This is a genomic window from Saprospira grandis str. Lewin, from assembly GCF_000250635.1.
Lineage (GTDB): Bacteria > Bacteroidota > Bacteroidia > Chitinophagales > Saprospiraceae > Saprospira > Saprospira grandis.
The window spans coordinates 1,970,001-2,085,343 of sequence record NC_016940.1; the positions used below are offsets into that span (position 1 = coordinate 1,970,001).

At 46.9% G+C, this 115,343-nt stretch carries 92 protein-coding genes and 2 tRNA genes (2 of these 94 cut by a window edge); 46 read left to right on the forward strand and 48 right to left on the reverse strand.

Features of this window, described 5'->3' with window-relative positions:
- The 4 genes from SGRA_RS08850 to feoB form a co-directional block, all read left to right on the forward strand.
- On the forward strand, positions 1-779 hold the 3' portion of the coding sequence (locus tag SGRA_RS08850) for a hypothetical protein (protein WP_245538666.1). The gene continues 121 nt to the left of window position 1, outside the view; only the last 779 of its 900 coding nucleotides appear in the window; its start codon lies off the left edge, out of view; its stop codon occupies positions 777-779.
- Between the two features lie 81 nt (positions 780-860).
- Entirely contained in the window at positions 861-2,243 is a 1,383-nt protein-coding gene (locus SGRA_RS08855) for a peptidylprolyl isomerase (protein WP_015692310.1), read from the forward strand.
- 187 nt (positions 2,244-2,430) lie between these two features.
- Positions 2,431-2,673 (forward strand): FeoA family protein, encoded by a 243-nt coding sequence (locus SGRA_RS08860; RefSeq protein WP_041329585.1) that lies wholly within the window; start codon positions 2,431-2,433, stop codon positions 2,671-2,673.
- Entirely contained in the window at positions 2,661-4,607 is a 1,947-nt protein-coding gene (feoB, locus tag SGRA_RS08865) for a ferrous iron transport protein B (protein WP_015692312.1), read from the forward strand. Before SGRA_RS08860 ends, feoB begins: the two co-directional genes overlap by 13 nt.
- A 396-nt stretch (positions 4,608-5,003) precedes the next feature.
- Here feoB and SGRA_RS08875 read toward each other — a convergent pair whose 3' ends face one another.
- The 5 genes from SGRA_RS08875 to SGRA_RS08895 all read right to left on the reverse strand — a co-directional run bounded on the left by SGRA_RS08875 (position 5,004) and on the right by SGRA_RS08895 (position 9,477).
- Complete coding sequence (locus tag SGRA_RS08875) at positions 5,004-6,530, reverse strand: asparagine--tRNA ligase (protein WP_015692314.1); 1,527 nt, start codon at positions 6,528-6,530, stop codon at positions 5,004-5,006.
- A 284-nt stretch (positions 6,531-6,814) separates the two neighbouring features.
- Positions 6,815-7,738, reverse strand: coding sequence for a hypothetical protein (locus SGRA_RS08880; RefSeq protein WP_015692315.1), 924 nt, complete (start codon positions 7,736-7,738; stop codon positions 6,815-6,817).
- Between the two features lie 27 nt (positions 7,739-7,765).
- Entirely contained in the window at positions 7,766-8,197 is a 432-nt protein-coding gene (locus tag SGRA_RS08885) for a nuclear transport factor 2 family protein (protein ID WP_015692316.1), read from the reverse strand.
- A gap of 87 nt (positions 8,198-8,284) precedes the next feature.
- Entirely contained in the window at positions 8,285-8,881 is a 597-nt protein-coding gene (locus SGRA_RS08890) for a C40 family peptidase (RefSeq protein ID WP_015692317.1), read from the reverse strand.
- A gap of 53 nt (positions 8,882-8,934) precedes the next feature.
- Complete coding sequence (locus SGRA_RS08895; RefSeq protein WP_015692318.1) at positions 8,935-9,477, reverse strand: NADPH-dependent FMN reductase; 543 nt, start codon at positions 9,475-9,477, stop codon at positions 8,935-8,937.
- A 192-nt stretch (positions 9,478-9,669) separates the two neighbouring features.
- Here SGRA_RS08895 and SGRA_RS08900 point away from each other — a divergent pair, with 192 nt between their 5' ends.
- Both SGRA_RS08900 and SGRA_RS23800 read left to right on the forward strand, forming a co-directional pair.
- Positions 9,670-10,368, forward strand: a complete 699-nt coding sequence (locus tag SGRA_RS08900) for a metal-dependent hydrolase (RefSeq protein WP_015692319.1) — start codon at positions 9,670-9,672, stop codon at positions 10,366-10,368.
- Between the two features lie 629 nt (positions 10,369-10,997).
- On the forward strand, positions 10,998-11,327 hold the full coding sequence (locus SGRA_RS23800) for a hypothetical protein (protein ID WP_015692321.1): 330 nt from the start codon (positions 10,998-11,000) through the stop codon (positions 11,325-11,327).
- A gap of 446 nt (positions 11,328-11,773) precedes the next feature.
- On the opposite strand, the gene SGRA_RS08915 is transcribed toward SGRA_RS23800, so the two are convergent.
- From SGRA_RS08915 to pfkA, 7 genes are all read right to left on the reverse strand, one after another.
- Positions 11,774-14,686, reverse strand: a complete 2,913-nt coding sequence (locus SGRA_RS08915; protein WP_015692322.1) for a TonB-dependent receptor — start codon at positions 14,684-14,686, stop codon at positions 11,774-11,776.
- Positions 14,687-15,035: 349 nt separating this feature from the next.
- Positions 15,036-16,613, reverse strand: coding sequence for a carboxypeptidase-like regulatory domain-containing protein (locus tag SGRA_RS08920; protein ID WP_015692323.1), 1,578 nt, complete (start codon positions 16,611-16,613; stop codon positions 15,036-15,038).
- A gap of 447 nt (positions 16,614-17,060) precedes the next feature.
- Positions 17,061-20,477 carry a DUF4175 family protein gene (locus SGRA_RS08925; RefSeq protein WP_245538667.1) on the reverse strand — a complete coding sequence of 1,139 codons (3,417 nt, stop codon included), beginning with the start codon at positions 20,475-20,477 and terminating at the stop codon, positions 17,061-17,063.
- Positions 20,478-20,726: 249 nt separating this feature from the next.
- Positions 20,727-21,704 (reverse strand): lysylphosphatidylglycerol synthase domain-containing protein, encoded by a 978-nt coding sequence (locus SGRA_RS08930; RefSeq protein WP_015692327.1) that lies wholly within the window; start codon positions 21,702-21,704, stop codon positions 20,727-20,729.
- Positions 21,704-22,261, reverse strand: coding sequence for a crossover junction endodeoxyribonuclease RuvC (gene ruvC / locus SGRA_RS08935; RefSeq protein WP_050981196.1), 558 nt, complete (start codon positions 22,259-22,261; stop codon positions 21,704-21,706). The genes SGRA_RS08930 and ruvC overlap by 1 nt, the downstream gene beginning before the upstream one ends.
- 62 nt (positions 22,262-22,323) lie before the next feature.
- Positions 22,324-23,625, reverse strand: a complete 1,302-nt coding sequence (gene der / locus SGRA_RS08940; RefSeq protein ID WP_015692329.1) for a ribosome biogenesis GTPase Der — start codon at positions 23,623-23,625, stop codon at positions 22,324-22,326.
- A gap of 328 nt (positions 23,626-23,953) precedes the next feature.
- Complete coding sequence (gene pfkA / locus SGRA_RS08945) at positions 23,954-24,931, reverse strand: 6-phosphofructokinase (protein WP_015692330.1); 978 nt, start codon at positions 24,929-24,931, stop codon at positions 23,954-23,956.
- A 201-nt stretch (positions 24,932-25,132) separates the two neighbouring features.
- Here pfkA and SGRA_RS08950 point away from each other — a divergent pair, with 201 nt between their 5' ends.
- Complete coding sequence (locus SGRA_RS08950; protein ID WP_015692332.1) at positions 25,133-25,846, forward strand: LOG family protein; 714 nt, start codon at positions 25,133-25,135, stop codon at positions 25,844-25,846.
- Positions 25,847-26,243: 397 nt separating this feature from the next.
- Here the strand turns inward: SGRA_RS08950 and SGRA_RS08955 are convergent, their stop codons facing one another.
- Positions 26,244-27,005, reverse strand: a complete 762-nt coding sequence (locus tag SGRA_RS08955) for a hypothetical protein (protein ID WP_015692333.1) — start codon at positions 27,003-27,005, stop codon at positions 26,244-26,246.
- Between the two features lie 95 nt (positions 27,006-27,100).
- On the opposite strand from SGRA_RS08955, the gene SGRA_RS08960 reads away from it, so the two are divergent.
- Together SGRA_RS08960 and SGRA_RS08965 are read left to right on the forward strand one after the other, a co-directional pair.
- On the forward strand, positions 27,101-30,130 hold the full coding sequence (locus SGRA_RS08960) for a M1 family metallopeptidase (RefSeq protein ID WP_015692334.1): 3,030 nt from the start codon (positions 27,101-27,103) through the stop codon (positions 30,128-30,130).
- Positions 30,131-31,130: 1,000 nt separating this feature from the next.
- Positions 31,131-31,472 (forward strand): hypothetical protein, encoded by a 342-nt coding sequence (locus tag SGRA_RS08965; protein ID WP_015692336.1) that lies wholly within the window; start codon positions 31,131-31,133, stop codon positions 31,470-31,472.
- Between the two features lie 415 nt (positions 31,473-31,887).
- Here SGRA_RS08965 and SGRA_RS08975 read toward each other — a convergent pair whose 3' ends face one another.
- On the reverse strand, positions 31,888-35,349 hold the full coding sequence (locus tag SGRA_RS08975) for a CHAT domain-containing protein (protein ID WP_015692338.1): 3,462 nt from the start codon (positions 35,347-35,349) through the stop codon (positions 31,888-31,890).
- Between the two features lie 706 nt (positions 35,350-36,055).
- Between SGRA_RS08975 and SGRA_RS23805 the strand changes: the two genes are divergently transcribed.
- Entirely contained in the window at positions 36,056-36,211 is a 156-nt protein-coding gene (locus tag SGRA_RS23805) for a hypothetical protein (protein ID WP_187288188.1), read from the forward strand.
- A 244-nt stretch (positions 36,212-36,455) separates the two neighbouring features.
- Here SGRA_RS23805 and atpC read toward each other — a convergent pair whose 3' ends face one another.
- Together atpC and atpD are read right to left on the reverse strand one after the other, a co-directional pair.
- On the reverse strand, positions 36,456-36,695 hold the full coding sequence (atpC, locus tag SGRA_RS08990; RefSeq protein WP_002658810.1) for an ATP synthase F1 subunit epsilon: 240 nt from the start codon (positions 36,693-36,695) through the stop codon (positions 36,456-36,458).
- Positions 36,696-36,773: 78 nt separating this feature from the next.
- Positions 36,774-38,282 carry a F0F1 ATP synthase subunit beta gene (atpD, locus tag SGRA_RS08995; RefSeq protein ID WP_015692342.1) on the reverse strand — a complete coding sequence of 503 codons (1,509 nt, stop codon included), beginning with the start codon at positions 38,280-38,282 and terminating at the stop codon, positions 36,774-36,776.
- A gap of 426 nt (positions 38,283-38,708) precedes the next feature.
- Here atpD and SGRA_RS09000 point away from each other — a divergent pair, with 426 nt between their 5' ends.
- The 3 genes from SGRA_RS09000 (at position 38,709) to SGRA_RS09010 (ending at position 42,388) form a co-directional block, all read left to right on the forward strand.
- Entirely contained in the window at positions 38,709-40,088 is a 1,380-nt protein-coding gene (locus SGRA_RS09000) for a cytochrome ubiquinol oxidase subunit I (RefSeq protein WP_015692343.1), read from the forward strand.
- 22 nt (positions 40,089-40,110) lie between these two features.
- Positions 40,111-41,127 carry a cytochrome d ubiquinol oxidase subunit II gene (locus SGRA_RS09005; protein ID WP_015692344.1) on the forward strand — a complete coding sequence of 339 codons (1,017 nt, stop codon included), beginning with the start codon at positions 40,111-40,113 and terminating at the stop codon, positions 41,125-41,127.
- Between the two features lie 289 nt (positions 41,128-41,416).
- The gene (locus tag SGRA_RS09010; RefSeq protein ID WP_015692346.1) at positions 41,417-42,388 is read left to right on the forward strand and encodes a hypothetical protein; all 972 of its coding nucleotides are present in this window, start codon (positions 41,417-41,419) and stop codon (positions 42,386-42,388) included.
- 310 nt (positions 42,389-42,698) lie between these two features.
- On the opposite strand, the gene SGRA_RS09015 is transcribed toward SGRA_RS09010, so the two are convergent.
- Positions 42,699-45,908 (reverse strand): ATP-dependent helicase, encoded by a 3,210-nt coding sequence (locus SGRA_RS09015; protein WP_015692347.1) that lies wholly within the window; start codon positions 45,906-45,908, stop codon positions 42,699-42,701.
- 1,116 nt (positions 45,909-47,024) lie between these two features.
- Complete coding sequence (locus SGRA_RS09025; RefSeq protein ID WP_015692350.1) at positions 47,025-48,935, reverse strand: sodium:solute symporter family protein; 1,911 nt, start codon at positions 48,933-48,935, stop codon at positions 47,025-47,027.
- Between the two features lie 62 nt (positions 48,936-48,997).
- Here SGRA_RS09025 and SGRA_RS09030 point away from each other — a divergent pair, with 62 nt between their 5' ends.
- Positions 48,998-49,879 carry a tetratricopeptide repeat protein gene (locus tag SGRA_RS09030; RefSeq protein WP_015692351.1) on the forward strand — a complete coding sequence of 294 codons (882 nt, stop codon included), beginning with the start codon at positions 48,998-49,000 and terminating at the stop codon, positions 49,877-49,879.
- A 221-nt stretch (positions 49,880-50,100) separates the two neighbouring features.
- On the opposite strand, the gene SGRA_RS09035 is transcribed toward SGRA_RS09030, so the two are convergent.
- Positions 50,101-51,171 carry a nucleoid-associated protein gene (locus tag SGRA_RS09035; protein ID WP_015692353.1) on the reverse strand — a complete coding sequence of 357 codons (1,071 nt, stop codon included), beginning with the start codon at positions 51,169-51,171 and terminating at the stop codon, positions 50,101-50,103.
- Between the two features lie 503 nt (positions 51,172-51,674).
- Positions 51,675-53,717, reverse strand: a complete 2,043-nt coding sequence (locus tag SGRA_RS19550; protein WP_015692354.1) for a peptidylprolyl isomerase — start codon at positions 53,715-53,717, stop codon at positions 51,675-51,677.
- On the opposite strand from SGRA_RS19550, the gene SGRA_RS23810 reads away from it, so the two are divergent.
- Positions 53,716-53,958 (forward strand): hypothetical protein, encoded by a 243-nt coding sequence (locus SGRA_RS23810; protein ID WP_015692355.1) that lies wholly within the window; start codon positions 53,716-53,718, stop codon positions 53,956-53,958. The genes SGRA_RS19550 and SGRA_RS23810 overlap by 2 nt on opposite strands.
- A 15-nt stretch (positions 53,959-53,973) precedes the next feature.
- On the opposite strand, the gene SGRA_RS09050 is transcribed toward SGRA_RS23810, so the two are convergent.
- From SGRA_RS09050 to SGRA_RS09085, 8 genes are all read right to left on the reverse strand, one after another.
- Positions 53,974-54,498: a gamma carbonic anhydrase family protein gene (locus SGRA_RS09050; RefSeq protein WP_015692356.1), complete on the reverse strand. Its 525-nt coding sequence runs from the start codon at positions 54,496-54,498 to the stop codon at positions 53,974-53,976.
- A gap of 15 nt (positions 54,499-54,513) precedes the next feature.
- Positions 54,514-55,521: a lectin-like domain-containing protein gene (locus SGRA_RS09055; protein ID WP_015692357.1), complete on the reverse strand. Its 1,008-nt coding sequence runs from the start codon at positions 55,519-55,521 to the stop codon at positions 54,514-54,516.
- Between the two features lie 201 nt (positions 55,522-55,722).
- Positions 55,723-56,139, reverse strand: coding sequence for a 6-pyruvoyl trahydropterin synthase family protein (locus SGRA_RS09060; RefSeq protein ID WP_002658780.1), 417 nt, complete (start codon positions 56,137-56,139; stop codon positions 55,723-55,725).
- 40 nt (positions 56,140-56,179) lie between these two features.
- Complete coding sequence (locus SGRA_RS09065; protein ID WP_071823148.1) at positions 56,180-56,959, reverse strand: hypothetical protein; 780 nt, start codon at positions 56,957-56,959, stop codon at positions 56,180-56,182.
- Positions 56,960-57,215: 256 nt separating this feature from the next.
- Positions 57,216-58,097 (reverse strand): succinate--CoA ligase subunit alpha, encoded by an 882-nt coding sequence (gene sucD / locus SGRA_RS09070; protein WP_015692359.1) that lies wholly within the window; start codon positions 58,095-58,097, stop codon positions 57,216-57,218.
- Positions 58,098-58,196: 99 nt separating this feature from the next.
- Positions 58,197-58,526, reverse strand: coding sequence for an FtsB family cell division protein (locus SGRA_RS09075; RefSeq protein WP_015692360.1), 330 nt, complete (start codon positions 58,524-58,526; stop codon positions 58,197-58,199).
- 187 nt (positions 58,527-58,713) lie between these two features.
- A complete protein-coding gene (locus SGRA_RS09080) occupies positions 58,714-59,328 on the reverse strand; it encodes a fumarylacetoacetate hydrolase family protein (protein ID WP_015692362.1) in 615 nt (204 codons plus the stop codon).
- 329 nt (positions 59,329-59,657) lie between these two features.
- Positions 59,658-59,731: transfer RNA gene (locus SGRA_RS09085), tRNA-Ile, on the reverse strand.
- A gap of 79 nt (positions 59,732-59,810) precedes the next feature.
- On the opposite strand from SGRA_RS09085, the gene SGRA_RS09090 reads away from it, so the two are divergent.
- Positions 59,811-60,458, forward strand: a complete 648-nt coding sequence (locus SGRA_RS09090; RefSeq protein WP_015692363.1) for an HAD family hydrolase — start codon at positions 59,811-59,813, stop codon at positions 60,456-60,458.
- 165 nt (positions 60,459-60,623) lie between these two features.
- On the opposite strand, the gene SGRA_RS09095 is transcribed toward SGRA_RS09090, so the two are convergent.
- Together SGRA_RS09095 and coaE are read right to left on the reverse strand one after the other, a co-directional pair.
- The gene (locus SGRA_RS09095) at positions 60,624-61,442 is read right to left on the reverse strand and encodes a prohibitin family protein (RefSeq protein ID WP_015692364.1); all 819 of its coding nucleotides are present in this window, start codon (positions 61,440-61,442) and stop codon (positions 60,624-60,626) included.
- 64 nt (positions 61,443-61,506) lie between these two features.
- Positions 61,507-62,118: a dephospho-CoA kinase gene (gene coaE / locus SGRA_RS09100; RefSeq protein ID WP_015692365.1), complete on the reverse strand. Its 612-nt coding sequence runs from the start codon at positions 62,116-62,118 to the stop codon at positions 61,507-61,509.
- A gap of 250 nt (positions 62,119-62,368) precedes the next feature.
- Here coaE and SGRA_RS09110 point away from each other — a divergent pair, with 250 nt between their 5' ends.
- From SGRA_RS09110 to SGRA_RS09125, 4 genes are all read left to right on the forward strand, one after another.
- Positions 62,369-63,034 (forward strand): uroporphyrinogen-III synthase, encoded by a 666-nt coding sequence (locus SGRA_RS09110; RefSeq protein ID WP_015692367.1) that lies wholly within the window; start codon positions 62,369-62,371, stop codon positions 63,032-63,034.
- Between the two features lie 226 nt (positions 63,035-63,260).
- Positions 63,261-64,379, forward strand: coding sequence for a recombinase RecA (gene recA / locus SGRA_RS09115; RefSeq protein ID WP_015692369.1), 1,119 nt, complete (start codon positions 63,261-63,263; stop codon positions 64,377-64,379).
- A 177-nt stretch (positions 64,380-64,556) separates the two neighbouring features.
- A complete protein-coding gene (locus tag SGRA_RS09120; RefSeq protein ID WP_015692370.1) occupies positions 64,557-65,711 on the forward strand; it encodes an ArsA family ATPase in 1,155 nt (384 codons plus the stop codon).
- A 52-nt stretch (positions 65,712-65,763) separates the two neighbouring features.
- Positions 65,764-65,836, forward strand: a tRNA-Arg gene (locus tag SGRA_RS09125).
- A gap of 100 nt (positions 65,837-65,936) precedes the next feature.
- Here the strand turns inward: SGRA_RS09125 and moeB are convergent.
- The 8 genes from moeB to SGRA_RS09165 all read right to left on the reverse strand — a co-directional run bounded on the left by moeB (position 65,937) and on the right by SGRA_RS09165 (position 73,593).
- Complete coding sequence (moeB, locus tag SGRA_RS09130; RefSeq protein ID WP_015692371.1) at positions 65,937-67,088, reverse strand: molybdopterin-synthase adenylyltransferase MoeB; 1,152 nt, start codon at positions 67,086-67,088, stop codon at positions 65,937-65,939.
- A 9-nt stretch (positions 67,089-67,097) separates the two neighbouring features.
- The gene (locus SGRA_RS23945; RefSeq protein ID WP_002658761.1) at positions 67,098-67,379 is read right to left on the reverse strand and encodes a MoaD/ThiS family protein; all 282 of its coding nucleotides are present in this window, start codon (positions 67,377-67,379) and stop codon (positions 67,098-67,100) included.
- A 25-nt stretch (positions 67,380-67,404) separates the two neighbouring features.
- Positions 67,405-67,872 carry a M67 family metallopeptidase gene (locus tag SGRA_RS09140; RefSeq protein WP_015692372.1) on the reverse strand — a complete coding sequence of 156 codons (468 nt, stop codon included), beginning with the start codon at positions 67,870-67,872 and terminating at the stop codon, positions 67,405-67,407.
- A gap of 11 nt (positions 67,873-67,883) precedes the next feature.
- Entirely contained in the window at positions 67,884-68,825 is a 942-nt protein-coding gene (locus SGRA_RS09145) for a PLP-dependent cysteine synthase family protein (RefSeq protein ID WP_015692373.1), read from the reverse strand.
- An 870-nt stretch (positions 68,826-69,695) separates the two neighbouring features.
- Positions 69,696-70,325: a methylthioribulose 1-phosphate dehydratase gene (gene mtnB, locus SGRA_RS09150; RefSeq protein ID WP_041329888.1), complete on the reverse strand. Its 630-nt coding sequence runs from the start codon at positions 70,323-70,325 to the stop codon at positions 69,696-69,698.
- A 293-nt stretch (positions 70,326-70,618) separates the two neighbouring features.
- A complete protein-coding gene (locus SGRA_RS09155) occupies positions 70,619-71,479 on the reverse strand; it encodes a phosphatidate cytidylyltransferase (RefSeq protein WP_015692376.1) in 861 nt (286 codons plus the stop codon).
- A gap of 10 nt (positions 71,480-71,489) precedes the next feature.
- A complete protein-coding gene (locus SGRA_RS09160; RefSeq protein ID WP_015692377.1) occupies positions 71,490-72,392 on the reverse strand; it encodes a CPBP family intramembrane glutamic endopeptidase in 903 nt (300 codons plus the stop codon).
- Positions 72,376-73,593, reverse strand: a complete 1,218-nt coding sequence (locus SGRA_RS09165) for an aspartate aminotransferase family protein (RefSeq protein ID WP_015692378.1) — start codon at positions 73,591-73,593, stop codon at positions 72,376-72,378. Before SGRA_RS09165 ends, SGRA_RS09160 begins: the two co-directional genes overlap by 17 nt.
- A gap of 112 nt (positions 73,594-73,705) precedes the next feature.
- On the opposite strand from SGRA_RS09165, the gene SGRA_RS09170 reads away from it, so the two are divergent.
- Entirely contained in the window at positions 73,706-74,617 is a 912-nt protein-coding gene (locus SGRA_RS09170; protein WP_015692379.1) for a GHMP family kinase ATP-binding protein, read from the forward strand.
- 787 nt (positions 74,618-75,404) lie between these two features.
- Here SGRA_RS09170 and SGRA_RS09175 read toward each other — a convergent pair.
- Entirely contained in the window at positions 75,405-75,947 is a 543-nt protein-coding gene (locus tag SGRA_RS09175; RefSeq protein WP_015692381.1) for a DUF6702 family protein, read from the reverse strand.
- 91 nt (positions 75,948-76,038) lie between these two features.
- Between SGRA_RS09175 and SGRA_RS09180 the strand changes: the two genes are divergently transcribed.
- From SGRA_RS09180 to SGRA_RS09190, 3 genes are all read left to right on the forward strand, one after another.
- On the forward strand, positions 76,039-76,635 hold the full coding sequence (locus SGRA_RS09180) for a HupE/UreJ family protein (RefSeq protein WP_015692382.1): 597 nt from the start codon (positions 76,039-76,041) through the stop codon (positions 76,633-76,635).
- 175 nt (positions 76,636-76,810) lie between these two features.
- Positions 76,811-79,072: a M1 family metallopeptidase gene (locus SGRA_RS09185; protein WP_015692384.1), complete on the forward strand. Its 2,262-nt coding sequence runs from the start codon at positions 76,811-76,813 to the stop codon at positions 79,070-79,072.
- Between the two features lie 216 nt (positions 79,073-79,288).
- On the forward strand, positions 79,289-79,906 hold the full coding sequence (locus SGRA_RS09190) for an FMN-binding negative transcriptional regulator (protein ID WP_148268314.1): 618 nt from the start codon (positions 79,289-79,291) through the stop codon (positions 79,904-79,906).
- Here the strand turns inward: SGRA_RS09190 and SGRA_RS09195 are convergent.
- Positions 79,903-80,583, reverse strand: coding sequence for a ComF family protein (locus SGRA_RS09195; protein ID WP_015692386.1), 681 nt, complete (start codon positions 80,581-80,583; stop codon positions 79,903-79,905). The genes SGRA_RS09190 and SGRA_RS09195 overlap by 4 nt on opposite strands.
- Positions 80,584-80,675: 92 nt before the next feature.
- Entirely contained in the window at positions 80,676-81,827 is a 1,152-nt protein-coding gene (locus tag SGRA_RS09200; RefSeq protein WP_015692387.1) for a COX15/CtaA family protein, read from the reverse strand.
- Positions 81,828-83,236: 1,409 nt separating this feature from the next.
- On the opposite strand from SGRA_RS09200, the gene SGRA_RS09205 reads away from it, so the two are divergent.
- The 4 genes from SGRA_RS09205 to SGRA_RS09220 all read left to right on the forward strand — a co-directional run bounded on the left by SGRA_RS09205 (position 83,237) and on the right by SGRA_RS09220 (position 86,682).
- Entirely contained in the window at positions 83,237-83,887 is a 651-nt protein-coding gene (locus SGRA_RS09205) for an SOS response-associated peptidase (RefSeq protein WP_015692390.1), read from the forward strand.
- A 58-nt stretch (positions 83,888-83,945) separates the two neighbouring features.
- Complete coding sequence (locus SGRA_RS09210) at positions 83,946-84,791, forward strand: transketolase (RefSeq protein ID WP_015692391.1); 846 nt, start codon at positions 83,946-83,948, stop codon at positions 84,789-84,791.
- A gap of 37 nt (positions 84,792-84,828) precedes the next feature.
- Positions 84,829-85,782, forward strand: a complete 954-nt coding sequence (locus tag SGRA_RS09215) for a transketolase family protein (protein WP_015692392.1) — start codon at positions 84,829-84,831, stop codon at positions 85,780-85,782.
- 102 nt (positions 85,783-85,884) lie between these two features.
- Complete coding sequence (locus SGRA_RS09220; RefSeq protein WP_015692393.1) at positions 85,885-86,682, forward strand: M48 family metalloprotease; 798 nt, start codon at positions 85,885-85,887, stop codon at positions 86,680-86,682.
- A gap of 253 nt (positions 86,683-86,935) precedes the next feature.
- On the opposite strand, the gene SGRA_RS09230 is transcribed toward SGRA_RS09220, so the two are convergent.
- Complete coding sequence (locus tag SGRA_RS09230; protein WP_015692395.1) at positions 86,936-87,985, reverse strand: arginase family protein; 1,050 nt, start codon at positions 87,983-87,985, stop codon at positions 86,936-86,938.
- A gap of 277 nt (positions 87,986-88,262) precedes the next feature.
- On the opposite strand from SGRA_RS09230, the gene SGRA_RS09235 reads away from it, so the two are divergent.
- The 7 genes from SGRA_RS09235 (at position 88,263) to SGRA_RS09265 (ending at position 95,107) form a co-directional block, all read left to right on the forward strand.
- Positions 88,263-89,492, forward strand: a complete 1,230-nt coding sequence (locus tag SGRA_RS09235) for a Glu/Leu/Phe/Val dehydrogenase dimerization domain-containing protein (RefSeq protein WP_015692396.1) — start codon at positions 88,263-88,265, stop codon at positions 89,490-89,492.
- 183 nt (positions 89,493-89,675) lie between these two features.
- Positions 89,676-91,448, forward strand: coding sequence for an OmpA family protein (locus SGRA_RS09240; protein ID WP_015692397.1), 1,773 nt, complete (start codon positions 89,676-89,678; stop codon positions 91,446-91,448).
- Positions 91,449-91,742: 294 nt separating this feature from the next.
- A complete protein-coding gene (locus SGRA_RS09245) occupies positions 91,743-92,840 on the forward strand; it encodes a Nif3-like dinuclear metal center hexameric protein (RefSeq protein ID WP_015692398.1) in 1,098 nt (365 codons plus the stop codon).
- A 2-nt stretch (positions 92,841-92,842) separates the two neighbouring features.
- Entirely contained in the window at positions 92,843-93,613 is a 771-nt protein-coding gene (locus SGRA_RS09250) for a zinc ribbon domain-containing protein (RefSeq protein ID WP_015692399.1), read from the forward strand.
- Positions 93,614-93,909: 296 nt separating this feature from the next.
- Complete coding sequence (locus SGRA_RS09255; RefSeq protein ID WP_015692400.1) at positions 93,910-94,362, forward strand: YbjN domain-containing protein; 453 nt, start codon at positions 93,910-93,912, stop codon at positions 94,360-94,362.
- On the forward strand, positions 94,355-94,582 hold the full coding sequence (locus tag SGRA_RS09260; RefSeq protein ID WP_015692401.1) for a hypothetical protein: 228 nt from the start codon (positions 94,355-94,357) through the stop codon (positions 94,580-94,582). The genes SGRA_RS09255 and SGRA_RS09260 overlap by 8 nt, the downstream gene beginning before the upstream one ends.
- 69 nt (positions 94,583-94,651) lie before the next feature.
- Entirely contained in the window at positions 94,652-95,107 is a 456-nt protein-coding gene (locus tag SGRA_RS09265; protein WP_015692402.1) for a DUF1622 domain-containing protein, read from the forward strand.
- A 54-nt stretch (positions 95,108-95,161) separates the two neighbouring features.
- Here the strand turns inward: SGRA_RS09265 and SGRA_RS09270 are convergent, their stop codons facing one another.
- The 3 genes from SGRA_RS09270 to SGRA_RS09280 are packed head-to-tail and all read right to left on the reverse strand — an operon-like array spanning position 95,162 to position 96,458.
- Positions 95,162-95,539: a protein-export chaperone SecB gene (locus SGRA_RS09270; RefSeq protein WP_015692403.1), complete on the reverse strand. Its 378-nt coding sequence runs from the start codon at positions 95,537-95,539 to the stop codon at positions 95,162-95,164.
- Positions 95,536-95,868, reverse strand: a complete 333-nt coding sequence (locus tag SGRA_RS09275) for a hypothetical protein (RefSeq protein ID WP_015692404.1) — start codon at positions 95,866-95,868, stop codon at positions 95,536-95,538. The genes SGRA_RS09270 and SGRA_RS09275 overlap by 4 nt, the downstream gene beginning before the upstream one ends.
- Positions 95,865-96,458 carry a poly(ADP-ribose) polymerase family protein gene (locus SGRA_RS09280; RefSeq protein WP_245538668.1) on the reverse strand — a complete coding sequence of 198 codons (594 nt, stop codon included), beginning with the start codon at positions 96,456-96,458 and terminating at the stop codon, positions 95,865-95,867. Before SGRA_RS09280 ends, SGRA_RS09275 begins: the two co-directional genes overlap by 4 nt.
- Before the next feature lie 88 nt (positions 96,459-96,546).
- Here SGRA_RS09280 and SGRA_RS09285 point away from each other — a divergent pair, with 88 nt between their 5' ends.
- From SGRA_RS09285 to SGRA_RS09330, 9 genes are all read left to right on the forward strand, one after another.
- The gene (locus tag SGRA_RS09285; RefSeq protein WP_015692406.1) at positions 96,547-97,650 is read left to right on the forward strand and encodes an N-acetylmuramoyl-L-alanine amidase family protein; all 1,104 of its coding nucleotides are present in this window, start codon (positions 96,547-96,549) and stop codon (positions 97,648-97,650) included.
- Between the two features lie 384 nt (positions 97,651-98,034).
- Positions 98,035-99,003, forward strand: a complete 969-nt coding sequence (locus SGRA_RS09290) for an MlaD family protein (protein WP_015692407.1) — start codon at positions 98,035-98,037, stop codon at positions 99,001-99,003.
- A gap of 4 nt (positions 99,004-99,007) precedes the next feature.
- On the forward strand, positions 99,008-100,075 hold the full coding sequence (locus tag SGRA_RS09295) for an MlaD family protein (RefSeq protein ID WP_015692408.1): 1,068 nt from the start codon (positions 99,008-99,010) through the stop codon (positions 100,073-100,075).
- A 272-nt stretch (positions 100,076-100,347) separates the two neighbouring features.
- Entirely contained in the window at positions 100,348-102,288 is a 1,941-nt protein-coding gene (locus SGRA_RS09305) for an OstA-like protein (protein WP_015692409.1), read from the forward strand.
- A 413-nt stretch (positions 102,289-102,701) separates the two neighbouring features.
- A complete protein-coding gene (secDF, locus tag SGRA_RS09310) occupies positions 102,702-105,896 on the forward strand; it encodes a protein translocase subunit SecDF (RefSeq protein WP_245538669.1) in 3,195 nt (1,064 codons plus the stop codon).
- Between the two features lie 504 nt (positions 105,897-106,400).
- A complete protein-coding gene (gene greA, locus SGRA_RS09320) occupies positions 106,401-106,883 on the forward strand; it encodes a transcription elongation factor GreA (RefSeq protein WP_015692412.1) in 483 nt (160 codons plus the stop codon).
- A gap of 271 nt (positions 106,884-107,154) precedes the next feature.
- A complete protein-coding gene (locus SGRA_RS20165; RefSeq protein WP_015692413.1) occupies positions 107,155-107,262 on the forward strand; it encodes a 30S ribosomal protein THX in 108 nt (35 codons plus the stop codon).
- A 74-nt stretch (positions 107,263-107,336) separates the two neighbouring features.
- A complete protein-coding gene (locus SGRA_RS09325) occupies positions 107,337-108,203 on the forward strand; it encodes an outer membrane beta-barrel protein (protein ID WP_148268316.1) in 867 nt (288 codons plus the stop codon).
- A 109-nt stretch (positions 108,204-108,312) separates the two neighbouring features.
- The gene (locus SGRA_RS09330) at positions 108,313-109,128 is read left to right on the forward strand and encodes a 2,3,4,5-tetrahydropyridine-2,6-dicarboxylate N-succinyltransferase (RefSeq protein ID WP_015692415.1); all 816 of its coding nucleotides are present in this window, start codon (positions 108,313-108,315) and stop codon (positions 109,126-109,128) included.
- Positions 109,129-109,634: 506 nt separating this feature from the next.
- Here the strand turns inward: SGRA_RS09330 and SGRA_RS09335 are convergent.
- From SGRA_RS09335 to SGRA_RS09345, 3 genes are all read right to left on the reverse strand, one after another.
- Complete coding sequence (locus SGRA_RS09335) at positions 109,635-111,437, reverse strand: lytic transglycosylase domain-containing protein (protein ID WP_015692416.1); 1,803 nt, start codon at positions 111,435-111,437, stop codon at positions 109,635-109,637.
- A 269-nt stretch (positions 111,438-111,706) separates the two neighbouring features.
- Positions 111,707-111,928, reverse strand: a complete 222-nt coding sequence (locus tag SGRA_RS09340; protein WP_002658690.1) for a Sec-independent protein translocase subunit TatA/TatB — start codon at positions 111,926-111,928, stop codon at positions 111,707-111,709.
- A gap of 169 nt (positions 111,929-112,097) precedes the next feature.
- Positions 112,098-113,336, reverse strand: coding sequence for a M16 family metallopeptidase (locus tag SGRA_RS09345; protein WP_015692417.1), 1,239 nt, complete (start codon positions 113,334-113,336; stop codon positions 112,098-112,100).
- A 354-nt stretch (positions 113,337-113,690) separates the two neighbouring features.
- On the opposite strand from SGRA_RS09345, the gene SGRA_RS09350 reads away from it, so the two are divergent.
- Both SGRA_RS09350 and SGRA_RS09360 read left to right on the forward strand, forming a co-directional pair.
- The gene (locus tag SGRA_RS09350) at positions 113,691-114,911 is read left to right on the forward strand and encodes an HD domain-containing protein (protein WP_015692418.1); all 1,221 of its coding nucleotides are present in this window, start codon (positions 113,691-113,693) and stop codon (positions 114,909-114,911) included.
- A 345-nt stretch (positions 114,912-115,256) separates the two neighbouring features.
- Positions 115,257-115,343, forward strand: the beginning of a protein-coding gene (locus SGRA_RS09360) for a peptidoglycan-binding domain-containing protein (protein ID WP_015692420.1). 993 nt of this gene lie beyond the right edge of the window; the window shows 87 of its 1,080 coding nt (coding positions 1-87); it begins with the start codon at positions 115,257-115,259; its stop codon lies beyond the right edge, outside the window.

Sequence of the window (115,343 nt, forward strand, 5' to 3'; positions counted from 1 at the left end):
CTGAAGAAAACCCTTTGGCCAGAGTGTACGACAACTATCTCTACGCCTCTGCACTAGATGGTATTGGCAAGGGGCTTTCGCCAAAAGATAGCGCCCAACAAGCCGAACTCTACATTGATAAATGGATTATGGACCAAATGCTACTTGGCGTGGCCCAAAAACAACTACCCAACAAAGAAGCCCAACGCATCAACCGATTAGCAGAAAGCTACAAAGCCTCTCTAACCATTGCCTACTTTGAACAAGAACTGATCAATAGAGAACTAGATACCCTGGTCACGCCCGTTCAATTGGCCCAATACTATAATGCCAACAAAGAACAATACATTGCCGGAGAAAGCTGGCTACGCTGCCACTTTATTCGTGTCCCCAGAAAACTAGAAGGCGTAGATAAGCTCCGCAACTGGTTCAAATCAGATAAAAAAAGTGATGAGGAAAAAGTAAAACAGTTCTGCCTCTCCAATGAAAGCCAAATGGTCTTTGCCCTAGAAAAAGACCGCTGGGTAAAATATAAAAGAGTCGCCGACCGACTACCCGATAACCGACTGCCCTCTAGCTACCTTGAAAAAGGCCGGGTATTTGACCGCAGCGATAGCAAATATGTCTACCTCTGTAAGGTCTTTGAATATAAAGACAAAAATGAACCCGCCCCTCTCGCTGAAGTACAAGACGAAATTTCTAGAATTATTCTTCACCAAAGACGTCAACTCATCCTGGACCAAGTCCGAAAAGAAGCCAGAGCCAAAGCCAAAGAAGGCAATGTCTTTGAACGCTTCTAAACCCATCCTTCTTTTCAATTCTTGCGTTGCAAGGCAATGAACAATCTGTTTACCCCTAAATGCTAATGATTACTAATTATTATGATGTATAGACTCCTTTTCGCTTGCCTGCTACTAAGTAGTGGCCTATTTGCCCAACAGCAAATTGACCGAGTAGTCGCCCTCGTAGGCAATGAACCCATTCTCGTTTCCGATATAGAAGCACAATATCGCCTGCTCCTATCTAGAACCAAAGAAGCACCACCAGAAAATGCCCGAGCCGTTATTCTAGACCAACTGCTTACCAATGCCGTGGTCCTCGCTGAAGCCGAACGCGATAGCTTTACCGTCTCTGCCGTCGAAATTGAAGGCCAACTAGATTCCCGAATCTCCGAAATCCTTCGATATATGAATAATGACCCCGAACAGTTTAAAGCTTATTACGGCAAAACTCCAGAAGAGGTCAAAAATGATATGCGCGAAAGTATGCGCAAACAAATGGTCGTCCAACGTATGTCGGCCAATATTATGCAATCCGTTACCGTTACCCCCAAAGAAGTGCAAACCTTCTTCAGTAAAATCCCAGAAGATAGCCTGCCCTACTTTAACTCAACTGTCGAACTCGCCCAAATCGTTATCAAACCCAAAGTGAACGATAAGGAAGATGAACGCGCCCGCCAAGAAGCAGAACGCATCCGCCAAGAAATTCTTAATGGTGCAGACTTTGCCGAATTGGCCAAGCAATACTCTCAAGACCCCGGATCCGGCGCCCGCGGCGGAGACCTCGGCATCACCAACCGAGGTAGCTTTGTCCCCGAATTTGAAGCCGCTGCCTACCAACTCGACGAAAACGAAGTCTCCGAACTCGTCAAATCTCAATATGGCTACCATATTATCCAATTACTCGAACGCCTCGGTAATAATATCCATACCCGCCATATTCTCATTAAAGCCGAACTAACCCCAGCCGATGAAGAACGTGCAAAAAATGAAGCCGATAGTATCCGCTCTCTGATCTTACTCGATTCCTTTACCTTCGATCAGGCCGTCCAACGCTTCTCAGAAGATGAGTTTAGCAAAACCAGAAATGGCGCCATGATGAACCCCCAAACAGGCGAACCCTACTGGGAACTTGGCGACCTTAGCCCCGAAGTCTATTTCGCTATCGAAAAACTCAAAAAAGGCGAAATCTCTGAAGCGATCGAGTATAGTACCCCCTTCGGAGAAAAAGAATATACCCTCATCAAAATTAGAAACCGAACGATCCCCCATGTCGCTAATCTCCAAGATGATTATAGCCGCATCCAAATGGCCGCTAAGGAGGAAAAAAAATCTCGCTATATCCAAGAATGGGTCGCCAAAAAAATTGATGACCACTATGTCGAGTTTAAGTTCCAATCTCTAGGTAGCTATGCCGACTTCTTTATCAAAAAAAATGGACAAGCCAAAAATCCACAACTACAACGCTGGATGATGGAACCCTAATCCAAAAGTAAACCCAACCCCCCAATATCCGTCTACAGATGCTGTAGACGGATATTTTTTTAGCCCTTTGCCTATTCCCCCTTTTTCACTAATTTGGCCAGTGCCCAAAAAAGAGCAATCTATCTTTTTTGGGCACTTTTATAGATTTAGTCTAAATTTGCAAGACTACACACACAATACTATATATATGTCTGAAAATTCTTCCATCCGCCGACTCTGGGAAGCCAAAAAAGGAGAACAACTTACCTTCCTCCATACAGACTCCCCTTTGCTCAGCCTAAAACTTATGGAGATGGGCCTCTTTCCCGCCGCTAAGTTCCGCCTGCTCAAAAGAGCCCCCTTAGCCGGTCCCCTCCTCCTCGAACTTGCCGATAATTTGCAACAATTGGCCATCGGGCCAGCAGAAGCCAAAGAAATATGGATACAGTAGCCAATAAACATCTTAATATCGCCCTGCTTGGGCCCCCTAATGTGGGCAAAACCTCTCTCTTTAACCAACTCACTGGCCTCCAACAAAAGGTCGGTAACTTTCCTGGCGTTACCGTAGAGAAAAAAGTAGGCAAAATTCAATTGCAGGAGCTCAACGGCCAACTGACCGACCTGCCCGGACTTTATAGCCTATTCGCTAAATCTCCAGATGAAGAAGTGGTGATCAAAGCACTAGAAGAGGAAAGCTTTGACGCTTTGTTGCTTGTCCTCGATGCTAGCCATCTCGAAAGAAGCTTACTCCTGGCCCAACAAGCCCTAGCTATGGGCATCCCCGTTTTGCCCCTACTCAATATGCTCGACCAAGCAGAGGGCCAAGGGTTCCAGTTTGATACTCAAGAACTCCTCCCCCTCCTCGGCCAAGAACCTCTCCGTATCAATGCCCGCCAAGGACTTGGCCTCGACCAAATCCCCAAGGCCATTGATCAACTCCTCTCTCAAGAGGCCCCTTCCGCTAATGCAGAATTTTTAGCCCTGATGAAGTCAAATGATGCTGCCGCTCAGCTGAAGGATAGCCAAAAACGACTCGAGCAAATCCGCCCGCAACTCGAAAAGGCCCGAAAAAAAACCAGCACGAAACGCAGTTGGTCCCATTTCTTAGACCAATGGACCAGCCACCCTATCGCTGGCTATCTCATTTATCTTACAGTCCTCTTCTGCATTTTTCAACTGATTTTTAGCCTGGCCGATTGGCCTATGGGCCTGATCGATGAAGGTACAGGCGCCCTAGCGAGCTTTATCGCAGAACTCCTTCCCCCTGGCCCAATCAATGAATTGATTACAGAGGGGATTATCCCCGGCATCGGCGGGGTCGTGATTTTTGTCCCCCAAATTGCTATCCTCTTTTTTGCCCTCTCCATCCTCGAGGAAAGCGGCTATATCTCTAGGGTGCTTTTCCTCATGGATAACCCCATGCGCTTTTTTGGCCTGAGCGGACAAAGTGTGCTCCCCCTGCTTTCTGGAGCCGCCTGCGCTATTCCCGCCGTGATGGCCGCCCGAAATATTAGCAGCTGGAGAGAACGCATGGCCACCATTTTTGTCAGTCCCATGATTAGCTGCGCCGCCCGCCTGCCCGTTTATGTCATCCTGATCGCTCTGGTGATTCCCGATGGCAGTAGCTGGGGCTTTGGCTGGAAAGGTCTCGCTATGCTGGGCCTTTATCTCCTTGGCGTGCTTGGCGCCCTGCTCACGGGCCTCGCCCTCCGCTTTATCCTCCCCAAAAAGGACCAAAACCCTTTTGTGATTGATCTTCCTAGCTATAAATGGCCCCGCTGGCAAAATGTCTTTCTCACGGCCTACCAAAAATCAAAGTCTTTTGTCCTAGAAGCCGGTAAAGTCATTCTGGCCCTCTCCATTTTGCTCTGGATCTTGGGCAGCTATGGCCCTACCGAAGCCATGCAGACCGCCGAGGAACGCGCCCAGCAAATGAGCCAAAATGATAGCGAATTGGCCCAAAATATGGCCGCCGAAAAATTATCCGCTAGCTATCTCGGTCATCTCGGCCACGCCATTGAGCCCGCCATTCGCCCGCTCGGCTACGACTGGAAAATTGGCATCGGTTTGCTGGCCTCTTTTGCCGCCCGCGAGGTTTTTGTCGGCACAATGGGTACTATATATAGTATGGGCAGCGAAGCTGAAGAAAATACCCTGATCGAAAGGATGCGTGCCGAACGATTTGAAGATAGCCAAAAAGCAGTTTATAGCTTGCCCACAGGCATTTCTCTGCTGGTCTTCTACGTTTTTGCTATGCAATGTATGAGCACCCTAGCCGTGGTCTACAAAGAAACTCGCTCCTGGAAATGGCCGCTGCTGCAATTAGTTTATATGACGGGCCTCGCCTATTTGCTGGCCTTTTTGAGCTATCAATTACTCAGTTAATTTGTTTTTGGGGCTGCCCACTCGCTTCGCTCGGGTCGGGCTGTTTCGCAGCTCGCAGGTCTGCTCGGCCCTGCGCCGCCTGCGGCGGCTGGGTCTGGCGCTTCGCGCCACTGCTGTCCATCCCTCAGCCAGATTTAATCGCGCTGCTTTGACCATCTTTGCTATGAATTTTTGGCTAGGCCAGCTATTTTTTAAGGGCATAGCCTTCGCTATGGCCGAGAAAAATAGGGCCGACTAGTGGGAAATTGCTGCAAACTATAAAAGTGAGTGCGTTTAAATTTGGCTATAGCCGAGGCGCTGCGCGCCTTTGCGGCGGCTTCGCCGCCTGCTAAAGGCATAAAAAAGCGCCTAGTCTCTACACAGAAACTAGGCGCTCTTTTTATTATGTTATTAGCCTTAGGGCTTGATTTGTCCATAACGACGCTGGAAAGGCAAGGTCTCTCTAACGTGGTTGAGACCACAAACCCAACGAACCAAACGCTCTAGGCCCAAACCAAAACCTGCATGAGGCACCGAACCAAAACGACGGAGGTCCAAATACCACTCAAAGTCGTCTTGATCCAAGTTGTGCTCGGCAATTTTGCGGACCAATACCTCTAGGCTGGTTTCCCGCTCAGAACCTCCCACAATCTCGCCATAACCATCAGGAGCCAAAAGGTCTACCCCCTTCACCAAAGAAGGATCGCCATCTACTTCTTTCATATAGAAAGATTTGATTTTGGCAGGCCAGTTATAGACCATCACAGGGGTAGAGAATACTCTGGTCAATACCGTTTCATCCGAGTTACCAAAGTCTTCGCCATCTTCAAAGTTTTTGGCCGACTCGATCCAGTCTGGAATATGACGCTGCTTCTCTTCCAATTCTTTGGCCTCTCCTCTGAGGGCCAAAATTTTTCCTTCATTAAATCTACGCGCGCCTTTTTTCATACCTGCAGCAATGGCTTTCTCTCTTTCTGCAATCTCCGCCTGGATTTCGGCCAAGCGGGCCGTAGCTTGGGCCAAATCTTCTTCCTGCAATTTGATGGCATTCTTACCATTGATCTCTAGCTCTCCACGCAAAATTTTCACGGCATCGCTATAGGCTACTCTAGGGAAGGTTTCGGCTACTACTTTTTCGAGGCTGCTGGTATCTCGGCCCAAGACCTCTAGTTCATCTTTACAACGATAAAGAACCTCGCCAATGACCGACTTAATAAAGCGCTCGATCAAGTTCATATTATCCTCATTGGTATAAAAGGCCATTTCAGGCTCAATCATCCAAAACTCAGATAAGTGGCGGGGGGTATTTGATTTCTCTGCACGGAAGGTGGGACCAAAGGTGTAAATCTTGCCCATGGCCATGGCCATGGCCTCTCCATAAAGCTGGCCCGATTGAGACAAATAGGCGGGTTGGCCAAAAAAGTCGGTCTCAAAAAGGTCGGTAGTGCCTTCACAGGCGCTGCCCGTGAGCAAAGGCGCATCCATTTGCACAAAATCCTCTGATTGGAAGAAATTGTGAATGCTCATAATCAGCTGGTTGCGCAAACGCATAATGGCCCATTGGCGGCGGCTGCGGAGCCAAAGGTGGCGTTTATCGCTCAAAAACTTTACGCCCATTTCCTCATCAGACTTGGTGATGGGATAGCCTTCTGCATTATGGTAAATCTCGAAGCTGTTCACTTGAAGCTCATAGCCGCCCAAGCTCTTTTCATTGCGGATGAGCTGGCCAGTAATGGCCAATGAACTTTCTAGGGTTAGCGTTTTGGCCAACTCAAATTGTTCGTCGCCTAGGCTTTCTAGGGCAAAAACGGCTTGGGTAAAGCCAGAACCATCTCTAAAGTCGGCAAAACAAGCCGTTTTACTTTTGCGGATTTTGGTCACCCAACCTTTAATGCTGACCTCATGGCCAACTAGCTGTGCAAAATCCTTGATATATTGTTGCATAAAGTAGATGAATTATCTTAGGAAAGAAAGGCCATTCCGAGCAAGGGAATAGCGCTCACAAAAATATAATTTTTAGGGCCATAGCAAAAAGAATGCAGGAAGAACTTTGGCCCATGGCGTCCTACAGGCGGCGAAGCCGCCGCAAAGGAGCGAAGCGACTGGCCTAGCGATGTGAAAGGGTGGCCGTCAGGCCAGACCCAGCGGGCGCAGCCCGCGCAGGGCCGAGCAGACCTGCGAGCCCTGAAACGTAGCGCCGCAGCTTTGCTGCGGAGGCCCCAAAACCTCTAGCCCTTCCAGCGGATCCACCAAGGGAGGCGGTTTTCGGTCCATTGATAGAAGGGCATATTTTCGGCCCCAAAGCCCTCATAAAAGCGGGCGATTCCGGGGATGCTAGAGCCCTCAAAGTCAATGAACATGGGCTTATTGGCCTGGCCCTGAATAAAGAGGTCCATCAGGTAAGGCATAGCGCCCACCTCCTTGCCTGCGGGAGTCGTATAATTGAGCAAATTGATATATCTGGCGCCATTGAGCAGCCAAAAAACGGCTGCGCAGACCTCCTTTTGTTCATTGAGGCAGAGCATAAAGAAGCCTTGGCCACGGTGCAGGGCATTGTAGATGATGCGGAGCGCAGCATGATAGGTAGCCTGTGGAAACTGCTCCCCTTTTCGGAGCATCTCCTGTTCTAATTGGGCCACAAAGTCCTCGGGTTTGATGGAGCTAGTGGCAAAAAGATTGGCTTTTTCGCCCTTTTTGATATTTCGCTTATGGTTGCTGCTATAATTCTCATAGAGTTTCTCATAAGGTTGATTGAGGGGCAGCAAATAATTGGGTCGTTCTTGGACCTTATAATCGGGCAGGCGTTGGATCGCGCTCATGCTATCATTAAAGGCCAGTTGGCTATGCTTAAACTCTTTGGGAATCGCCTGAAGGAAGGCCTGGATTCGGGCCTCCGAGAACCCATTTACGGTAAATAGGCCCAGCTGTTGGCAGAGCGGCGGTTGATAAAGGCGTTTAATGCCAAAGAGTTTATCGTTCCAAGGCAGCGGAAAGACCGATTGGTAATCATCCTCTACCAGTCCCCACCAATTATCGGCTACATTATCGAGATACCAGGCATAGCCATAAATGAGGCTATTGGGGGCATAGTGGACGCAGCCATTCCAGCGAGGCAGGTCAATTTCGTCGCGATGAAGCAGTCTAATATTCATAATTATAATCGAGAGCGGGAAAGAGATTTAGAAATCGGGGGCTTGGGGCAGTTCGAGGACCACCTTCCAGCTATTATCTTCTTGGCGGAGCAATTGCATTTTGCTGCCTGATAGGGGTTTTCCGTCTTGGTCGCAACAAAAAGAGCAGAGCGCTTCTTGGCTAGAAAGCAATTCGCATTCGGCGGTTTTGATTCGTTTTTTATTGGCGGCGGCCTCGGCCTTCATGGCCTTGCGTTCGCTTTCGGTCACGGCATTGAGGGTTTGCTCAAAAAAGACCAAGATTTCTTTAGATTCTGGAGTAGACAGCTGCTCGGCCTTCTCAAAATCGCCATCTAAAAAGGCGTGCATAAAATGCAGGGCCACCGATTCGGGTCGTTCTTTTTTGAGTTTTCCCGGCGGGCGATGGCAGGCCGTATTGAGCAGAAAAAGGCCCATAAAAAAGAGGAGATATAAACGCATAGGATAAAAATTAAACAAGCAAGCTCTGAGCCCAGAGCTTGCTTGCAGGAGAACAGATTCGAAAATCGTTTTGCTGATTTCGCTTGCTTATAGTACTCTGCGCAGGCCCATATAGACTTTCCGCCAGTAATTATTATTCATAGAAGCCTCCATCACGCCGCGGCTAGAAGAGGCGTGAATAAACTTCACTTCTCCATTGACATTAGAAGAAACCACCCCCACATGATTGATGCGGTTGGGCGTACCGGTAGCAAAAAAGATGAGGTCGCCAGCCTGAGCTTGGTCAAACTTAACGGCCTGTCCTGTACGGGCTTGATCTCTAGACACCCTAGGGATTTGGACCCCAATGCTCTTAAAAACCGTCTGCGTCAGGCCCGAGCAATCCATACCACTAGCGGTAGTGCCGCCCGTGCGGTAAGGCGTGCCATAAAAACTTTGGGCCTTGGCAATCAGGGAATTTACTTTGACTTGCTTACTCGCCGAGCTACCCATATAGGCAATATTATCGCCCGCAACGGGATTGCTGCCAAAGGGGCTGCTCATACCAGAGTTATTACTATTGCTACTTTCTGCCGCCTCTAAACTTTTCACGAAGGCAGCAAACTCTTTTCCGTACTTATTGAGATCTACAATGGCCTTTACTCTTTGGCCTCTGCTATTATTGAGATATTGAATACCACGCATAGAATTGGAGATTTATTTCCAGCAAGTTAATGCTTTTCTAGCAAAAGACTTCCCTAAAAGGCCAAGAAACGCTCTACCTGCTCTTCTAGCGCGTTTTGGCTAGCGGCTAAGAGTTCTCCAGACTCCTCCAACTGCCCCCCTATGCTAGATATAGGCAGCTGTTGGGGCATGACCGTAATTTGCAAGTAGTTTAATACCCCCGTCAGATGCTCCATGCCTCGAAGGTTCCCCGCTCGTCCCGCAGCTACGCCCACTAAGGCCGCCTTCTTGCCGCCCTGAAAGCTTTCTTTATAGGCATAAATCGAACAGGCATCCAAAAATAACTTCAGTACGCCCGGATAACTACCGTTGTACTCCGGAGCAACAATAAATAACTTATTTGGCGCAATCAAATACTGCTCTTGTATGGCCCGCAAAGCCGAAGATTGCTGCTCGGGATCATACATATCTATATGCAAGATGTCATCGGGTAAATCTTCTAGGCTAAAAAAGCGTACTTCCTCTTCCGCTTTCTCTTTAAAATGAGCAAAAGCCGCCTCTGCGACAATTCTAGTTTTGCTGTTGGGGCGGTTGGTCCCCGAAATTACTACAATCATTTATTATATATATAAGGAGAAGCCCAATCCCTGAACTTCTTTCTAGTAAGCTAATTGCAAAGGGAACAATGCCCAATGGCCAAAGTTCTAAAAAAAACTAGGGAAAAATAGGGAAAAGCTTAAATTAGCTCTATACCCAAGCCCTAAACCCAGTTCATTTATTCCTTTTACCTCAGAAATTTTTCTTGCCTTATGAAAATTACCTACTACGGTCACTCTGCTTTTATGGTAGAATTAGGCGGCAAAAAACTCCTTTTTGACCCCTTTATTACGCCCAACCCCCTAGCCCAAGAAGCTAGCATTTCTGCAGATGACCTTAATCCCGACTATATTTTGCTTTCGCATGGACATGCCGATCATGTTAGCGATGCCGTGAGTATTGCCCAACGTACCGGCGCAAAGGTGGTCGCTATTTATGAGGTGGCCGAATGGCTGCAAAAACAAGGGATCGAAAATACACACCCCATGAATATCGGGGGCAAATGGAATTTTGGCGAGTTTACGGTCCATTGCACTACCGCCGTTCACTCTTCTGCCCTGCCCGATGGCAGCTATGGCGGCAACCCTATGGGCTTTGTCATCAGCTCTAATGATGGCACTTTCTACTTTGCCGGAGATACGGCCCTCACTATGGATATGAAGCTGATTCCTATGCTCTATCCCAAACTCGATTTTGCCCTGCTCCCTATCGGCGACAATTTTACGATGAGCTATGAACATGCCATCATTGCCTCCGATTTTATTGAGTGTAACACGATTGTCGGCATCCATTTCGACACTTTCGGCTTTATTACTATCGATCATAAAGAAGCAAAAGCCGCCTTTGAAGCTAAAGGCAAAAACCTCTTTATCCCTAAAGCAGGAATGAGCTTTTCTATCCAAAAAGGATAAGGATTTGGGGCCTCCGCTGAATATAATGTGGCGGCGGTTACTCCCTTCGGTCGTCGAACTGCGAACTAAAGTTCTTGTTGTCGTTTACTTCCTTTGGTCGTGGAACTGGCGTCCCTATAGGGACTGGTTGTCGCAGCTCGCTGTTTTTTTGGGGCCTCCGCAGCAAAGCTGCGGCGCTACGTTCCGCAGCTCGCTGTTCGCTCGGCCCTTCAGCCCTTCGGGCTTCGGTCTGGCCTAACGGCCACTGCTGCACATCGCTAGGCCTGCGGCCCTTCGGGCCTGCTATCTGGGCCTGTAGGTTGAAACCTACAGCCATACAAGGGCGGTATTGCTTCGCAATGATATATGTATGAGGGTTGAAACCCTCATACAATTAACTGATCCCCAGTCTGATCTATACCCCTTATTATCTCCACAGCTTTTAGCGGCCCTGATAACAGCCCTATTTATGATTTAAACCGCCCAGAAGATGTTTATCTATGGAGGGTTTCAACCCTCCATTTTATATTAAAATGCATTCGTTAATTGGCTGTGGGTTTCAACCTACAGCTCTAAGATCTGCGGCCTTTAGGCTGCAGATAGCGGCAAAGCCGCCATGGCGGAAGGACAAATAGCCCATCAAAACTTTTATGCCCTATTTGACAGAGATCAAATACCTCATCAAAACCTTTTTGCCCTATTCTGCAACTGCAAAATGGCATCCTACAGTTGCGCTAAGCTATTCTGAAATTGCAAAATGGCATCCTACAGTTGCGCTAAGCTATTCTGAAATTGCAAAACGGCATATTACAGTTGCGGTAAGCTATTCTGAATTTGCAAAACGGCATATTACAGTTGCGGTATGCTATTCTGAAATTGCAAAACGGCATATTACAGTTGCGGTATGCTATTCTGCAATTGCAAAACGGCATATTACAGTTGCGCTAAGCTATTCGCAATTTGTGAAATGGCAATTGTAAACTGTGGGAAGCTATTCTGAATTTGTGAAACCGTAGATCAAGACTTTGATAGACTATTCCAAAAACTCGTCCTACAGGCCCGAAGGGCCGCAGGCCTAGGGGCCTGAAAGGGTGGCCGAAGGCCAGACCGAAGCCCGAAGGGCTGAAGGGCCGAGCAGACCTGCGAGCCCTGCAAGGGCCCGGCCGCCGAAGGCGGCAGGCCCCAAAACAACCTTCCTAAGGGACTGTTCAGGATTTTGTGTATTAGAATAAAATTTGGGCCTTTAGCTGCTTAGGATTTGGCCAATAGTCGACTAGGGACAAGCCCCTAGGCAGTAAAAAGGAGAAACACAAAATTTAAAACAGTCTCTATTTCACAGAGCTCTATTCCCTTGACTAAAAAAGCCCAAGCATTTTAATAATGCTTGGGCTAATACTATATAGGATAAGCCAAACTAGAAACAGCCCTATTCGGCGGCTCGATTAAAGCGATAATTGACGCCCAAAGAAAAGCTTCGGCCCAAATCATAGCGCTGAATAAAGTATTCTTGGCCTTTATAGTCCAAAGATTCCCGATAGCGGCTACCCAAAAGATTGTTTGCCCGCAAGCTCAGGCGGAAGCCCTTGCCCAGCTCTTGCGCCAGGTTGAAGCCCAAAAGGGGAACAGGCTGCTCATACACATTGGGGGTACCTCCACGAACAATCAAAGAAATGCGGGGGCCAATAACATTAAAAACGAGATTGGCCTCTGTGCCATAATCATTTTTATAGGCCAAAAGGAAGTTGGCCGAATAAGGCGATTGGCCAAACATGGGGCGGCTATCCTTAGCATCGGCTACGGTAGCCCGAATCTCCGCTAACTCTAAAGGATCTATTTTAGTGGCCGAGTAGATATAAGCAAAATTGGCCGCCAAGCTAAAGTCCTTGAGTGGAGCGGCAATAAAGCCTAAGTTTTTGCGCAGCTCTAGCTCTAGACCTATAATTTGGGCCTCTTCTACATTACGGAAAGTAATCTCTGAGTTGGGGGCCGTAGGATTAAAAGTGCGTTCGATAGGATTATAAAACTGCTTAAAAAAGCCCGTCAGCGAAATCAATTCGGCAAAGCTGGGGTAAAACTCATAGCGCAGATCAATATTATCGGCTAGGCTGCGCTGCAAGTTAGGGTTACCCGCCAAGAGATATCCCCCATCTACATCAAAATTGGTGTAGGGCGCCAACTCCCTAAAACTAGGTCGGGCCAAGGTTCTAGAATAGGCAAAGCGCAACTTCATTTTATCATTCAACTCATAATTGAGGCTAAGAGCCGGCAAGAGGTCCAAATTTTTGAGCAAAGGAGAAGATTGGTCCAAATGCAAAGAGTCAATAGCTTGTAAAGCGGGATCTAGAGAAAGCATGCTCAAGCTAGTTTGCTCCATTCTTAGGCCCGTGATCAAGCGCAACTTTTTGCTTAGGGGCAATTCGGTCATGAGGTAGAGGCCCAAAACATCTTGTTGGGCATCATAGCTATTTTGTAGATCAATATCAGAATCGGCATAAAGGCCTTGGCCATTATTGGCCCATTGGTTTTCGCCTGCATCATACTGGACCAATTGGTCCTCGGCAAAATAATCTGTCAAATTACCATTAAAGGCTACAATCCCCGATTGCTGAAAGACAATGCGGTTTTCTCTAAAGACTCTGGCTTTTCTATTATAGCTAGCTCCGGCCATCAGCTTAGCCGAAAGGCCATTCCATTGTTTGTAGGGCAAGCTCAAATCAACTCGATTGGACCAAGTATTTTCATTCATTTCTCGATAAAAGCGGCTGGGGCTATTATCACTACTCAACTTCAGAAAATAGCGATCTTGATCGGGGCGGTAGCGATAAGTAAAATAGCGCAGGTCGGGTTCATCTTGAGCAGAAAGCGAATAAGCGCTTTGCCATTTGATCTCTAGGTTTTTCCATTTGGGGATAAAATGTTTTCCGCCCAATTGGTAGCTGCTCAGGCTGCGCTCCAAAAAGCGCCATGACTGGCTAATAAAAACATCATCGGGATCATCTCTAAATTTGGTCCCTTCGGCATAGCGGGCGGTAGAAGTTGCGCTTTGGTTGCGCAAAACGGTTAGGCGAAGCTGATTATTTTTATTCAGTTTGTAGCTAGCGCCAAGCATCGCCCCCCAAAGGGTTTCATCTTGGCCCAGCTGCTCCTCCAATTGAAGCTGAGAAGTAAGGCGGTTGGTGCTTTGGCTATTGCCGCCCAATTCATAAATTCCATAATTTCCATTGGTATAGCCGCTAGCCTGTTGGCTATAACTGAGGGAAGCAATAAAGCCTAGGGGTTTGCCAAACAACTTTTTTTGATTGCCGATAGAAAAAGACGCTCGGCTATTGAGGAAGCGGCTACGGCCCGACTGCTCCCAATTATTGGCAAAGCTGCGGCTAGCGGCAGCGATCTGCTGCGCATCTGCTGCATTAAAACTGGCGGAGCTGTTGGGCTCAAACTCGGGCAATTGGCCCTCCTCGATATTGGGAATAGTAGAAGGTAATTGGCGAAGGCCATCATCAAAGCCGAGCGGGTCTGTGCTACTTCCCGCATAGCTATTCAAATTGGGATTGAAGCTAGCGATTGTATGATAAGAAGTAGACAAACTGGCGTTGATACTAAAGCGTTCTGGAAAATCCTTGGTCTCAATATCAATATAGCCTCCAGTAAAATCGCCATAGAGCTGTGGGCTAAAGGATTTATAGACCAGAATATTATCAATGAGGTTAGCGGGGAAAAGGTCCATTTGGACCGAATTGCGGTTAGGGTCTAGGCTAGGGATTTCGGCCCCATTGAGTGTCGTTTTGCTATAGCGATCGCTTAGTCCACGCACATAAACATACTTACCTCCTTCAACTGTAACGCCTGTAATGCGGCGCATAGCGGCGGCGGCATCATTATCTCCAGTTTTCTTAATTTCTGCGGCCGAAACCCCATCCAAAACCTGAGAAGACTGTCTTTTGATGGTCAGCAAAGCATTGGCTGTATTTCGGATTTGCTTGGCCTCGATGACCACTTCATCTTGGGCCAAGGCTTCTTCTTTCAAAGAAAAGTCTAATTGGAAACTTTGGCCTTCGGCTAAGCTAATATTTTCTACGGTTTGCGTGCTGAAGCCCAAATAAGAACATTGCAACTTATAGCTGCCTGCGGGCAAATTGGGCAGGCGGTACTCCCCGTCAAAATCAGTGATTACACCAATATTGAGCTCGGGCAGAAAGACCGTGGCCCCAATCACGGGATAGGCAGAGCTAGCCTCTAGGACCTTGCCGCTAATGCTGGCCATAGCGGCTTTTTCTTGGGCCTGACTTAGGCTCAGGCTAATGAAAAGCAGAAAAATAAGTAGTGAAAATTGTTTCATAATCCATACATATTGAAGAAAGCAGAAAGGATATCTTGCGGTGGGCAGGGCGCAAAGCGCCCGCAGGCCTAGCGATGTGCAGCAGTGGCCCGCAGGGCCAGACCGAAGCGCTGCAGGCGCTGACAACAAGGCTGAAAGCCGCAGTTCGATGACCGAAGGGAATAACGGCCGAGCGACCCGACCAACGGGAGCCGACGCAGCGAAGCAAGTAATAGCGAGCTGCGACAACAAGGACTTTAGTCCGTCTTCGACGACCGAAGGGAGTAACCGCCTGCCGCAGGCAGGAGGCCCCAAAACATCATAAAAAAAGCCCAGCGCCTAAAAGACGCTGAGCCTATACAAAACTGACTTAATTGGATGTGCGGAAGATGTTGCTCGCATTGATATTGTGGAAGATACAGCCCTCGATTTTGAGGTTGCCATCTTGCCATTGTTTGTAGCTATCTTGCTCTTGGCCGATGAGGTCCTCGATATCGATGCCACGGTCAAAACCGCTGAAAATAGAGTTATAATATTGGCCGCCGGCATTGTCTCGGAAAGTAATGGCGCGGCTGTTGGGATTGCCTACAAAAGTGGCGTTGGCGAAAGTGGGCGTGGCGTAGGGCGTGGCTGTTTCGGGGTTGGTGCCACCATCATGTTCGCCGCCACGGTCGGCATCATCATTAGGATTTTCATTTTGGTGAACGATCACAAACTGATTGCGGCCACGGTAGCCTTCGTCATAATCTAGGGCATCATCGGCGCAGAAAGCGGAGATGAGATATTTGGCATCTACGGTGCCGCCAAACCACTCGATACCATCGTCCTTATTGCCGACCACCTCGACATATTCGATCGTTGTTCCCGAGCCTACTCCCCCAAGTGTAAGGCCGTTAATTTCGTTATCGGCGCCAATATTTGAGCCGCCATGGCGGATAGAAACGTAGCGAATTACGCCAGAATTATCATTATCTAGGGTTCCGCCATAAAGGCCACGGCTTTCCGAGCTAGGGATCCCTTCAATTTGGGTTTGGCCAGGCGTAGAATTGAGGCTCGCCTTACCGAGAACGATGAGTCCACCCCAGCGGCCACGTTCGGTAGCAGCAGTACCGCCTTGATCGCCTTCAAAAGTGAAAATAATTGGTTCTGCGGCAGTTCCTTCGGCCATCAACTTGCCGCCTGGGGCTACAATCAGGGCAGAAGCATCGGCGCCAGAGCCTGCTTTACCTTGGACAATGGTCCCTTCTTCGATGAAGAGCGTTTGGCCGCTACTGACAAAAACGAAGCCCTCTAAAACATAAATCGTATCCTTGCTCCAATAGACTGAATCGGCGGCATTTTGCATCAAACTATCGCTAATAGTTTGAACAGGGCGGCCCGTGGGCAGGGCGGCAGAAGTTGTATTTCCGGCCACAATTCGGCTATAAAACGACCAGCCATCGTACCAGGCCGTGCCATTGGGATCTAGGGCTCCTTTGAAGTTTGTAGAGACAAACCAGTTGTCATTTAGGACGGCTTGCGTACCAAAATTGAGGCTGCTAGCGGGCAAAATCGAGTTAGTTTGGAAAATGCCTGCGCTGCTATCGACTTGATTATTGGCGGTTGTAAAATAGCTAGAGACAAAGGCATCATCTTGCAAAGAAGCGTTAATCGTCTGCTCCTCTTCGCCATTCAAACTTTGCTCGACACTGCGGTAAGCCAGCTTAATAAACTCGATACTTCCGTTGCTCGTCCCTTCAATAGAGTAGCGGCCATCGGCGGCGGAGCTAGTCGTGGCGACCTCTGCCCCATCTAGGTCATAAACCGTTACGCTCACGCCTGCGAGGGCATCGCCATTGCTATCGGTTAGGGTACCCGAGATGCCCGAATTGGCCTCATCTTTTTTGCAGGCCGTAAAAACTAGGCTGCTCAGCAGCAGCAAAAAAGAGAGAATGCGAAGATGTTTCATTAGGTAATAATTTGGAGTTGAGAAAAGTCGATTTGATGCTTGGGGGGACTATTTGCCTGCAAAGGAAGTCTTTTCTCTTTAACTGCTCGTTAATTGCCTATTATCTTTAGCTACTCAATTTCGTCGAAATAATATTTTGCTTAACAACTAATTAAGCTTCACTTCATCTGAAATAAACCTAATCCTCATTTAAAGTTAATCTAGTTTTTGTAACCTTTTTTTTGGGGGCCTGCCGCCTTTGGCGGCCGGGCCCTTTCGGGGCTCGCAGGTCTGCTCGGCCCTGCGCTTTTTCGCTTTGCTCAAAAGCTGGGTCTGGCCTGCGGCCACCCCTTCAGGCCCCTAGGCCATTTTGGGCTTCGCCCAAAATTCTAGGTGCGGAAGTTGGACAAAAAAAGGAGCCCTGCGATTGCGGGGCTCCTTGGGGAGAATTCTATCCACTAACTACATTTATCGGAGGGCTCTAAAATAGCCTTCTACTCTTTTCTTGTAGTAGGGCTTGAGGTTAGGCGAAACGGTACGGAAGAGTTCCACTTGCCCCTCTCTTTCCTTGAGGTATTCCTCCATAGCGGGGGGCATATTTTTGGGTAAATCTTCATTGGGTCGTTCGGCTCGTCTTTGGTCATCGTATTCTCTTTCTCTTTGGGCCTTTTCATGTTCGAGCATACGAGTGAGAATATCTTGTTGGCGTTTATTGATATCGGAGGGCAGGCGTTTATTGACCAGGTCGGTTTCCACCTTATCCATTTGGTCAATAATATCTTGCAGTTCTTTTCCGCCGCCTTTGCCTTTTTGTTGGAGTTCGCGTTTCATTTTCTCCATAGCTTTGCGGATAGCGGCTTGTTTGGCGGCCATTTCTGCAAACTGTTTACTAGAGGGCGACTGGCCATTTTTCATCATTTGCTCTAGCTTTTTGAGTTGTTCTTGCAGGCCTTTCTGCATCTCCTTCATACCGCCCATATTGGGTTGGCTACCGTCTTGGCCCTTTCCTTGGCCTTGGCTACCGGGTTTACCGTTTGCGCCGGGTTTTTCGCACATTTGTTCGCCGGCCATTTCGCTAGCCATTTGCTGTTGCATTTGGTTCATCGATTCGCTGAGCATTAGGGCCAGGTCATTGATATAGGTCATACTATATTGTTGTTGGACCATAGCGGGGCGTTTTTGGCGTTCCTCTAGCAAGTCGATGCCTTTATTGAGGGTCTTTTTGGTATCATTGACCTTTTCGGTAATAAAGCTTTCGAGTTGGTAGACTCTTTTGGCTAGGGCTTGCAAGCTATCCTCCACCTGTTTAAAATCATCTTTGATTTTATATTGTTTTTGGACCAGCTTGACATATTTGGGCGTATTGGGCAGGGTGGCCTGCACCTCATCGATTAGGGCTTCTTGGTCAAAAGAGAGGTCGACTAAATTTTCTAGCAATTGGCGCATCGCTTTTACATCTTGCTCCATTTGTTTCATTTGGCCTTCACCCATCATTTCGCCCATTTCTTTGGCCATTTCCTTCATCTTCTTGGCGGCATTTTTCTGCGACTTGGCCGCCTGTTTATTCTGCTTCTTTTTGAGTTGTTGAGAAGAATTTTGCAGATTTTCTTGGGTCTCTTTTTTCTGTTCTTTGAGATCTTCATTATCCATTTCCATGGGCTGATCGAGTTCTTTGTTTTTCTCTTTAGCCTTATCCATTTTGTCCTGAATCTCTTCGAACTTCTCGTTGATTTCCTCTTGTTTTTCTTCTAATTCTTTTTGCTCTTCAGCAGATTGTTCCTCGCCATCTTTTTGCTCGGTTTCCTCGGCCAATTCTTCTTGTTCTTCGGCTAGTTCTTCGAGTTCTTCTTTGGCGTCCATCATTTCTTTTTCCAGCTCCATTTTCTTGAAGAGGCTAAGCATGCGATCCAATTCGTCTTTTACTTCCTCCTCGTTCATCTCCATATTTTCGAGTTGTTCAAGGACCTCCTTCTTATCCATTTTGTCTAGCATCTCCTCCATCTTTTCAAAGAGTTCTTTCATCTCATCAGACATGACCTCTTCAAAAAGCTTTTCGATCATTTCCTGTTTTTTGAGCAGTTCTTCATCGGGTTTTTGATACTGTTCTTGCTGCTCTTTATTTTCTTGGAAATTCTGCTCGGCATTTTGGATTTTCTCCTGTGTTTCTTTTTGCTGTTGGATGAGCTTTTCAATTTCTCGGCGGTCTTGCCAATTGAGCTCATTTTTCTGCAGCACATTTTCCTTAGCCTTTTTGATTTCTCTTTTGAGTTTTTCCATTTCGGCTAGGGCTTCTTCCAGATCAGATTTAATGGCTTCATCATTCTTTTCTTCTTGGGCCTTCATTTCTTCTACGGTAGCCATTTGGTAAACCATTCTGCTGGTTTTAGAAGACTTGCTCCCTTGTACGCCATCATTATCCCAAACTTGGAAATAGTAGCTAAGTTTATCGCCGGGTTCTAGGCCCATATTCCGCAAATTGAGGGTATAGCGATAAGTTGTTTGCTTATTGCTGCGGATGGGCAGGGGGTCTACTTCTTGGCGCAAGATTTTTCCATCTCGCTCAATCGTATAATGAAAGGCGAGGCTATTTAGGCCATAATCATCAGAGGCCGAGCCAGCAAAGTACATCAATTTGCTATCTGTGCTATCGGCAAACTTTTCCATCTCAATTTGGGGATAGAGATCAGGAATCACTGTAATGCTATAATTTAGCGAATCGCCCATAGGCAATTTAGCGTTAGAGAGGTAGATTTTATAACTACCATCGGCTTGTAGTTGGCGTTTGAAACTAAAGTTTTGGCGGCCAGAGCGTTCGGCTTCTTGGCGTTCTTCTCCGGCAAAGCGAACAGCTAATTCATCGGTAAAGTTGGCGGCAAATAACCATTCTACTTTGGTGCCTGCGGGGACCACTAGGTCGCCTACATTATCTAGAGTTTCATCTTTGCGGCCTGTATAGGCTGGAAAATCTAGGGCGGTTTGGAAATTCAGCAAATTGGGTTTTTCCAAAACGTTCATGCTATAGCTCTTAGAGCTAAAGCCATTGGCTTGAAAGCGGAAATTAAGATCTTCTTGGACCTTGGGGAAGATATAGCGAAATTGGGTAGGGCTCAGTTTCTCCATCTTAAACTGATAATTATCCACCTCAATAAAGACCTCTGCGGGCAGAGCACCTTTTTCTTCAATATCTACGATAAGTTCAAAGTCTTCATATTGCAGTAGTTTTTGGTCCAAATTGCGGGGAACAAAACCAAAGAGGGCTTGGCGCTCAAACTCCTCATTATTAGAGAGGATGCGGCCCGTACTATTCTGCACAATATTAGAAAAGACCAACAGCCCAAAGAAGATAAACAAAGGGGGCAGCACAAAACGCAAATACTTGCGGTTTTTGCGCAAATCAATGGCCTTTTGGAAAGGCACGGGGGCCAATTCTACTGTTTTTTGGTTGATAGCGGCTAGCAACAAAGCGCTATTTTCTGCCTTCGCCTGTTGGTTGAGCTGTAAGACATTGAGCAATTTGTCTTGCACATTGCTAAAGTGCTGGCCCACAATCTGGGCGGCTTTCTCATGAGAAATCACCTTGCCCAAACGGAAATATTGTAGTAAAGGCCAAATGACCCAATAGCTAAGTCCTAGGCCCGCCAAGGCCAAAAAGCTATAAAACAAGCTTTTGCGGAAAGCCATAGAGGAGACCGAAGACGTAAATACATAATGCTCTAAAAGCACAAAGGTCACCCAAATAACGGAAATCAGGGCCAAGCTATGCAAGCTGCCTCGAATCAAGTTATTGAGATAGTATTTTCGAATAAACGCATCTAGTTTGTGGAGTAGCGTCTGATATTGGTTCATATGATTGATAATGAGATTGTTTCCTGAATTGGCATACACTATATAATAATACGATTTTTATTAAAAAGGGCTGTCTCTTTTAGAAAACTTTAAATCGGGCTTTTTCAAGGAGAATAGGCTTTTGGGGGCCAAAATTCGACGACCGAAGGGAGGAGCGGCCTAGCGATGCGGCGGGGTGGCCGAAGGCCAGACCAAGGAGCCGAAGGCGACGCAGGGCCGAGCATACCTGCGAGCCCCAAAGCGTAGCGCCGCAAGGCGAAGCCGCAGCGGAGGCCCCAAAAACAACAGCTAGATCTTTTTTTCCTTAGCATTTAGGCGAAAAAAGCCTATTAGACTAGCCATGAGAGTAGGGAGAAAAATGTTAATCAGCCAGAGCGTGAAGCTGGCCCAAAGGATATGATCGGCGGCGATGGGGGCCAAAAAATAGAGCGAAAGCGAGGCCCGAGCCAACAAAGCCACCGAGGCGGGAATGGGCAGGGCCGTTTGGGCCAAAAAGACCAATTGCACGGCCGTAACGGCCAATAAAAAAGGGGGGCGGGCGCCAAACGCATAGAGCAAAGCCACATTTTGGAGAATATAGCAGCCATAGCGGAGCAGCGAAAGGCCCAAAACGGCGCTCAAATTGCGTTTGGGCAAATTGAGTTTTAGAAAGGCATACTTTTGCAAAAAGGTCCAGCGCGAACACCACTGCGGTCCCCAAAAATAGATCGCCAACAAGAGCAGCAAAAGCGGAGGCAAAGCCCCATACAGCCAATACTTTTGGGCCAAAAACCAAGCGGGAATCGGCAATTGGGCCAGTTCTCGGTAGGCCAAAGCCAGCAGGCCAGCCGCCACCAAAACGATCCATTGGGCCAAGCTACCAAAGGCGCTAGACGACAAACTTTGGGCTCGAAGCGCCTTGGGCAAATAGAGCAATCGGCCCGCATGTTCGCCTATTCGGTTGGGGGTAAACACCCCTAGGGCCAGGCCCATAAAAATAGCTTTTATGGCCCTGGAAAAAGCCATAGGCGCCGCCAGCAAAGCCCGCCATTTTTGGGCCTCCAAGGCCCAGTTGAGGGGCAAAAGCAAGAGGGCCAAAGAAAAATAGGCCAAAGAAAACTCCGCCTGAAAGCGTTGCCAAGAGAGGGGCGGCAGCTCTGCTGCCGCCCGCTGCCACTGCTGCTTGAGCAAGTAGGCAAGGGCGACAAACAAAAGAAGCTGCAACAAAAAACGCAGTCCTTTATTGGCCCAAATCTGTTTGAGCAATGCAAAGATGCGGTTGCCCATCAGCCCTTACGTTTGGGATTATTATTGAGGAAATCCCCCCAGCCCTTATAGCGTTTGCCGCCTTTGCTGGCCGAGCTGCCCTGCAAATAATGGCAATAGGCTACGCCCACGGCATCGGTAGCATCTAAAAAATCGTGATGAAAATCGCCTTTAACCAGATGGGGCAACATGGCCGCTACTTGCTCTTTGCTGGCTGCGCCCTTGCCCGTTACGGCCTTTTTGATACTTCTGGGGCTGTATTCTGCTACGCTTAGGCCATGATTGCCCATCACGGCCATAACCGCCCCCTGCGCCCGCCCTAACTTGAGCATCGACTGGGCATTTTTGCCATAAAAAGGGTCTTCTAAAGCGCCTGTAGAAGGTTCATAATATTGAATCAGGCGATCTAGCTCGCTATAAATGAAACTCATCTTTTGGGATTGGCTCTCCATCTTGCGCATATCCAAAACGCCCATACTCAGCAGCTCGACCTTTTGGCCAGTTGCTTTTAAGAAAGCATAGCCCAGCAAAATAGAGCCGGGGTCTACCCCCAAGATGATTTTTGTTTTCTTTGGCACAGTGATTCTGATTAACAAAAAAGGCCAATAGTGCGAACTACTGGCCTTTTTCTATTTGCTATTTACTTATCTCTAAAGTAGAGCTTAAGCGGTACTCCGGTAAAATCGAAGCGGGCCCGCAGGCTGTTCTCCAAATACTTTTTGTAAGATTCTGAAACATGCTTAGGGTGGTTACAGAAAAATACAAAAGAGGGATAAGCCGTGGGCAATTGGACCATATACTTGATCGAGATCATGCGGCCCCGATAAGCGGGGGGATGATAAGCGGCCAAGGTTTCTTCCAAAAAGGTATTCAATTTAGAAGTAGAGATCCGTTTGCTGCGGTTTTCATGTACCTCAATGGCCACATCAATGGCTTTGAGCACCCGCTGCTTCTCCAAAACAGAGATAAAGACGATGGGCACATCGCTAAAGGGCGCAATGCGCTCGCGGATGTGGTCCTCATATTCTTTGAGGGTGTTGGTGCTCTTCTCGACCAAATCCCATTTATTGACAAAGATGACAATCCCTTTATTGTTCTTGATGGCTAGGCGGAAAATATTAAGGTCTTGGGCCTCAATTCCCTTGCTCGCATCAAGCATCAATACACAAATATCGGCAGATTCCAAAGAGCGGATGGCTCTCAAGACCGAGTAAAACTCTAGGTCCTCTTTTACCGAACGCTTACGGCGCAAACCGGCTGTATCGACCAAGATAAATTCTTGTCCAAATTTATTGTAATGCGCATGCACGCTATCGCGGGTAGTTCCAGCAATATCGGTAACAATAGAGCGCTCTTCATCCAAAAGGAGATTGACAAAAGAAGACTTTCCCGCATTGGGTCGGCCCACAATCGCAATATGCGGAAGGCGGTTATCTTCTTCGGGAATACCCGGAATAATATCCGTCAAAGCATCCAGTAGGTCGCCAGTGCCACTCCCAGAAGTCGAGCTAATGGGATAAAGATTATCAAATCCCATGGCCCAAAACTCATGAATCATGAGCTGGCGTTCGTTGTTATCTACTTTATTTACGGCCAACAAAACGGGTTTGTTAATCTCTTTGAGCAAACGGCCCACCTGCGCATCCAGGTCGGTAATTCCCGTTTCTACATCTACCATAAATACTACCACCTGCGCCTCTTCAATGGCCATGCGCACCTGCTTGCGGATCGCCGCAGCAAATACATCTTCTCCATCGCCAATAAATCCGCCAGTATCTACCAAATGAAACCGCTTGCCGTTCCATTCTGTCGAGCCATATTGTCGGTCACGGGTTACGCCGCTCACATCATCTACAATTGCCTGACGCATCCCCAACATACGGTTAAAAAAGGTCGATTTTCCTACATTGGGCCGCCCTACAATGGCTACCAAATTTTCCATATCTTCTATAATAATTAAGTTCGTCTGAAGTCTGTCGGCCCAAGTTTTCTAGACCAACTGCTGTATAGTTCGCATTCAGCCCACAAAGATAAGCATATTTCATTGACCCGCTTATTTTTAGCTTTTTTTCTTTTTGGGGCCTCCCGCAGCAAGCTGCGGGCGCTACGCTTTAGGGCTCGCAGGTCTGCTCGGCCCTTCGCCAGCAAGCTGGCTCGGTCTGGCGCTGCGCGCCACCCTGTCGCATCGGTTACTCCCTTTGGTCGTCGAACTGCGGACTAAAGTCCTTGTTGTGGCCAGGCGCTGCGTGCCTCTGCTGCCATAGCTAGGCCTAAATAGCCGAAAGAATATGGGCTACTTTTTTCAGGCTGGGGCTAATTTCGATATTGTGTTTGGTAGATTGCTCAAAGGGGACTTCTACAACTTGTTTGTGCTGTACCCCTATCATTATTCCTCTTTTATTGGCCAATAGGGCTTCTACTGCGCCAATGCCCATTTGGGCGGCCAGCACACGGTCGGCACAAGTAGGGGTTCCTCCTCGCTGAATATGGCCCAAAACCGTCACTCGGCTTTCTTCATAAGGGACCTTATCTTGCACTTGCTTGGCCAATTCAAAGGCGCCACCAGCATCATCGCCTTCGGCCACTACAATAATACAAGAGTGTTTGTGCTTCTCATGGTATTCCCCAATTTGCTGAATCAGCAAAGGGATGTCTGTTTCTACTTCAGGGACCAAAATGGCCTCGGCCCCGCCAGCAATTCCCGAACGCAGGGCAATAAAGCCCGCATCTCGGCCCATAACTTCTACAAAAAATAAGCGGTTGTAGGCCTCGGCAGTATCACGGATTTTATCAATGGCTTCTAGGGCCGTATTGATGGCCGTATCATAGCCCAAGGTATAATCTGTTCCATATAGATCGTTGTCTATGGTGCCCGGAATGCCCACAAAAGGAATTTCGGGATGTTCTTCCATAAAAACCGTAGCTCCCTTAAAAGAACCATCGCCTCCAATGACCACAACCCCATCTACTCCAGCTGCTTGCAATTGTTCAAAGGCTTTTTGGCGACCTTCGGGCGTCATGAATTCAGCAGAGCGGGCAGAGCCCAAAATGGTCCCGCCTCTATTAATGATGCCCTGCACCCCTTCTCGGTCTAAGGGAACAAAATCTCCTAAAATCATTCCCGCATAGCCTCTACGGATACCGAGCACCTCTACTTGATTATAAATAGCGGCCCGCACCACTGCGCGAATGCAAGCATTCATTCCAGGCGAATCGCCTCCTGATGTAAAAACAGCTATCTTTTTCATGCTTTTTGTTTTTTTGGTCCAAAAAAAGGCCGTCAAGCCGCCTAAAATACAGTTTTCTCTTCCCTTTTTCAGTTTTATTTTGATAAATTGCTGAGCTTTTGCCCCGCAAAAAGCCAGAACGACTATTATTGATGGCCCTTCTTTTTCTTTAAAAAGATGGCATTTTTTTGTGCCCAGGGCCCAACTTAAAATATTTTGACTATGACAGAAAAAGAAAAGCATTCTAAAAACAACCCCAGACAGTGGTCTAAAATTAAGGCAGAAAACTCTTGGACCATGTTCAAGGTAATTGCAGAATTTGTAGATGGCTACGAGCGCCTCAATGATATTGGTCCCTGTGTGTCTATTTTTGGCTCGGCCCGTACCAAGCCCGACAACCGCTACTATAAACTAGCTACCGAAATTGCCAAATTGATGGTCAATGAGGGCTATGGTGTGATTACAGGTGGTGGCCCCGGTATTATGGAGGCGGCCAACTTGGGCGCCAAGCAAGCAGGAGGTCCTTCTGTAGGACTCAATATTGACCTTCCTTTTGAGCAAGGCCATAATGACTATATTGACAACGACAAGATTTTTAACTTCAAGTACTTCTTCATCCGCAAAGTGATGTTTGTGAAGTATGCGCAAGCCCTTGTAGTGCTTCCTGGTGGTTTTGGTACCATGGACGAACTCTTTGAGGTCCTTACTTTGGTCCAAACCCAAAAGAGCTCTCCTGTTCCCATCATTTTGGTTGGTTCTGAGTTCTGGACCGGCCTAAAGGATTGGATCAAAAACGTGATGCTAGAACAAGAGCATAATGTAAGCCCCAAAGATTTGGATCTTATGCCCATTACCGATGATCCCCAAGAGGTGGTCCGCATTATCAATGAGTTTTATGCGCATGAAGACCTCAAGCCTAAATTGAATCTGCACTAAATAAAGCAGAGGACCAATAAAAACGCCCCCGCTGCCATTGGCAGCGGGGGCGTAACTTTTTAATCTAGACAATCTCCCCCCTATTTTTTGGAGGGTACAGGCCACAACAAGCCCTTTAGGGTGTAGTTCGACGACCGAAGGGAGTAAGCGATGCGGCAGCAGAGGCGCGCAGCGCCTGGCCTAGCGATGTGAAGCAGTGGCCGCAGGCCAGACCAAGGCGGCAAAGCCGCCGCAGGGCCGAGCGAACAGCGAGCTGCGAAACGTAGCGCCGACGAGCGAAGCGAGGCGGAGGCCCCAAAAACTCAGCGAGCTGCGACAACAAGGACTTTAGTCCGCAGTTCGACGACCAACGGGAGTAAACGTAGCGCCCGCCGCAGGCGGGAGGCCCAAAAACAACTTAATCGTTCATGGTACAAGTGGTACAGCCCGTGCAGTAATATGCGTAATAACCAAACTTACCCACTTTCTTTAGTGCACAGCCCTTGCCTTCACCTGAGGTACAGCTACAAGATTTTGGAGCATCGCCAGGAGCAGCAAGCTTCACATCAGGAAATAAAACAGAAAAATCGGGGCTATAGGGGATCAGCAACTGAAAGGCCTGTCCATAAAAATAACTTTGCGCTAAAACGTAATCCTCTTCTGATAATTGAACTAAATCTTCTCCCTTGGGAAAATCAGGCAAATCGCCTCCACCGTACACAAAATCATAATGCTCTTGAATAAGTTTTTGTAGCTCTGGCAATTGGGTAAAAGCCTCGATGCCCGCAGCAGACAAGGAAGCCTTGGCCGCAGTTTCATAACTAATATCATCCTGAGCAGTGTAAAGCACTCCCAAAATTTCTAGATTTGACTGTTCTTTTTTGGGCTGGATAGCGACATCTGCCAAGCTTACCGCCTTCGTCTCTTTGTCCTGTAACAAAAAGCTATAACCTTGAGGCAAAACAAACTCTACCGAAGTTTGGCTAGCATCCGTATATTTCCATTGGGTGCCCTTGGGCAGTTCAATTCCTTCTTCTAGGGGCTGAGCTTGCGCTAGCGTTTGATAGCTATCTACTGATTTTAGGGTTTCTTGGGCCATTTCTACCTCTGCTTGTTGGCAGGAAGCCAATAAAGCGAAAGTCACAAAAAAACTAAATAAATTAAAAATAAGATTCTTCATAATTGACAAATGTTTAGATTGAAAAATTAGAATATATAAATCTAAAAAAAATCAACCTCACAAAATCTAATTAAATAAAAAACATACTTCCTAATATGAAATCAATTCTAGCACTTTTGCTCTTTTTCTGTTCTTGCTTTCTGTCTGTTTGGGGGCAAAGCAGCGGCTACTTTCAGCAGCAGAGCCGTTATGAGATTCACTTTCGGCTCAATGAGGCCCAGCATAGTTTATCGGGTCATTGGAAAATGCGCTATCAGAACCAGTCCGCAGATAGTCTAACTGAAATATGGATACATCTTTGGCCCAATGCCTACCGAAACAACGGCAGTCCCTTTGCCCATCAATTGGCAGAAAATGGCGACCTGAGTTTTCAGTTTGCGGCAGATTCGGCCCGTGGGGGAATAGATAGTCTGGACTTTAGCAGCCCCGGCCAAAACCTTAGCAGCAGCTTCCCTTTGGGCGGCCAAGAAATGCTGCGGCTGGAGTTGAGCACGCCCCTCGCCCCAGGCGACAGTTTGCTGATTGAAAGCCCTTTTTACTTAAAAGTACCCGCTAGTTTTTCTCGTTTGGGCCATCAAAAACAATATTATCAGCTTTGTCAATGGTACCCCAAAGTAGCGGTTTATGATGCAGAGGGCTGGCAGCCTATGCCCTATTTGGACCAAGGGGAGTTTTATGGAGAGTTTGGCGATTACGATATATATATAGAGCTGCCCGCCAATTATTGGGTGGCCGCCACAGGCGAGCTACAAACAGCAGCCGAGCAAAAACGTCTGGCCGATTGGGCCAAAGCCTGCGCAAAAATGGACCTGATTGGGCTTTCGGTAGATCCTCCCCCTAGCCTTCCTTCAGATAGCAGCTTTAAGCAATTGCACTATCGGGCTAAAAACGTACAAGACTTTGCCCTCTTTTTGAACAAAGACTTTTATGTCCTGAAGAAAGAGATGACCCTAGCCACTGGCCGAAAGCTGCCCCTTTGGGCCTTTTTTGAGGCCGAAGAAGCTTATATCTGGCAGTTGGCGCCCGACTTTATGGAAAAATCGACACGCTATTATTCTAAAGTCATGGGAGAATATCCCTATCCGCAAATTACGGCGGTCCAAGGTCCCTTAGGCGCAGGTGGCGGCATGGAATATCCCATGATTACCATCATCAACCCCACTAGCAGTAAAAAATATTTGGACCTCCTTTTGGCCCATGAAATTGGCCACAATTGGTGGTATGGCATTTTGGCCAGCAATGAGCGCAAACATCCTTGGATAGACGAAGGCTTTAATTCTTATATCGAGAGCCGTTATATGCAGCAAGAATATGGCGGCCAGCCCTTGCGCCAAGCCTATTTGGCCTATCTGCTGCAAGTCCAGCGCAATGAGGAGCAATCTAGCGCCCTGCCCTCTGATAGCCTGAGCAATTTTAATTATTATTTGGCCGCCTATGCCAAACCCAGCCTCATCCTCTCTTATCTAGAACAGCATTTGGGCCAGCCAAAAATGGATAGCATTCTGCAAGCGATTTATGAAAAATGGCAGTTCAAACATCTTGGTCCCCAAGAACTGCAAAAGGAGTTTGAGCAGGGCAGCGGCCAAGATTTAGACTGGTGTTTTCAGGAGCTACTACAAGATAAAAAGCGAGTAGATTTGGCCCTAGAAAAACTGAGTAATTTGGGCAGCGATAGCCTATTGGTCCAAATTCAGAATAAGGGGCAGGCCGCTCCCCCCATCTTTTTGGCCTATATGAATGAGGAGGGCCAAGTCTTGCAGGCCTTTAAGTTTCCCCCCTTGGCGGCGGGAGAAAGAGAAAGCTTCCGCATCCCCAAATTGGCCCATGCGCATAGTCTAGAAATAGACCCCTTTGCCTATTTGCCTGATTACAACAGAGCCAACCAACAGCAGTATTTTGCTCGCTCCAAACGGAAGCGCATTAACCTACTCTACCCTAGCCCAGATTTTACAGATCAAGCGCCTTCTGTGGCCCCAATTATTGGCTACAATGCCTATGATGGCTTGCTGCTAGGCTTGGGACTTTACAGCAATCCAATTTTTCCAAAAAATTGGCGCTATCAACTTTATCCTTTGGTTGGAACGAGCTCCGAGCAGCTCTTGGGGCAGGGTCAATTTAGCTTTCAGAAAGGTTTGCAAAAGGGCAAAATCAAGGATTACCAAATTAGTTTGGGCTATAAGCGCTACAGCTATTTTAGCAATGAACGCTACAACTATAAATTACAATATCAGCGTTGGCGCTTGGCGGCGGAGCTGGCCCTGCGTCCCAAGGCAGGTCGCCAATTTAGGCGGCAATATATTGGCCTAGAAAACCTATTGATTCGAGAAGAAGAGGAAAACTTTGAGCGCGACAGCCTGAATAACATTAGCTATTTGGACAAAACGGGCAGCTTTAGATCGGTCCACCGCCTCTATTATCGCTGGGAAAACCGCCACCCTTTGGCCCCCGCAAATTATAAGTTGGCCCTAGAGTTTGCCCAATACGATCAAGGCCAGGAACAGTATCTCAAACTCAGTCTAGAGGGACAAAAAGACTGGTATTATGCCCTAGGCAAAAAGATCGGCCTCCGCTTTTTCTTTGGCGGCTTCCCCTTTCATAGCGATCGAGATTTTGGCGCTTACCCGCTGCATTTACTCAGCCGAAATGCCCATGACTACCATTATGACAACTATGTTTGGGGCCGAAATGTCCAATCGGGCTTTTCCGAACAGCAGGTTTTAATCAAAGAAGGGGGCTTTAAGTTGCCCATTGCCAACGCCCAAGCCATTAGCGATGGCCGCAGCAATAGCTTTATTGGGGCCATAAATCTCCGAGCCGATTTGCCCATTCGCCTGCCTTTCCGCCTGCCCTATTTTCGCCTACAGCCCTATTTTGATCTGGGGTATTTTGAAAACACCGTCCCCTCTCTCCAACTAGACAGCCCCGCCGATGCCATCTTTTACGATCTCGGTCTGCTGCTCGATATTGGCGATGGACTGGCCCAAATTTCCTACTCTTTTTACTCCAATGAACGCCTCCGCAATTATATGAAGGAGAAAAATAACTTTTGGGCTCGCTTCGGCATCAGTATCAACCTCAATAGCTGGAGCAGAGAAAAACTAACCGATGAACTGATTGGATTTTAAGTGTTTTTTGGGGCCTCCGCAGCAAAGCTGCGGCGCTACGCTTTGGGGCTCGCTGCTCGCTCGGCCCTTCGTTTTTTCGCTGCGCTCAAAAACTCGGTCTGGCCTGACGGCCACCCCGCCGCATCGCTAGGCCAGTCGCTTCGCTCCTTTGCGGCGGCTTCGCCGCCTGTAGGACCCCATAAGGAAAGGTCCAAAACTTAGGTTTTGGGCCTTTTTCTGTTGTGGAGGGGTACAGCTAGCCATCAAGAGGGGTTCCTGTACCCATCGGGAGGGGTTTACCTACCCATCAAGAGGGGGTTCCTGTACCCATCAGGAGGGGTATACCTACCCATCAAGAGGGGTTTCTGTACCCATCAGGAGGGGTATACCTACCCATCAAGAGGGGGGCCTGTACCCATCAGGAGGGGTATACCTACCCATCGAGAGGGGGGCCTGTACCCATCGGGAGGACTAGCCTTAGCCCTCCATAGGGGTTTTGTATATTATCTTGAGGGCTATCTCTAATCCTCCAGATCAGTCCTCCTAGTCATCAGGAGTATTCTTCTACCTAAAGAAGAGGACTTAGGCTAATCATCGGCAGGACTTGAACTACTCCAAAGGAGGACCTATAGAGGTCCTAAAGAGGAACTAGGCCTATAGTGTAGCGGACTTAAGTAAGTCCAAAAGAGGATGTACAGAAGCCCTCTAAAGGAGCTCCCCTAGCCCAATCGAGGACTTGCCCAAGTCCTCTTGAGGAGCTATACAACCCCAAGAGAGGACCTAACTAAATCCTGCTGAGGGGGTTCAGTACTCCTCTTCCTTATTTCAGGGGACTGTTCGGGACTGTTCAGGATTTTGTGTATTAGAATAAAATTTGGGCTGTTAGCTTGTTAGGATTTGGCCAATTATTGCCTAGGGACAAGCCCCTAGGCAGCAAAAAGGAGAAGCACAAAGCACTACAGTGGGAACTAATACGCCAAGAGCAGCCTTCTAGCTCTCTGAATAAGTAAATCAAAGAATAATGGATACAAGTGTAATTTTAATCTTCTCTATTCTAGAAGATTTTGCAAAAAGACAAAAAGAGATATCTGTCTTTAAGCTTTATACTGGTCGCAATATAGACCTAGTCTCTATTGAGGCGCCAGATGACCCTGATCTTGATGCTGCATGGTATGGAGGATCTAAGTATATGTCCCAATTCATTTTAATAGGTGCCTATAAATCTCTAGAGATTGATAAATTCATTGCTCATCTAAAGACTGAGGTAAATTGGGAAGAACCCGAGGAAGTCCAGCTACTGGTTTATGATGAGAGAACTGGAGATGAAATCTATAGACTCATCAATATTTTTGAGGCAGAATAGATGTAGTACACTAAGCGGCAGCCAATTAAATCAACTGCCGCTTTTTTCTACGGTTTTGCAGGGCCGAAGGCCCGCAGGCAAAGGCCAAATGAAAGCTCTGCCACTTCTATCCTTTGCTTTAATTTCTTGCTATTCTGCGTTATTTTTCTCAGCCATAGCTACGGCTATGCCTTTAAAAAATGCCTTGACTAGCCTGAAATTTTTACCAAAGGATGGCCGAAGCGCAGAACTTCCATTCGGCCTAGGGGCCTGAAAGGGTGGCCGAAGGCCAGACCGAAGCCCGAAGGGCTGAAGGGCCGAGCAGACCTGCGAGCCCTGCAAGGGCCCGGCCGCCGAAGGCGGCAGGCCCCAAAACAGCATCCTCAGAAATAAAAAAACCTCCTCCAAAGCGGGAAGAGGTTGGAGGTTTTGTTGCTTAACTGCGCCATTTTTGCCAGCGCTCAATCAGGCTAGAGAGCCAAGCCATGGGCTTTTTTTGCTGGCGGCGATAGAGGAGGAATCCCGTAGCGCCAAGGGCCAGGCTCAGGCCGAGGAGCAGCAGCAGAATGCTGGACCAAGACCAGCCGTAATCTAGGGGGGCGGGATTGCCAATGCTGATAAAAGAGCCCCAAAAAGCGGGATGTCCAGAAATGTGATCGGACTGATTGAGATAGTCCAATTTAGCCTTTTGCAGAGCGGCGGGTTTGCTCATTCCATTGGCCAAATTTTCATAAAAGCGGGCCATTAGGGCAGCGCTCGTATAATCGTTCACCTTCCAGAGGGTGGTCACCACCGAGGGCACCCCCGCATACATAAAGGCGCGGGCCAGACTGAGCACTCCCTCGCCTCGGACCACCTTACCAAAGCCCGTTTCGCAGGCCGAAAGCACCACCAAATCTGCTTTGAGGTCTAGGTTGTGAATCTCATAAGCATACAGGCGGCCAGCATCTAAATTGTCTATTTCTCCAGAATCTCGAGCAAAAAGCAAGAGCGACTTATGCGGATGGCGAATATCGACCACGCCGTGCATGGCCAAATGGATCAGGCCATAATTAGAAGCGTACTCATAAAAATGCTCCTTATCGGCCTCCTGTTTCATAAAGTACTTGCCACTAAAATAAGACTGGATTGCCTTGAGTTCTTCCTCGGCCCAAGGCAGCTCCTTATGTTCCCCAATCAGGGGATCGCCAAGAGGGTAAGCGGGGGCAAAACCGAGGCATTGGCGGTTATTTTCTAGGCGTTTGGCTCGGATATTTTGGACCAGCAAACTGGCTGAATAAGAATAATTCAATTGATAGCGGCGGATGAGGTAAGCCAAACTCTTATAATCCACCTTATTCAAATTGGCGGGCTCTTGCAGTAAAACCTCAAAGGGAATATAGCTGAGTGCCCCGTCAGGAATCACAATAAGTCGATCCAATTGCTCACTACTCCCTTGGATAAAAGGCATCACATAGCTTTTATAGAAAGCATGAGCCGAGAGCACATAATTCTCATAAGCCTTTTTGTGGTCCTTACCAATCATTTGGTAATCGGTTAGGGCTTGGCGAAGATCTTGGAGATTTTGGTCAAAATCCTGCGGCAGGGGCAATTGATAAAAGCTGGGAAAATCCTTCGTAATTTTGAAAACATAGAGATAGTGGTCGCCAATAAAATACTCTAAGAGTAAATCTTGGGGTTCTAGAATCTCCTTTTGCAATTCGGGCAAGCTCACCGTTGGGCTCTCATATTTGAGTTGATAATACTTAGGGTAATTCTGCTCAATATATTGGACCAAAGAATCGTAGGATTTTCGGCTTTGGAAGTAAGCCTCATCAAACTCCTCGGCTCGGCTCATATTTCGGTGTCGATAATCCGAATAATAGGCGAGTTTTCTTCTCAGGCTTTCTTCTTGGGTCAATAATTCGCTTGGGACATCACTAAAAGAGCGGGCGGCCACCCCTTGCAGGGCTTGCAAAAGAACAAAGCTTTTGCTGCGTTCCATGATCTCGAAAGCCTGATAGAGGTAACTGGGGTTTTTGCTTTCTTGATAGCGCAGATGGGCCACCTCAATAGCGCCTTCATAGACCGAAATAGAGCGTTTGGTCAGTTGTTGTTTAGAGCCATCGGAAGAGAAATTGATGCGGAGGCTATCCACCAGGTTCAGGGCCAGGGCATAGGTAGATTCGGCGGCTTGAATCTCTTTGGGGGCCTTATTGGCCCGATGCAATTCTAGCAGCAGATGACCTTTTTGGGCCAGGGCGGGCAGCCAGTCGATATTGTGCATCAGGCAGCCTAAGTCGGGATTCTGATAAATATCTACCTTATCTTCTGGCAGCTCTTTACAGACTGCCGTCAGGGCATTTTGCACATAAATCAGGGCCAGTTTATAATCTCTTTTGCGCTCATAGAAGGAGGCCAAATTGAGGTAACTATCAAAGAGGCTTCCCCCAATAACTTCATCATCTTCTTTCTCCTCGGAGGCATCAAAGAGTAGGGCCACCTCTTGCTCTTGGCCAAAGCCGCTTTTGGCATAATTAGCGGCCCCTCCATCACGGATACTAATCTTCTTTTTTAGGGCCTCATTGAGGTAGTAATACTCTTGTTTGGCATCTCGAATAAAGCGGTAGGCTTCGGCTAGACGGTCATAGGCTTGGGCCAGACGATAGTCATTTCCAGAGAGTTGTTGCTCCCAAAGCTTAGCGGCTTTTTGGTAATAAAAGAGCAGCGAATCGGGTTTAGATTTGGCCTTAAAGTACTCCCCTAGTTCTATATATATATGGCCTAAATTGGGGTGTTCTGGACCATAAATTTGCCGTTCTAAGCCCAAGGATTTTTTCAGATGGATATATTCTTCTCGGCTATTGCCCAGGCCTCTTTGGGCTTTGGCAATGGCTTTGTAGAGCTGGGCCACCTCTACGGATTTGCTCCCTACTAGCTCCAAATAAATCCGCAAACTGCGCTCATAATAGTTTAGTGCCTGATCATAATCTCCACTATAAAAGTTGCGCTGCCCCAAAAGATAATAGCTGCGGCCAATATCTTTATGGACCTTATTCAGGGTTTTGAGCTGAATCTTCAGGGCTTTTTCTAGGGCTGCTTCTTCTTCCTCAAAGCGGTTGGTCAGCCGATAATAGACCGCCAACTGCAAATAGGAGGAGGCAATTTTGGGGTGTTTTTCGCCAAACAGCTTTTGCCGAACAGCCAAGGCCTTTTGGTGGTAATCAAAGCCTTTGGGGTAATCTTGTTTGCGATAATAATAATGTTCGCCTAGGGCCTCATAAATATCTGCGGTCAGGTAGGTCTCTTTGGATAAAGAATTGAGTGCTTGGTCCAGATAATCGGCCTCCATGCTCAGGGGGTCGAGCAAGCTGCTGCTGTCCTGCGCCTGCTTATTCAGTTGGCCATAACAGCGACCAATAAAGTAATAGCTTTGGGCCAGTTCTTCTCTGGGCGCATTCCATTTTAGGCGAAGGGCCAGGGCTTTTTGGTGCAGGGCCAAGGCCTTCCAAAAATCTACTTCGGCATTCATGCGGTAGCGGCCCAGGCCCTCATAACCATCGGCAATGATGAGACTATCCACCTGCAAACTGCTATCCGATCGGGCCAAATCATCAAAGAGGGCCAAGCCCCGCTTAAACTCATTATCGGCCTCTTGGTAGCGGGTCAATTCTATATAATTATTGCCCACCCCATTGTAGCAACGGCCATAGCCCTCCACATCTTTGAGGCGGCGATAAATAGCGGCGGCAAACTGAAACTCTTGTACCGAGGCCTCATATTGGGCTTCGGCATAAAGGGCTTTGGCTTTTTCGACATATTCGAGGGCTCTTGCTTTGGAGCCTGTATTTTGGGCCTGCCCAAAAGGCAGCAAACAGCCCAAACAGCCTAATAGTAGTAGAAAACGAACTAAGGGCATATAAGTGATTGATATTTTGCGGTATGGAGTCGGGGAAAAGGGTTGCCCTAAAATACGGCTTTTTATTTTGCTGACTAAACTGTTTTTTTGGGGCCTCCGCCTCGCTGCGCTCGTCGGCGCTACGCTTTGGGGCTCGCAGGTCTGCTCGGCCCTTCGTTTTTTCGCTGCGCTCAAAAACTCGGTCTGGCCTGACGGCCACCCCGCCGCATCGCTAGGCCAGTCGCTTCGCTCCTTTGCGGCGGCTTCGCCGCCTGCTATCTATCGCCTAGGGACAAGCCCCTAGGCTAACCCAATGGAGCCAGCCCTCTACGAGGGCCTAAATCATTGATAAACAACACCTTATTCAGTTGTCATCGCAGAGAAAAACCTCATCCAAAGGCCCTCTTTAGAGGGCTGTCTGAAAAAGCTAGCCTAGGGGCTTGTCCCTAGGCAGCAAAAAGGAGAAATACAAAGCACTACAGTGGGAACTAATAAGCCAAGAGCAGCATTCTAGCTCTCCGAATAAGTAAAAAAGAGAATAATGGAAACAAGTGTGATTTTAATCTTCTCTATTTTAGAAGATTTCGTAAAATGACAAAAAGAGGTATCTGCCTTTAAGCTTTATCATGGAGCTAATATAGATTTAGTTTCTATTCATGCTCAGGATGATCCCAATATTGATGATACTTGGTATGGCGGGTCTAAATATATGGCTCAACATATTTTAATGGGTGCCTATAAATCCCTAGAGATTGATAAATTCATTGCTCATCTAAAAACTGAGGTAAATTGGGAAGAACCTGAAGAGGTTCAGCTACTGGTTTATGATAATAGAACTGGAGATGAAACCTATAGACTCATCAATATTTTTGAGGCAAAATAGATGTAGCCCCTAGCGGCAGTTGATTAAATCAACTGCCGCTTTTTTCGGTTTTGCAGGGCCGAAGGCCCGCAGGCCTAGGGGCCTGAAAGGGTGGCCGAAGGCCAGACCAAAGCCCGAAGGGCTGAAGGGCCGAGCAGACCTGCGAGCCCTGCAAGGGCCCGGCCGCCGAAGGCGGCAGGCCCCAAAAAAAAGAGACGCTCCTTATCAAAAAGAAGCGTCTCTTATGGGAGAGTGGAAAGGCGGTCTACTCTTGGACGAGCAGAGAAACCTTATTATCGAGTACCTCGATAAATCCGCTTTGGATAGCGAGTTCTTGCTTACCCCCTTCCTGGGCCAAAAAGCTCACATCGCCAGCCTGCAAAGAGGCCACAATAGCGGCGTGATTTTCTAGCACCTCAAATTCTCCATCTACACCAGGCACCGTAATGCTGCTGATTTTGCCTTCAAAAACTTTCTTATCTGGCGTCAATACAATGAGTTCCATAATAATATCTTGTATGATGGCCTAAAAAAATTAGCCGCGGCCGAAGCAGCCACGGCTAAGATCTATTTATCTATTGGATTAAGCTTCGCTGAGGAGTTTTTCACCTTTCTCCATAGCTTGCTCGATGCTACCTACAAGGTTAAAGGCAGCTTCGGGATATTTGTCTACTTCTCCATCAATGATCATATTGAATCCTTTGATGGTATCCTTGATGTCTACAAGTACCCCTTGGAGACCTGTAAACTGCTCGGCTACGTGGAAAGGCTGAGACAAGAAGCGTTGTACACGGCGGGCGCGGTGTACGACCAATTTATCTTCTTCAGACAATTCTTCCATACCCAAGATCGCAATGATATCTTGCAATTCTTTGTAGCGCTGAAGAATGTTGATTACTCGTTGGGCGCAAGTATAGTGCTCATCGCCTACGATATCGGGAGACAAAATCTTAGAAGTTGAATCCAAAGGATCTACCGCGGGATAGATACCCAAAGAGGCCAATTTACGGCTAAGTACCGTGGTGGCATCCAAGTGAGCAAAAGTAGTTGCGGGAGCGGGGTCAGTCAAGTCATCCGCAGGTACGTAAACAGCCTGTACAGAAGTAATTGAACCACGCTTAGTTGACGTAATACGCTCTTGCATCAAACCCATCTCGGTAGCAAGTGTAGGCTGATAACCTACAGCAGAAGGCATACGTCCCAAAAGGGCTGATACCTCGGCACCGGCTTGTGTAAAGCGGAAGATGTTATCGATAAAGAATAGGATATCACGACCTTTAGCTTCATTGGGATCACCATCGCGGAAGTACTCGGCAACGGTAAGACCAGAAAGAGCTACACGGGCACGGGCACCGGGAGGTTCGTTCATCTGACCAAAGATAAAGGTAGCTTGAGACTCGATGAGCTCGTCATGCTTCACTGCGCTGAGGTCCCAACCGCCTTCTTCCATAGAATGCTCAAACTTTTCGCCATAGCGAACGATATTGGCTTCGATCATCTCGCGCATAAGGTCATTTCCTTCACGAGTACGCTCACCAACACCAGCAAAAACGGAGAGTCCTTTATGCTTCTTGGCAATGTTGTTAATCAGCTCCTGAATAAGTACGGTTTTACCTACACCGGCACCACCGAAAAGACCAATTTTACCCCCTTTGAGGTAAGGTGCGATCAAGTCGATAACTTTGATACCTGTGTAAAGGATCTCTTGAGAAGTACTCAAGTCCTCATAGCGAGGAGGTTTGTTGTGGATAGGGCGACGCTCGGCATTGGGCAATTCACCCAAACCATCGATAGGATCACCTACTACATTAAACAAACGACCTTTGATCTCGTCACCAACAGGCATCGTGATCATACTGCCTGTATCTACTACGGGCATGCCACGAGTAAGGCCCTCAGTACTGTCCATAGCAATCGTACGGACGCTATCTTCACCAAGGTGCTTTTGACATTCGAGAACAATTTTATCTCCATTGGGGCGAGTCACCTCAAGGGCGCTAAGAATTTCGGGAAGTTTAGCCTCTTTGGCTGAAAAGCTTACATCGACTACAGGTCCAATGATCTGCTTGATGTATCCAGTATTTTGTGCCATAATTTTATTCTTGGACAATAATGAAATGGTATAAGTAAAACTCTAAAATCAGCGCAAAGATAGGCCTTTATCATAAAAACAAAAAAATAAAGCCCCTATTCGCCTGCTCTAACTGCTTGTTTTTCTATGTAATAGTAGGCCTACAGAAGAAAATTAGGATTGAAAAGCCCAAACAGAATATTTTTAGGGCTAAAAATCGCAAACAGAATAAATAACGGCCAGCTAGGCTTTAGCGGGCCAGCTTTGTTAATGATTAGGCGGTTTAATAATATGGGAGTCCTCTTTTGTATAACTTTTTTACAATTTATTAAAGAGCCAAAGCCCCTCCTTTGTGTTGATTATCACAACGGAACAGCCTTAAAAGCTCTTCTTTTGAGACAAGAAAATACTACTTCATAATTACACCAACTAAAAGTATATATCATTATGGGAGACCTACTTGCAGCCCGTTTACAGATGGCTTTTTCTTTGGGGTTTCACATCATCTTTGCCTGTGTGGGTATGGCCATGCCTTTCCTGATGGCTATTGCGCACTGGCGCTACATCAAAACTGGAGATGCTGTGTATAAGGACCTCAGTAAAGCTTGGTCTAAAGGGGTGGCGATCTTTTTTGCCACAGGTGCGGTTTCGGGCACCGTTTTATCATTTGAGTTGGGCCTACTCTGGCCCGAATTTATGGAGCATGCCGGCCCTATCTTCGGAATGCCCTTTTCTTTAGAGGGAACCGCCTTTTTTATTGAGGCGATTGCTCTCGGCCTTTTTCTTTATGGTTGGGGAAAAATCCCCAAATGGATTCACTGGAGCTCTGGCCTTGTGGTCGGTATTTCTGGGGTGGCCTCTGGTATTTTGGTCGTTGCGGCCAATGCCTGGATGAATAGCCCCACGGGTTTCGATTATGATCCCTTAACTAATACCTATAGTAATATTGACCCCATTGCGGCTATGTTTAATCCCGCCTGGTTTACCCAAGCCCTACACATGATTTTAGCCGCATTTACGGCTACGGGCTTTGCTGTAGCAGGAGTTCACGCCTTTTTGCTGATCCGCAAACCCGCCAACCGCTTTCACCAACAAGCTATGCGCATTGCGCTACTAGTGGGTGGAATTGCCGCTTTTCTACAACCCATTAGTGGCGATATTTCGGCCAAGGATGTGGCCGTCCGCCAACCCGCTAAATTGGCCGCTATGGAGGCCCACTTTCATACCGAGGAATATGCCGGCCTATTGATTGGCGGTATTCCCAATGAGGAAACTGGCGAGGTGCATTATGGCATCAAAATCCCTGGCCTATTGAGCTTTTTGGCCCATGGCGACTTTAAGCAAGAGGTGGTGGGATTAGACCAAATTCCAGAGGATGAACGCCCCCCTGTGGCCGTTACTCACTTCGCTTTCCAAATTATGGTGGGCGCAGGGACCTTCCTCATGATGGTCGCTTTTCTCTACTTTTTTGCCCAACGCTTCCGCCCCCGCTGGCTGGGACACAAAAACTTCCTTTGGCTGGTCGCGCTTAGCACGCCCCTAGGAATGTTGGCCGTAGAAGCGGGCTGGACCGTCACCGAGGTCGGCCGCCAACCCTGGATTATCAACGGAATTATGCGGACCAAAGAGGCCGTTACGCCTATGCCAGGTATTCAATATTCTTTCTATACGGTGGTCGTTGTTTATACGCTTTTGGCCGTTTTGGTGAGCTGGCTCATGAAACGACAGGTCCAAACCCTAGCCCAAAACTACGATAGTATGGATGAGGAAATTGACCTCAGCCAGAATAAAGCAAATACCAAAACAGAAGTTATAGAAGAATTATAGCTCCTCCAAAAGACCGATTTTTATGTTTATGTATATTGTCGTGCTGAGCTTCCTGCTCCTTTCTTTGCTCCTCTATGCCCTCTTGGGCGGAGCCGATTTTGGCGCCGGTGTGATTCAGCTTTTATCTACTACGCCCAAGGCCGAAAAAGTAATCGGCCGGGCCATTGGCCCCATCTGGGAGGCCAACCATATGTGGCTGGTGATTGCTGTGGTGATTAGCTTTATGGGCTTTCCCGCTATCTTTAAGGTGGTTTCTACCGCCCTGCATATCCCCGTTTTTATTCTGCTGCTGGGCATTATTTTCCGAGGAACAGCCTACGCCTTTAAACATTATGATGCCATTAAGGACGAAAAAAGCCAGTTGATGTATCATCGGGTCTTTGTCTGGGGTAGCCTTGTGTCTACACTCTTTATCGGCATTACCTTTGGCGCAATGAGCCTAGGCAAAATTGACCCCAATGCCGCCGATTTCTATACCGGATATATTGCGCCTTGGTTCAATTTCTTCTCCATCAGTGTGGGCTTTCTTACTACAGCGCTTTTCGCTTTTCTAGCCGCCGTTTATCTTATTGGCGAAAATGAAGACCCCGAGGTCAAGGATTTCTTTATTGCTAAGGCCTGGAAGTGGCTATTGGCTTCTGTAGCTATTGGTATAGTCGTTTTTGTTGCGGCCTATGTCGATGGTCTCCCTCTTTTCAATGAGTTGATTAGCAGCCCGCTCAGTATGTTGGCCATAGGCTTTGCCGCTGGCTCTTTGCCCCTTATGTTTAGCACCATCCGCAAAGGGAAGGTGGTCCTTGCTCGCCTAATGGCTGGCGCCCAAACGGTCCTTATTCTTGGCGCTTGGTTGCTCTTGCATTATCCGCACGCCATTATGCTCAGCAATGGGGGCAGCCTAGACCTCTATGATAGCCGCGCCCCCGATGCCACCTTGGCCGTGCTCGGCTGGGCCCTCCTTTTGGGCTCGCTCTTTATTCTACCGGCCCTAGGCTATCTTTATGTAGTCTTCAAAGGCCATGGTCCCGAAGAAAGCATTTAATTTTTCATAAGCAGCTTTACAGCCCTATTCTTGCTCCTCAAGAATGGGGCTTTTTTTTGGGGCCTCCTGCCTACGGCAGGCGCTACGTTTCGCAGCTCGCAGGTCTGCTCGGCCCTTCGCAGGCTTTGCCTGCTCGGTCTGGCCCTGTGGGCCACTGCTGCACATCGCTAGGCCGCTCATCCTTTGGTTTTCAGGCTAGCCGTTTTGCTTCGGCCCCAAAATTTTTATGGCTTAAAAAAGCATTCTTTTAGCTTTGCCTTTATTTACAGCTAAACAATTGGTATTAAAGATGAGACTCCTTTTTTTCCTCCTGTTTTCTTTTTCCCTTCATGCCCAAACTAGCTCCTACTTTCTATTTGATGAGGAAAGCCAAAGCCCCATTCCCTACACTAGCCTTAGCTTAAAGGATCATAGTCAGCATTGGAGTACAGATAGTTTGGGCCAACTAACTATTGCAGCAAAATTTCAACAAGATAGCCTTTTTGTCCGTAGCCTTAACTACCCCAATGCAGCCATTATCTTAGCTCATCTGCATACAGATACCATTTGGTTAAGCCCCCAAACTCATCAATTAGAAGGGATTACCATTAAGGCCAAAAAAGCAAAGAAGAAACGCATCCGCCCTAAAGGAAAAACGGTAAAAGCCTACTACTCTTTGAATAAATTTAGCTCTGATAATACTCGTTATCTTAGGCAGCGGAAGGCCAGATATTTTGAAAACAGAGAACAAAAGACAGGCTATCTAACAGAAATTGCCTTTGATGTAATCAATAAAAGAGGTTGGGAAAATGCTTTTAGACTTTGGATTTATAGTCATCAAGATAGTGTTCCGGGCCAAGCAATCAGTCCCCCCATTGACTTTATTCCCGAACAAAAAAACGCTTGGCAAAAATGCAATCTTCAAGATTACCGAATAGAAGTACCTAAGAATGGCTTTTGGGTAGTTGTAGAAGCCGTTAAAGATTCTGCTCATCTAGAGGCGCCCTCTTATTCGGCCAAAGACACCACAATTACCGACTTAGAGCGATGGCGAGTTCGTACTGACCAAGACGGTCATGTAATTTCTTATCACAGGCGGCATCGAACAGGACTTAGAACAGAGCTGCTAAAGTCTCCTTATTGTAGTAGTTACGCTTTTCAAAGCTACACAACCAAAGGCCCCCAACAGCCTTTAGCCTGGCAAACAAGCTGTATTTATCATGATACCAAAGAATATAAAATCTCCTGTATCAAAATGAAAGCTTGGGTTTATTGGGATTGAATGATGGCTTTTTGGCCTTTGAGCAGTAGCTAAAAACAGAACAGTAAGAAAATATTCTTTTCTACGGTTTTGCAGGCGGCCAAACTAGTTCATTTCATGTGGGTTTTAACCCTCATTCATATATCATTGCGCAGCAATACCACTCTTGCTGTAGGTTTCAACCTACAGTAAAAAGGAGCGAAGCGACGCGGCTGAGGGATGGACAGCAGGGCCGCCGCAGGCGGCAGACCAAAGCGCTGAAAGCGCTGCAGGGCCGAGCGAACAGCGAGCTGCGAAACAGCCCGACCCGAGCGAAGCGAGTGGGCAGCCCCTAATCATCCAAGGCTTCTACTTCCTCATCTCGGAAACTGCTAGGAATCTGCTGATGCTGTACAAAATTGCACCATTTACAGTCTTTTTTCTGACAGCCCTCGGCAAATTCATGCCGCTTAATTTTGGCGTAGACCTCCTGCACCAATTCGCCCATATTGGCCAGATCCTCTGCATGGATGTCCATTTCTTTTTCGGGAAAATGCCCCGCTTCATTGGGACTGATATAGTCAATTTCAGCAGAAATGGCCCGCCCCTCGATCTGTCTAGAGCTCTCTAAAAGTAGGGCGTAAAAGACCAGCTGCCGATAGTAATTGCCGCCCAAAGGGTTGCGTTTATGCGGCTTTCTGAAGCGCTTCTCTTCTAGCTTTCCCGTTTTGTAATCAACGATATGCCAAAGGCTACTGCCCTTTTCTACCTGCACCAATTTATCGATGTTTCCCGTTAGGGGCACGCCCTTGTATTGGGTGCCATAAAAGGACTGTTCTAGCAAGATTTTTTTGTCCAACTCCTGCCCAAAACGCTCTTGTCGCTGCTCATAATAGCGCTTGAGGTATTTGAGGCCCAAATCGAGGGCTTCCTCATAGGCTCTTTGGCTAAATAGCAGCCGCTTCATCTCCAAACGCTCTTCAAAAAGAGAGACAAAAGCGGGCAAAGAAGGCAGCCGCAGCCGCGCATTATTTTGCCCCTGCCGCAAAAGTTCTTCTAGGGCCTCATGCACCGCCTGCCCATAAAGCGCCTCCACGCTTTGGCTGGCCGGCAGACGCAACACCCGCTGAAAATAAAAGCTCAAAGGGCAATTGAGGTAGGCATTTAGGGCCGTTACACTCAAACGGAAATCTTCCAGTTGGGCCGCAATTGTGGCCGGATCGACCAAAAGTTCTTGGGGTAAACGCTCGGGCAAATACTGCAAAAACTGATGGCGATATTGCTGCAAAGTAGAAGCCGGCAGCTGTACTTGCTGCTCTTCTAGTTCTGCATCAATCATCAAATCATCGACAAAAGAGAGGCGCTTACAAGATTTTCCTTGGCTGTCATTAGCATGGTAGGAGATCCGCAAATAGGCCCTAGAACGTGTCATGGCCACATAAAATAAGCGGCGACTGGCCTCTTCTTGGTCCAAAACCGCATGGGCCTGCGATAAGTTATCGGGTAATTTGAACTTCTTGATGCTTCGGCGGCTATTCGGCCCCCAAGTTCCATCCAAACAATGCAGCATAAAGACATACTGAAACTCTAGGCCCTTAGAGGCATGAGCGGTCAGTAATTGCACCCCATCTTCGGCATAGCGGCTATGCGTCATGGGCAAGCGCAGCTGATTGTCTTTCATGCGCTGGATCAGCTCCAAAAGGCCCCATAAATTAAGCTCCTCTTTTCGCTCTGACTCCCTGCGGACAAAGTCGAAAAAAGTGTTGAGCAAGCCCAAATACCAATCTTTTTCTGCGGCTTCACTGGCGTACTGCAATAGGCCCGATCGGTTAAATAACAGCTCCATCAACCGACTGAGCGGCTCATTGACCGACCAGCCCGTGGCCTCATCAAAAAACTCGACCAAAGCCCTGATTTTTTCGGGGGCAATGAGCCGCAGTTCTGTCAAATCGGGAGCCATCTGCAGCAGGTCCCGCCAAGCTAAGGGCTCTTTTTCCTTGGCCAGATAACGGCGGCGGTTTTCCCGCACCATATAGTTGACCAACTTGCGTCGGTCGCTGGCCAAAATGGGAATAAACTGAAAGTGCAAGAGCTCATAAAGGTATTCTTCTCCCGAATAAGGTTGCTCAAATTCTAAGGCCAAATACTCCAACAGCAGCAAGAAGTTCTTAATCAAACTCTCTTCTAAAATATTGATTTGCCGCTTGGTCTGATAGGGAATTTCGGCCTGCTCCAATAGACGGATCAGGTCCTGAGACTGCCGGTGGCGAGCGTAAATAATGGCCACCTCCGCCAGGTTTTGCTTTTCGGCTTGGAGCTGCTTGATCTTTTCAACAATGGCGACTTCTTCCTCAAAAGCTGTAGGGTATTGCTGTAGTTCTAGCTCTATTTCTTCGCCCTGCTTAAAGGGGCGGCGCGCCCTGAGTTTTTTGTCCAGCTCCAAGGCCTCCAACAAAGAAATAATGCGCAATTCATTATGGTCGATCAGGGCTTTGGAGGCATCCAAAATCTCTTGACTCGAGCGGTAGTTGTCTTGCAACATGACCAAGCTCAGGCCATTTTGATAGCGCTCAAAAAAGTCGATCAGGTTTTTTACCCTAGCTCCCTGAAACTCAAAAATAGATTGGTCGTCATCGCCCACAATAAAGATATTGGGCTGCTCCCAAAAGCCAATGAGCTGCATCAAAATCTGATTTTGCGCCCCATTGGTATCCTGAAATTCATCGACCAAGATATAGAGATATTGTTCTTGATAGCGCAACAGCAACTCCTCCTGTTCGGGGTCCAAAAAGGCCCGCAACACCCAAAGAATCATGTCGGCATAGTCGTAACAACTGGCCTCTTCCATCAAAAACTCATATTCCTCAAAGAGGGCAGCGGCAGACAATAGCCGTTGCATCCGCTCTTTTTCCTCCTGATAGGCCTTGAGTTTGAGATCGCCCTTTTTATAGTTGCTACCATTTCGCTGATAGCGATACTTTTTATCCTCCTTGATATAATCGAGATAATCCTCAATTTTTTCTTGGACCAGCTCGAGGGTCCAGCCCTCTGTTTTCATCAACTGAAACAGCCGCAGCAATTGGCCCTCATAGCGATAAGGTTGGCGGCGAGAGCGACGCAAAGGATGATCGGGCTCCAAACCATCTAGCAATTGACGAGCAAAATCAATCTGCTCTAGTTCCGTGGCCAATTGCCAGTTTTTCTGCCCAAAGTTATCGGGGTTTTCAAGGATGACCTTATTGCAAAAAGAGTGAAAGGTATAAATATGAATGCGGTAGGCCTCTGGACCAATAAATTCCAATAATCGCTGACGCATGGCCTGCACGCCCGCATCCGTAAAGGTCAAACAAAGAATGTTGTAGGGTCGGCTATCGGTCTGCAAGAGAATTTGCCCAATCCGCGCCGCCAAAATATGCGTTTTGCCCGTCCCTGGCCCAGCAATCGTCATCACGGGCCCTTCAATCTGCTCCACGGCCGCCCGCTGCGAATCATTGAGCTGCTTCATAATTTTTTCAAAGCGACGATGATAAAGCGACTGCTGATAAGATAATTTGGGGGCCATAAGCAAAGTTAAAAGCGATCAAAAAACGGCTTTAAAGATAAGGCTTTTTAATCAGGCTGGGCCATCTGAAAGATAAATCTCTCTTTCTTATTGTTTTTTTGGGGCTGCCCCGCCCTGCGGGCGGGTCGGGCCATTGCGCAGCTCGCTGCTCGCTCGGCCCTGCAGCGCTTTCAGCGCTTTGGTCTGCCGCCTGCGGCGGCCCTGCTACAGCCCCTCAGCCGCGGGCCTTCGGCCCTTTTTACTGTAGGTTGAAACCTACAGCAAGAGTGGTATCGCTTCGCAATGATATATGAATGAGGGTTAAAACCCTCATGAAATGACTTTTCCGCCTGCTATCTGTGACTGCAGGTTGAAACCCGCAGCCAATTTAGGAACGGCACAGCTAGCTCTTAACGAACAATTGGCCTGCAGCTTAAAAGCCGCAGGACCTGAAAAACCGAATAGCTGCTCTACCGAACCAAAGCAGGGGCTTTTAAGCCGCTGCGGCTAGAAAAATGATGGCCCAAGCAAATTGGCTGCTGCCTTTAGGCTGCAGGAACAGTGATTTAAGAGTCTGTTTAAAATTTTATGTCTGCCCTTTTTGCTGCCTAGGGATAAGCCCCTAGGCGACTATTGGCCAAATCCTAACAAGCTAAAGACCAAAATTTCATTCTAATACACAAAATCCTGAACAGTCCCCTGATTTTGGCCCCAACTATTAGGGATTTGTTAAAAATGAAAATAATGTAACAAAATCAAAAAAGGTAAAAGTTATGTAAAAAACATAACTGGCTATGTCTGGAACATAACTGGCTATGTCTGAGACATAACTGACTAGCTATATAAAAGGGCCAATTTTGCGGTTTTAGAGGCCCTAAAAGTTAAATTGATGAGGGTTAAAACCCTCATCAATTTATTATTGCGGAGCAATACCAATTGTTGTTTGGCTGTAGGTTTTAACCTACAGGCCCATATAGCAGGCGGCAAAGCCGCCGCAAAGGAGCGAAGCGACTGGCCTAGCGATGCGAAAGGGGGCGGCGAAGCCGCAGACCAAGGCCGTCAGGCCGAAGGGCCGAGCAGACCTGCGAGCCCTGAAGCGTAGCGCCGCAAGGCGAAGCCGCAGCGGAGGCCCCTCCCCTACTTCTTTCTTTGCAAAAGATAAAGGACAAGCAGGGCCAAAAGGGCCGTTCCTCCGAAAATTGCCGCCTCGGTATAGGCTAAAAACAGTAATTTGCCCACCGCAAAAAGCAGGCTGTAGGTCAGGACAATAGCCGCCAACCATTGGCCCAATAAAGAAAGTAACGGGCGGTTATTGCTCTTTATGTCCAAGCCCGACCAATCGCCTAGGGGACGGACTTTCTGATAAAAAGCTTGAAGCACTTTTTGGTCGGTAGCGGGAGTGAAAATCATGACCAGCAACCAACTTATAGTGGTAAATAGGACCGTTGTGGGCAGGGCCTCCTCAAAGGGGACCTCATAATAGAAAAAGGGGATGCTAATCAAGGCGGGGGCAATCATGGCCGTCAGCTCGGCCCAAGCATTGATGCGCCACCAATACCAACGGAGAATGAGCAGCAAGCCCAAGCCGGCTCCAGCTTGTAAAATAAAGGCCCAAGCGCCAGAGATTTGCTCAATAAAGAGGCTGATGCCTGCGGCCGCCAAGGCCAAGAAAATATTGAGCAAACGAGAGATCCAAACGTAGTGTCCCTCTGTCTGTTGAGGCTGCAAAAAACGCTTATAAAAGTCATGTACCAAATAACCTGCGCCCCAATTCAACTGCGTAGAGACCGTACTCAAATAAGCCGCTAAAAAGGCCACGAGCAACAGCCCCAAAAGACCCGGCGGTAAGAAATCGCGCATAGCCATCACATAGCCTTGGCGATAAGAAAGTTGATAATCTATGGCTGAGGCCAGCTTGGGATTTTCGGCAGCAGCAGCGGTTAGTGCCTGGCGAAAAGCAGGCAATTGGGCCAATAATTCAGGAGATTTTGCGCTCAGATCTGCTTTTTCATCTAGTACTTCTTGGGCGGTCCAGCCCGCTTCTACATACTGATTATACTGCTGTTTCAAGGGACCCTCAGGCAATTGGGGGGGCAAAGCATAGAGTAAAATAGCCGCCAAGCCCACCAAAATCCAAGGCCAAGGCCGCAAGCAATAATGCGCCATCTGAAAGAGTAAACTGGCCGATTGAGCGGCCTTTTCGCTGCCCGTGCTCATCATCCGCTGGGCGGTATAGCCGCCCCCACCTGGCTCGGCGCCGGGGTACCAACTGGCCCACCACAAAATGCCCAAATAGGCAATAAAAGAACTAATGCCAAAGTAGAGACCAGAACCCTCTTTTTGGGTAGAGGGAAAGAAATCGAGTAGGGCGGGATCTTCTGCTTTAAGCTGGCTAGTGAGTCCCGACAAGCCCCCAATTTCTGGCTGATCCAAAACCACATAGGCCAAAATAATACAGCCCAAAATGGCCACCACAAACTGCAGCGCATCCGTTACGGCCACGCCCAAAAGGCCTGCCACAGCGGAATAAACAGCCCCCAAAAGCAGTAAACCTAAGGTATAAAGAAAGGCCATACCTTCGGTCAGGCCAAAAATGCCTTGCAAAAGAGAACTCATGGCCAAATTGACCCAAGCCAAGATGATAATATTGAGAAAAAGGCCCAGATAAATGGCCTTAAAGCCCCTTAAAAAGCGGGCAGCGGGACCGCTATAGCGCAGCTCAATAAACTCCACCTCTGTCAAGACCCCAGAGCGTTGCCAAAGGGGGGCAAAAAAGAAGGTCGTCAGCATTCCCCCCGCCAAAAAGTTCCACCAGAGCCAGTTGCCCGAAACCCCATTTTGCCCCACCAATTCGGCCACCGCCAAGGGCGTATCTGCGGCAAAAGTAGTGGCCACCATCGACAAACCCGCCAGCCACCAAGGCAGCTTTCGGTTGCCCAAGAAAAAAGCCTCTAGGCTCTTGCCCGATTGCCGCCCATAAGAAAGCCCTAGGGCAATAATGAGGAGCAAAAAGCCAATAATGACTCCCCAGTCTAAAGTTGTCAGCATAATTTTATAGATTTAACAGCCTTTCGTAGAAAAGCCTTAATTTAGGCCACAAAATAACTGTTATGGAAAAATTCTATACCCAAATAAAAAAATTTGACCAGCTGGCAGAGCAGGAAGACTACTATGCCGCCCTTGTTGCTGGCCAAGAAGCCTTTGAGATTTTGCTCTATAGCGATGATGATCCCGTAGTGGTAGAACCCGCCCTGATTGGGGCCATTGACCGCCTTCAGCGCTTTATTGGGCAGTTGGTCCAACTTCCCGAAATTGAGGAGAATGAATATGTAGAAGAGGTGTTGGCCCAAATGAAGGCCGAGCTATCCGCCTATATCGCCGATGAATCGGAAGCCGAGGACCTCGGTATGGCCATTGTCGAATTGGCCCGCCTGACACATTACCTCAAGGGAGCTGCCGATTATCTCAAAATGGAAAATCTGCCTTTGGGCCAAAATGCCGACCCCAAACTCATCATTGCCGTTCAGGAAGATGGCAGTATGCAGCTCTATGGCCGCATGGCCGAGGACGGACTCAGCCAGGAAGAGGCCCAAGCCATGATGCAGCGCTTTCAACAGTTGCTCTCTCCAGATGCCCAGGAAAGTGACCTCAGCCAATTGCTCAATCTAGCCGCCCAACTGATGGTCAAAGGCGCTTTGGAGGAGGCCAAACAGGCCTATTGGCAGATCCAAGAGCAGTATCCCGACTATCAGGCGCAATGCCAAACGGGACTAGGCGCCTGCGCCTATTATCAAGAAAATTTTGAGCAGGCCATTGAGCATTATTTGTTGGCCCTAAAGGCTGGCGAATCGGAAGATCGCTGCGCCTATAATGTCTCCGAAAGCTGCCAAGCCCTCATCTTTGCCACAAATGACCGCAACGAAAAAATGAAATGGGTCTACTTCTTCAAAGAGCATTTTCCCGAAATCGATCAGCAGTTTGAGCTGGATTAAGTAGGCTGTATTTTGGGGCTGCCCCGCCCTGCAGGCGGGTCGGGCTGTGCCGCAGCTCGCAAGTCTGCTCGGCCCATCGCTTTTTCGCTTTGCTCAAAAGCTCGGTCTGGCCTGCGGCCACTGCTATCCATCCCTCAGCCTGCGCTGGCTTCGCCAGCTGCTGGACCAAAAAAGGGGCGGTTGATTTTAATCAACCGCCCCTTTGCTATGTCTTCTTGGACCTATTTCTCTTCATTAAAGTAGAGCTTATAGTAGTACATGCCTTTTTCCTCATCAAAGCCCTTTTGGAGGAGGCCCTCCTCTTGGGCTTGGGCCGATTGGACCTTAATCTCCATTTGGCTATCAAGCTGAATCACTCGCTTAAAAGAGCGGGCCGCCTTCTTTACCGCAGGCGTAGCAATAAAGAAAGGTTCTTCCTCTACATCCTCTAAGCCTACCTTTTCTTGATACTGTTGTTTGTAGCTATTAAACTGCTCTTTCTTCTCTTCATTATCCTCAAAAATTTGCTCCACAAACTCCTCCGCATCAAAGCTATCTTGGGTCTCAAAATACTCCAAAGACTTATTGAGGAAAGCCACTTGCTCCTGCTTTTCTTCGGCCTCAAATTGTTGCTTGCCAAAATCCTTACACATCTTGAGGTAGGTCTGTGTATAAAAGAGCTCATCTTGCAGCTGCGTAATTTGCAAAAACTCATCTCGCCAATACTTAGCCTCCGAGCTTTTGAGGTCGACAGAAGCTACTCTAAAACCACTTTCTGCTTCTATATTAAAGACCAAGCAGCCCTTATCCATTTTCTTGAGGTCTACCCCCTCCTCAAAATAAAAGGTCCAGTCTTCTTCCTCATCTAAGCGAAGCTTGAGAAACTGCTCCTTATTTTCTGTTTTGAAAATACCAATGGCTTCCACCAATTCGTCATTGACCAAAATGTCTTCAAAATAGACCAGATAGAACTCTCCGCCCTTAATTTTGGGGTGGTTGGAGCAATTGTAGAGCTGCTGCAACATCAAAACCGATTGCTCATAAAAGGTCTCGGCATCGGCCTGTTCAAAAATGGCTTTGCAGTAGCTAAAGATTTCATTCATCTCTAGCTCGCTAGCATGATTAAACTGATAAAACTCTTCAAATTTGAAAGAGCCCAAAAAGAAGTCTTGCAACTGTTCTTTTTGTTCGGCCTGAGGTAGGGGCAGCAATTTGCTAGCGACCTTCATGCCCTCATCTCGGCTTTTGTTGCCTAGGCGATGTAGGGCCAAACGGCGCATTTGTATTTCGGATAAAACGACTTGGGTATCCATAGTTATTTGTTTTGGGCAAAGATAAGGCTTTATTCCCTCCGGCGCATAAAAAAAGTCCCGCTTCCTTTTCAGAAAGCGAGACCCACACTATAAGAACACCCAATTAAAACCTTTAAAATCTTCTTGATTAGATTTCATTTTTTCGTCAAAAGCTATGCCAAGCAACAGCTTTTTTATTCACTCAATTCTTAAAGAATTGTTAGTTGTATTATTACTTTTCTGGAGAAGTTCCACCAATAACGGTGCCTAATTAAGCTTTGTTTTATACCCAAAGCTTAAAATATTGTTAATCTAAACTAAAAAGAGAATAACGAAACTTTTAGTTAAAACTGGGCCATTTTGCGGCAAGCAGGGCGCGAAGCGCCCGCAGGCTGAGGGATGGACAGCAGTGGCCCAAAGGGCCAGACCCAGCAAAATGAGCGCAGCGAATTTTGCGCAGGGCCGAGCGAACAGCGAGCTGCGAAACAGCCCGACCCGAGCGAAGCGAGTGGGCAGCCCCTCTCCTACAACAGCTTGGCCCGAATAATTTGATCTCCCAACTCTAGCTGATGCAACTGCTCTAGGCCTTCGATGACCTGACCAAAGAGGGTATATTTTCCGTCTAAATGAATAGCGGGACTATGCGTGATGAAAAACTGGGCCGATTCGGTATCCTTGCCTGCCGAGGCCATGCCCACGGCGCCAGCTTGGCTATAGCTTCTTTGGCTAAATTCCGAAACGATATTGAAGTTGAGACTGCCCCAACCATCGCCTCTAGGGCAGCCCGTTTGGGCCACAAAGTTGGGCACTACACGGTGAAAAGCCTTGCCATCATAGTAGCCCGCCTTGACCAACTGAATGAATTGGATGACGGTGGCGGGACATTCCTTGAGATAGGTTTCAATTACAATTTTGCCTCGGCTGGTGGTAAGCTCTACCTTGGGTTTTTCGGGTAGGGCCTTGATCAATGCCCAATCGATTTCGGGAAATTTCTGCTTGGCATAGGGGCGCTCGGGGCTATTACTGCCTTCAATATAATTGATGGCCCTTTGCAGCAGCATATGCGTTTCTAGGTCTCGGGGCAGTTGCAATTGGCTTTGGGCCGTTTTGAGAAAACTTGCATCGGGAAAAGCCTCTTTGAGTTTGAGGCTAGGCGTACTAATAGCGGTAGCCACTACGGCCAGGGCGCCGGGGTCGCCATCTTGGACCAATTTGCGGAGCAGTTGATGAAGTTCGCTGCGGGCGCGTTCTTTGCCGACCACCCCATGCACTAGGTCAAAATCGGGCAGGCCACAAATGCTAACGAGTCCCTCGGCCACGGCCGATTTCACGATAGGCGCAACCTCCTGCAGGCTGTCGGCTGGAAAGGCCATTTGGCCCAACAAGCGATGATTGAGCGCATAGCGGCCCAGGGCCTGCAAAAGCAATTGTTGTTCGTAGGGATTTTGGCTAGCCTTGGCCATTTGGGCCAATTTATTACTAATAAACTGCTTAGAGGGGCGACGGTAGGCGGGCAATTTGGCCAAAGCAGCCCCATAGAGCTCGGCCCGAATCGCCCAATCTATGCTATCACTTCGCTCATCGGCCCATTTGATGTAATTAAAGGCATCGCCCTCGGCCCCATATTGTCTAAAAAACTGTGCGGCCAATAATTGGACCTGTCGACTGGTATCTCGCAAAGCGCCATAGGCCAGATTTCGGCTAGAGTCGTAGGGAAAATACTGCAATCCTCTCAAAATATTGGCCCGAACCCGATAATCTTCCTCTTCTTCAAAGGTCGTTTTTAGGGCCGAAAAAGCAGCTGGCGTTTTGGCCTTGGCTAGGGCCAAAACCAGAAACATCCGCATATCGGGGTCCTTTTCTTCTTGCACATTATTGATCAGTAAGTTCTCGTATCGGCTGAGGTCTAGGCCTGCCACTCGGGCCAAATAATTGGCGGCAATAAAGCGGGCTTTTTTGGGCATCAGGCTATTGGCCAAATAATCGTTAATCATTCGAGAGCTGCCTTCGGGTTGCACCATGCCCCGCAAAGCAAAGCGATAGAGGCCCAGCGCCAGCCCGTTGAGCAAGAGCGAATCTTGCAGGGCGTAGGGTCTAGAAGTACAAAGGTCTTTGAGGTCCTTGGCATCTCCCGATCGGCCCACGGCTTCTAGAATACTGGCCAAAACGGCTCGGCTACTATCTTGCTGAAAGGCCTCGGCCAGATAGTCGGCGGCCTTGGCATTTTCGGTTTGCCCCAAAGCAAAAGCGGCCGCCATGCGCAGCTCCTCCGTAGGGTCGCCTAGGGCATCGGCCAAATGATCAATAGCGGCACTATCTTGCACCGAGGCTAGGGCCATAGCGGCCGCATATCGGTGGTCCAGATTATCCACGGCCAAATAGGTAATTAGGGCCTCGGTATTGGCCTTACCTTCAGCATTTCGCTTGGCACGGATATCAAAAATTTGCTGCAAAACGGCATCCTCCAAAGAGAGGTTGAGCTCTTCTTTTGGCAGCTCTTCGGCCCCGCCGCAGCTGGCCAAAACTAACAACATCAGGCCCAAAAGGGGCATATATAATTTCATCATGATTTGTATTAACTTCTGTATTTTTTGGGGGCTGCCCCTGCGGCCTTCGGCCTTGGGTCGGGCTGTGTCGTGGCTCGCAGGTCTGCTCGGCCCTGCAGTTTTTTCGCTGCGCTCAAAAACTTGGGTCTGCGGCTATCGCCGCACCACTTTCCATCCCTCAGCCGAGGGCAGAATCTTGGCGCTAAGGGCTAAAAAAGAGGGCTATTCCTTCTCCATTGGCAAGAAAAAAGGGCCAATTTAGCCCTTCTTTTATTCTCTATTTTTCCTCCTCTTCATACCAGGAGGCATACATCATATAGGCCTCGGCAATGCGCTCAATCTCATTTTTGAAGAGCTCTGGAGAAAGAGATTTTATTTTTTTGGCGGGCACTCCCGCATAAACTGCATTAGATTCTAATTGGGCATTTTCTAAAATTAGGGCCCCAGCGGCAATCAGGCAATTGTCGGGCACTACGGCATTATCCATAATAATGGCGCCCATGCCCACCAGCACCTTGTTGCCAATCGTACAACCGTGCACCAATGCCCGATGTCCAATAGAGACCGAATGGCCAATTGTTGTTTTTGTTTTTTGGTAGGTACAGTGCACCACTGCCCCATCCTGAATATTCACCTTATTGCCAATTCGAATGCTATTCACATCGCCTCTGAGCACGGCCTGAAACCAGATACTACAGTCGTCGCCCATCTCAATATCTCCCGTGAGCGTAGCATTTTCGGCCAAAAAGCAGTTTTTGCCCCAGCTGGGCGTCTTTCCTCTTACGGTTTTAATTAGCGCCATAAACCCCAAATAATTTTAAGCCCGAATAGTGGCTATATGTACAATTTTTTTGCTTACCCGATGGTCTCCATTGGTCACGCTAATATAATAGATCCCAGAGGGAAGACCAGGCAGATTAAAGTAATATTGATTTTGTCGAACAGAGTGGGTGGGAATTTCATAAATGAGTTTGCCTGTCGCATCAAAGAGCTGCATCTGAATGTACTGCTCTTCGGGCAGTTGGAGGTCTATGGTCAGTTTCTCTTGGATAGGATTGGGATAAATGCCCACCCCTTCTTGAAAAGAGCGTTTTTGCTCAAAGACTTCATCTACAGAAACCGAGACCGACTGCACGCAGACCATCTGCATATTCGGTTTTTTGCCCGTGCTGGCCGTAAAGCCAAAATAAACATCTTGGTCCATACCAAAAAACTGGCTCAGGTCTTTGCGCAAGCTCAGGCGGATTTCCCCATCAAAGAGGACCTCTAGCAATTGTTTGGAGGGCGACCAGCGGATGGTGACATCATGGTATTCGCAATCCACCACAGATTGTCCGTTGCTGCGCAGCCGTTTGGCCGGGCCAATAGGAAACTCTTGCTGGCCATTTTGGACCACGGCCATATGCGGCAAATACATATCTCCAATACCAGGGCTATATTTACTATCTAGCTCAATGGCCAAAGAGGGGGCTAGGCCTTCACAGTCTTTTGTTTTGCCAAAACCTAGGCTTTTGCCTGCGCAGCCCAGGGCATCAAAGCCCGTTTTATCTTGATGAAAGACAAAGGCGAGGCCTTCACCAGCATAGCGGTTGCAGCCAAAATTAACAGCAAAGTGTAATTCTAGGGCATTTTCCATGCGAATAGGGTACTCGCACCAAATACTCCCCACCTCTTGGTTCACCTCATCCGAGGTAAGGCGGTAGCAGTTTTCAGAGACCAACTGGCTAGCGCCATTTTGGGTAAAAGAGGGCTGGGCCCAACTTATTTTAGGGGCCGCAAAAAGGCTAAGCCAAATGGTAAAAATATAAGCAGTTCGTACAAGCATGTAGGCGACATTTACTCCTGAAGCTGTACTGCTCGAGGAGCGCAACTTCAATCTGAGACAGCCCTTAAAAGAAGGGCTGTACATGATGGGGGCTAGCTGCTTTGGGGAAGGGGGGCTGAAGTCGCAAGTTCTTGCTCTAAAAGCGGCTTCTTTTGCAGCTTAAAGCAAGATAAAAACTTTTGACTAGAATTTAGATTTTGCCTAGGCCTGCTCTTCATACTCCACATAATTGCGGGGGGTTTCGTAGAGGCGAACGCCAATCTTAAATTTGGGGTCTAGATGTTCTTTAAGAATTTTCCAGATCAGCCAACAGATATTTTCTGCGGTGGGATTAAGGGTTTTAAACTCTTCTACCTGTAAGTTGAGGTTTTTGTGGTCAAATTTGGCCTCAATCTTATGCTTAATGATATCATTGAGAATTTTGAGATCAATCACATAGCCTGTTTCGGGGTCTACAGGGCCAGTTACCTTAACCTCTAATTCATAATTGTGGCCATGATAATATTCATTATTGCAAAGGCCAAAAACCTCTTCATTTTGCTCGGAGGTCCAGGCGGGATTATGTAGGCGGTGGGCGGCATTAAAGTGAGCCCTGCGATAAACAGACATTTGGCGCATAGTAGTAGTTTTGATCGTGAACTGATTTTAAAACAAACAGTTATTGAGCCTTAAGGTTTTTATTTTGAAAAAGGGCCTGAAATTCCTCGCTGCTCAGCCGTCTTTTTAGGCGGCTATGTTGGCGGGCCGCATCAGAAATGCTTTTGATGTAGACCAGGCCGAGGCCTTGGGCATAAATTTCTTGGCGTTGGCCTTGCATTTTCCAGTGGCCGCCATTGATTGAGTCGTTGGTTTCTGAAAACTCTTCTACATCCAATTGGATAGCGGGCAGTTCTTGGCCCTCCCAACTAAAGGTAAGGGATTCTTTAGACAAGCTTCTGTTGCGAACAATATCATAAACAACTGCGGTATCGGGGGCTATGCTAAAATTAACCCAAAAGCGATATACCTGTCCCGCTTCTTGGGTAGGCTTAAAAGGATAGAGAACGGGCTCTTTAATTTTGGCCGAGCTCGTATGGCTTTTTCCGCTGCTATCGGTTTGGAAGAAGCGATAATCTTTGAGGATGGCCCCATCGGCTAGGATTTGGCTGCGGAAAAACTGTTGTTGTTCTCCTTTTTGGTTGTAGTTGGTCCCTAACAAAAATTGGTTGCCCGCTTTATCATAAACCGTATTATAGAGCCAGTAATCTATCTGGCCCGTGCTATCATCTACATACTCATAGACTTGGGGTTCTTCTAGGGCTTTGATGGGAAAATAATAGGCTTTGATATTATTGGCTTCTACCTCAGTGGCGGGCTGCTCCTCAGTTTTTGGAGCTTGAGGTTGGCAGGCGGAAAATAAAAATAGGCTGAGGGCAAGAGCCGAAAAAAGGGTTTTCATATAATTTATATTTTGGTTTGATTCTGCGTTTTGCAGGCGGCGAAGCCGCCGAAGGCTGAGGGGCTGTAGCAGGGCCGCCGAAGGCGGCAGACCAAAGCCCGCAGGGCTGCAGGGCCGAGCAGACCTGCGAGCTGCGCAATGGCCCGACCCGCCCTGCGGGCGGGGCAGCCCCAAATAAAAAGGAAACATAAAAAAAGAGTCACCCCCTCATAAAAAGAAGTGACCCTTTAGTCAGTCTGAGCATTATCTATGCTGCTTAAGCTTTAACAGCTTCTAGTGCTTTAACGATAGTTTCGCCAATTTGGGCGGGAGTATCGACAGTGATTACGCCACATTCGCGGAGAATAGCGTATTTGGCTTCGGCAGTATCGTCTTTACCGCCAACGATGGCACCAGCATGGCCCATTTTGCGGCCCTTAGGAGCTGTTTTACCAGCAATAAAGCCCACAACGGGTTTAGTACCATGTTCCTTGATCCAACGAGCAGTTTCTACCTCCATTTGGCCTCCGATTTCGCCAATCATAACGATAGCGTCTGTGTCGGGATCTGCCATAAGAAGTTGTACGGCCTCAATCATGGGCGTACCCAAAACGGGGTCACCACCAATACCGATACAAGTAGACTGGCCCAAACCGGCCTTAGTTACTTGGTCTACGGCCTCATAAGTGAGGGTACCAGATTTAGAAACGATACCGATGCGGCCGGGGTTGTGGATAAAGCCGGGCATGATACCCACCTTGGCACCGCCGGGGGTAATAATACCGGGGCAGTTGGGGCCAATGAGGCGCACGCCTTTATCATTAACATAAGCCTTCACCTTCAACATGTCTTGCACGGGAATGCCCTCTGTGATGCAAACGATGAGGTCTACACCAGCATCGGCAGCTTCCAAAACGGCATCAGCAGCAAAAGCTGGGGGGACAAAAATGATAGAAACATCGGCGCCAGTCTCTTTTACTGCATCTTCTACAGTATTAAAAACCGGGCGGTCCAAATGAGTAGTGCCTCCTTTACCTGGAGTTACACCGGCTACCACATTGGTGCCATATTCAATCATCTGTTGACCGTGGAAAGAGCCTTCCTTTCCGGTAAAACCTTGAACGACAATCTTAGAGTCTTTATTAACGAGTACCGACATGAAAAAAGGGTTTTAAAACAAGTGATAGACAGAACGGGTTTTCCGCTCTTACAATTACCTTCAAATTTAGAAAATTATATTTAGCCTGCCAATTTCCCTCTAAGGTTTCTTTTGAATGATAAAGATATCCTCATCATCTTTTTTCATCAGATGCTCTTCTCGGGCAAATTGCTCGAGGTGGCGGTCATCGGTGCTCAGGTTTTCCCTTTTGCGGCTATCTTTTTCAATTTCAGCCTCAAAATAAGCCTTTTTGGTTTGCAGTTCTTGCAAGGTTTTGTTGAGCCGATACTGGTTCATGATGCTGTGCTGATCAAAAAGCAGCATCCAAAAGCCATAGACAATAGCGGCCACCACATATTTGTTGCGGAGGCTGGGGGGCAGTTTGTCGATCCATGCCCGAATATTGATATCTAGTTTTTTTCTTGCCATAATTGCTTTGTTTTGGGGCTGCCCCTCGCCTATCGGCTCGGGTCGGGCTGTGTCAGGGCTCGCAAGCCTGCTCGGCCCTGCGCGGGCTGCGCCCGCTGGGTCTGCGGCTGCGCCGCCCCCTTTTCCATCCCTCAGCCAGTTCTGTGGGCCAAGGCCCACAGAAGAGGGCTAAAGCCCTCATAAAAGTTTAGCGAATTTCGCAGCTGAGTAATTCTTGGCCCTTCAAAAAGCCTTTATACTCTTGGCCTTGGGCAATGGGGCCCACGCCAGCCGGCGTTCCTGTAAATATAAGGTCTCCCTTCTGCAAACTGAAAAACTTAGAGACATAAGCAATTAAATTGTCTATATCTGTAATCATCTTGCGGCTATCGCCCTGCTGAACGCTTTGGCCGTCTTGCTTTAGCTCAAAACAATAATGGCCCTCGGCTTCTTGGGCCTCGGCCTTGGGCAAAAAGCGGCCCACAATAGCCGAATGATCAAAGGCCTTGGCAATTTCCCAAGGATGCCCCTTTTCTTTGCATTTGCTCTGCAAATCTCTGGCCGTTAGGTCGATGCCCAAACCCACTTCTTCATAATATTTATGGGCAAATTTTGGCGCCACCGATTTGCCCGTTCGGCAAATCTTAATCACCAACTCTAGCTCATAATGAATGTCTTGGCTAAAGTCCGGATAATAAAAGGCTTTGCCGTCTTTCAATAAGGCCGTGCTGGGCTTCATAAAAATGAGCGGCTGCTTGGGCAAGGCATTATTTAATTCTGCAGCATGCTCGGCATAATTACGCCCTATACAAATGATTTTCATAAGCTTTTAGCTGATAAAAGCGGCTGTCGCCAACTATTTGTTTGAAAAAATGTAAACAAAAAGCTGCAAAAGTTTTCAAATTACTCCTTTTTGTTTTACCTTTGAAACAGCGGGAAAAGGGAAGTTCACCGCTCAACTTTAGTCATAGAACAAAGGTTTAGACGCCTTTGCACTATTTCAATTCAATAGAAAAAGTTCTTATCGTTTTAGTGTAGGTCTTTTAATTGTTGTCTCATTTGTCTGTCTAGAGAAGCCTTAGGGCTTCTCTTTTTTTTTGCCTATCTCCCAAAACAAAAAAGCCTCAATATCCAGCAGGAGATTGAGGCAGGTGGTCCCACTTGGGCTCGAACCAAGGACCCACTGATTATGAGTCAGTTGCTCTAACCGACTGAGCTATAGGACCATTTTTTCGCAAACCTCGGTTTTTTCATTAGTTTGCGAACACAAAAGTAAGAACTAATTTTTTTAGGACCTAAAAAACGATGCAAAATATTATGCTTTTTCCCAAAAACATTCTTTTTGACCTTGGCGGGGTGATTCTCAACCTCGATATTCCCCGAACAATGGCTTGCTTTAAAAGCTTGGCCGGCAGCGAGGAAGAATTTAACCGCATTTTTGGCCTTTTGGCCCAAGAGGAGCATTTTGAGCGTTTTGAAAGAGGCCAAATTTCAGCCGATGATTTTTTGGCCCGTTTTGTCGATTTGGCCAAGCGGCCCATAGATAAGGCCCAAGCAAAAATGGCCTGGAACGCCATGCTGCTCGATCTGCCCGCCCAGCGCATCAATTGCCTACAAAAGTTGCGGGCCAAAGGACACCGACTCTTTTTGCTCAGCAATATTAACGAGATCCATTTGGAGGAGGTCCGCAAGATTATTCGAGAGCAACATGGCGCTCTTGACTTTGATGGCCTTTTTGAAAAAGCCTATTACTCGCATGAGATTGGGCGGCGCAAACCAGATATTGCCACTTATCAGTGGTTGGCCGAGGATGCTGGCATTTTGGCCCAAGACACTTTATTTGTAGATGATAATGCCGATAATATAAAAGGCGCCCGAGAAGCAGGCTTCTGGGCGCAATTGCATTTGGCCAATACTGATTTGGAACGGGCCATGGCCAATTACCTAAAGTAATGGCCCTATTTTTTGGATGGGACAGGCGGCGAAGCCGCCGCAGGCCTAGCTGCCTGTAGGGGTGGCCCAAAGGGCCAGACCAAAGCGCTTTAGCGCTGCAGGGCCGAGCAGACCTGCGAGCCCCGGAAGGGAGCGGCCGCCAAAGGCGGCAGGCCCCAAAACCCTTTACTTATCGCCTAAAATCAGGGGGAGGCCCTTATCGCCTCCTCCTACCACAATCACCTTGGTGTTGGGCGAATTGGCGAGTTGGAGCGTGGCTTCAATTCCTTTTTCGGTCAAAATCTTATCGTTCAAACTTTGGGTAAGAATTTGGTTGGCCTCGGCCTTGGCGCTAGCCTCGATCAGGATCCGCTCTTTTTCCTTGCGTTCTTGGGCCAAAATATATTCATACTTCAGGGCCTTTTGTTCGGCCTCAATTTTTTCCTCAATGGCGCGGCGCACCTTATCGGGCAGCTCGATATCGCGGATCAAAACGGCTCTAAGATCAATAAAATTAGTGGCCAAAATTTTCTCCAAATCGGTTTGGATGAGCCCTTGGACCTCATCTCTTTTGGTCGAGTAAAGCTCTTCGGGTTTATAGCGGCCGATGATGGTCCGCACCGCAGAGCGCACCTCAGGTTTGACCAAAGTATTCATATAATTTTCGCCAAATTGCTCGTGCAAATGCCCAATTTTATCAAAAGAAGGGTTAATTCGGACCGTCAAATCGAGTTGGATATTTAGGCCATTGCTCGACAAAACCGTCATGCTTTCCTCCAGTTGTTGCTCCCGCACATCATAAATATACATGCTGTTCCAGGGGGCCAAAACATGAAAACCGGGGGCATAAGTTTTCTCTTTGTCAATTCCTTTTCCGAAGGGTTGGAAGAGCACCCCTCTAAAGCCCGCATCAATGGTCAGAAAGGTACTATTGACCAAAACGAGGGTAAAAATGGCGATGACCAGGCCAATCACGCCAAAAATAATCAATCGACTGTTGTTCATATTTTCTGTAGTTTGTTATGAGGATATAATGGAGATCCAATTAAAAAAATTCCCATTTTATGGGCTATTCGGGCTTAGATTGGGCCAATTTACTAATTTCTTGATCTAGTTTTTGTACTTGCAGTTGCAAAGCTTCTAGGCTGCTATTTTCCAGAATATAATCGGCTCTTTTGATTTTTTCTTCTTCGGGCCATTGGTTGTTGATTCGGGCCAAAACGGCGGCTTCTGTCAGATTATCTCTGGCCATCACCCGACTAATTCGCAGCTCGAGCGGAGCCGTAACCACAATAATTTTATCAAATTGATCGGCCAAATTAGCCTCAAAAATAAGGGCAGCTTCCTTCAGGCAATAGGGATGTCCAGCCTCTTGCATTTGCGCCTGCCAAGCCTGCGTATCTCGCTTGACCGCAGGGTGCACCAGGGCGTTGAGCTGGGCCAAAGCGTCCTTATCCTTAAAAACTTTTTCGGCCAAATAGGGGCGATTAAGGCCCCCAGCGGGATTATAGGTATCGGGACCAAAAGCGGCAATCAAATCTTGCTGCAATTTATGGTCATTTTGCATCAGCCATTTGGCCCGTTTGTCGGCATCATAAAGCGGTACGCCCAAGGCTTCAAAAAAGCGGGCGGCGGTACTTTTTCCACTTCCAATTCCGCCAGTAATTCCAATTTTCAACATGATTTTTTTTCATTTTGTTTATTTGGGGCTGCCCCAGCCTTCGGCTGGGTCGGGCCATTGCGCAGCTCGCAAGTCTGCTCGGCCCTGCAGCCCTTCGGGCTTTGGTCTGCCGCCTTCGGCGGCCCTGCTACAGCCCCTCAGCCGCGTCGCTGCGCTCCTTTGCGGCGGCTTCGCCGCCTGCTAGATGCAGGCAAAGCGCCTTGCTCTTGTAAAATGGCATAAAAAGCTTTAGCTTTCAAAAAAGAAGGAGATGCAAAAAATTTTTATTTCCAGAAAACTAGCCGAGCAGAGTGACTTTAGGCGCTTATTGGCTAATCGGGCAGAGCTCATAGATTACTCTCTATTAAGGTTTCGGCCCACTAACTTTAGTTGGCCCAAAGATACGGACTGTTATTTTTTTTACAGCCCCAGAGGGCTGCGCTATGCCTTGGACCAATGGAAAAAACCCTGGGAGCAGCTTCCTTTGATTGCTGCTTTGGGGCCAGCAACAGCCGCAGTACTTCAAGAATTTGGTTTAAGCGCAGATTTTATTGGTTCTGGCCGGCCGGCCCCTACTGCCCTAGCCTTTAAAGAATGGCTGGGCCAAAAAAGCGTTTGCTTTTTTCGGGCCGAACAGTCTAAACGCTCTATTCAACAACTGCTCAAAGGCGAGATTTTGGCCAAGGAACGCATTGTTTATAGCAACCAAGCCAAAACCCAATTTGCCGACAGCCAAGCCGATATTTTAGTTCTGACCAGCCCGCTCAATGCCGAAACCTATTTAAAGGCATACCCCAAAAAGAAAAATCAAGAAATTCTAGTCATTGGACGCAGCACGGCCCAAAAACTCATGGAAATGGGCTATAGTGATTTTCATTTGGCTACGGCCCCCAAAGAAGAGGCTCTCGCCCAATACTGCCTGCGCTACTTATTATAAGCATTTTGCGCCTAGCAGAAGCAGAATTAGCCACAAATTGTTTTTTATTTTATTTTTTTGCCAAAAAAATTGCAACAAAAAGTTGCACTACTAGTAAAAGCCCTGTACATTTGGTTCATAACAAAAAGAAATAAAAGTTTTTGCGGGCAGGCTTGCGGCTTTTACTGGAAAAACTTAACTTTACCGTATACTCTATATTTTTACTTGGCTATAAATACAAAATGAGATGGCAACTAAAAAAGATGCTAAGGCCCTAGAGGGCAAAAAAAAGGCCCTACAGGCCACATTAGATCGCTTGACTAAAACCTATGGAAAAGGGAGTGTCATGAAGTTGGGCGATGCCCCAATGGTAGAAGTAGAAGCTATTCCTACAGGTTCTATTGGCTTGGATGTCGCTTTGGGCACCAATGGTTTTGCCAAAGGGCGTATTGTAGAGATTTATGGACCAGAATCTTCTGGTAAAACGACTATTGCCATTCATGCTATTGCAGAATGTCAGAAGGCGGGCGGAATTGCTGCTTTTGTTGATGCAGAGCATGCTTTTGACCGCTATTATGCTGAAAAATTGGGCGTAGATGTAGATGAGTTGGTTTTTGCTCAGCCTGATTATGGGGAGCAAGCCTTGGAAATTGCCGAGAACTTGATTCGCTCTGGCGCTATTGATATTTTGGTGGTGGATTCTGTTGCTGCACTCGTTCCTCGCTCAGAGATTGAAGGCGATATGGGAGATTCTAAAATGGGTCTTCAAGCGCGTTTGATGTCTCAGGCCATGCGTAAATTGACTAGTGCCATCGGTAAAACGAACTGTTGCTGTATTTTCATCAACCAGTTGCGCGAGAAAATCGGAGTGATGTTCGGTAATCCAGAAACCACAACTGGGGGTAATGCCTTGAAGTTTTACGCTTCTCAGCGTTTGGATATTCGCCGCTCTGGTGCGGCCATTAAGGACCGTGAGGGGAATGTAGTAGGAAACCACGTTAAGGTGAAAGTGGTCAAAAATAAATTGGCTCCTCCCTTCCGCATTGCTCAGTTTGATATCATGTATGGAGAAGGCGTTTCTAAAACGGGAGAACTCGTTGATATGGGCGCTGAATTTGACATCTTGAGCAAGAGCGGTGCTTGGTATGGCTATGGAGGGACCAAAATTGCTCAGGGTCGCGAAGCGGCTAAGCAATTTATGATGGACAATCCAGAGGTTGCTCTAGAGGTTGAAGAAAAGATCAAAGCTCACCTTTTTGGTAATCCTCAGGAAGAGCCAGAAGAGGTAGAAGATGCAGCAAAAGAAGATGCTGAAGGAACTGAAGAAAAAACAACTAAGCGCGGCCGCAAAAAAGCCGATGCTTAATCGAAATACCTTTTTTGTCTAAAATACAAGCTAGAGAATCCTTTGGCTCTCGACGCAAAGTCTGCGGTTTCTTTTTGTATTTTTAGCCAGTAGCTGCCTCTCCGCCTAGCGGAGGGGTAGTTTTTTTTTGTGGGGCTATAGAAAAGCTGTACTTTGAATGAGAAAAGCAAAACATCAATGAGAATCTTACTTTTTACAGGAAAAGGAGGCGTGGGCAAAACGAGTAGTGCTGCTGCCACCGCTTTGGCCGCTGCCGCCCAAGGATACAGAACCTTGGTGGTCTCTACCGACCCCGCACATAGTCTTTCGGATGCTTTGGACCAGGAACTGGCTCCAGAGCCCAAAGCCGTAGCCCCTAATTTATGGGCTCAAGAATTTGACGTCTATTATTCTATGAAAAAACATTGGGATAATATGCGCAACCTCATGCTGACGGTCTTCCGCTGGCGGGGCGTAAAAAATATTGTGGCCGAAGAGCTTTCTGTCTTACCCGGTATGGAAGAAGCCTCTGCTTTTTTATGGATTGAGCAACACTATCGGGAGGGGAAATATGACGTACTCATTATTGACTCGGCCCCTACTGGCGAAACTCTAAGCTTACTTTCCTTACCCCAAGTCATGCAATCTTGGGTAAATAAAGCCGTACCCAAATTTGCCATCAAAACTGCTGGAAAGTTTTTGCGCAAAGCCTCTGGCGTTCCTTTAGACAAAGGCTTTGAAGAACTAGAAGAGCTTTTTGAAAAACTAGAGCAGGTCCAGAAAATTATGCTGAACCCCAAAATTTGCTCTATTCGGATTGTCGCCAACCCCGAGCGCATGGTTATACAGGAAGCCAAAAGAGCCTATACCTATTTGCAGCTCTATGGCTATCAGGTAGATGGCATTATTGTCAATCGGGTGCTGCCCGAAGAAATGGGCGCAGGCGTTTTTGCTCAGTATATTAAGAGCCAAAAACAATATCTTGAGGATATTGAAGAAAGCTTTGCTCCCCTACCCATTTTTAAGGCGCCCCATTTGGGCCAAGAACTATTTGGTTTGCCACTACTAGAAAAAATGGGGCAACTACTCTATAAAGGAGAGGACCCCGCTCAGTTTTTCTATAGTGAAAATCCTTTTGAGGTAGAAGAAAGAGGACAATACTATTTGATTAGCATCAAACTCCCCTTTATTCAAGAAGAGGATTTCTCGGTCCAAAAATTTGGCGATGAACTAGTCTTGGATGTCAAGGGCCGCAGAAAAAACATCTTTCTACCCCGCTTTGCCAACTACCTACAACTAGAAAAACACGCCTTTGCCGATGGACAGCTTCGGCTCTGGCTAAAAAAATCCTAGGGGCAAAATTGGCAGTCTCTACAAAATTGTCTATTTTTGTGTTTCATAGACAGCCCGCATAGCTCAACTGGAAGAGTGTCGGTTTCCGGAGCCGAAGGTTGCAGGTTCGAACCCTGCTGTGGGTATTGGCCCAACAAACAGATGTTTGTTGGGCCTTTTTTATGCCCATAAAAAAGCCAGAGCCCCTTTTGGGCTCCAGCTCATAAAAAACATACAGACAGCTCTTTAGTAAGTGGCAAGCTCTTGGTCCACTTCCTTGGCATAGGCTAAAATTCCCCCCTCCAAATTGAGTAAGTTAGTATAGCCGTATTCTGCTTGCAGTAAGGCTATCACATCTGCGCTTCGCTTTCCAGAACGGCAATGTACTACTACATCTCCCGTTTTTGGAATTTGGTCCAGCTGCTGCTCAATTTCTCCTTTCGGAATCAGTTGGCCTCCTATATCCACAATTTCTTGCTCATAAGGCTCTCGCACATCAATTAGCACAAAAGCTTTTGACTCCTCTTGCCATTGCTTAAGTTCCTGCACACTAATGCTTGGCACAGCCGCCACAGGCTGCTCTTCTTTGGCCTCCTCAACCCCACAAAACTGCTCATAATCAATGAGTTCTGTAATTTCTGGCGTATTGGGGTTTTTCCGAATCTTGAGCGTTCTATGGCTAAAGGTCAGGGCATCAAAGAGATAGAGCCGGCCCACTAAAGGCTCCCCTACCCCAGTAATCACTTTAATGACCTCTAGCGCTTGCAAAGAACCAATAATCCCTGGCAATACGCCCAAAACACCTCCCTCAGAACAAGAAGGAACCAAGCCAGGAGGAGGTGGAGAAGGAAAAAGGTCCCGATAATGAGGACCAAAATTGCCCAATTCATCTTTGTAGTTAAAAACCGAAACCTGCCCCTCAAAGCGGTAAATGGAGGCATAAACATTCGTTTTGCCTAAAATTACACAGGCATCATTGACCAAGTAACGGGTCGGAAAATTATCGGTCCCATCAGCCACTACATCATAGTCCTTAATGATATCTAGAGCATTCTCTGAGTTGAAAAACTCATTGTAAACAGTGACCTCTATATGTGGATTTAAAGCCTCTATCCGCTCTTTAGCCGCTTCAGCTTTTAGTTTACCAATGCTCTCGGTCCCAAATAATACTTGCCGCTGCAAATTGCTATCATCTACTCTATCATAATCTACAATGCCAATATGGCCCACTCCTGCAGCAGCCAAATAGAGTAAAAGAGGACTGCCCAAACCACCAGAACCCACGACGAGCACCTTGGCGGCCTTGAGTTTTCGCTGCCCTGCTATATTAAACTCTGGAATAATAATATGTCGGCTGTAGCGCTCTAGCTCCGCCTTTGAAAATTCAATATTTGCCATCTTCTTTCTTTAAAGGTCAATTCCGCCTGCAATGGCTGGAATAATACTTAATGTGCTATCTGATTTTAGGGCGGTATTGGGCCCATCTAAAGCCAAAATGTCCTCATCTTCTAAAAAGATGCGAACAAAAGCCCGAACTTGCCCCTCTTTGTCTAGCAAGTGTTGAGCTAAAACAGGGTAAAGCTCAATTAAACGATCTATTGCAGCTTGTACTGTCTCCGCATCTAATTTGACGCTTGCTTGTTGGTCGGTGAATTTGCGTAATGGTGTGGGAATGATTACTGTTGCCATAATATTTTGATTAGATGATAGATAATTAAATGAGTTCTCTTTTGGGTAGGGCTTCTAAGTTGTTGCGTTTTACTTCTTCTGCCTCAAATTCTCCTCGCGCTTCATTCAATCGCCAAGATGTAAGCTCTGCCGCCTGCCCTTCTTGTACCGATAAAATGATGTAGGAGAAATAAGGTACCGCCTGCTTTAAATCATGTATAGAGGGAATTGCCGGATGGTTGGGATGAGAATGATAAATCCCCAATAGATTTAATCCCAATTCCAAGGCCTTTCTTTCTGCTTTCATATAATCCAAAGGCGAGATTTCAAAACGCCGTCTTTGGTCTCCTTCTTTGCTGTTAATAACGGCCTCGGCGAGTAGCACATGCCGTAATTGTCCCTCATTTTCCTCTGTTCCATAAAAGAATCCGCAGCCTTCATTCGGAAAATCAGCTTCTAATTGTTGTAGTATATACTGCTCTGCCTCGGGGGCTAAACTCAATTGATAAGACATAATAAGCGATTTTAATATGGAAAAATTTGTTCAATGACCTCCCCGTACTTGTCTGCACTATCGGGCAAAAGGGTCACAATATGGGCTTCTTGCTCAGGCGGAAGTTCTTGGGCCCATAAATAAGCGCCCAAAACATTGGCCGCAGCGGAAGGACTCACCAATAAGCCTTCTTCTTTGGCCAGCCTTCTGAGCATATCATAGGCCTGAAAACTGTCTATTGGCAGTTCATGATGTGCCAAACTATCATCATAAATGGGGGGCACATAGGCCGTCGGCAGGTGTTTCCAGCCTTCCAAACCATGTAGTGCGCCATCTGGCTGCAAACTGGCCAACTGTATCGCAGGATTTTTCTCTTTTAATCCTCTGGCATTGCCCACAAAACTGCCCGTGGTCCCTAAAGCGGTTACAAAATGGGTAATTTTACCCGCCGTTTGCGCCCAGATTTCCTCGCTGGTCCCATAATAATGCGCCTGCCAATTGGCTGGATTACTATATTGGTCGGCATAATAGTATTTCTCTGGCTCGGCCAAAGCAAGCGCTTTGGCCTTTTCTTGGGCCTCATCGGTGCCCCCAAATGGAGAACTAAAAATGAGCTTTGTTCCTAATGCTCTCAAGATCCGCTTGCGCTCTACCGAGGCATTTTCAGGCAAAATAATGGTTAATGGAATGCCCAGAGCCGCCGCTATATGCGCATAAGCAATGGCTGTATTTCCACTACTGGCATCCAAAAGCTGCTTGCCTTGGCCCAATTCGCCCCGCTCTATAGCGGTTTTAATGATATTGTAGGCGGCCCGCGTTTTCACGCTGCCCCCCAACTGATGCCACTCTAGCTTGGCATAAATATGAATATTGGGAGAAGGGCTCAGACTTTTGAGCTCTACCAAGGGCGTTTGCCCCACTAAGCGACCTACGGCCGCCAAGGCTTCTTGATATTTTTTAATGGTTGCTGGCATATTGGAGGAGTATGTTTTTTATTTTTTTGATTGTTTTGGGGCTGCCCCGCCCTGCGGGCGGGTCGGGCTGTGTCGCAGCTCGCAGGTCTGCTCGGCCCTTCGCAAAATTTCGCTGCGCTCATTTTGCTCGGTCTGGCCCTAGGGGCCACTGCTGTCCATCCCTCAGCCAAGGGCCTTCGGCCCTTCTGGACCAAAAAAAAGCTCAACTTCTTTTAGACAAAAGAAGTTGAGCCGAACAATAATAGTAAGTAGACCAAAACAAAGATCAATTACTGGCATTGCCTCTCTCCTCTTTTTGCCCAAGCAAAAGAGAATGACAACAACAACAGCAAGTAATCAAGGAAATGGTCTGCATAAGATTAGATTCTGGAAAAAGAAAAAGCCTTTTTGAGAGAACATCTCAAAAAGGCTTTGGTTATGTAAAACATCAGATTTAACTCTTCATGGATACATAGCTTTAGCACTGAGATGCTCGAGGAGCAAAACAGGGATGGCAGCAACAGCAGCATGAAGTGGTCTTAAATCTATTTTCTGTTTTCATCATAGTTTAAAATTCAGGATAAATTTTGGGCTTTCCAAATTTAACTCTCCCTTTTTAGCCCAAAAAGGCTAAAAAAAGACCATTTTCTTAAGCGCTGAGAATCGCACAGAAAAAACTTGCCGACCTAAGTATAGGGTGCATTAAATTCTCAGCGCTTAGAAAAAAGTGGTTTTTCGGCTATTTTGGAGCCAAAAAGAGCAGTTTTTAAACGCTCTGCTCTTTTGTGAAAAAAGAAAAAATTGTGGAACAGCAAATTGTTCCACGTGGAACAATGCAAGATGACGCCTCAATTCGTGGAAATGGAAAAACCCATTGTTCCACGTGGAACATTAGTGTGGAGCCAAAAGCAGTTTTTTATAATGTACTTCCAATAAAAACTCTAAAGCTTCTAAATGCCGTTTGGCTTCGGCTATACTTTTGCCCCAAGTATAGAGTCCATGTCCTGCAATCAAATAAGCAATAGTAGTAGGTTGGGCCAAATAGAGCTGTCTAAAATCTTCAGAAAGTTGCTCTATATCCTGCGTATTGGGAAAAATAGGCAGCTCAAAATCTACTTCATGGCTATCAAATTGAGGTAAAGCTTTGAGTAATTCATACTGACTAAGCCGCAAATTTCCCTGCTTTAAGTAATAATCAGAGAGGAGGGTGCCATAAATAGAGTGGGTATGAACCACCACATTTATGGCTTCATTCTCTTCATAAAGGACCGTATGTAGTAGGGTTTCGGCCGAAGAACGTTCTCCCTCAAAGGGAGGAAGAGCCCTCCCCTTTAGGTCTACAAGCATAAAATCTTGGGCAGAGAACTGGCTTTTATCTCGGCCAGACTTAGAAATAGCAAGGCGATCTGCCCCGACTCTAAAAGAATAATTGGTGCTAGTTGCAGGCGAAAAGCCTTTGGCGTTCCATGCTCTAATGAGTTGGGCCAATTGTTCTGCAGTTTCTTTTGGTATTATTGACATATCATAACAGCTAAAAAGGTGAAAAGGCCGAAGCGAAAAGCCCAAAGCAGCGCCTCATGTTGTGCGGTCACAACAAGGACTTTAGTCTGCAGTTCGACGACCAAAGGGAGTAACCGATGTGTAGAGGGCCAGGGACAGCGCCCAAAGCAGCGCCTCATGTTGTGCGGCCTAGCGATGTGTAGGGGTGGCCGAAGGCCAGACCCAGCGGGCGCAGCCCGCGCAGGGCCGAGCGAAAAGCGAGCCCCGAAACGTAGCGCCGCAAGGCGAAGCCGCAGCGGAGGCCCCAAATTCACTTAAAAAGGAATAAATCTAGCGATTTTCAGGATAAAAATAATCGTAAAAGTAATCACAGGAAAGACAAAAAGGAAGGCATCAAAGCGGTCAATCAGTCCACCATGCCCAGGCAAAGTTGTTCCTGTATCCTTAATATTGAGTGAGCGTTTGAGCATAGAGGCAATAAGATCGCCCCAAAAGGCAAAAATAGAGGCCTCTGCGGCCAGAATCAGCCAAGTAGAGAGGGAAAAATCGAGGATGCTCCAGACAAAATAAGAAGCAAAGCCCCAAAGCAGAGCCGCTGTAAATCCCCCAATAAGGCCCTCAAGCGTTTTATTGGGCGATAAAATGGGCGAAATTCTACGTTTTCCAAGCTTGCGACCCGTCAGATAGGCAAAAACATCATTGGCCCAAACCAAAAGCATAATGGCCATAATGAGAAAGCGGCCCGAGGAATCTTGCAAAGACAGAAAGCAAAGCAAGAAAGTGGGCAGCCCAATATAGAAAAGGCCAAGGTAGCTATAGGCAATATTTTGGAAAGGATTTTTGCTTGAAGCCGCCAACTCTAAGAGAAAAGGCAGAGAATAAAGGGGCAAAAACCAATGTCCTAGCCCATTTAGGACCAAAGGAAAAGGCGATAAATAGCCATCTACAAGGAGCAAAGCGGGCAAAATAGAGAGCAACATAAAGAGTGCTCGCCGCAATTGATTATAGATTTTCTGTGGACTATCTTGCTGTAGGAGTAATTGGCCCAGCTCTCGGATACATAAAAAGCCCACCAAAAGGTAGAGGGCTGCCGCCGAAATAGGGTGGGCCAAGGTTCCCGCAATCATAACTACCCCAAAAACTAGGGCCGTAGTGGTGCGCAAGCGCAAACTCATAAGCTATAAATTAGGAGGGTAAATAATCATTGGCCTGAATTGCTCCTTGTTTTTTATGCCCTTTATAGAGTAAAAAACAGATGGCCAAAGCCAAAGGATAAGCCAAAATGCCTAAATAAATGGGTAGCTCTAAGCCTGTTTGTTCAGACATTTGGTCTGCGAAAAAATAATAGAGCAATAATTGAGAAGAATTAAAGGCGATATGCAGCAAAATAGGCGTCCAAAGACTGCCCGTCCAGCGCAAACTATAGCCTAAAATCGCTCCTAATAGAAAGCGAGGGATAAAGCCTTCTGGCTGAAAGTGGATCAGGCTAAACAGCAGGGCCGCTATCCAAATACCTAGGTCCAAATTCTTAGTCAGTTGAGCGAGTAGGCGTTGCAGAATCCCTCTAAAGAGGAGCTCCTCTCCTAGGCCAGCGGCCAAGCCCACCAACAAAAAGTTGGTCAATAGGTCCATTGGGCTATTCATGCTCATCAACTTTTCTTGCAAAGCAATGGTCTCTTTAGCGATCCAGCTTTCTGGAGTAATCATCTGATTGAGCGCATAGAGCTGCATGGCAATCGGATAAAGGCAAAGCGCTAAAACTGGCAAAAGCAAATAGGTCCAGAACTTAGCAGAGCGATTGAGCAGCAAAAAATCCATGGCTCTTTTGGGCTTCCAAATTAGGCTAAAGCCTAGGGCCACCAAAGTATAGCCACAAAAATGGCTAAACAGGCTCCCCCATTTTAGGCCTGCAAGTTCATTGGGAGTAGGGTCTGTAGTCGCCAAATTTGATACTAGCTCCATTAAATTACTGATCCCATAGGCCGAAGCAATAAGCTGAAGGCCTAGCTGGCCCAAAATCATCCCAATTGCCCAAATCGGCAGCAGGTATAAAAACCCTTGGATAGCTGTTTTAGTTGTTCTTGTCATAAGTTGGACCGTCTACCTCATCAATAGCTTCTAGCAAAAAAGCCGCAGCCTGATGAATTTGTTGAGGACTAATAATAAGTGGTGGTGCAATTCGGATCGCCGAATCATTAAAGAGGAACCAGTCTGAAATCAAGCCTTTTTCCATACACTTAAGGATAATCGACTTCGTTTGTTCATAGCTAGAAAGCTGAACGGCCATTAGTAGGCCAGCAGAACGGACCGTTTTAATTTTAGGATGCTTGAGTAAGCTTAAGAAAAGGGCCTCCTTTTCCTTGACCGTCCCGATCAACTCCTCATACTCTTCCTTCAGCACTTTTAAGTTGGCCAAAGCAGCGGCACAACAAAGCGGATGCCCTCCAAAAGTAGTAATATGCCCCAAAAAGGGATTATGACTAAGCACCTGCATAATTTCTTGGCTAGCAATAAAAGCCCCTATAGGCATTCCGCCGCCAAAACCTTTGGCCAAAAGGAGAATATCGGGCACTACATCAAACTGCTCAAAGGCAAAGAAGCTACCAGTGCGGCCACAGCCCACCTGAATTTCATCAAATATTAGTAGGGCGCCAACGGCTGTACAACGCGCTCTGAGGGCCTTTAAATAGCCTTCTAGAGGATTTTCCACCCCTTTCTCCGCCCGTACGGGTTCAATGATCACAGCGGCCGTTTTTTCCGTAATTTTGTCCAAATCGGGCCAGCTATTAAAGGCAATATGATTGATATTGGGTAAAAGTGGGCGAAAAGGAGCGGTAAAAAAGTCGGTGCTCATCAAGCTCAATGCCCCTTGGCTACTCCCATGATAAGAGGTTTCGCAGGCAATGATTTCGGCCCGGCCAGTATAGCGCTTGGCCAGTTTCATCGCCCCTTCTGTTGCTTCTGTTCCAGAATTGACAAAATAGCAGCTAGACAAAGAAGCGGGCAGCAAATCGGCTAAGTACTTTGCCAATTGAACCTGAGGACTCAAAATAAACTCCCCATAAACCAAGGTATGCAAATAGCGCTCTGATTGTGCAGCAATTGCGGCCATGACCTTGGGGTGCCGATGCCCTAAATTAGACACTGAAATACCTGAAATGAGGTCAATATAAGACTTGCCTGTAGGCCCATACATATAAATTCCCTCTGCCCGATCAATCTCTAAAGCTAAAGGAGCATCAGAGGTTTGGGCCAAATGTTGTAAAAATAATTGTCTGCTAGATAGCATATAAGCTGTACTTTTGTATGATAATCTAAGTCCACAAAGTTAGGAAAACTTTGTACATTGTTCAGGGAGGCAGCCCCTCCCTATTTTTTGAGATTTAAGATATAATAGATAGATGTCTAAAGCACAATTGGGCGTAAAAATCAAGGCGCCCGCAAGTTTGAGCCAATTATCTTGGGGCCCTGGCTGTATGGCCGTTGCCCTAGAAGGCTTAGCCGATGAAGTGATTATCCGCCCTAGCCAAGAGGCTGGCTTGCAGCTTCTAGAAGTTACTGGGGACCAAAAACAGCTCAGCCGAAACCTTGGCGAGACGGCTATGGGCAAGGCCGCCCTCGCTTTTTGGGCCCTTTTGCCCGATTATGGCGTAGAAACAGAGACTTTGGGCTTTGAGTTGGAAGTTCGCAAGAAGATTCCCTTTGGCTTGGGCCTTGGCAATGAGGCCGCATTAGTGGCCGCCTGCCTGTATGGACTCAATAAGCAGCTCAAAAGTCCACTTATGCCCAAAGAATTGATGCCCCCTGCCCTAGCTTCGGGCTGTGCTGCCGAGGATCTTGTGGCTAGTTTATACGGCGGCTGGAACCTCATTGTCCAAGAATCTCCCTGCCAATGGCGCCGTATGGCCCTCCCAAAAGGCCTTTATTTCTTGGTTTTTGCGCCAAAAGTTAAAGCCCATCAGGCTCTGCGAGAAGAAATTGCTCTTCAAACAGGCAAAGCTAGCCTGCAGGCCCTTTCTGCCTTGAGTTGGGCCTTTAATTATAGCGATTTCAGACTGCTAGAAGAGGCCCTTTGGCCCCAAGCTTGGGCCGAAGAAGGCAGCTTTTTAAGAGAAGTTCAAGAAATTGTTCATGCAGAAGGCGGCCTTAGCTGCCATTATAGTGGCCAAGGACCCACAATTGCCGCCCTTTTCAATAATACACTAAAAGCAGAAGAAGCGCAAACCGCTATCCTCGCCCACTACAAAGCCAAAAAACAAAGAGTCAAGAGCTGGATCCTAAGCATTGACCAAGAAGGGGCAATTATTGAATAATCCCTTTTCAGTAAAAATACCATGAGGAAGTAGATCTATATCTGCTTCCTCTTTTTTTTGGGGCTGCCCCGCCCTGCGGGCGGGTCGGGCCATTGCGCAGCTCGCAGGTCTGCTCGGCCCTGCGCAAAATTTCGCTGCGCTCATTTTGCTGGGTCTGCGGCTTCGCCGCCCTGCTACAGCCCCTCAGCCGATTTGCTCTTGGCCAAAAACCTCAACCTTAAGGCAAAATGACTTCGCTACATGGCTAATTGGACCAAAAATTCAAAGCGCTGAGAATCGCACAGAAAAAAAGAGCTGTACTAATATTCTGTACAGCTCCATTTTTTTATTGGCAATTGTCCACAAAAACCCCTAAGTTATCCACAGTAAACTGTGGATATGTTCCACGTTTTTCCACGCTTTCAAATTGTTCCACGTGGAACAATGCCACTTCTCCACAATTTCATCAGTTTTCCACAAAATCATTGTGGATATGTTCCACGTTTTTCCACGGCTCAATATGTTCCACCTGGAACATTGGTCGCATTTCACAATCAATTCAGGTTTTCCACAACTCAATTGTGTATAAGTTTCCAAGTTTTGTATTTGAGCGTAATTCTAGTTTTCCACAAAATAGTTTTCCACAAAAACTTATTAACATGTTCCACGTGGAACAATTTGTGGAAAACTGCAAAAAAGGAATGTGGAAAACCTCTAAATAGTTTTCCATAAAAAAGTTATCCACAGCCAACAACCAAAGTTAACTGTGGATAAAAATTTTCAACAATACTGTAATTAATCAAATTAATTACCATCTCACTTTTTGGACCTCTCTTCCTTTTCGGCTAATTACTTTTTGGACTCCTTGGCTTTTAGTGTGGCAGGCAGCAAAATTCAATTGATTGAAATGCTCCTCAATTAATAGGCTGTTATTAATCGTGAGTTCAGCAAAAGGGGATAGGTTTTTAGCCTCTAAAAAAACATAGCATTCATAGATATTCCGCTTCTCTCCCATTTCCTTGCCCAAGTACTTATATTGTATAGCTTGGCCATCGGCCTTCAGTTTGAAATGCTGTTGGACATAATTGGCGAGTAATTCATTGGCCTGAGGATGCTCTCGATCGGTGCCAATTTCAACGGTTTCTCCTAGGCGCTTAGAAAAAAGCTGTTCAAAATCGTCTACAAAGAGCTTGATAGAAATTTGTAGCGCTTGTTCCTCCTCTTTATAATCTATTTCGGCAACAGAGAGGTAAATAGGGTGGTCGTTTTCGGCCGTTGTTTGGACTGATTTGGCCAGAGAAAAAGGCCATAAAATCGAACAAAGTAGACTAATTGTCAAAAAGCTAGGCATCTGAGTCGTATTTTTGATTGTATTTTATAAAAACTTGGTACATTAAATTTGATCTTGAAGAACAAATATATCACCATTTTAAAACGACTACATGAATTTTGGCCTCTACTTTCAGTTAGGGTTAGAGCATATTACCGACCCCTACGGCTACGACCACATTCTATTTATTATTGCTATTTGTGCCAGTTGGCGGATACGTGACTGGCGGACCGTGGCTATTTTGGTTACGGCCTTTACTTTGGGGCACTCTATCGCCTTGGCTTTGGCCACCTTTGAAATTGTTCCCGTTTGGTCTGCACTAATTGAGTTTTTGATTCCAGTGAGTATTATGGCTAGCTGTGTTCAAAACATCAGTTATCCGCCCTCAGAGAGAGGAGCAAAAATCAATAAAAACTGGGCCTATGGCCTAATTGCGGCCTTTGGAATCATTCATGGTTTGGGTTTTTCCAACTTCCTCAAAGAGACTTTAGTGGCCAATGAAAGCCTATTGACCCCTCTTTTGGGCTTTAATTTGGGCCTAGAAATTGGGCAACTTTTGATTGTGGCCATCTGTTTTGCCTTTAATTATATCTTTGTAGAATTGGCCCATAAAGCACAAAGAGACTGGACCTTAGTGGTTTCTTCGGCTGTGGCTGGTATTGCTTTTTTGCTTTGTTTAGAAAAAGGCGCCGAGCTATTTTTTGGCTAAATATGGCCGAAGGCCAAACGGCCTAGCGATGTGCAGGGGTGGCCGAAGGCCAGACCCAGGCGGCTTTGCCGCCGCAGGGCCGAGCGAACAGCGAGCCCCGAAACGTAGCGCCTGCCTTCGGCAGGAGGCCCCAAAAACACAACATCTTGTTCATTAAATTTAGATATTTCCAATTATGCTAAAACGATCACTACTTGCTATACTTGGCCTTTTTCTATTGGCGCAGTATGGCTGGGCACAAGAAGAACGTGCTCATGAAAAATTTAAGCAGCTCTATGAGGAGTTGCCCACGCCCAACCAATACCATAATGCGGCTGGAGCCCCAGGGCATAAGTATTGGCAGCAACGAGCCGACTATAATATTCAGGTTCGTTTGGACGATGAAAAACAGCGAATTTATGGCAAAGAACGCATTGCCTACTATAATAACTCGCCCGATGAACTCTCTTACCTTTGGTTGCAACTAGACCAAAATGTGCGGGCCCAAGGTTCTGACGCCCAAATCACAGAAACTCAAAAGCTTGATCCTCAAATGTATAGCTATCAAGTTATGAGTCTTTTTGATAAATTTGATGGCGGCTTTAAGATTGAAAAAGTCAGTGGTAAAAAAGGGGAAAACCTAAAGTATACCATCAATAAAACCATGATGCGAATCGATCTTGATCGTCCACTAAAACCTGGCGAAAAGTTTGAATTTGATGTGAAATGGTGGTACAATATCAATGATGGGATTAAAACTCGTGCCCGCTCAGGCTATGAGTATTTTCCAGAAGATGATAACTATATGTACAATATTGCCCAGTTTTATCCTCGGATGTGTGCCTACAATTCTGTAGATGGTTGGCAAAACAAACAGTTTATGGGCCGTGGAGAATTTACCCTCAGCTTTGGTAACTTCAACCTAGAGATTACTGTCCCCAAAAACTTTATCGTGGGCGCAACAGGTGTTTTGCAAAATAGCAAAGATGTATTGAGCAAAACCCAACGTGAGCGTATCGAAAAAGCCAGAACGGCCAAAGATCCCGTTTTCATTATTACGGAAGAGGAGGCCAAAGCCAATGAAAGCAAAAAAGGAGAAGGTAGCCAAACTTGGCGCTTCTATGCCTCTAATGTACGTGATGTAGCCTTTGTGGCCTCTCGCAAATTGATCTGGGATGCCCAAGGCGTACAATTTGGCGATCGCAATGTACTCGCTATTTCTTACTACCCCAAAGAGTGTATGGGCCTTTGGGACAAATACTCGACTCGTGCCGTTGTGCACACCCTCAAAACCTACTCTAAGTATACTTTTGACTACCCCTACCCTGTGGCTATTTCTAGCCATGCCAATTTTACGGGTATGGAGTACCCCATGATCTGCTTCAACTATGGCCGCCCTCGTCCTGATGGAACCTACTCGGAGCGCCTAAAGTACGGCATGATTGGCGTAATTATCCACGAAATTGGGCACAACTATTTCCCCATGATCGTGAACTCTGACGAGCGTCAATGGACCTGGATGGATGAGGGACTCAACACCTTTTTGCAGTACCTTACCGAGGTAGAATGGGAGCGTGACTACCCCTGCCGCCGTGGTCCAGCCTACAAAATTACCGATTACATGGGAGGCGATAAAAATGGAATCGTGCCCATCATGACCAACTCGGAGTCGATCCTTCAATTTGGCAATAATGCCTATGGCAAGCCCGCTACAGCCCTCAATATTTTGCGCGAAACGATCATGGGCCGCGAACTATTTGACCATGCCTTTAAGGAATATGCCAACCGCTGGAAATTTAAGCACCCCACTCCCGCCGATTTCTTCCGCACTATGGAAGATGCCTCTGGCGTAGACCTCGATTGGTTCTGGAGAGGTTGGTTCTATGGCACCGATCATGTAGATATTGCCCTAGACGAAATTACGCACTACCATCTCAACACCTTCAACCCAGAGCAAGAGATGAGCATGCAAAAAATCTGGGATGCCGAAGACCCCACTTATATCGGAGATATCCGCAATAAGGAGTCGGTCAAGCAAACGGTCATGGAGCGTTATCCCGACCTTCGCGACAAGTACAATGATCGCGACAAATACCGTGTAGATGAGGAAACACAGCGCAATTCACTCTTTGCTTACCAAAATCTCAGCGCCGAAGAAAAAGAAGTTTTGGCCAAAGATTACAACTACTATCAGGTCGATTTCAAAAATGTGGGTGGCCTAGTAATGCCCATCATCATCGAGCTAAAGTACGTAGATGGTAGCTCTGAGGTCCGCTATATTCCCGCCGAAATTTGGCGCTACAATAGCAATAAGGTCTCTAAAGTCTTTGTGACCGAAAAGGAAATCAAGGAATTTATTTTAGATCCTTACCTAGAAACTGCCGATGTAGAACGGGAAAATAACTACTTCCCCAGACGTCGCAAACCTACTCGCTTCGAGATGTTTAGCCCTCGTTAATAAATATTGAGCGCTGGTCCTTTTGGGCTGGCGCTTTTTTTATTTTGGGGCTGCCCCTCGCTTCGCTCGGGTCGGGCTGTCTCACAGCTCGCTGATCGCTCGGCCCTGCGCCGCCAAAGGCGGCTGGGTCTGGCCCTTCGGGCCACTGTTGCCCATCCCTCAGCCTGCGGCCCTGACGGGCCTGTACGCTCCAAATTTAACCTAATTCTACCGCCTATGTACATTCCCAAAAGCTTCAAAAGCAATGCTCCTGCCCCACTTCAATGGATGAAAGAGCAGTATCCCTTTGGCCTTTTGCAATCTCAGCAAGAGGGCCAACTTTGGGCCACTCCCTTGCCCTTTCTTTGGTCTGGCCCTCTCCTACTCAAAAGCCATCTGGCTCTAGCCAATCCACAGGCCCAAAGCTTCCTAAAGCAAGACAAACAAGAGGTCTTGATCCATTTTCAAGGCCCCTATGCCTATATCTCGCCCAAGCATTATCAGCATAGCCAAAATGTACCCAGCTGGAACTATTTGGCCCTGCAAGTTCGTGGACAGCTATCTGTCTTGGACCAATTGGGCCAAAAACAGCTCTTAGAAGAGAGTATTTTGGCTTTTGAGCCCACTTATTGGCCCCAGTGGGAACAACTCCCAGAAAAGTACTTAACGGCCCTCTCTGGCGAATTACTGGCCTTCCAAGTTGAAGTAACAGCTATTGACCTTTGCCTGAAAATTAGCCAAAATAAAAGCCAAGCCGAACAATTAACCATTTTAAAGGCTCTCCAAAGTTCTCCCCATCTCATGGACCAACAACTCGCCCAAGCGATTCTCCAACTCCAAGCCCTAAAAGACTAAGGCGCCAAAGCAATGCAAACCACACTAAGCGAAATCTGCGCCTTCAATAAATGCTTGGCACAGGCCTCTATGGTGGCCCCTGTGGTCATGACATCATCCACCAGCATAATGTGCTTATGCCGCAATTTATCGGCCTGCCGCAAAACAAAAGCATCCGAAACATTGGCAAAACGCTCTTCTCGACTCTTGCGGGTCTGGCTCTCCGTATAACTGGCCCGCAATAAAAACTTCTCGGACCAAGGCACCCCCAAACTCTCCGATAATCCAGAAGCCCAGCGCGCCGCCTGATTATACCCCCGCTGATGCCGCTTTTTAGGATGTAAAGGGACCGGAATAATATAATCCACCGACTTCCAAAAAGGCTCCTCGGCCAATAAACGCCCATAACTTCTCCCCAACTCCTCCCCAATCTCTGGCCGATGACCATATTTCAATTCATGTATCAAGCGCTGCAATATCCCCCCCTTCACAAAATGATAGGCCGTGCTCGCTCTGCTAATCGGCAAACGCCCCCAAAAGCGCTCAGCTACCGGGTTCTCTTCAAATAAATGATAGTTGGTGGGCTTGATTTTATACTGACAGGAGGTACATAAAGCCCGCTGCTGCCGCTGTAAAGGCTGCCGCTGACAAGCTAAACACAAACGAGGATAAAATAACTGCAATAGAGGTTCTAACATAGGGTTGACTTATTTATACACGAAAATATAAATAAAAAAAGAAAAGACAGGCACAAAAACCTGTCTTTTCGTATATTTTTTAAGTTTATCGGCTAAGCAAGGGCTTTTTCCTTGGCTTTCGGTCCATTTTTAGCCGCCTTAGGGGCCAAATAACCGCCCTCGCTAAACTGATAATTGAGGTACAACATCGCCAATAAAAGCAACATTCCCCCAGCCTGATGCAAAACGCCTAGGGTCGGGAAAATCTCTGAACCGCCCACACTATTGATGACCGTGAAAATGCCTAAACCAATTTGCAGCGCCAAAACCAAAAGCAAAAGAACATTGGCTCCTCGCAAGCGGGCAGAAACCTTAGAACGATGAATCCGCCAAGCCAATAAGGGAATCAATAGGGCCAAGGCATAGGCCGTAAAGCGATGAAAAACCTGAATTAAGGCTGGGGCAAAGGCATTTTTGTTATAGCGCAAAAGGTTTTCCCACTTCCATTCTCCCGATTGATACAACACATCCGAAAACCACTGCCAACTGCCATCTGCAGCCACTTCCATATGAGGGAAATGAGGGGCCACATAGCCCGCTTTCATGCCCGACATCAAGCCACCAAGGACCAATTGTAGCCCAATTAAAGCCGTAATCTGCCAAGCCCGCTTCCGCAATACCCTATGATAGGCATCTTTGGTCACTGGCTGCCAAACTTTCAAACTGGCCCAAAACAATAAGGCCAATAAACTAATTGCAATAGACAAATGGGTGGTCAAACGATAGGCATTCACCCAAACATATTCTTCCGTGTTCAAGCCCGAACTGACCATAATCCAGCCAAATACAGCCGCTAAAGCCGCCAAGGCCACTACCCCGCCCAATTTTCGCATTAGACCCGCAGGTAGCCATTTTTTGCGCCAGAAATACAAAAAGGGGAACAAAAATACAAAGCCCATGCTTCGCGCCCACAAACGGTGAAAATACTCCCAAAAATAAATGAACTTAAATTCCGAAAGCGTCATGTCGGCATGAATGCTCTCGTACTGAATCGTATGCTTTTGGTACTTCTCAAAGGCAAGCGTCCACTGCTCCTCTCCTATCGGCGGCAAAACCCCCTTAATCACATTCCACTCCGTAATCGATAAACCCGAATCGGTCAATCGCGTAATTCCACCAATGACTACCTGCGCAAAGACCATCACTACCCCAATCAATAACCAAATACTTACGGCCTTGGGTAACCGCATTTTTTTATGCTCCATCTGAATTATGCTTTTTTTCGCTAAAAGGAGGGGCCGCAAAATACGGCCTTTTTTTGAGCTTGCTTCCTATTCTTGAACAATGCTCCGCCTTTGCAGTTGAGAAAAAATCTATTTAGATTTATTCTAAAGAATAATTTTCGATTTTTTTGGGGCGTTACTCCTTTCAGTCGTCGAACTGCGGACTAAAGTCCTTGTTGTCGCTGCGGCTTCGCCGCCCCCCTCCACATCGCTAGGCCAGTCGCTTCGCTCCTCCCTTTTGCCCAAATTAAATTTTTCAACCTAAAAGAGCGCTTTTCCACAAAACTTTTCCACATGGAGGATAAGTTGGCTGTTTTTTTAAAAATTGACTGCCGAATAAAAATCTTGCCTTGCTAAATTAATCTGAAAGCAAGAACTTGCTCCTTGGCCGTAGAAACAAAAATTAAAACATTTTGTCGCAGCAGATTTTTGGAGCACTTCTTCCCTTATGAATTATAAATAAAAAATTTTTTAAAAAAACTCTTATTATCATTAGGGCTGTGGATAAGTGGATAACTCACTAGCTTAAGGAAGCCTTAAATTTAACTTTTCCACAGCTTTTTGGACTTGTCCACAAGTTTATGCACATTAGTGAAAATTTGAAATAGTTTTGAGCTGGGCTTTTCAGTGGCTTTTCCACGAAAAACGGACTTATCCACAATTTGCCCATTGTGGATTTTATTTTTGCCCAAAAACACCCATTTTTCTGTGGATAACTTTGTGTATAAAGTCGGACTTATTCACAATTCGCAGCCTTTATACACTTCTTCACATTTTTTATCCACATCCAAAATTGCCATTGTGGATAAAATGTGGATAAATATGGGGGTTATGCACAATTGCCTGTGGAAAACTTATTTTTCAAAACCTTCTTAATCAGTTGTTTATGTATAGATAAAATGATATTGTTGATAAGTTTGTTAAAACAGGCCTTTTGCAGTTTGTTTTTAGCTACATTTTTTTGTTTTAAGTCTCGACTGTGGAAAAGTCCGTGGAAAAACGTGGAAAACTTTATAGATCGAGCTTTTTGCCTGTTTTTAGTCTCCTGACTGGCCCTAAAACTTAAACACTTATGTTTTTGCTTATAAAATGTAAAGTTGTAATTTATTTGATTATATTTTTAAGGCATTTAGGGGGCGGCGAAGCCGCCTGCGAGCGCAGCGAGCCCTGGCCCAGCGCTGCGCAGCCGTGGCCGCAGGCCAGACCGAAGCGGCCTTGCCGCTGAAGGGCCGAGCAGACTTGCGAGCGGCGCAGCCTAGCGGCGGCCGCCCGCCCTATTTGGGGCGGCCGCGGGCCCCAAAAAAACAGTAGAATTGTAGAAAACGGGGCCGACCTACCAATAACAGTCTAAATCGTTTATATTTGTTGGGCAAAACAAACTGACAAATAAGATGTGCGAACGTTTTTCTTTTAGTGCTGGTCGAACTCGGATGAAGCGAGTATTTAATATAGATGTAGCTGAGCCCCTACAGGCCTCCTATAATATTGGGCCGGGGAACAATGCCTATGTCTTGACGAATAAATCGACTAAACTGCAGATTTATCGCTGGGGGTTGGTGCCTAGGGGGGCCAAAGATCCGGGAATTGGTCTAAGTTTTCCGTTGGCCAAGGCAGAAGGCATAGAAAAGCGGCATTCTTTCCGTATGCCTGTTCGTCAGCATCGTTGTTTAGTTTTTGCCGATAGTTTTTACGTATGGGAAAAAAATGGACAGGCGCATCGCATTTTGCTGCCTCATCAGGAGCTCATGGCCTTTGCGGGCATTTGGGAGCATTGGGAAGGGCCCAGAGGGCAATTGTTGAAAACTTTTAGCTTGGTGACGGTGCCGGCCAACAGCGAATTGCAGGCCTTGGATCAGGAACAAATGCCCGTTCTTTTGCTAGATGGAGAAGATATGCGGCAGTGGCTGCTCGCTACAGAGCTATCGGATGCTTTGCGTTTGTTGCAGCCTTTGCCAAAGGGCATTTTGCAGCAGTACCCCATTGGGCCAGCAATAGACCAGCTAGACAATGACTTTGCCGACCTACAGCGGCCTTTGCGCTAGCCCCTCCCCTACCCTTTTATTTAGACAAACAACTCTCTCACTACATACTCAATAATTAATGGCAGATATTCAATATTTAGAGCAGATGGCCACGCAGGTCCGCCGTGATATTTTGCGGATGGTGCATGCCGTGCAAAGTGGCCACCCTGGTGGCTCTATGGGCTGTGCGGAATTCTTCACGGCTCTTTATTTCCAGCAAATGGAGCACAATACAGACTTTTCTATGGAGGGTAAAAATGAAGACCTCTTCTTTTTGTCCAATGGCCATATTTCACCTGTCTGGTATAGCGTTTTGGCGCGTTCGGGCTATTTTCCTGTAGAGGAATTGGCTACTTTTCGTCATCTCAACTGCCGTTTGCAGGGCCACCCCACCACCCATGAGGGTTTGCCAGGCATTCGGGTAGCTTCTGGTTCTTTGGGCCAAGGGCTTTCGGTAGCTTTAGGAGCGGCTTTGGCCAAAAAAATGGATGGCGACGATAAATTGGTTTATGCTCTTTGTGGGGATGGCGAATTGCAAGAAGGCCAAATTTGGGAAGCGGCGATGTTTGCGGCCCACAACAAACAAGATAACGTTATTTTGACGGTAGACTGGAACGGCCAGCAAATTGACGGCAGCAATGATGATGTTCTTAGCCTAGGCAATTTGCCCAGTAAATGGGAAAGCTTTGGCTGGAAGGTCTTGATTGGCGAAAAAGGCAATGATATGGCGGCTGTATTAGACTATTTGGCGCAGGCCAAGGCGGCTAGCGGCCAAGGCCAACCTGTGGTCCTTTTGTTGAAAACAGATATGGGACATGGCGTCGACTTTATGTCGGGCACTCATGCTTGGCATGGCAAAGCCCCTTCTGATGAACAATTGGCCAATGCTTTGGCCCAATTGCCCGAAGGACTGGGCGATTATTAACCAAATTCTAGAACCGGACTATTAATTATATATAGCTATGCTAAAAGATATTAAAAGCATCGGCAAAAAGTCGACCCGCGACGGTTTTGGCGATGGACTTCAGGCTTTGGGCCAAACGAACCCCAAGGTGGTGGGCCTTTGTGCCGATCTAATTGGCTCTTTAAAGATGAATGCCTTTATTGATGAGCATCCAGAGCGCTTTTTTCAGGTTGGAATTGCCGAGGCAAACATGATGGGCCTAGCCGCTGGTTTGGCTACCGCGGGCAAAATTCCCTATGCGGCTACTTTTGCCAACTTTGCCACTGGCCGAGTCTATGACCAAATTCGCCAGTCTATTGCTTATTCACATAAAAATGTGAAAATCTGCGCCTCACATGCAGGCCTGACCCTAGGTGAAGATGGAGCCACCCACCAAATTTTAGAAGATATTGGGCTCATGAAGATGTTGCCTGGCATGACGGTCGTTAATCCTTGCGATTATGCCCAAACCAAGGCCGCAACTATCGCTATTGCCGATCATAACGGTCCCGTTTATCTCCGTTTTGGCCGCCCAGGCTGGCCCCGATTTACCGAAGATATGCCCTTTGAGTTGGGCAAGGCTTTGGTCATGGCTGAAGGAACAGATTTGACCATTTTTGCCACTGGACATTTGGTCTGGAAGGCCGTAGAAGCCGCCAAAGCCCTAGCCGAAGAAGGCATTAGCGTCGAACTGATTAACATTCACACCATCAAACCGCTAGATGAAGAGGCCGTTTTGGCTTCTGCTGCCAAAACCAAGGCGGTGGTTACCGCCGAAGAGCATAATATCTATGGCGGTTTGGGCGAGAGTATTGCTGGCCTTTTGGCCCGAAAACTCCCTACTCCTATCGAAATGGTGGGCGTACAGGATAGCTTTGGCGAAAGCGGTACCGTGACCGAACTGATGACCAAATATGGCTTGGATGCCGTTAATGTGATTGAGGCTGCCAAAAAGGTCTTGGCCCGCAAATAATTACGGTATATTTATTGAGCTTTTCTAAGCACAATCTGAATCGATGATTGAACTCTAGCAGGGCTAGAGTTCAGTCTTTTTTTAGCCAAAAAATAACACCCTATGTACAAGCATTTTTCTTTGGCCTTGCTCTTTTTGGCCTTGCTCTTGGGTTCTTCTGCTTGCAAAAAGGACCAGGGCATCAATATCTTTACTCTAGAACAAGATAAGGAGTTTGGAGCACAGCTCAAGACCGAAATCGACGCAAATCCCGCCGAATATCCCCTGCTGCCTTATGCCGGCAATGAGGCGGCTTATCAGTATCTCTATGATATGAGAGATGAGATTTTATCTTCCGATGAACTCAATTATCGCAGCGATTTTGGCTGGGAGCTCTATATTATTCAGGATGATAATACCCTAAACGCCTTTTGTGCGCCCGGCGGCTACATTTATGTCTATACCGGATTAATTAAGTTTTTGGACCAAGCCGATGATTTGGCAGGCGTTTTGGGCCACGAAATTGCTCATGCCGATCAACGCCACTCTACCCAGCAGATGACTCAAGCCTATGGTTTAAGTACTATGCTTTCGGTCTTGGCCGGAGAGGATCCCGGTATGTTGGCCCAAATTGTGACTAACCTGACTAGCCTCAGCTTTAGCCGTAGCCACGAACGGGATGCCGATGACCATTCTGTGGATTACCTCTGCGATACCGAATATGCCTCGAATGGCGCTTCGGCTTTTTTCCAGAAATTAATTGACCAAGGCCAATCGGGCTCTACGCCTGCTTTTTTGAGCACGCACCCCAATCCCGATAACCGAGTAGAAGATATCAACGAGCGAGCTAGCGAACTGGGCTGTTCTACCACCCCTAAGGCCAATGCCGGTTATGCTGCTTTCAAAGCACTTTTGCCTTAATTTATTAATGTTTTGGGGCTGCCCCGGCCTTTGGCCGGGTCGGGCTGTCTCGCAGCTCGCAGGTCTGCTCGGCCCTGCAGCCCTGCGGGCTTTGGTCTGGCCTTCGGCCACTGCTGCCCATCCCTCAGCCGATGCGCTGGGCATTCGCCCAGCGCAAAATGGCATCGCTTCGCGATATTTTAATATAGGCCCTTCGGGCCTGTAGGAGGCCCAAGAGGAGCCCAACTTATCTAGTTGGGCTCCTCTTTTTGTGTTAAAGCTGTTGGGCGGACCAAAAAATGCGCTCCGAAATTTGGCCCTTACAAGCCAAAAGGTAATCTCTTTCGCTACAAGCAAGTAGGCGAGGGGCCTCTTCTTCTTGGCTGAGGCTAAACCACCAACGGCCAGAACGGCGAGACTGATAAAAGGAGAGGGGGAGGTTATCTTGAGGAAGCTGTAGGGCATAGCGCTGCATCTCTTGCAGGGGCGGAACCCCTTCGGCCAATCGTTCTTTGAAGGCCGAGCAAAAATACCAGCACATCTGGGCCAAGAGTTTTGCGGCTAGGGGAGCGGCCTGATAATCGGCCCTGAAGTTTTGGAGGCAGACCAACTGAATCTGGTCGGAAAGGCCAGCATAACTCATAATTTGGCAAGCCTCCTTATTGGTCCAGCCATTGGGCTCTGGAGCTTGGGGATTTAAAAAGCCATTTTGGGCCAGGCTATTGAGGCGAAAGAGTAGGAGTTGGCTTTCTCTAAAACTGGGCTCTATTTCGGAAAGCTGGCTTTGGAGCAAGCCCAGCCTTTGGGTCCAAGCGCCCGCCTCTTGCAGGCGGATCAGGCTATTTTTAGCGCAGTAGTGGCTTTGGTAGCCCAAAAAGGCCAAATGGCTAGCAATTTCTAACTCATTGAGGTAACTACTTTGGGCTTCTTGGTAAATGAGCTTTTGATCAATGATGCTAGATTTCTGGCCATTGAGCTGTTTGATTAATGTAGGAAAGGCCTGCTCTTCGGGATCGACTAGGAACAGGCAACTGTTTTGGACCAAAGGCTGCTCGAGCAGAAAAGAGAGCGCCTGCGGCTGGGGCAAATAGCCAAGGTCTAAAATGAAGGGAGCTTGGCTAGGGAAAACCGCCTGCAAAGCATAAAGTGCTTTGCGAAAACCCTCTTGTTGGGGCCGATCGCCCAGACTGAGTAAGATTAATTTGGGCGCAGCGGGCGGCTGCTCTTGGGTCCAAAAAGAAAGCGGGCGAATTTGGGCCCCCAATTGCCAATCAGAAAACTGAGCGGCATGAACGGCAGAAGGAATACAACTAGAACTAAGCATACAATTAATAAATAAGCAAATAGAAATGGGCCAAGGACAAAAACAAAAAACCGAGCGGCGGGCGGGCCTAGCGCTGTGCAGCAGTGGCCGTTAGGCCAGACCGAAGCCCGAAGGGCTGAAGGGCCGAGCAGACTTGCGAGCTGCGAAACATAGCGCCGCAGCTTTGCTGCGGAGGCCCCTAAAAAAACAAAATAAAATTAAAATATGATTAAGAATAGGAGAGGGGCGAGTTGAATACCTGTTGAAATCGTTATCTTGGCCGAAAATTTAAGAAGCTATGGAACAACTACTAAAACAGTACAAAGAGCAGACCCCCGAAATCGTTTTCGAGTGGTCTGATGCAGAAACCGAAGCTAAGGGCTGGGTCGTTATCAACTCCTTGAGAGGAGGGGCCGCAGGAGGAGGAACCCGCATGCGCAAAGGTTTGAATAAAGAAGAGGTGATCTCTTTGGCAAAAGTCATGGAGGTAAAATTTTCGGTTTGTGGACCCAATATTGGGGGGGCCAAATCGGGAATTAACTTTGATCCCAACGATCCTCGCCGAGAAGAAGTATTGAAACGTTGGTACAAGGCCGTCATTCCATTGTTGAAAAACTACTATGGAACCGGAGGCGACCTCAATGTGGATGAACTCAAAGATGTTATTCCAATTACCCAAGATTTGGGCCTTTGGCACCCCCAAGAGGGCATCGTTAATGGGCATTTGCAGCCTACAGGAGGCGAGCGCATTGCGGCTTTGGGGCAATTGCGCCTAGGGGTATCTAAAATTATTGAAGATCCGACGTATATTCCAGAAACCGAAGAAAAATTGGCCATTGCTGATATGGTGACGGGTTATGGAGTAGCTGAGGCAGTTTTTCATTATTATGACTTGTATCATGGAGAAACTGTAAAAGATAAAAAAGTAATTATTCAGGGCTGGGGGAATGTAGCCTCGGCTGCGGCCTTCTATTTTGCAAAAAATGGAGCGAAAATTGTGGGAATTATTGATGTTGCAGGTGGGGTAATTGCCCCTGAAGGATTGAGCTACGAGCAAGTAGTGGATTTGTTCCTGAACAAAAAGGGCAACAAACTGCAATCTGACCAACTAATTCCCTTTGAAGAAGCTCAAAAAGCCATTTGGGATGTTCCAGCCGATATTTTTATTCCTGGAGCGGCCTCAAAATTAGTGACCGCAGAGCAGGTGGCGCGTCTACAGAAAGGAGGCCTTAAAGTAATGTCTTGTGGGGCTAATGTACCTTTTGTAGATGATCAGGTCTTTTTTGGACCAACTGCCAAGCAAACCGATGAAGAACTAAGCTTAATTCCTGACTTTATTGCCAACTGCGGTATGGCCAGAGTCTTTGCCTACCTGATGAAAAGCCGTGAAGCCCTAACGGATGCGGCTATTTTTGAGGACATTTCCTGGACCATTCGTCAAGCCCTAGAAGAAGTGAAGGAGCGAAACAATTCGCCATATCAGCTCTCTACTACGGCGCTTACCTTGGCTTTGGAAAAACTGACCTAACTTATTTTAACGTATAGTGGATTATACTATGTATGTTTACTTAGGGTTTTTTCTTTTATTGACTTGAAAAACAATAGAAAAACCCTAATTTTGTACACCAAATTATATTTGCTAGCAGATTTGACCCCATGCAAATCTGCTAGTTATATTACTACATCATCATTGTGGATAAAAAACACGTATATGCAAATTACTAAACACCTCATGAAAGGAGCCTTGGCCCTTGCCTTATCTTTTGGGGCTTGGACTCCGTCTCAGGGGCAAATATCTGTTAACCCGACAGATGACCAATTTGTCTCTAAAAAATATGAAAGCCAACATGCTGAATGGAAGAAAGGCGAAAGCCAGTTCCCCGGTCGTCCAAGAGACATGTGGCAGCTAGGCGTAGGCGCTGGTAGCTTTCTCATTAGCGGCGATGTTCAATCTCAGTTTGGCTGGGGCGCTAGCGTTCATGTTCGCAAATCTTTGGGCTATGTGATGTCGCTAAAGGCCGAGTATATGTTTGGCCAAGCTAGCGGACTCAACTATCAGGCTTCTAGCCAAAACTCTTATCAAGATATTGAGCCTTTTACTACGCAGTATGCTGGCCCAAATACTCTTTTTTATGCCAACTATAAGATTCCGCAATATCATGCGCTTTCTTTGCAGTCGGTCTTCAACTTGAACAATATCAAGTTTCATAAGAAGAGTAATAAGTGGAGCCTTAACTTGATTCTTGGTTTGGGCGTAAATATGTATCGTACAACCACAAATGCCCTAGATGCAAACGGCAATGCCTATGACTTTAGCCGAGTAGCCTTAGACGCCAACGGCGATCCTATCGACTTGTCTACGCTTTCGGGCCGCCGTGAGGTACGTAACAACATCAAAGGTATCCTAGATGATGATTACGAAACTTCTGCCCAACAGAATAGCAATAACATCTTTACTTTTGGTGAAGATGGTAAGAAAATGGCCGTAAATCCCTTTATGAATGTGGGACTTAGCCTAGAGTATCTCATTACGCCTCGCCTTTCTTTGGCCCTAGAACATCAAGGATTTATTTCTGTAGATGACTATATCGATGCCAAACAGAAAAACGAAACCGGTGACTTTACCTCAAATATTGATATTCCTCACTACACTTCTATCCGCCTAGGTTTCCACCTCGGCAAAAAAGATAAACGCATTCAGCCGCTTTGGTTTGTCAACCCCTTGGTCTATCCTATGTCTGATGTGGCCGACCTAAAGAAGAAGCTAGATGACGACCTCTTTAAGGATGATGATAATGATGGTGTACCCAACAAAATTGATGAGGAACCCGATACCCCCGAAAATGCGATCGTAGATACTAAGGGCCGTACCATGGACTCTGATGGCGATGAGGTGCCCGATCATCTCGATAAAGAACCTTTCTCGCCTCCCGGATATAAGGTGGATGAAGACGGTGTAGCCGCTGTTCCAAAACCCCTTACTCCCGAAGATATTAAGGTGGTGGGCGATAACGAACGCCTCGTTATTGGCGACGAAACTTTTGATCCCCTCGGTGGTGGCGGAAAAGGCATGCTCAACGATTGGTATTTGCCTATGATCCACTTTGATCTCGATAAGTATAAGTTGCGCCCCGAATCTTATGAGCAACTCCGCCATATCGCTCGCGTGATGCAGGCTTATCCCGATCTCAAAGTCGTGGTGCACGGCCATACCGATGTCCGCGCTAGCGATGAGTACAATGACCGCCTATCTTATAACCGCGCCATGACTGCTATTGATTATATTGTAAACCAATACGAAATCGATCGCAGCCGCTTTATCGCTAAGTTCAACGGAGAGGCCTCTAACTTGATCCCCTCTGCCGCTGGCGAGCAAGAGCACTTCATGAACCGCCGTGTAGAATTCTACATCGCTGAAGATGGCGAAACAGAAGGAGCCAAGCCTGAAGGCGATGGCGGACGCAATCGCAACTGGAAGTACTAGACTGTTCTAGTGGTTTTGGGGCGTTACTCCTTACAGTCGTCGAACTGCGGCTTGCAGCCTTGTTGTCTGCCTACGGCAGGCGCTACGTTACAGGGCTCGCAGGTCTGCTCGGCCCTTCGCCAGCTTCGCTGGCTCGGTCTGGCCTTCGGCCACCCTTGCACATCGCTAGGCCAATAAGCCCTTCGGGCTTTTAGGGCCAGTTTCCCCAAAATCATTTTCCGAATATCCCAAAAAGGGTAGCAGCTCGCTGTTACCCTTTTTGCTGTTTATTGAATTGATGCAAAATTATCATTTATGAAAATTGCCGAAATTGTCCAATTCCTAGAAGAAGTAGCTCCGCTTTCTTATCAAGAGTCTTACGATAATGCGGGCCTTATTTTGGGCCAAAAAAACTGGGATTGTACGGGCGCTATTCTTTGCCTCGATAGCCTAGAAGAGGTAGTCGATGAGGCTATCGCTAAGGGCTGCAACCTAATTATCGCTCATCACCCTATTGTGTTTTTTGGCCTCAAAAAAATCAATGGGAAAAACTACATTGAGCGCATTTTGATTAAGGCCATTAAGGCCGATATTGCCATTTATGCTTCGCATACCAACTTAGATAGTGTGCTTAGACAGGGCGTAAATACCAAAATTGCCGAAAAATTGGGCCTTCAAAATCTCCGCATTTTATCGCCCAAAAAAGGCTTGTTGCTCAAGTTACAGACCTATGTGCCCAGCCAAAATTTAGAGGCGGTCCGAGAGGCGCTTTTTGCTGCCGGAGCTGGCCAAATTGGCAACTATAGCGAATGCAGCTTTGAGCAAAAAGGCCAAGGTAGCTTTAAGGGTAATGCCCAGAGCCAGCCGCATTTGGGCCAAAAAGAACAACGGCATTATGAAGCCGAACATAAATTAGAAGTCATTTTGCCTAAGCAGATTCAGCATAAGGTGTTGGCGGCCCTAAAGAAGGCCCACCCCTATGAGGAAGTCGCCTACGAACTCATTGCCCTAGAAAACGCCCATCAGGAAGTGGGCATTGGAGTAGTGGGAGAGCTGCCCGAGGCCCAAGATAGCCTCGACTTTCTGAAGTCCTTGAAGCAAAAGATGGCTACCGATTGTGTAAAATATACCCATATTCATCAGCCTAAGGTCCAGCGCATTGCCATCTGTGGCGGAGCGGGCAGCTTTCTGCTTGGGGCCGCAAAAGGCGCTGGGGCAGATGTATTTGTTACCGCTGATTATAAATATCATGAGTTTTTTGATGCCGATGGCCAACTAATTATAGCCGATTTGGGCCATTATGAGTCCGAGCAGTTTACAATTGAACTGTTTTATGAGTTAATCAGCCAAAAATTTCCTAACTTTACGGTTCACAAAACGACCGTACGTACTAATCCTGTAAATTATTTATAAGCATGGCCAAGAAAAAGACTGTTAACGTCCCTGTAGAAGAAAAACTACAGTATCTATTTGAACTGCAGGAACTAGACTCTAAACTGCACGATATTGAGCGTCTAAAAGGTGAGCTCCCTATGGAGGTGAGTGAGCTAGAGGATGAAATCGTGGGCCTAGAAACTCGTGTCAATAAATTGAGCGAGGATATCAAAGCTACGGAGCTAAAAATTAGCAAGCACCAAAATACAATCAAAGAAGCTGAGGTTCTTATTGAAAAGTATGGACAGCAGCAAGAAAATGTAAACAATAACCGAGAGTATGATGCCCTCAGCCGAGAGATTGAGTTGCAGAAGTTGGACATTCAGTTGTCTAATAAGCGCATCAAGGAGGCTAAGGTCCAGCTCTCTAACCAAAAGATTACCCTAGAGGCGGCCCAAAAGCGTTTCGAATTGAAGAAAGATGCTTTGGACCGTAAGCAGGCCGAATTGGAGAAGATTATTGTAAAGACCGAGAAAGAAGAAAAAACTTTGGATCGTAAGATTCAGCGGGCGCGCAAAAAGGTAGAAGAGCGATTGCTCAAAGCCTATGACCGTATCCGTGGCGCTTATAAAAACAAATTGGCGGTAGTTACCGTAGAGCGTAATTCTTGTGGCGGTTGCTTTAATCATATTCCCCCTCAAACACAGCTCGAAATCAATCAGCGCAAACGGATTATTATCTGTGAGCACTGTGGTCGTGTATTGGTAGACCGTGTGATGGCGGGTGTAGAAACCGTAGAAGAGGAAGATTAGCGCTTTTGGTCTTTAAGCAAAAGAGCTTGTTCAAATTGAACAAGCTCTTTTGCGTTTAGGGAAGGCGGCGAAGCCGCCGCCAAGGCGCGAAGCGCCTCGGCTGAGGGATGGATAGCAGTGGCCGCAGGCCAGACCTAGCCGCCTTTGGCGGCGCAGGGCCGAGCAGACTTGCGAGCTGCGGCACAGCCCGACCCGCCCGCAGGGCGGGGCAGCCCCAAAAAAATAAAAAATCATGGAAGAGGCATAAAAAAAGGCCTATCTTTGTGCCCCATTCATCATTGTAAAAAATAATGCAGATGCAAAATATTGAAGAAACCTACAAGTTGATTGAAGGTGCTTTGGAAAAATTGGGTTTGGAGCCTGAAAAATGCAAGGGAAAAGAGGCGGGGTCTTGGACCATTGCCCGCGAGCAGCAAGAAATTTGGATTGACTGCTGGGAAATTGAAGAGAATGAGCATAAGGATACTTACTTTCAGGTACTTACGCCCATTTTGCAAATTCCAGCCGAGATGACCGTACCTTTTTATCGGGAGGTGTTGGAGTTTAACTATAATATGTATGGGATGGCTTTTGGTATTTTTAAGGACCTTTTGGCCATTAAGAGCATTCGGGAAGTGCGTGGTTTGGATGAAAGCGAGGTGATTGCCACGATTAGCCGAGCTTGGGTTTATGCCACCGACATTAAGCCCCAATTGATGGATAAATATTTTGATGTAAACCCAGGAGCAGCCCCCGATCAACATGTCTAAGTATAAAACAAGCTGCCTAGCAGCACTGAAAGATTTTGTAGAAGAAAAGAGCAATGAGGCGAAAATGGAGCTTTATATGGCCTATGAAGAGCTAGAAGATCCTGCAGACAGAAGCGCCCAACTAGGGGAGGAGCTGCATGCCGTTTTGCGTCAAATCATAGAAGACAACAAGCATCCAGATGATTATTTGGATAGTTTGAAGCCGCGTTTTTTTATGTGATTTGGGCTAGAGAACTTGATTCTTCAGATGTCTTATTTTGATCATAAATCATCAATTGCTAGACGACTTATGAAAAATAAATCTTTTTGGGGACTGCTCCTTTTGTTGGTCTTCCCTGCATTTCTTTGGGCTAGCCCAGAGGCCGAAAGCCATCATCCGACTTTGATGCTTACTGTTTTTGAATGGCTAGAGCGCATTGCGGATATTGTGGGGATTGCCATTTTGGCCATTGGCTTTTTGCGGGGCTTTCTGCTCTTTTTACAGCTAGAGTGGGACCGTTTGCGGGGCCAAAAAGAAGCCTCCGAAATTTTTGCGCTTCGGAATGTATTGGGGAGCTATATTATAATTGCCCTAGATTTTTTGATCGTTTCGGATATTGTGCATTCGGTGGTGAGTCCAGAGCTTGATGAGCTCTTTAATTTGGGGATTATTGTGGTCCTCAGAACGGCTATTGGTCACTTTTTGGGTAAAGAGCTGCAAGAATTGCGGCATGAACTCAAGGAAGAAGAGGAGCATCCGGTATAGGGAATGCAAAAAGCGCAGGAGCAAATAGCTCCTGCGCTTTTTTGTAGATAAAGTCTACTGTTTAAATTCTGTAAAATTGATACTTGGTAGTAAAAGAGCTTTATAACCAGCATTCAAACTGAGTTGTCCGACAAAGGCCCTAAGAAAAGGGTAGGCAATAGCGGGCGCATTAACTCTTGGGAAATCAGATGTTTTGAATTGTTCATCAATATCCTCTTCGGTGGAAAAAATAGCCGTATAAACTACTTGTAGTTCATAGCCCTCTGGAACGAGCAAATTTAGATGAAATTGTATGTCGAAGCGTCTAGCTTGCTCGCTAGGATAGATTTGCTTAAAGCCAAGGTTTAGCTTAGCTTCAACTAGTTCAGTTGCTTTGGGGACATGCTTAAGATAAAACTCTGGAGCAATCGTTTTGCTTAATTTTAATTTCATGCGGCAGTCGTTAAAGAGTCTTGAGCATTAGTTTCATTATAACTAGGATAATTGCTAGATACTGTAGTGACTTCTGTATAGTAAATAGTTGTGCTTGCCTCTAGTGGAATAGATTCGACATCTTTGTCAACTAGGATAAAGCCTTGTTTAATACTTATAGCATTTGAGTGCTTTGTTGTGTTAGCTTGCTGAAGCATCTTTTCTTCTAAGGAAAGAGGAATAAACTCAATACCATCTTTTTCTAAAGAAGACATGAAATTTTCCTCAGTGATATTTTCAGCCTTTATGCGCTCATCTACACAAGCAGCCCAATCAATTTTTTCATTCATAATTTATCTATATTAGGGATAGTCTTGATTAGTTTAGTGGATTTTATAAGGGCAGTATCAAAAACAACTAAAAATGTACTGTTTGGAATTCTGCAATTAAAAAATTTAATTCTTTCTAGTTTATTTTTAACATAGAAATCCCCTGAAATTAGTGAGAAGTCAAATTTTAGAAGATTCCTTCCCCAATTGATAATTGTTCCATCTTTAAACATCTCCTTTGGCTTAAAGCCTCTTTTTGCTGTAGCAAAACTAAATTTTTGGAATCTGTCTCTAATAATATTGAAAAGAGCTATTCCATTAGGAGTATTAAGATCTAAGTAAAATCTAGAGTCCTCGGTAGGGATTTCAACTTCTACCATTAAAACAGCTCCTTCTGTATATTTATAAGACCCATTATCCCAAGCGCTTGCGATAGCCCATTCTTCTGCTTTTTCTTGAGGTTGAGGACAAGTTGCGGACTCAGTAAAAAAATAAACGCCATCCCCTAACCAATGATCATCCCCTTTACTGCGATTAAAACCCTTTTTTAGTATAGACTCTGCATCTTGTTTAGAAGTTCCATGATATACCGTAATTGTCTTTGCTAACATGGGCAAATTTGTGTTGAGTAGAAGATAAAGATACAATTTTTTTTTAGCCTCACAAAGCTGTACTTTTGCCCCTTAAAAAGAGAGACTTATGCCTTTTGCACTGCCTAATTTTTGGGGCCAACGGCCCTTGTTCAGCCTATTTTTATTGTTATTTTACTGCTTTTTGCCACAAATAGCCCTAGAAAAAGAAGGTCCTGCGATAAAGTCGGGTTTGCGCACGATTGTCATTGATGCGGGACATGGCGGTAAGGATAATGGTTCTTCTGGCGCCAAGGCCAAGGAAAAAGAAGTGGCCCTCAAAATTGCCCTTAAATTAGGGGGGTATATCAAAAAATATCTGCCCGATGTCAAGGTGGTCTATACCCGTAGCACCGATGTTTTTGTGCCCTTGCACGAGCGCTCTGAAATTGCCAACCGCCTAGGGGCCGACCTCTTCATTTCGGTGCATTGCAATTCTTTGCCCAAGCACAAAAAAAATATTCAGGGAACGGAGACTTTTGTCATGGGCTTGCACCGAGCCAAGGAAAATCTAGATGTGGCCAAAAGAGAAAATCGAGTGGTTTTGCTAGAAGATAATTACCAAAAACGCTATGGTGGCTATGATCCCAACTCTCCCGAGGGACATATTATGCTCTCTATGTACCAAAATGCCTACCTCAGCCAAAGTGTGCTTTTGGCCGAAAAAATTCAGGCGCAGTTTAAGGAAAGAGTGGGCCGAAAAAGCCGTGGGGTCAAACAGGCCGGCTTTGTGGTCCTCCGAGCAAGCAATATGCCCTCGGTTTTGGTCGAGACGGGCTTTTTGAGCAATGCTGCAGAAGAAAAATATCTCAATTCGGATAAAGGACAGGCTTATTTGGCCTCAGCCATTTTTAGAGCGATCCGCAGCTACAAAAAAATTATAGATAAAGGCAATGGCTATCAGGCCAATAATTTGCAGTTGCGGGTGCAGCTGGGCGCTTCTCCAAAACCTATTGCGGTGCATAAAGCCCCCTGGAGCAGCGTAGAAGAGCTAGAAGAAGAACAGGAAGATGGCCTTTACAAATATTTAACGGGCAATTATCCCTCTATGCTCGAGGCCGTTAAGGCTCAACGCTTTTGGCGCAGCAAAGGCTTTGATGGCGCCTTTGTGGTGGCCTACAAAAATGGCAAACGCATCTCGCTGGCCGAGGCCCGAAGCCTGCTTGCCAACTAATTGCCAACTTCTCAGCTATTTAAACACAAAAACTTTTATGTACCTTTGCCCTTTCAAGTTTTGGGGCCATTGGCTAAGGACTTTCCGCTCCTTTTTAGCTGAGGGATGTTTTGGGGCGTTACTCCTTACAGTCGTAGAAGACGGCTTGCAGCCTGCTTGTCGTTCTGCAGCTCGCTGATGTTTTGGGGCCTCCTACCTTCGGCAGGCGCTACGTTCTGCAGCTCGCAGGTCTGCTCGGCCCTTCGGCGGCAAAGCCGCCTCGGTCTGGCCTGACGGCCACTGCTCCACATCGGTTACTCCCTTTGGTCGTCGAACTGCGCCCCTTTGGGGCTGGTTGTGACCAAATGAGCCGCCCAATTTTTTGGACCAATTAGATACCTTAGTTTGGAAAATAGACGAAAATATATCTGGATCGGCATTGTCGCTTTTGTGGCGATCATTAGCTTTATTGTAATTTACCAACGCCTGCGATCTGTGCCCAGTATCAATCCAGAAACCACCCTTTATGCCGACTTTGATGAGGTGGGTAGCCTAGATATTGGCGCCTATATCTATTTGCATGGTATGGAGATGGGCTTTGTCAAAGCCATTGCTTTGCGCACAGATGGCAGCAGGAAAATTCGGGTGACCTTAGGCATTACGCCCGGAAAAAAGATTCCCAAAAATGTTATTGCCTATGCGCATGCACCTAGCCCCATTTCTAAGGATATGCTTTACCTCCGTTTGCAAAAGCCATATAAAGAAAATTGTGGACCAGAAGATTATCTCAAAGAAGGAGATGTGATTAAGGGCCGAAATAGCTCTTACCTCACCGATATTCGAGATATGGCCGCCCCTTATCTAGACCCCGTAGATAGCCTCTTGCAAGAGTGGTTTCCCACTTCCGATAGCCTGGTCCGAGCTGTACGCGAACTACAAGCCGATTTGGCCCAGTTTAGAGCAGCTACGGCTAAGGATAAGGAATTGAAGCTAAAAGGGCAGGCCGCTATTGGCGTCCTTCTCGATTTGAGAGATTTGGCCCAAAAAGTAGATGCCCAAGAGGCCACAATCAACCAAAAGATTAGTGAGTATAAGGAATTAACGGATCAGCTAGTGGCCGACTCTGTCATTCAGAAGATTCCCACTATGATCCCTACCGATATTCCCCTGCCCAACTTAGATAGTATTAACGCCAAGATTATTGCTGTACAAACCCTATTGGATAAGGTCGATAATCCTGCCGACAGCAGCAGTTATGCTTGGCTATTGCATGATGCCAAATTAAAGGCCGATATCAAGACCAAAACCGCCGAGATGGCTAGGCAAGTTCAAGAAATTCGCCAACATCCAGAGCGCTATATCAAACTAAATTAAAAGCATGAAAATTTCTAACGAAGTAAAGGTAGGTATCCTAGGGACCTTCTCTATTTTCCTACTCATCTGGGGGTACAATTTCCTAAAAGGGAACAATATCCTCTCCAATGATACCGTAATTACTGGCCGCTTTACTGCTGTAGATGGTTTGGCCGTAGGAGCTCCTGTAACTGTGAATGGTTTGCAGGTGGGCGCAGTTACGCATATGGAACTCGACCAGAAAAATCCCAAAGAAGTACTGGTAGAAATGCACCTTTATAATGGAGTAGATGTGCCCAAAACGGTAAAGCCCAAGTTGGTCACGCTCAGTATTATGAGCGGAAAGGCTGTTTCTATGGAGTTTGAAGGCAGCTGCTCTGGCGCCGATTGCCTGCAAACTGGCGATGAGGTCCGTGGAGAAGCCGGTAGCATGATTGATATGGCCCAAGAACTGATTGAGCCTTATATGGGCCGAATCGATTCTTTGACCCAAGCCTTTAAGGAGTTGGCCAAAAGCGAGGAGTCTGGCCTTAAAAAATCTGTACATGATGTACAAGCCAGTATCGAAAACCTTAAGGTGATTAGCCAGTTGCTTTCTGTTTTGCTAGAGCGCTCTACCAATAGCTTTGTCAATACGATGAGCCATATGGAGTCGATCACAGGCAATGTAAAAGCCAACAATGATCAAATTACGGCCCTGATGAGCAATTTGGCTACGCTCTCAGATGAATTGAAATCGGCCAAATTGTCGGAGACCCTAGGCGCTACTAAAAATACCGTAGAAGAATTTGGCCAATTGGCGGAAGGCATGCAGGGTACCTTGGCAGAAACCAACAAGCTGATGGCCCAATTGCAAGAATTGACCAACTTTAAGGACCAAGAAGGTCTGCTTTCTGCCTTGATGCACGATAAAGCCCTTTTGCAAGATGTAGAAAAAGCCATTGCAGAAATGAGCCTATTGATGGAGGATATTCGCCGCCACCCCGAGCGCTACCGCACGGTCTTGAGTGGCAAATACAAACCCTACGGCATGGGCAAAGCCTATAAGAAAGAGCAAAAGCTACTTGAAAAAGAGGCCAAAAAGAACAAATAAACAGGAGTTAATGGTCTAATAAAAGCCCAGAGAAATCGGTTTTGGCCGCTCTCTGGGCCCTTTTTTTGTAAACAGCCAAGCAAAAGTTGGTCTTTAGGGCCAAAAAAGAAGGCTTGGGCCAGTCGGCCTAGCGATGTGCAGGGGGGCGGCGAAGCCGCAGACCAAGGCGCTTTGCGCCGCAGGGCCGAGCAGACCTGCGAGCCCCGAAACGTAGCGCCGACGAGCGAAGCGAGGCGGAGGCCCCAAAAAAATAAGATAAAAAAAAGCAATCTATGCGTTATTTATTGCTCTGTTGTTTGTTGTTTTTGGGGCTAGAGAGCTATGCCCAAAGAGATAGCACAAACAGCGATACGAGCCGAGTGCAATTGCTCCACAGTAATAAGGGAAGAGGCGAAAGCCGGGCCGATGGCCGCTATTTATTTCTGGAAGGAGAGGTCCATTTTAAGCAAAAAGAGATGCACCTTTGGTGCGATACCGCCCAGCAGGCGCCCAATGACCAAGTGTTGGCCTACGGAGATGTGGAAATGCTGCAAGACGATAGCATTCGGGCCTTTTCGGATAGTTTGCGCTATGATGGAATAAAGCGGGAGGCGGAACTAAAAAATCAGGTGGTTTTGCAGGATAGCTCTATGACTTTATTTACTGATTATCTGCATTATGATTTGGCGCAAAAGAAAGCCAGTTATCCGCAGGGGGTATTGATTGTCTCGGATTCTAGCCAGTTGCAAAGTAAGCGGGGCTATTATGAGCTGGAGAGCAAAATGGCCTATTTTGTCGATTCGGTCCGCCTCAACCACCCCAAATATAAGTTGATTACCGACTCTATGGCCTTTAATACGGAGGAGGAAAAAAGCTATTTTTTGGCCCCTACCTATATGTATGATGATGAAAATCTGGTCTATTGCGAATCGGGGTATTATGATAATAAGGCCGAAAGGGCCGAACTGACGGGCTCGCCTTATTATTTGCAGCGCAAGGGCCAAAATAGTCGCCGCGCCTCTGCCGATACCATATTATACGTAGGCAGTGAGGATAGCTATTATTTGATTGGCAATGCCATTTTGGAGGAGGAAAGCCAAAAAGTATATGCCGATACGATTGTTCGGCGGGGGATGAAAGGCCGTTTTGAGTTTTTGGGCCATCCTCGTTTTGAGCGCAAGGGCAAAGAGGGAAATCAGGAAATTTTGGCTGGCGACTCTTACTATGATGAGGAAAAAGAGGCTATGGTGTTTCAGGATGGGGTAACGGCCAAGCGAGGCAGCCAAATTCTTCGGTCCGAAACCTTAGAGTATAGCGAGAGCCGCAAAGAGGCTTGGGCCAAGGGCCAAGTTATTTTGGAAGATACCGTAGAGCAAAGCCGTTTGATGGCGGGCTCGGTCTATTACAATGATTCGACGGGGCAGATGTTGGCCCAAGATCATCCGATTGCCCTGATGTTATTGGATGGCGACAGCCTTTGGATGACCGCCGATACCTTTCGGATGGAAAAAGACAGCGCTGGGGCCTATCAATTGCGGGCCTATCATCAGGTGCAGGTCTTTAAGTCCGATATTCAGGCTTTGGGCGACTCTTTGGTCTACAATGAAGCCGATTCGCTTTTTGAGCTGCGGGGAAATCCCCGAATTTGGCTGGATTCGGTGCAGTTTACCGCCGATACTTTGCGGGGCCGCTTGGCCGATCAGTCCTTGCAAGAGCTCTTTTTGCTCCAGCATGCCTTTATGGCCTCGAGCAAAGAGGAGGTTTATTTCAATCAGATCAAGGCCAGAGATATTCGGGCGCATTTCCAAAATAATGAGTTGCAGCGGGCCGATATTCAGTACAATGGCGAAATGGTGTATTATGCCCTAGACGAGCAGGGCCGCTATGCGGGCGTCAATGATATGGATTGCTCGGATATGCAGGTTCGTTTTAAGGAGCGGAACGTCGATCGCATCAAGTTTATGGGCCAACCCAAGGCCGTTTTGTACCCCATGGGCCAAGTTAAGCACGAAAAACTTCAGCTCAAGGGCTTCAAATGGCTAGAGGCCGAGCGCCCAAAAGATCGTTGGAGCTTGACGGGCCCTTATGCCTGGGGGCTAAAAGCGGCGGCCTTGCCCGAAATTCCGCCAGCAGCCAGCCCAAATGAAATTCCCGAACTCGAGGAGCCCAAAGAAAAGCCCAGCCTCAGCCCAGAGGAGCTTTCTAATCAAAAACGTCGAGGAGGAAAGAAGTAGGGGAGGGGTTTGGGGCCTCCTGCCTTCGGCAGGCGCTACGCTTTGGGGCTCGCAGGTCTGCTCGGCCCTGCAGCCCTTCGGGCTTTGGTCTGGCCCTTCGGGCCACCCCGCCGCATCGCTAGGCCGTTTGGCCTACGGCCAGGCGCTTCGCGCCTCTTATTCCTTTAGACCATCAGGGGCTTAGTGGCCCCAGTTGTTTTTAAATGAGCAGCTTAGTTAGTAATTTGCTGAAATGCTTTTAACTTAGAATAATTTTTTTATCCCACGCAAAAAGTTCTATATTTGCAAGCCAAAATAGGCGCACTGCGCCTATATGTTTTTTTATACAAACTATATTGAGAAACTAAATCAGAGCCCCATGATCGGGCCAAATATTGGCCAAACAGACAGCTTACTTTAGTTTCTAAAACCTATTGAATTACGCTAAAACCATGCAAGGGAAAAGTTTCGTAAAGTTCTTTACGATTGCGTTAGTCCTGGTCATTTCGTACATCTTCTTTTTGATGATTCCGACCAGCGGTATCGAGCGCAGTGCAAGCGAATTTGCTAAAGCGGCAACGGATAGCATTCAGGACCAAGAACTTAAGGCTGTACAATACGATATGGCCCAACAGTACTTCCTCGATTCTATTTCTGAGGAGCCCGTCTTGAATCTAGGATTCAAATCATACTCTTATCAAGAGCTCAAGCGCAGCCAGTTGGCTTTGGGTTTGGACTTGAAAGGCGGTATGAGTGTTGTCCTTCAAGTAGATTTGCAAGAGTTGATTAAGACCTTGGCCAACAAAACTTCTGATGAGAACTTTCAGAAGGCATTGGCCAACGCCAAAGCTGCACAGTCTACCGCTCAGGTAGATTTTGTAACCTTGTTTGGTCAAGAATATGCCAAAGTGAGCGACAAGCCTTTGGCGCGCTTCTTTGGAACTACCGAAAAACTGGAGGGCATCAATATCAACTCAACGAATGAGGAAGTATTGACGGCCATCCGTTTGGAGGCTTCTAAAACGGTAGAGCGCACCTTCAATCTATTGAAGCAGCGTATTGATAAGTTTGGTGTGGCCCAACCTGTGGTTTCACTAGATAAGTCTACTGACCGTATTACTGTTGAATTGCCTGGTGTGCGCAGTCCTAAGCGGGCTCGTGAGTTCTTGCAAGCTACGGCTAGTCTAGAATTCTGGGAAATGTACACTGCTGTTGAGCTTTTGGGCCAACAAACTGCTGGTCCTTTGGTCAACCTCAATGAGGCCCTAAAAGGCAGCAAATACGATAAGAGCGAGCCTGCTGTAGGTACAGCTGCTCCTCAGCCTGATTCGGCAGCCTTGGCTTATATTGAAGAAGTAAAGGCCGACACTAGCCTAGATGAGGCGGTTAAGCAGGCTAAAATTGACTCTGTCAATGCTAGCTTTGCCGCTACTGCCGTAACAGATTCTACTAATCCTGGTCCTTTGTTTAAGGTTATGGGCTTTGCTCCTCCTCAGACAGAAAAAGACCCTTATGTAGGCTATACTCAGGTAAAAGATACTGCAGAAGTGATGGACATGCTCCGTTCTGCAGAAGCGCAGCGCATCTTGCCTAAAGATGTTCGTTTCGCTTGGGATTCTAAAGTACAGAAATCAGAAGATGGTGGCCGTTTGGTTCAGTTGTTTGCCTTGCGCACTCGTGGCCAAGATGAGGCAACACTATCAGGTGAGCGGGTAGTTTCTTCTCGTGCTACTCAGAATCCTTCTGGTGCAGGTTATGCTGTTTCTCTAGACATGGACAATGAAGGGGCGCGTAAGTGGAAGAAAATGACGGAAGAAAACGTTGGCTTCTGCGTAGCGGTAACCCTAGACAACAAAGTATATTCTTACCCTCGTGTAAATGAGGCTATCCCTAATGGTAGCACAAGTATCTCTGGAGACTTCTCGGCTACAGATGCTAGTGACTTGGCCAATATTCTAAGTATTGGTAAGTTGCCTGCTACACCTGAAATTATTGAAGAAGCTATCGTTGGTCCTAGCTTAGGACAGGCTACGGTAAATGCAGGTCTTTTTGCCCTAGTGATTGGATTCTTGTTGGTGCTTATCTTTATGTTGGTTTACTATGCTAAGGCGGGTATTCTAGCTGTATTGGCCCTCTTCCTCAACATCTTCTTTATCTTGGGTTGTTTGGCCTCTTTTGGTACTGTACTGACGCTACCTGGTATTGCTGGTATTGTATTGACCATTGGTATGGCTGTGGATGCCAACGTAATTATCTTTGAGCGTATTCGAGAAGAATTGCGAGCTGGGCAGCACTGGAAAGAAGCTATCCTTTCGGGTTTCCAACACTCTTATTCAGCAATTATTGATGCCAACGTTACTTCATTTGTTACGGCCCTTATCCTCTTCCAATATGGTTTAGGTCCAATCAAAGGTTTTGCTACGGTATTGATGATTGGTGTAGCTTGTTCGGTATTTACTGCGGTATTGTTTGGCCGCTTGTTGTTTGACCGTTACTTGGTCAATAACAAAGAGGTATCTATTTGGACCGGAAGCACCAAGAATGTTTTGGCCAATGTAAGCTTTGACTTTATTGGCAAGCGTAAAATTGCTTATGCTGTTTCTGGCCTTTTGTTGATTGCTGGTATTGCTTCTATGGCTACTCAAGGTTTTGAGTTGGGTGTAGACTTCCAAGGTGGTCGCTCTTATACCGTAGAGTTCCCTCAGCAAGTAGAGGTCTCTCAATTGAAGGAGGAGCTAGTTAAAGCATTTGATGGCTATGATAAGAATGTAGTAAAGACCTTTAACCAAGGCAACCAAGTGAAAATTACTACTTCTTTCATGCAGGAAAAAGAAGGGCGAGAAGCAGATGCTGAAGTATTGACTAAGCTTCACCAAGCTTGTAAAGCCTATTCTTCTGCCGATGTAGCTTATGAGGCTTTTGCCGCAGGTAAAGCACCTAATGTAACAGAAGCTGGCTTGTACTTGACGGCCTCTTCTAAAGTAGGTCCTACTATTGCAGATGATATTCGTCAGTCTGCTTTCTGGGCTTCATTGCTTTCTTTGCTCTTTATCTTTAGTTACATCTTTATCCGCTTCCGCAGATGGCAGTTCTCTGTAGGTGCTATTGCGGCCCTATTCCATGATGTACTTTTGGTTTTGGGTATCTTCTCTTTGTTCAAAGGTATTATGCCTTTCTCTATGGAGATCGACCAAGCCTTTATTGCTGCTATTTTGACCATCATCGGTTACTCGATTAACGATACCGTAATTGTATTTGACCGTATTCGGGAAACTGCAACGAATGAGGGGGAAAGCAAAGGAATTAAGGATATCGTTAACCAAGCAATTCAGAGTACAGTAAGCCGTACTTCAATTACCTCATTGACTACATTTTTTGTAGTGGCCATCTTGTTCTTCTTTGGTGGTGATGGCATCAGTGGTTTTGCTTTTGCCTTGTTGATTGGTGTAATTGTCGGTACTTACTCTTCTATGTTTATTGCGTCTCCTATTGTAGTAGATACAACTAAAGATGCTAGCTCATTGAAATATACCGAGTACGTTTCTGATTATGCTGAAGGCGCAGAAGATGCTGAAAGCAGCACTGGTGACGAACTAGATGAACTAGAAAACGAAGAAGAAAAAGCTTAGGCTTTTCCACTTATATAGTTTGTAAAAAGTCTCTAGGCCAGCATTGGCTTAGGGGCTTTTTCTTTTGGAGTGTACAGGCCCGTCAGGGCCGCAGGCCTAGTGATGTGAAGGGGTGGCCCGTAGGGCCAGACCAAAGCCGCCCTTGGCGGCTGAAGGGCCGAGCAGACCTGCGAGCCCCGCAACGTAACGCCGAGGAGCGCAGCGAGGCGGAGGCCCCAAAGCATTAAGTTCTGAAGAACCCAAACTCTATTGTCGTGGATAAGGACTAAGGCTTTAAAAACTTGCAAGAGCAAAATAAAACTGCTATATTTGTTAGCAGACAACAGTAGGAACGGTCAACTCAATGGAGTTGGGCGTTCTTTACTTATTTTATGTAGTAGATAAACTACATAATTGATGCGGAGGCCGTTTCTTGATCTAGAGGAACGTCCTTTATTTTTCTGTCAAAAACAAACGGAATTTACTGCTTGGCCCAATAGCCGAACAGCTAAAAATTGAAAAAATATGTCTAAGCAAATTTCTTATATGACCCGCGAGGGCTATAATAAGCTGAAAAAAGAGTTGGAAGAACTCAAAACCGTAGAACGCCAAAAGGTGGCTCAGCAAATTGCTGAGGCTCGCGAAAAGGGCGACCTTTCTGAAAATGCCGAATATGATGCGGCCAAGGAAGCACAAGGCTTATTAGAGCTCAAAATTAACCAAATGGAGGCCGTTATGGCCAATGCCCGCATTGTTGATGGAGCCGATTTGGATGCCTCTAAGGTGGTGGTGCTTTCTACCGTGAAAATGAAAAACCTCAAGACCAAAAAGACCATGAGCTATACCCTGGTCTCTGAGTCAGAAGCCGACCTTAAGGCCAAGAAAATATCTGTTAACTCTCCTATTGGCAAAGGCCTTTTGGGCAAAGCCGTCGGTGAAGTAGCCGATATACAAACCCCCGCCGGCATTATGCAGGTGGAAATCCTAGATATTAAGATTGATCTCTAGAAGAATAGCTCAACTGTAAAAGCCGTTTGGAATTAGCCAAACGGCTTTTTTTTGGCCCAAATGCCAAGCATAATTTTGAAATAAAGTTATTTCTCGCATAAAAAAAGTGTAAACTATTTTAGCAATTTAGTCGCTAAGCGCTTATATTTGGAAACGATACACGATTTCATCTGGTCTAAGATTGGTCTTCAACCACTAATTAAAGTAAAGGGAAAAATCCTGCATCTGGCCCATCTTGGACCTCTTTCACCTTCATCAAAATCTACCGATTATGGGAAAAGGAGACAGAAAAACCAAAAAAGGCAAATTCTACTTAGGCAGCTATGGCGTTTCAAGGCCCAAAGCCGCTAAAGTCAGAAAACGAAAACAGAAAAATTAGCAGCCTAGCTGCTATCAGCTTATGGCCCCAAATTTATTTGGGGCCTTTTTCAAACAATCTAAACTGATTTTATTATGATGAAGCGCACTGCACTTTTTAGCTTCTTGAGCTTGTTCTTGCTCGCAGGATTTGGCCTTAAGGCACAAACTGGTCCCTATGCTCGCTTGGGCGTAGGCTACGGTATGGGAGCAACTACAGACCAATTGGGAACTACTTATGTAGAAGATGCTAATGGTGATTTTACAGAAGAAAATATTTATGGCACCTATGGTGGTGGCTTTGATGTTAATCTAGATCTAGGCTATAACTTTAGCCAAAATTTTGGCTTTGGTTTAGGGGTGGATTATCTATTTGGAAGCACGGTAACCAGAGATGAGTATACTGACCCTTCGCAAACTTCAATGACTGAAGTTTATACCCGCCAATTGCGCCTATCGCCCAATTTTACTGTTCGTGGAAATAATGAAGGCATGGTACAACCTTATGGTGGTTTGGGCCTTGTTATTCCTGTTACAGGAACTACATATTCTAATACAGAAGATGTGTATACCGGAATTAGTGGTACTGCTACTCAAAAAGTAGAGACTAAAGGACAGTTTACCCTAGGTTATGAAGCTTTTGCCGGTGTTTACTTCAAAGTACCCAACGATAAGGTGCGCATCTTTGCCGAACTCCGCTACACGGGCCTACGTATTCGGGCTAAAGAAGCAGAGATCGTAGAACTTATGCAGCCTGATATGTCTACAGGGACTATTATTGATGTCATCGATCTAAGACCAGATCCTTATACCGAAATTAACTTCGTAGATGAAATTGATCAGGATACAAATGCAAATAGAAATGCAGGTGACCCTATCGAACAACTTAGAACATCTACCAACTTTAGCAGCTTTGGAATCCAAGTTGGAGTAGCTATGAGCTTTGGTGGCGATGAGGAGTAATCTCCAATAGCCTAAATTTTAAAATAGATGCCTTCTTCCAAGGGCATCTATTTTTTTTTGCCTTAGACTTCCCTATTTTAGCCATCATTATTACAATCAATTATAAGTTATGAAAGTATTTCAAGAGGCTATTGAGGCCGCCTGGGACAATAGAGAGTTACTCAAAGAAGCCAAAACACAAGAACTCATTCGTGAGGTAATTGACCTACTCGATAAGGGCGTTGTGCGCGTAGCTGAACCTACAGCAGATGGCTGGACCGTCAATACTTGGGTGAAAAAAGCCGTGGTGCTTTATTTCCCTATCCAAAAAATGGAGACGATTGAAGTGCCTCCTTTCGAGTTTCACGATAAAATTCCACTCAAAACCAATTATGCCGAACTTGGCGTTCGGGTGGTTCCGCATGCTATTGCTCGCCATGGCGCTTTTTTGGCCCCTTCGGTCATTATGATGCCTAGCTATGTCAATATTGGCGCTTATGTGGATGCTGGCAGTATGGTCGATACCTGGGCCACGGTGGGTTCTTGTGCCCAAATTGGCAAGAATGTACACCTTAGCGGTGGCGTGGGCATTGGTGGCGTATTAGAGCCCCTACAAGCCGCTCCCGTGATTATTGAGGACAATTGCTTTATTGGCTCTCGCTCTATTGTGGTAGAAGGGGTGCACATTGAAGAAGAAGCCGTTTTGGGCGCTAATGTAGTCATTACGCAATCCACAAAAATTATTGATGTTTCTGGTCCAGAACCGATCACTTATAAGGGCCGAGTGCCCGCCCGCTCTGTCGTGATTCCCGGTAGCTATACCAAGGAGTTTCCCGCAGGCAGCTATCAGGTGCCTTGTGCCCTAATTATTGGCAAGCGCAAAGAGAGCACCGACAAAAAGACCTCGCTCAATGATGCCCTTCGCGAGCATAATGTAGCGGTTTAGTTCTTTTTTTTGGGGCCTGCCGCCTTCGGCGGCCGGGCCCCTACAAGGCTCGCAAGCCTGCTCGGCCCTGCGCTTCGGTGCTACGCACCTTCGGTTACTCCCTTTGGTCGTTGAACTGCGCCCTAAAGGGCTTGTTCTGGTCTGGCCTGACGGCCACCTTTTCGGGCCCCTAGGCCTGCGGCCCTTCGGGCCTGTAGGACGCCAAAGCGGTATTCCTCGCTGCGCTCCTCATTCGCTAAAATAACCCGCCCACCCACCCCTCTGCGAGATTCCTTAAGGAATCTCTTGGGGCGGCTGGGCCAAAGAAAAAACGCCAGAGATCTAGATCTCTGGCGTTTCTATTTACATTCCTACAGGCCCTTTAGGGCCGCAGGCCTAGCGATGTGCAGCAGTGGCCGTCAGGCCAGACCCAGCAAAAAACTTGTTTTTTTGCGCAGGGCCGAGCGAACAGCGAGCTGCGAAACGTAGCGCCCGCCGAAGGCGGGAGGCCCAAAAACATGATGAACCTACTCTTGCTCCATCACCGCTGGAGGAACAGAAGCTGCAGTACGAACGCGCAAAACTCTGGCGCGGCTACGGCTTTGGTCCAAAATATCATTGGTGCTTTGTAGCTCTACCTCATTCCACTGGCTATTGTCTCCCTTGGCTGTAGCCTCAGGCGTTTTAGGCAGCTCTTCCTTGGGCGTAGAGATCTCTTCTTTAGCCACTTTAATAGCTGGCTGGGCCGTAATAGGCGCCGAGCTAGCCGTTGTTTTTTCATCATTTAGTGGCTCGGTAGCAGCAGCCCCCACAAAACCATAACTTCTAAGGCGGCGGCCACGACTGCGGTCCTGCAAAGCGGGACGCTCAATAGCTTGGCGGCGCTGTTCTACAGCGACCTTCTGCTCGGCCTTGGGTTGTGCTCTAATTGTTTCTTCTTCTAGCAAAACGGTCTTGCCATCAATGTTCGTATAACGGCGACGGGCCGCTACAGCTCCTGCCTGAGGCACCTTAGCCGCCACTTCCGTCTGCTCACTAGTGCCCAAATAAACCGAAGAGGTTTTGGCCTCTTGCTTCTCATTGAGCCCCACCACCTTTAAGGCAGCAATAGAAATTCCAGAAACCTGCTTTTTGTTACGGGCCAACAACTCTACATTTACCCTATGCTCTCTCAAACCGATCAAATCGCCAGCATAAGGCTGATAATCAGCAGGCAATTCGTTCCAAAACAAAATATCCTCAACAGAACAGCGGTAGGCCTTGGCCAAACGCTTGAGGTCCTGGGGCGACTGAATGCGACGAACGGCTCTCAAGGGATTTTCTTTTTGCATCTCTACAATGCGGTTAAAAGCCCGAGTATAGGCTCTTTCTTTGGCCACAATACGAGCCGGAAGAACCAAAATTTGCGCATCCTTATCCTTGGGGACATAGTTGCGGCGATAAGAAGGATTGAGCAACTTCAAGGTATCTAGACTAATGTCTAACTCCTCGGCCAATTTGCGCAAAGACTGCCCGCCTTCAATATGCAAACTGTCTGTAAGCACCAAATCCTGAGACAGCTGCTGCGGAATCAACTGATGCTCCTGATAATACTCTCCAACATAAACCATGGCCATAAAGAAAGGCACATAGCGCTGGGTCTCTCTTGGCAAATACTTGCGTGCTGCCCAGAAATTTTTGCTACCCGCCCGCTTAACTGCGCGGTCTACTCGGACCGGGCCACAGTTATAGGCCGCCATGGCCAAAGCCCAATCGCCATAGCGATTGTACAAACGACGAAGCAATTTTGCCGCCGCTTCCGAGGCCTTATGCGTGTCGCTGCGCTCATCTACATAAGTATTGATGCGCAAATCGAAAATGCGACCCGAGCTAGGAATAAACTGCCAAAGCCCCACCGCACTAGCCACCGAACGAGCTGTTGGGTTAAGATGCGACTCGACAATCGCCAAGTATTTTAGGTGATGAGGGACATCATGGGCAGCCAAATGCTCTTCAAAAATAGGAAAGTACATTTTACTGCGACCCAAAATGGCCTCCGTGCTGTTTCGGTATTTTCCCGTGCGAATCAAAATCCGCTCCTTGGTCAAAGGATCTAAACGGTAGTCAATCGCTCCAGAAAGCGCCTTGAGCCGATCCTTATATTCTGTATCCGAAAACTCCGGAAAGTCATTGAGCAAATTGGTCATCAAGCGGCTCAAACTATCCACAAAGGGAGCATCCTCTTGAAAACTATTGGGAATGAGGTCCTTGTCTGGCGAAGCCTGCAATTGCCCTTGTCCAAAAGTGAACAAAAAGGCAAAAATAAATAGGCGGTAGAAAGTCCGTCTCATAAGATTTTAAATTGATATCGAACAAAAACTTGCAAAAAGAAAAAAGAGCAAAAGCCCTATGCAAGCCCTAGTGAAAATTCACTAAATCGTTTGAAAATGGGGAAGGGTGACCAAAACATGTCTAATTTATCATTTTTTTTGAAAAATTAGCTGCAATGGCTTGATTTTAAGCCCAAAAGCCCCTAGCATAAATAGGAAATGGTAACTTCCACAACAATTTGTTGCAAAAGTTACCATTTTAAATCTAAAGAGTAAGGCAAAAAATCGACTTAAGATTTTTCATACTCCTTCTTGCTCTCCTTGGGTTCTTCGTTAATGCCAGCTTCTAGCTCTTTCGATACTTTATTTTTAGCATCGTTGAACTCGCGGATGCCACTCCCTAACCCACGCATGAGTTCAGGAATTTTTTTACCGCCGAAAAGAAGAAGAATGGCCACTAAAACGATGATCATTTCTGGACCGAAGAAGCTCAATAATAATATAGCGTTCATAAGGCAATGATGATTTATATGCACTTAGATAGTGAAAGCCGCCTGAGGTGGAATGTATCCCCTAAACATTTTTTGGCTTTCAATACCCTGCAAAGGTACAGTATTTTTTTTGATTGAAAGAATTTCCCTCCTCGGGCTTCCCTTTTCGCTATGTTAAAGCGATAGCAGCCTAAGCCTTAGGCAGGTAGTAAAGCACAGAGGCCTTTTCTTGCTGAAAGAGGAATTGGGCCTGCAACTGTAGCTGCTTGGCTGTAATTTGCTGATAATAATCGGCCTCTTCATTGATCAATTGGGCCTGCCCCAATAGTTCATAGTAGCCCAAACTCAAGGCTTTCTGAAATGGCCGAATTTCCCCAAATAAGAGGTTGTGCTCAGTGTTGTTTTGCAACTTTTGTAGCTGCTCCTCACTAATGGGCTGGGCCTTAAATTCTTCTAAAGCAGCCCAAACAGCCTGCTCGGCCTGCTCAATGTCTACCCCATCTTGCAATTTTCCCTCAATCACAAATAGTCCAGCCTCTACCGTGCCCGTAATGTATACATCCAGCTCGCTAAAGAGCTTTTGCTGCTTGACCAATTGCCGAACCAGCAATGAAGAATCACTCAAACCCAATATATCTGATAAGAGGTCTTCTAAATAATAGGCGGTTTCTAAACGAGCCGCCGCCGGAAAAGCCATGTAGAGGGCCGCATCGGTCACATTGGCCCGATGCACTTTTTTGCGCCCTACTAGCTGCGGCGGCTCGGCCGCATAGGCTGGCCGCTTGACGGCCCCTCTCGGAATATGCCCAAACCAATGTTCTACCCGCTCCAGTACTTCTTCGGCCTTGATCTTGCCCGAAATCGATAAAACGGCATTGTTGGGACAATAGTAGTTTACATAAAATTCACGCACTTCTTCTAAAGAAGCAGCCTCAATATGCTCAAAACTTTCCCCAATTACGGGCCGCTTATAAGGATGTTCCTTAAAGGCCAAATCCCCCAAAATATGCCACAAATCTCCATAGGGCTCTTCCAGGCAACTCTCCTTAAATTCTTCCACCACCACCCGCTTTTCTTTCTGCAAAGGCTGCGGCTCTATACAAAGGTTTTGCATGCGGTCCGCCTCCAACCAAAGCCCCAAATCTAGGTTCTGATAAGGCAAAATGTCATAAAAAACAGTCATGTCTTGGTTGGTAAAGGCGTTGTTTTCGCCCCCAGCCAATTGTATTAATTGGTCAAAATTGGGCGCATGCTGAGAACCCGCAAACATCAAATGCTCAAATAAATGCGCAAAGCCACTGCGGCCAGGCAATTCATCTTTGCTACCCACTTCATAGTTCATACAAAGCGTGAGCATGGGGCTGCTGGGGTCTTCCTGCAAGAGTACACGCAAGCCATTTGCTAGCTGATATCTTTTATAATTAATCATTTCTTTTTTTGTTTTTGGGGCCTCCTGCCTTCGGCAGGCGGTTACTCCCGTTGGTCGTCGAACTGCGGACTAAAGTCCTTGTTGTCGTTCCGCAGCTCGCTGCTGTTTTGGGGCCTCCTGCCTTCGGCAGGCGCTACGTTCCGCAGCTCGCTGTTCGCTCGGCCCTGCGCAGGCAAAGCCTGCTTGGTCTGGCCTGCGGCCACTGCTGCACATCGCTAGGCCATTGGGCCGCCCAATATTAATTGCTTAAACAACTCGCCTATGCCCTTGTTTAGGCTGGGCCAAGATAAGACAAGAAAAGCAGCAAACTTTGATTATCTTACTCTATCTAAGGTAAGACTAAATTTTTAACTAATGACGAATAAAGCCTACCCCAAGTTATTTAATGACCCCATTTATGGATTAATTGAGCTCCCTAAAGGCCTGCTGCTGGAGCTTGTCGAGCATCCCTTTTATCAACGACTGCGCCGCATTGGGCAGTTGGGCTGGGCGCATTATGTTTATCCCGGCGCCACCCACAGCCGATTTAGCCACTGCCTTGGCGCCTATTATTTGATGCGAAAAGCGCTGGGCCATTTGCAGCGCAAGGGCATAGCACTTTCTGAGGCCGAAATGGAGGCCTGCTCTGCCGCTATTTTATTGCATGATTTGGGCCATGGCCCTTTTTCTCATAGCCTAGAGTACGAACTGCTCGATATTGCCCATGAAGAGATTTCTTTGGCCCTAATGCAAGAGCTAAATGAGCAGATGCAAGGCCGCCTAGATTTGGCTATCGCCATTTTTAAGGGAGAATATAAACGCCCATTTTTACAGCAGTTGGTTAGTGGCCAACTGGATATGGACCGCATGGATTACCTCAACAGAGATAGCTTTTATACAGGCGTAGCCGATGGTATTGTGAGCTATGACCGCCTCTGCCAATTGCTAACCGTAGCCGATGAACAACTGGTTTTAGAACAAAAGGCCATTTATTCTATTGAGCGCTTTTTGATGGCCCGCCGCCTGATGTATTGGCAGGTCTATTTGCACAAAAATAGTATTTCCACTAGCCAACAATGCCTAAAGATGATGCAGCGGGCAAGACAGCTCAAAGGAGCAGGGAAAAATTGGCGAATTTCTTCGGCCCTGGCGTTTTTCTTGGACCATAAATATACTAAGGCGGAGTTTTGGGCCAATCCCAAGCCCATCCTGGCCCAATTCAATCAGTTAGATGATAGCGATATCTATCAGGCGATTAAGTGTTTTGCCCAAGATGATGATTTTGTGCTCTCCTTTTTGGCCCAAGGCCTGCTCCATCGGCAGTTGTTTAAAATTGAGCTGCAAGACCAAGCTTTTGCCCCCGCTCAACTGGCCCAAATAGGAGAGGAGCTGCTCCAAAAATACCCCATAACAGAAGAAGAACTCCCCTTTTTATTATATCAGGGCCAACAAGAATTACAGGCCTATACGGCCAAGCAAAAAGCCATTTTGGTCCAAAATAAAGCCAAGCAATTGTTGCCGCTTTCGGCTTGGCCAGAACTAGAACTGCCCACCAAGGTCTTGCGGAAATATTACCTTTCTTATCCTAAGCGCTAGACCAATTGCTTATACTAAGCCTTCATTAATGAAGCCTAGGGCAGCGCGGGACTATCGGCCTAGCGATGTGCAGCAGTGGCCGCAGGCCAGACCGAGCCGCTGAAAGCGGCGAAGGGCCGAGCAGACCTGCGAGCTGCGAAACGTAGCGCCTGCCGCAGGCAGGAGGCCCCAACCCCCTATCATTATAAAAATATTTATATTTAATAGTTGAAGGTCGAATAAGTGGCGAAAAAAGCGGCGCTTGTATTTTTTTTGGGTCAAAATCATTTTAAATTGTAGAGCCTTAACAGTTTTTTTATTTTTGTAGACTGTAAACTCATTTAAAATCTAAGCGAGCGCTACTATATGAAATCTTTATACCTCAACTTTTTGTGGGCTGCCCTGCTAGCCTTTCCGCAATTTTTATTGGCCCAAGACTATCCGCCCGATGCC

What these genes read in the sequence shown, in the direction of transcription:
- SGRA_RS08855 (WP_015692310.1), top strand. Translation starts at nt 861, where the DNA reads ATGATGTATAGACTCCTTTTCGCTTGCCTGCTACTAAGTAGTGGCCTA.
- SGRA_RS08860 (WP_041329585.1), top strand. Translation starts at nt 2,431, where the DNA reads ATGTCTGAAAATTCTTCCATCCGCCGACTCTGGGAAGCCAAAAAAGGA.
- feoB (WP_015692312.1), top strand. Translation starts at nt 2,661, where the DNA reads ATGGATACAGTAGCCAATAAACATCTTAATATCGCCCTGCTTGGGCCC.
- SGRA_RS08875 (WP_015692314.1), bottom strand. Translation starts at nt 6,530, where the DNA reads ATGCAACAATATATCAAGGATTTTGCACAGCTAGTTGGCCATGAGGTC.
- SGRA_RS08880 (WP_015692315.1), bottom strand. Translation starts at nt 7,738, where the DNA reads ATGAATATTAGACTGCTTCATCGCGACGAAATTGACCTGCCTCGCTGG.
- SGRA_RS08885 (WP_015692316.1), bottom strand. Translation starts at nt 8,197, where the DNA reads ATGCGTTTATATCTCCTCTTTTTTATGGGCCTTTTTCTGCTCAATACG.
- SGRA_RS08890 (WP_015692317.1), bottom strand. Translation starts at nt 8,881, where the DNA reads ATGCGTGGTATTCAATATCTCAATAATAGCAGAGGCCAAAGAGTAAAG.
- SGRA_RS08895 (WP_015692318.1), bottom strand. Translation starts at nt 9,477, where the DNA reads ATGATTGTAGTAATTTCGGGGACCAACCGCCCCAACAGCAAAACTAGA.
- SGRA_RS08900 (WP_015692319.1), top strand. Translation starts at nt 9,670, where the DNA reads ATGAAAATTACCTACTACGGTCACTCTGCTTTTATGGTAGAATTAGGC.
- SGRA_RS23800 (WP_015692321.1), top strand. Translation starts at nt 10,998, where the DNA reads ATGCCCTATTTGACAGAGATCAAATACCTCATCAAAACCTTTTTGCCC.
- SGRA_RS08915 (WP_015692322.1), bottom strand. Translation starts at nt 14,686, where the DNA reads ATGAAACAATTTTCACTACTTATTTTTCTGCTTTTCATTAGCCTGAGC.
- SGRA_RS08920 (WP_015692323.1), bottom strand. Translation starts at nt 16,613, where the DNA reads ATGAAACATCTTCGCATTCTCTCTTTTTTGCTGCTGCTGAGCAGCCTA.
- SGRA_RS08930 (WP_015692327.1), bottom strand. Translation starts at nt 21,704, where the DNA reads ATGGGCAACCGCATCTTTGCATTGCTCAAACAGATTTGGGCCAATAAA.
- der (WP_015692329.1), bottom strand. Translation starts at nt 23,625, where the DNA reads ATGGAAAATTTGGTAGCCATTGTAGGGCGGCCCAATGTAGGAAAATCG.
- pfkA (WP_015692330.1), bottom strand. Translation starts at nt 24,931, where the DNA reads ATGAAAAAGATAGCTGTTTTTACATCAGGAGGCGATTCGCCTGGAATG.
- SGRA_RS08950 (WP_015692332.1), top strand. Translation starts at nt 25,133, where the DNA reads ATGACAGAAAAAGAAAAGCATTCTAAAAACAACCCCAGACAGTGGTCT.
- SGRA_RS08955 (WP_015692333.1), bottom strand. Translation starts at nt 27,005, where the DNA reads ATGAAGAATCTTATTTTTAATTTATTTAGTTTTTTTGTGACTTTCGCT.
- SGRA_RS08960 (WP_015692334.1), top strand. Translation starts at nt 27,101, where the DNA reads ATGAAATCAATTCTAGCACTTTTGCTCTTTTTCTGTTCTTGCTTTCTG.
- SGRA_RS08965 (WP_015692336.1), top strand. Translation starts at nt 31,131, where the DNA reads ATGGATACAAGTGTAATTTTAATCTTCTCTATTCTAGAAGATTTTGCA.
- SGRA_RS08975 (WP_015692338.1), bottom strand. Translation starts at nt 35,349, where the DNA reads ATGCCCTTAGTTCGTTTTCTACTACTATTAGGCTGTTTGGGCTGTTTG.
- SGRA_RS23805 (WP_187288188.1), top strand. Translation starts at nt 36,056, where the DNA reads ATGGGTGCCTATAAATCCCTAGAGATTGATAAATTCATTGCTCATCTA.
- atpC (WP_002658810.1), bottom strand. Translation starts at nt 36,695, where the DNA reads ATGGAACTCATTGTATTGACGCCAGATAAGAAAGTTTTTGAAGGCAAA.
- atpD (WP_015692342.1), bottom strand. Translation starts at nt 38,282, where the DNA reads ATGGCACAAAATACTGGATACATCAAGCAGATCATTGGACCTGTAGTC.
- SGRA_RS09000 (WP_015692343.1), top strand. Translation starts at nt 38,709, where the DNA reads ATGGGAGACCTACTTGCAGCCCGTTTACAGATGGCTTTTTCTTTGGGG.
- SGRA_RS09005 (WP_015692344.1), top strand. Translation starts at nt 40,111, where the DNA reads ATGTTTATGTATATTGTCGTGCTGAGCTTCCTGCTCCTTTCTTTGCTC.
- SGRA_RS09010 (WP_015692346.1), top strand. Translation starts at nt 41,417, where the DNA reads ATGAGACTCCTTTTTTTCCTCCTGTTTTCTTTTTCCCTTCATGCCCAA.
- SGRA_RS09015 (WP_015692347.1), bottom strand. Translation starts at nt 45,908, where the DNA reads ATGGCCCCCAAATTATCTTATCAGCAGTCGCTTTATCATCGTCGCTTT.
- SGRA_RS09025 (WP_015692350.1), bottom strand. Translation starts at nt 48,935, where the DNA reads ATGCTGACAACTTTAGACTGGGGAGTCATTATTGGCTTTTTGCTCCTC.
- SGRA_RS09030 (WP_015692351.1), top strand. Translation starts at nt 48,998, where the DNA reads ATGGAAAAATTCTATACCCAAATAAAAAAATTTGACCAGCTGGCAGAG.
- SGRA_RS09035 (WP_015692353.1), bottom strand. Translation starts at nt 51,171, where the DNA reads ATGGATACCCAAGTCGTTTTATCCGAAATACAAATGCGCCGTTTGGCC.
- SGRA_RS23810 (WP_015692355.1), top strand. Translation starts at nt 53,716, where the DNA reads ATGATTTGTATTAACTTCTGTATTTTTTGGGGGCTGCCCCTGCGGCCT.
- SGRA_RS19550 (WP_015692354.1), bottom strand. Translation starts at nt 53,717, where the DNA reads ATGATGAAATTATATATGCCCCTTTTGGGCCTGATGTTGTTAGTTTTG.
- SGRA_RS09050 (WP_015692356.1), bottom strand. Translation starts at nt 54,498, where the DNA reads ATGGCGCTAATTAAAACCGTAAGAGGAAAGACGCCCAGCTGGGGCAAA.
- SGRA_RS09055 (WP_015692357.1), bottom strand. Translation starts at nt 55,521, where the DNA reads ATGCTTGTACGAACTGCTTATATTTTTACCATTTGGCTTAGCCTTTTT.
- SGRA_RS09060 (WP_002658780.1), bottom strand. Translation starts at nt 56,139, where the DNA reads ATGCGCCAAATGTCTGTTTATCGCAGGGCTCACTTTAATGCCGCCCAC.
- SGRA_RS09065 (WP_071823148.1), bottom strand. Translation starts at nt 56,959, where the DNA reads ATGAAAACCCTTTTTTCGGCTCTTGCCCTCAGCCTATTTTTATTTTCC.
- sucD (WP_015692359.1), bottom strand. Translation starts at nt 58,097, where the DNA reads ATGTCGGTACTCGTTAATAAAGACTCTAAGATTGTCGTTCAAGGTTTT.
- SGRA_RS09075 (WP_015692360.1), bottom strand. Translation starts at nt 58,526, where the DNA reads ATGGCAAGAAAAAAACTAGATATCAATATTCGGGCATGGATCGACAAA.
- SGRA_RS09080 (WP_015692362.1), bottom strand. Translation starts at nt 59,328, where the DNA reads ATGAAAATCATTTGTATAGGGCGTAATTATGCCGAGCATGCTGCAGAA.
- SGRA_RS09090 (WP_015692363.1), top strand. Translation starts at nt 59,811, where the DNA reads ATGCAAAATATTATGCTTTTTCCCAAAAACATTCTTTTTGACCTTGGC.
- SGRA_RS09095 (WP_015692364.1), bottom strand. Translation starts at nt 61,442, where the DNA reads ATGAACAACAGTCGATTGATTATTTTTGGCGTGATTGGCCTGGTCATC.
- coaE (WP_015692365.1), bottom strand. Translation starts at nt 62,118, where the DNA reads ATGTTGAAAATTGGAATTACTGGCGGAATTGGAAGTGGAAAAAGTACC.
- SGRA_RS09110 (WP_015692367.1), top strand. Translation starts at nt 62,369, where the DNA reads ATGCAAAAAATTTTTATTTCCAGAAAACTAGCCGAGCAGAGTGACTTT.
- recA (WP_015692369.1), top strand. Translation starts at nt 63,261, where the DNA reads ATGGCAACTAAAAAAGATGCTAAGGCCCTAGAGGGCAAAAAAAAGGCC.
- SGRA_RS09120 (WP_015692370.1), top strand. Translation starts at nt 64,557, where the DNA reads ATGAGAATCTTACTTTTTACAGGAAAAGGAGGCGTGGGCAAAACGAGT.
- moeB (WP_015692371.1), bottom strand. Translation starts at nt 67,088, where the DNA reads ATGGCAAATATTGAATTTTCAAAGGCGGAGCTAGAGCGCTACAGCCGA.
- SGRA_RS23945 (WP_002658761.1), bottom strand. Translation starts at nt 67,379, where the DNA reads ATGGCAACAGTAATCATTCCCACACCATTACGCAAATTCACCGACCAA.
- SGRA_RS09140 (WP_015692372.1), bottom strand. Translation starts at nt 67,872, where the DNA reads ATGTCTTATCAATTGAGTTTAGCCCCCGAGGCAGAGCAGTATATACTA.
- SGRA_RS09145 (WP_015692373.1), bottom strand. Translation starts at nt 68,825, where the DNA reads ATGCCAGCAACCATTAAAAAATATCAAGAAGCCTTGGCGGCCGTAGGT.
- mtnB (WP_041329888.1), bottom strand. Translation starts at nt 70,325, where the DNA reads ATGTCAATAATACCAAAAGAAACTGCAGAACAATTGGCCCAACTCATT.
- SGRA_RS09155 (WP_015692376.1), bottom strand. Translation starts at nt 71,479, where the DNA reads ATGAGTTTGCGCTTGCGCACCACTACGGCCCTAGTTTTTGGGGTAGTT.
- SGRA_RS09160 (WP_015692377.1), bottom strand. Translation starts at nt 72,392, where the DNA reads ATGACAAGAACAACTAAAACAGCTATCCAAGGGTTTTTATACCTGCTG.
- SGRA_RS09165 (WP_015692378.1), bottom strand. Translation starts at nt 73,593, where the DNA reads ATGCTATCTAGCAGACAATTATTTTTACAACATTTGGCCCAAACCTCT.
- SGRA_RS09170 (WP_015692379.1), top strand. Translation starts at nt 73,706, where the DNA reads ATGTCTAAAGCACAATTGGGCGTAAAAATCAAGGCGCCCGCAAGTTTG.
- SGRA_RS09175 (WP_015692381.1), bottom strand. Translation starts at nt 75,947, where the DNA reads ATGCCTAGCTTTTTGACAATTAGTCTACTTTGTTCGATTTTATGGCCT.
- SGRA_RS09180 (WP_015692382.1), top strand. Translation starts at nt 76,039, where the DNA reads ATGAATTTTGGCCTCTACTTTCAGTTAGGGTTAGAGCATATTACCGAC.
- SGRA_RS09185 (WP_015692384.1), top strand. Translation starts at nt 76,811, where the DNA reads ATGCTAAAACGATCACTACTTGCTATACTTGGCCTTTTTCTATTGGCG.
- SGRA_RS09190 (WP_148268314.1), top strand. Translation starts at nt 79,289, where the DNA reads ATGTACATTCCCAAAAGCTTCAAAAGCAATGCTCCTGCCCCACTTCAA.
- SGRA_RS09195 (WP_015692386.1), bottom strand. Translation starts at nt 80,583, where the DNA reads ATGTTAGAACCTCTATTGCAGTTATTTTATCCTCGTTTGTGTTTAGCT.
- SGRA_RS09200 (WP_015692387.1), bottom strand. Translation starts at nt 81,827, where the DNA reads ATGGAGCATAAAAAAATGCGGTTACCCAAGGCCGTAAGTATTTGGTTA.
- SGRA_RS09205 (WP_015692390.1), top strand. Translation starts at nt 83,237, where the DNA reads ATGTGCGAACGTTTTTCTTTTAGTGCTGGTCGAACTCGGATGAAGCGA.
- SGRA_RS09210 (WP_015692391.1), top strand. Translation starts at nt 83,946, where the DNA reads ATGGCAGATATTCAATATTTAGAGCAGATGGCCACGCAGGTCCGCCGT.
- SGRA_RS09215 (WP_015692392.1), top strand. Translation starts at nt 84,829, where the DNA reads ATGCTAAAAGATATTAAAAGCATCGGCAAAAAGTCGACCCGCGACGGT.
- SGRA_RS09220 (WP_015692393.1), top strand. Translation starts at nt 85,885, where the DNA reads ATGTACAAGCATTTTTCTTTGGCCTTGCTCTTTTTGGCCTTGCTCTTG.
- SGRA_RS09230 (WP_015692395.1), bottom strand. Translation starts at nt 87,985, where the DNA reads ATGCTTAGTTCTAGTTGTATTCCTTCTGCCGTTCATGCCGCTCAGTTT.
- SGRA_RS09235 (WP_015692396.1), top strand. Translation starts at nt 88,263, where the DNA reads ATGGAACAACTACTAAAACAGTACAAAGAGCAGACCCCCGAAATCGTT.
- SGRA_RS09240 (WP_015692397.1), top strand. Translation starts at nt 89,676, where the DNA reads ATGCAAATTACTAAACACCTCATGAAAGGAGCCTTGGCCCTTGCCTTA.
- SGRA_RS09245 (WP_015692398.1), top strand. Translation starts at nt 91,743, where the DNA reads ATGAAAATTGCCGAAATTGTCCAATTCCTAGAAGAAGTAGCTCCGCTT.
- SGRA_RS09250 (WP_015692399.1), top strand. Translation starts at nt 92,843, where the DNA reads ATGGCCAAGAAAAAGACTGTTAACGTCCCTGTAGAAGAAAAACTACAG.
- SGRA_RS09255 (WP_015692400.1), top strand. Translation starts at nt 93,910, where the DNA reads ATGCAAAATATTGAAGAAACCTACAAGTTGATTGAAGGTGCTTTGGAA.
- SGRA_RS09260 (WP_015692401.1), top strand. Translation starts at nt 94,355, where the DNA reads ATGTCTAAGTATAAAACAAGCTGCCTAGCAGCACTGAAAGATTTTGTA.
- SGRA_RS09265 (WP_015692402.1), top strand. Translation starts at nt 94,652, where the DNA reads ATGAAAAATAAATCTTTTTGGGGACTGCTCCTTTTGTTGGTCTTCCCT.
- SGRA_RS09270 (WP_015692403.1), bottom strand. Translation starts at nt 95,539, where the DNA reads ATGAAATTAAAATTAAGCAAAACGATTGCTCCAGAGTTTTATCTTAAG.
- SGRA_RS09275 (WP_015692404.1), bottom strand. Translation starts at nt 95,868, where the DNA reads ATGAATGAAAAAATTGATTGGGCTGCTTGTGTAGATGAGCGCATAAAG.
- SGRA_RS09280 (WP_245538668.1), bottom strand. Translation starts at nt 96,458, where the DNA reads ATGTTAGCAAAGACAATTACGGTATATCATGGAACTTCTAAACAAGAT.
- SGRA_RS09285 (WP_015692406.1), top strand. Translation starts at nt 96,547, where the DNA reads ATGCCTTTTGCACTGCCTAATTTTTGGGGCCAACGGCCCTTGTTCAGC.
- SGRA_RS09295 (WP_015692408.1), top strand. Translation starts at nt 99,008, where the DNA reads ATGAAAATTTCTAACGAAGTAAAGGTAGGTATCCTAGGGACCTTCTCT.
- SGRA_RS09305 (WP_015692409.1), top strand. Translation starts at nt 100,348, where the DNA reads ATGCGTTATTTATTGCTCTGTTGTTTGTTGTTTTTGGGGCTAGAGAGC.
- greA (WP_015692412.1), top strand. Translation starts at nt 106,401, where the DNA reads ATGTCTAAGCAAATTTCTTATATGACCCGCGAGGGCTATAATAAGCTG.
- SGRA_RS20165 (WP_015692413.1), top strand. Translation starts at nt 107,155, where the DNA reads ATGGGAAAAGGAGACAGAAAAACCAAAAAAGGCAAATTCTACTTAGGC.
- SGRA_RS09325 (WP_148268316.1), top strand. Translation starts at nt 107,337, where the DNA reads ATGATGAAGCGCACTGCACTTTTTAGCTTCTTGAGCTTGTTCTTGCTC.
- SGRA_RS09330 (WP_015692415.1), top strand. Translation starts at nt 108,313, where the DNA reads ATGAAAGTATTTCAAGAGGCTATTGAGGCCGCCTGGGACAATAGAGAG.
- SGRA_RS09335 (WP_015692416.1), bottom strand. Translation starts at nt 111,437, where the DNA reads ATGAGACGGACTTTCTACCGCCTATTTATTTTTGCCTTTTTGTTCACT.
- SGRA_RS09340 (WP_002658690.1), bottom strand. Translation starts at nt 111,928, where the DNA reads ATGAACGCTATATTATTATTGAGCTTCTTCGGTCCAGAAATGATCATC.
- SGRA_RS09345 (WP_015692417.1), bottom strand. Translation starts at nt 113,336, where the DNA reads ATGATTAATTATAAAAGATATCAGCTAGCAAATGGCTTGCGTGTACTC.
- SGRA_RS09350 (WP_015692418.1), top strand. Translation starts at nt 113,691, where the DNA reads ATGACGAATAAAGCCTACCCCAAGTTATTTAATGACCCCATTTATGGA.